This is a genomic window from Psychrobacter sp. 4Bb (genome assembly GCF_002836735.1).
GTDB lineage: Bacteria > Pseudomonadota > Gammaproteobacteria > Pseudomonadales > Moraxellaceae > Psychrobacter.
Genome location: NZ_PJAS01000052.1, coordinates 1 through 115343, shown reverse-complemented (window position 1 = coordinate 115343; position 115343 = coordinate 1). Strand labels below are relative to the sequence as shown.

Below are 115343 nucleotides of genomic sequence, written 5' to 3'. Positions count from 1 at the left end.
TCGTTTGTTAAATTTTAGAACAAAACCTGCTGATAGTGGTTTTAATAAAAAATTATGTCAGCAGTAATAACAAAAATTGTAGCATAAAAAACGCCACTGATATCGATTGATAACAGTGGCGTTAGTGTAGCGCTTGTACTTAGCTAATCAGATTACTGATTAGTACATACGAGTGGTACGAATAGTTTCGCGTTGTAACTTCTTCTTATAACGCTTTACGGCAGCAGCTTTTTTACGCTTACGTACTTGCGTTGGCTTTTCATAAAACTCACGCTTACGTACGTCTGATAATACACCAGCTTTTTCACAAGCACGTTTGAAACGACGGATAGCGATATCAACTGGTTCGTTTTCTTTAACCTTAACTGCAGGCATGAAGACTCCTCGATTAGGATGAGATATAAGGGCATTAGTTTGGCTGTGTATTAGTATTTAGCCGTAATATCTCAAGATTACAGGCATCAGCTCAAACTAGGACAATTCTCACGCATTAGCGTAAGGGCAGGTATTTTAATAAAAAATACCAACAAAGTCAATGATTTTAAGCATTTATTGCTGATAAGGTATTCAATTAGATAGCTATTTGAATTTGGCTCTCAAACTATGAATTCGACATATATACAACGCTTTATCAATAAAAAACCCCTACCGTCTATAACGGTTTGATTGGAGTTTATGCTATGATAATTCCCATATTATAGGGTCTATTGAATATTCAAATATTAGGGCTGCTGATGGCTAAAGTTACACCAAACTAGGCGAAAACCGACGATAATGTCGAGACCTTAGCTAGGTTTTCAACAACGGTTGGGGTAATTTTAGCATCAGCCTTTCAGGGCAGTACTCTTTTTTGTCAATATATGGCGAAATAATTTAACCTAGAATGACTAGGCTTCAACAATTTCACTGCATATTGTCTAAAAAATAGTGACTGCCAGCACCACATTTGAAAGTTCAATAGACCCTAGTAAGCCTATGAACCGTTTTGTGTGTATTTTATTGAGGATGTTGGAATGAAAAAGACAGTATTTAACACGGCATTAAGCACCGCACTTATCGTAACTTTAGGTGTGAGCGTGAGCGCTTGTAGTGGCGGCGAAGAGCATGAAGAAGTAATGGCAATCGATCGCGTTGACGAAGCTGCTGAACTTGCCATCAAAAATGCGCCACCAGCTGAAGAAATGGAATTCCCAGAGACAGCACCAATGCCAGCGGCTGATGCTGCGGGTACAGAAGCTGATGGTACAGCTACTGCCGAAGCAGGAACGGCTGACGCTGATACTGCAGAAGCAACAGCTACCGATAGTGCGGATACAGCCGCTGCTCCTACTGACAGTGCTGATATGGCGGCTACTGAAGATACAGCTGAAGCCACTGCCGAGTAAACTAGAATCTAGTGCTGAATTGACTATTAGCTCAATGGGCTATTAAACAGTCGTTGGTCGTATACGTAAGTAATTTAAGCTGATATAACGCATCTCTAATTGATTGCAGACTGACTAAGTAAGGGTAAAACCATGATTGATATACAACCGTATATGAACAAGCTGAAATTGTCTGTGATCGGCATGAGCGTGGCATTTGCTGTGAGTGCTTGTAGCGGTGATAACACAGCTACGGAAGAGTCTGCAGTAGCCGATGAACCTGCTACCGCTATAGAAGAAACAGCTGTAGCCGAGGGTACGACGCCTGAGTCTGTGGTTGAGCCAGATACAGAACCAAAAGCAGCAACAGAGTCTGCCGACATAGTAGATGACGCAGTGGTAACACCTGAAACTGATTCTGAGCCTGAAGTGTTGGCAGCAGATGCAGGTGCCAAACTGTATGAATCAAACTGTCAGGTTTGTCATGCTGCAGGTTTGCTCGATGCGCCAAAGTATGGTGATACAGCGGCTTGGACGGCTCGTTTGACCAAAGACAAAGAGACGCTATATATGCACTCGGCTAAAGGCTTTAATAAAATGCCAGCGCAGGCGGTAAACGGTGTCAGCGAAGCACAAGTTAAAGCAGCGGTTGATTATATGCTAGCGTCGGTAAGCTGATACGGTATATATAGAGTATGTAAGCTATTGAAATTTGCTAAACTTGCCGTCATTGTGACTGACAATGACGGTTTTTTTTATGCACGTTTTTTGTCATGCCAGTCTGAGAATATACAGCTGTATCAAGCGAATTCGAGATAGCGTGTGGCTGATTGTATTATAGTCGGTGAACTACTAAACCGCTACGGCGTTACCCTCCTTAGATGTACTACTTGTACAATCTGCAGTCGGCTGCCTTGTACTCATTTTAGAGTTCTTTGACTATAGTTATCCAATTTCTCAAAATGATGTAAGATAAAAGTGCGACAAAAATAGCACGAAAACGAAAGTATAAAGGCAAAAGTATGAAAGTATTGGGCTTAGAGACATCTTGTGATGAGACGGGGCTAGCGATTTTTGATAGTGAGCAAATAAATAGCGACAACCAAGGTTTGGTCGGGCAAGTACTGTACTCTCAGATTGAGCTGCACGCACTTTATGGTGGCGTTGTGCCTGAGCTTGCTAGCCGCGATCATATTCGCAAGCTTGTGCCGTTACTTAATGAGCTGCTAGAACAGTACGATATGAAAAAAAGCGACATCGATGCGATTGCCTATACTAAAGGGCCTGGTCTTATTGGTGCATTGATGACAGGCGCACTATTTGGTCGTAGCTTGGCATATGGTTTGGATATTCCAGCGATTGGTATTCATCATATGGAAGGCCATCTTTTGGCACCGCTTATGGGTGCAAACCCTCCGGCATTTCCTTTTGTCTCTCTACTAGTATCTGGTGGGCATACGTTACTCATTGCTGCTCACGGTGTTGGGCAGTATGAGATATTGGGTGAGTCGATAGATGATGCGGCGGGTGAGTGTTTTGATAAAGCCGCTAAAATGTTGGGTCTGCCTTATCCTGGCGGCCCTAATATTGCCAAACTAGCAGAAACTGGTAATCCTGACGCTTACGCACTTCCAAGACCGATGCTACATCGGGGTCTAGACTTTTCGTTTAGTGGTATGAAAACAGCCGTGCATAATCTTATTAAAGATACGCCACATTCAGGAGGGTCGGGTAATGGTGCTGACAGCGATCCAAAAATTCGTGCTGATATTGCCGCTAGCTTTCAGCATGCAGTGGTCGATACACTGGTGAAAAAATGCGTCAAAGCACTCAAGCAAGCAGATATGAGCCGCTTAGTAATTGCGGGCGGGGTCAGTGCCAATACTCATCTGCGTGAGATGTTAGAGGCTGAACTGGCTAAGATCAATGCAACGGTTCATTATGCACCGCCTGCGCTATGTACGGATAATGGCGCGATGATTGCTTATGCAGGTTTTGAGCGCTTGCAAGCAGGACAGTCTGATGATTTGGCCGTTAGCTGTATTCCGCGTTGGCCGATGACAGAATTGCCAGCTGTGTAATTGAGCCTTTTGTTCAATACGTTTATATGAATTAAGGACAGTCTATGCAGTGGCTTGCTATTGGTTTGGGCGCAGCATTCGGTGCTTGTTTGCGAGCTTGGCTATCGCGTTTTAATGCTTTGCACGGTTGGGTGCCACTCGGTACCCTGAGCGCCAATATCTTAGGCGGACTGCTGATAGGGCTTGCGCTAGTATGGTTTGAGCGCATGGGAAGCAATTTATCTGATCATGTACGCGTGTTTGTGATTACCGGATTTTTGGGCGGGCTAACGACCTTTAGTACGTTTAGTGCAGAGGTATTTGGCTTTATCCATGACGGGCGGCTGCTGGCAGGATTAGCGCTCATCGGCCTGCACGTTGGACTGACATTATTAGCAACCGCGCTTGGCTTTTATTTCTTTAAGCTAGTTTGGTAGGCGTTGGTAGATATTAATCGTTTAAGAGTCTGTTATAAGTGGTTCCATATTAACAGTCTGTTTTAAGTAGTCTATTAATACGTTTGGAGAGTGAATTAGCTGGTTCCGTTGGGATATACATTAGGATGACCAATCAGGTGCTTTCGCTGGTTCGACACCCTACATGGGAACTATACTCTCAAATAATAGACTCATGCTAATCAAATAGCTTTTCAACAAACAGTTCATAATTAAAATCACCTTCTCTATCCATAAACTCTGGATTCAAAACGCCTGTATTCGAATATAGGATTGCCCACCAATTCTTATCAGGAGATAGTCTATCAATTTCAGCGCTTACAGCCATGCTAGACTGTATCGGCAAACCTGAAAAATCATTTGTTATTAAATGTGCCAAAAGTTCTTTGATTTTCTGTTTTTTCTGTTCTTCATTTAATTTAGAACCGTTAAATACCTCATCAAAAAACTCGTCGTGCTTTAACTTAAGGTTTCCATCAATCTCATCAACGTAGTCGTTAGTCCAGAAAATTAAATCACTCCAATATCGATATGGAGAAATTCGACTGATTTCATCCAAAACTTTGTCATCTTCTTGCTCACTTAAAGTATTTGATAATAACTTATCAATAAGAATGGTCATTTTTTCTCTAATTTCTTCTTGTTTCATATTATTTTCGTCTCAGAATAATTTAGTCAAAACCATTTAACATAACGTTCGTAACGACTCATACTATCAATTTCATGGTATATAAATTTATACCTAAGGTTAGTATTCCGATGCCTGTATAGCGCACCGATCACGAATAGAATATGTCTGGTAAGTACACCATGAAGTACACTGTGACTATTTCAGCGAGTTAAAACGTCGATACCATTAGCCCACAGCCAAAGGTTCAAGTCCTCACTAGGGAACCATTATTTACCATAACATTCATTACGATATGAAAAGGTGAATAATATTTCATCACTATAAAAAAGTGATTAGTAATGAAACTATAACGGCTTCACTATCCCTTCCAATAAGCTCGCAAATCCCTGCATATACGCCGTATCTCGACTTGAGGTACGCGTCGCTGCGTACAGCTGACAATGAACCCCTTCTCCTAGTGGTCGTGATACGACCCAGCCTTTTTTCTCGTATTCAGCAACCACCCAATCAGGCAATGCTGCTACGCCGCGTTCACTAGCAACCAACTGAATCAGCATCGCGGTCAGCTCTGTCGTACGAACACTCTCAAAGCTTACTTGTGCTGGCGTCATAAAATTGGCAATGATGTCGAGGCGTTTGGCCTCTACGGGATAGGCAATCAATGTCTCATTAATCAAATCATCAGGTTCAATAAGTTTTTGAGCAGCTAAATCATGCGTTGGAGAGAGTACCAAACGACTCTCATATTCAAATAATGGCTGATAGCTGATACCGTCGAGCGGTAAATCACTGGTAGTAATAAGCAGATCAATATCACCTTCCATGAGTAGATGATGCGGCTCAGGCTCAAACCCTGTGGCAAAGTCTAGCTCAACATCCGACCATTCACGGCGATAGTGGTTGAGTATTGGCATGAGCCAATCAAAGCAGCTGTGGCACTCTGATGCTAGGCGTAATCTGCCTGCTTGACCATGTGCTAAGCGTTTAAGGTTGGATTTTGTGCGAGTAACTTGTGGTAGGATATTGTCTGCCAATGCCAATACTGCTTTACCTGCTGGCGTAAAACTAAGCGGGCGCGTCCGACGATTGACTAAGCTAATGTCGTAATAGTTCTCAAGCTCTTTCAGTTGATGCGAAACGGCCGAGGCAGTAACGTGTAGCTCATCTGCCGCTGCTGCAAGTGAACCATGCGCTCGTAGCGCGGTTAACGTATTAAGATGACGTAGCTCAAGCATAATATAACCTAACCGCTAAGGTGAGAAAAATTCATTATAGTCAATATAGCGCTGACTTTCACTCATAGTCCATTATTAATAAGCAGTTCATAAGCAATTAGTCAGCAATCAATATCTAGCGCTTGCGTAATAATAACTGTGAGATAACCACTAATACTAGCGAGGCAACTAGCAATAACGTACCAATGGCGTTGACTTCTGGCTTGAGTCCTACGCGCACCATAGAATAAATGCGCAGCGGTAAAATCTCATAGCTAGGTCCCGTGACAAAGGTAGACACCACCACATCATCTAGCGACAAGGTAAAGGCCAGTAACCAACCCGCCATGACTGCTGGCAAGATAACGGGAATCAATACTGTGCGCACCATGGTTGATTCGTTAGCACCCAAGTCGCGTGCCGCTTCCATCAATCGCTCATCTAAACTGCTCAATCGTGCAAAGACGGTAATGACCACAAACGGCAGGCAAAAAGTAATATGCGCCAATAGCAGTGAGACAAAGCCCAATTGCAAGCCAATTAATAAAAACAGTGCTAGCAATGAAATAGCGAGTACAATCTCAGGCGACATCATCAGGACAAATAGCAGCCCGTTTAGTAAGCCTTTACCGCGAAAGTTATAACGGTGTAATGCCAACGCTGTAAGCGTGCCTATCAAAGTTGAGACGGTGGCTGCCACCAATCCTAATACAATCGAGTGCCAAAACGCATCGAGCATCGCTTGGTTATTAAACAGTGACTCGTACCACTTTAAGCTAAAGCCGCCCCAGTTGTAGCCGATTTTTGACTTGTTAAATGACATCACCACCAAAACAATGATGGGCAGGTACAACAAGGCATAAATCAGTCCGAGATAGCCTTTGGCAGCGATACTGCCAATCTTAAGCGTACGAGCTTTTGTGTTCGGTGAGCTGTAAGACATTAGGCCACCTCGTTAAAGTCGGTTTTGCCAATGCGGCGGCTACTGGCACGGTAGGCTAGTAATAATACTGCCATTGCCAGTGTCAATAAAACGCTGGCTGCAGCACCAAAGGGCCAGTCACGCGCATCCAGAAATTGGTTTTTAATAACATTACCGACCAATAAGTTACGAGAACCACCCAAGATATCTGCCACATAAAACATGCCCATTGCAGGCAATAGTACGAGCAGTACACCAGAGATAATACCAGGTGTTGTTAGTGGCAGTACCACATGCCAAAAGGTCTGTGTTTTAGTTGCACCCAAATCCTGCGAAGCCAGTAGCATGTCATTACGCAAGTCGGTAAATACTGCATATAGCGGTAGCACCATAAACGGGAATAACAAGTAAGTTAGTCCTGCGATCACTGCGCCTTGGGTATATAAAATATCGATAGGCGTATCAATCACACCGATGGCTAATAGCAATTTGTTAATCAAACCGTTATTGGCAAATAGTAATTTGAGCGCATAAGTCCGTACCAAAGAGTTGGTCCAAAATGGCAGTATCAGTAGTAGCATCAGCAATGGCTGCCAACGCACTTTTGCTTTGGAAACCAGCCATGCAAAAGGGTAGCCAAGCAGCAGACAGATTACCGTTGTGATACCTGCCATCCATAATGAGTGGACAAATACCTCAAAATATAACGGGTCAATCATCCGCACATAGCTGTCGATGCTAACAGGTAAGCTAATAAACGCACTGCTATCACGGGTCAAAAAACTGACAGCGATGACTAGGATATTTGGTAATAGTGCAAATATCAGTAGCCAACCCCAAATTAGCCAAAGCGTGGCGGTACGAAATGGACTTTTACTGCCTAAGTGGTTGCGAGCCATCAGCTACCATCCTTTTGTGCAGTCGTGTCTGGCATAGCTTCAGAGCCTTCTGGCAATACCCATTCCCAGCCATCCACCCATGAGACTTTGACGCCCTCGTTTAGTTTGTAATCAAAGCTCGGATCATCTTCATCAAAAAACTCAGACGCCTTAATGATATGACCATTGGCCAGTTCGATAATCGAGTCTAAGGTGCTGCCTTTATAGTTACTTTCGATGACACGACCTAACAGTCCGCTATGTTCGTTGTCTTTTGGATCATATATTCGTAAGTCTTCGGGGCGAAGTAGTAAATTGACGATATCGCCCACTTGCACATCATTGGCAAAATTGGGACGACGTAAGTTACGTAATGTAGTTGGCCCTTCTTGTGCTTGCGCTTCACAGACTTCGACCTCGATACGTCCGTTAGTCACTTTGCCATCACGATCTGGCTGGTCTGGATGGACACCTTTGACCTCAGCTCTGAACAAATTCGTCTCACCGATGAATTTGGCAGTAAACAAATTGGCAGGGGTTTCATAAATCTCGATAGGCGTACCGATTTGCTGGAACGTACCGTCTTTCATTACGGCAATACGGTCTGACATCGACAGCGCTTCTTCTTGATCATGGGTCACGAAGACAAAGGTAATGCCCAGCTCACGTTGCAGACGCTTTAGCTCAGATTGCATTTGCAGGCGCAGTTTATGATCGAGCGCGGATAATGGCTCATCGAGCAATAGCAGTTTAGGACGGTTAATCACCGCACGAGCAATCGCAACTCGCTGCTGCTGACCACCAGATAAATCTTGCGGCTTGCGGTTGGCTAAATGCTCTAGCTGTACCATCGCTAGCATCTCACTGACGCGTCTTTGGATTTCATCTTTTGGGACTTTCTTTAGCTTTAGGCCATAAGCCACGTTTTGGGCCACGCTCATATGAGGGAACAGCGCATACTGCTGAAATACGGTATTGACCGGACGTTTATCAGCGGACAAGCCTGCCATCTGTACGCCATCCAAATATATTGCCCCAGCGTTCGGCTGTTCAAAGCCTGCAATCAAGCGTAGTAATGTCGTCTTACCACAGCCTGATGGGCCAAGCAGCGTCAAAAACTCACCATGTTTGATATCAAGGTTGATGTCTTTTAGGACTTCGGTTTGATCATAAGTTTTTTTTAGACCAGTCAGTTGCAGCAGCACCTGATCATCATGAGGTGACGCAGAGGTGTTATGCGTATTTTGAGATAAATCGGTCATAATATCTATTCCTAAGCGTCCAATAGCTATATGCAGCTGGCTGTCATTATAGGGATTGGCATGAGCGTAAGCATGTTCGGATTGCTGCCTGAATGCTGCCTGAGTGCTGCCTGAGTGCTGCGTATTATAACAAACCCTTGGTATAAGTCAGTGCAAGTTCATTATAAGTTACGCGAGTAATACTGTCGTAGCAGCGATATATACAGCTATATTTTTAAATGTGACTACATTCACCTAGCGATATTTAGACAAATTTTTTTACCGATTTTTGGCCTTTATTCCTATACAATCACGATATGGCTGACAAATATCACGAGCCTGATAGGTTGGTAGCCACTAGCCAATCTATGTTTGCATACCTAATGTAATGCCATTCATAACTCTCATATTATTGATGATAAAGGATCTCTCATGCCTACCGATATACGTCCAACCACAGGTCAAGAAGCGCTTGAGCTTTTAAAAGCAGGTAATGCACGCTACGTTGATAGCCTCACCAGTACCGATGAATATATGCAGCGCCGTCCAGAGTTGGTCAAGGATCAAAATCCATTGGCTATTATTTTGGGTTGCTCAGATGCACGAGTACCAGTTGAGATTGTTTTTGATCAAGGGTTGGGAGATTTGTTTGTTATACGAGTCGCGGGTAACGTGGTTGCACCATCACAGATTGGTTCAATCGAGTTTGCAGCCGAAGCCTTCGGTACGCAATTGGTAGTGGTGCTTGGACATTCAAAATGCGGTGCTGTCACGGCTTGCGTTGAGACACTGATTAATCCTGAACAAAACTATTCACCTAACTTGCAGTCCATCGTAGATCGTATTCGTCCAAGCGTTTATAACTTGCACGAACTGGCAACTGCCAATGGTCAAGACGTCGATGCAGATGAATTGGTTGACCGTTCTATCCGTGCCAACGTGCGCATGTCAGTCAGTCAGCTAAAGCATGGCTCACGGGCATTAGAGGACTTAACCAATAGTGGCCAACTGCTGGTAGTCGGTGCTGAGTATGATCTTGAGACAGGAAAAGTGCGTTTTTTAGACAGTTAGGATATGTCCTCAATTAAGCTATATTTAAGGCAGCTTTGAGCCATTTGTTAAATTATTGATAGGCTTCATAGATATCGATAGTTTAACAATTCCTATTCAGCTTCTTACAAAACCCTATCAATTACCTTGCCATTTTTATTATGATAAGAGAACGACGCAAATTACGACAATCGTGATTTGCCTTTATTTTTTGAATTATATTAGGATAATTATGTCTACTTCATCTAACAACAATAACGACGCACTAGACCAACCTGCTAGCAGCGTTAATACTGATGGTGTTCAGCCAATCTCATCACAGACGACCGGTTTTACTTTTAACCACACCATGCTACGTGTCAAAGACCCTGTTAAATCGCTAGAGTTTTACACTGGTGTCTTGGGTATGACCTTGCTTGCCGTTAAGAAGTTCCCTGACATGGGATTCGATTTATATTTCTTGGCTAAGTTGACCGAAAGCGAGCGCGAAAACTTGCCAACTGGCGATGACTTAGAAATCTTTGCTTTCCGTCAACGTGGTATTTTAGAGTTGACGCACAACTACGGCACCGAGACAAAAGCTGACTTTAGCTATCATGACGGCAATCAGGATCCACAGGGTTTTGGTCATATTTGTTTTAGCGTTCCAAGCTTGGATGAAGCGGTTGCTTGGTTTGATAAAAACGACGTCGAATTTAAAAAACGTCCAGAAGATGGCAGTATGAAAAACATTGCCTTTATCAAAGATGTAGACGGCTACTGGATCGAAATCGTACAGGCCGATTTGATGGGCTAGTTGTCAGAATGACAGCACCTATTAAGATAAGTGCGCTAATAAAAATAAATAGAATAAAGGAGTATCACCCAGATGCCTACCTCTGAGGCAGACACGACACTGAGTGCTGAGACAGCTGCGCAGTCTACGACAACGGATGGATTGACTTATCAAAGCATTCTTGGTTCAGCAAATGAGATATGGGTTGGCTTTGTTGAACGCATCCCATATTTTGTCGCATCAATTATCGTTATCCTAATTTTTTGGTTTTTATCGATTGTCTTCAAAAAAATCGTTCACAAATTATTAGGCAGTCGTAGTCGGCATCAGAACTTGGTCAAAGTGTTTCAGCGGGTAGGCGGGGCGCTTATTTTCTTTATTGGTTTTATGATAGCGATGGTTATTGCGGTGCCAGGGTTCACTCCTGCTAAGTTGATAGGCGCGCTCGGTATTGGTTCCGTTGCTATCGGTTTTGCTTTTAAGGATATCTTCCAAAATTTGCTCTCTGGTATCTTGCTACTAATTTCAGAGCCGTTTCGTATCGGTGATCAGATTGTCTCAGGCGACTATGAAGGAACAGTTGAAGATATCAAAATCCGCGCAACCACTATCAGGACTTATGATGGTCGTCAAGTGGTGATTCCAAATTCAGATCTCTATACTTCAGCATTGACCGTCAATACCGCTTACAAGCAGCGTCGTCTGCAAGTCGCAGTTGGTATCGGCTATGAAGATGATATTGAAGCGGCCAAAGCTGAGATTATAAAAGCGTTAGACAAGATAGAGAGCGTCTCAAAGAAAGCAACGCCAAGCGTGATTGCTACTGGTTTTGGTGGTTCGTCCATTGATCTAATGGTACGCTGGTTTATCGAAGATGGTACGCAAGCCAATAAGGTTGCCTCGATTCATCAAGTAATTGTAGGTATCAAAAACTCATTGGATGCAGCGGGCGTAAATATTCCATTCCCAATACGTACGATTGACTTGAGTGATCCTTCAGTGAGTGCAATCGTTAATAAGATGAACGAGCACCAAGACATTGTGGACGTGAATAAAACAGTGGCAGAGTAGCGCGCTCGATGAAATATTCAATTAGTGTTAAAACTTTGATTTCCACAATATTTAGAAAATCGAAAAACCGCCACATCAATTGATATGGCGGTTTTTTTTACGTGTCGACTTGCTATAAATATAAAGGCTTATTCGTCTTTTGCTCTAAAGTCGGTATGGCATGATTTACAGCTTGCACCAACTTGTCCAAAGGCAGGTTTAACATCGTCCATGCTAGTGGCGTTTTGGGCGGCGGCGTTTAGCTCAGCAGTGACTTTTTGAAAGTTTTCAGCTTCAGCACTGAAACCATCAGCATTAGACCAAACCGCTTCAGTAGCATTACCTACCGCTTCTGGGTCTTCAAAATGACCCCAAGGCTTGGCGGCATCTTCTGCTAGGAATGCCGCTTGCTCTTTAAATACATCGGCATCAAATGTATCAGGTGCTTTTGCCATATCACCCATGACGCCCATTGCGTCGCCCCAGTTTTTCATGGTGTCTTGACGCGCTTGCACGTCAGGGTTAGATCCTGTTGAAGTGCTACAGGCCGTTAGACCCAGTGCAGCCGCCATCAAAGTAACGCTAAACAGAGATTTGAAAGATTTGTTGGTATGAACCTGTGCCATATGACTTACTCCTTTAAACTTGGCTAATAGTAAGCGCGATTAAAAACGCTCGCTTTGACTTAAAATATAGTTATACAAAATACTGCCTAAAATTCTTCTGAGCACAGTTGCTAATAAAGAACGTCTTCTATTGTAACGGTTATCTGGGCGATGGGAATTATATAGTTGTTATATCCTCGTAATATTTTAGATAAGCATACCTTAACTTGGTTATGGTTGGTTGCAGTGATTACATGGTAGTTAAACAACATATTTCTGTATGATAACAACGTAAAAGTGGCTCGTTTGGACAGTACTGACAATAAAAAAGGCCAGCGATAGTAGCTGACCTTTTTAATATTTTCCAAAAATATGAATGCCGTGATATTTACGAAAACTACAGTGCTAACCAATCACGCGGCTTTAAATAATAATCGGTCAACTCAAACTCAGGCGTTCCTTCAGCAGGCTCAAAACGATAATGCCAGCTGGCAAGCGGTGGCATACTGACTAGGATGGATTCGATACGTCCATTACTCTGTAGTCCAAATAGCGTTCCACGATCGTAGACCAGATTGTACTCGACGTAGCGACCACGGCGATAGAGCTGAAACTCGCGCTGCGCTTCAGTATAAGGCGTATTTTTACGTTGTTCAAAAATCGGCATGATACCGTCAAGATAACCGTTGCCAACGGCTTTCATAAAATTAAAGCAAGTCTCAAAGTCCCAGCCGCGACTCTCGGTACTGACGTCATCATAAAACAAACCACCAATACCGCGCTGTTCATCACGATGGCGTAGATGGAAATACTCATCACACCACTGTTTAAAATCAGCGTAGATATTGTCCCCAAAAGGCGCACACAAGTCATGACAGACTTGATGCCAGTGTACACAATCAGCGAGTACTGGATAGAATGGCGTTAAGTCAAAACCACCGCCAAACCACCAGATAGGTGCTTCGCCTTCCGCTTCTGCTACGAATAAACGCACATTGGCATGGCTCGTAGGTACGTTTGGATTTCTGGGATGGACAACCAGTGATACGCCCATTGCTTGAGCTTTACGTCCAGCGATATTAGGGTGACGCGCGGTCGCAGAGGCAGGTAGGTTATGTACATGAATATGGCTAAACATGACGCCCGCTTTTTCTATGACTTCACCATCTGCCAATACGCATGACCGCCCGCCGCCGCCTTCAGGACGTTCCCAGTCATCAGGTACAAAGGTCGCATGCTCGTTGTCATTAGTGCTGCCGTCACGCTCTTGTGCTTCTAGTGATTCACAGATACGTGCCTGTAAATCAACCAAAAATTCACGTACTCGCATGATGTCGTTATTGGTTGGCGTCGTCACGGACACTACCGTTGATAAGTCTGTTTCGTTATTTGTATTTGTAATACTCATAAGATATCTATTTATTCAGGTGTATGGCGGTATTAAGGTCTGTATCGAGAGAAGCGTCTATATCAAGATTGATATTTTTATCAAACAAGTGGCCCATGCGATCACGTTTGGTTGCTAGGTATTCCGCATTCATATCATTGACACCGACCAACAATGGCACCCGTTCGACAACATCAATACCATGCTCAGTCAGATAAGCGACTTTGTTTGGATTGTTGGTAATGAGCCTGACAGCGTCGACCCCGACATGGGCAAGCATCGGACCACACATATCATAGATACGCGCATCAGCAGGCAAGCCTAACATGAGATTGGCATCCAATGTATCATGGCCCTGATCTTGGAGGGCATACGCACGAATCTTATTGGTCAAACCAATACCGCGGCCTTCTTGACGCAAATACAAAATCGCACCGCAACCTGATTCTTGGATGGCTTGCATGGCAGTATTGAGCTGCGGACCGCAGTCACATTTCAATGAGCTAAATGCGTCGCCTGTCAGACATTCAGAATGAATGCGAATGAGCGGCACTTGCTTCGCTATAGATTCATCTTTTTGGTCCAATACCGTGTCGTCTGAGGGTTGCCTAGCCATGACATCTGTCTGTTGATCGACCACAGTTAGACCAACGGTCAGCATGACATGCTCTTGACCTTGGCTATTTTCAAAGATATAAATATCAAACTCGCCGTGACGAGTGGGTAATTTGGCACTAGTGATAAATTGATATGACATTGCTGTCCTACATAAGCCTAAAGTTGTGGCGGTGAAAAGTATGTTATTGCTGTTTGAAACGAGCGCTGTTTGAAACGGTACTGTTCGAGATAACCACTGTTTCCGATATAAATGTTAGTTGAGATGAGCATGTCACCTAAACTTTACTGCTAAAATTAAGATAATACCAGTATAACCTGTTCATAAAGACAGTGTGCTCATTGTATTTTTTATAAAAACACACAAAGTTCACAGACGACGCACGATGATTAAAGCGACAATTAAAAAAAAATGCTATTATGCCATACTATTTTGACGGATACAGTGACAAGTCTTTACCCTTACATTACTATGTCGTCACTAACATCCGCTATTGATGCAAAATAATAGGGCATAATGTCACCCCTCAGTTGTCAATAGTATAAAAGCATCAATAGTTTGATATCAAAACGTTGGTATTGACGCGCAGCCTATTGTGCTAGCGTGTCTACTGTCGTAAGTAGCGCAGCTATACAAATACGAAAGTTGCATGAATAATTATATGGTCGATTACATCAATAATGATGTAGGTATTATTGACGTCTTTTGATTATAGTCACCGCTATATTTTAAAGACACGTCTTGTCAGCAGATTGGTAGGTATCGTACGGTTTATGCAGCAGTCACCTCATTCTCCAAAGTCTCAGTCCCTATCTACATCAGTGCTGGATTCTGCTGCTCAGTTATCGAGCTTACAGCAGACCTATACTGTGATACCACGTGTGCGTCCTCATACGCCATTGCTTGATGCAATTGATACACCCACTGACCTCAGCACACTTTCGGCTGCCAAGCTTATTACGCTGGCTGATGAATTGCGCCTTTTTCTATTGTATTCAGCTGGTCAGAGTGGTGGGCATTTTGGTGCCAATTTGGGCGTGGTTGAGCTGACCATCGTATTGCATTATTTGTTAGAGACGCCGCAAGACCAAATCGTCTGGGACGTGGGTCATCAAGCTTATGCTCATAAAGTACTGACAGGTCGCCGTGAGCAGCTAGGTACTATCAGGTCTAAAGATGGTCTGACAGCATTTCCTGAGCGCGCAGAATCTGTCTACGATACATTTGGCGTTGGGCATTCATCGACCTCTATTTCAGCTGGTCTGGGTATGAGTCTCGCCCTGCGTTATCAAGGCCGCGAGCAAACGGTTGCTTGCATCATTGGTGATGGTGCGATGACAGGTGGTATGGCATTTGAAGCGATGAATGACGCAGTACAGCAAGATGCTGATTTGCTGGTCATCCTAAACGATAATGATATGTCGATATCTTGCTCTATTGGCGGGTTTTCACGACATTTAGCGATGCTTTGGGAGTCAGGTTATCAAGTTGATATCTCTGAGTCAGGTGAGCCAATACTCTGCCACCGTCCTGATATGCAGGCGTTCGATCGCCGCAAGCGTCATAAAGAGATGCGTGATGTTCCGCAGCTAGAAGATAACTTATTCAAAGCGATTGGTTTTACCTATTTTGGTCCATTTGATGGGCATAATATTCCTGAGCTATTGCGTGTATTGTCATTGGCAAAGCAAGTATCGGGTCCCGTATTGGTGCATATTTATACCACTAAGGGTAAAGGCTTTGCACCAGCAGAATTAGATCCAGTGGGCTATCATGCAATCAGTAAATTGCCAGTCAAAAATCATAAAGAGCATGAAGCGTCTAAAGCTAACTCTATAGAGCAGCTAAAAAAACAACCAAGTACAAAGCCAGCGTTAAAATATTCGCAAGTGTTTGGCCAGTTTTTGTGTGATAAAGCGGCCGAAGACGATAAGCTACTAGCTGTCACCCCTGCCATGGAAGAAGGCTCAGGGATGACTGACTTTGCTTGTCAGTTTCCAGAGCGTTTCTTTGATGTGGCCATTGCTGAGCAACACGCGGTCACGCTAGCGGCTGGGATGGCAACTCAAGGCGTCAAACCTATTGTCGCGATTTATTCAACGTTCTTGCAGCGTGGATATGATCAGCTGATTCATGACGTGGCCTTACAGAATCTCGATGTTATGTTTGCCATTGATCGAGCGGGCCTAGTCGGTGAAGACGGTGCCACGCATGCTGGCGTGTTTGATTTTGGATTTTTACGTTGTGTACCTAATATGGTGATTGCAGCGCCAAAAGATGAGAACGAATGCTACCATTTGCTCAATACTTGCTATGAGTATCCAGGCTGCACGGCAGTACGTTACCCGCGTGGTACAGGCACAGGTGCTGATATTGAACAGCCCGCCCAAACTTATAAAGTTGGCGAAGCAGTTGTCGAGTCAGTATTAGGTAAAGCTGACGCACCTTACAAATTGGCATTATTGGCCTTTGGCACGATGGTAGCAACTGCTCAGCAAGCAGCAGAAACCCTAATAAATAACGATGCAGCGTTAGATTGCCAGATACAGGTGGTTAATATGCGCTGGGTAAAACCGCTCGATACGGTAATGCTTGAGACGCTATTAGCACAAGAGGTCACTCATATAGCCACCCTAGAAGAGCATATGATTATGGGCGGCGCGGGTAGTGCAGTGAATGAGTATTTACTCAATGAATCGGCTGCCTTTAAGCAAAGTCGTCCAGCTATTGCTAATATCGGTATTCCTGATCGTTTTATCGCTCATGGCTCCCAAGCAGAACAATTGGCTGACTGTGGTTTAGATGTCGAAGGCGTAATTAAACAGCTTAAAATGCTTTTATCGTAAGCGTTACAATATTATTTTAAAAAATTAATGCACTAAAAATGTGTTAATTAAAGTTGATATAAGCTCCTTAAACAGAGCAAACGCCTGCTAGCCGTAGGTGCTAACTTTTTTACAACTTGCGCAGTTTAGATGATCGCCAAAGTACTGGCTTGGTCAGCGTGACGGTTTTTTCGTTTTTATCGAACAATTTTAGTATAATGCGGGTGTCTTTTATAAGTTTTCGTTTATAAAAGACACGTTTTTAATCGCATAGATGTGGTGTGATGCGGCGGCTGTTTGGCATGTTGTGGGCACAAAGTTAGTCTTATTTTTTATATTCATTCATCAAGCAAATAGGTTATTTATGGAACCCATGGTCGTCATCGCAGCGCGTACTGCTGAAAAAGTTGGTAAAGAGATTTTATATGCGCATCAAAACCGCCACAAAATCGAGTTAGATATCGAGTCTAAAGGACTTGATGGTTTGGTTACCCGTATTGATCGCTTTAGCGAAGAGCTCACTATTGAGACGCTAAAAGCCAGCTATCCTAATCATTCATTTTTGGGTGAAGAGTTCGGTATGCAAGAAGGTCGCGGCGAAGATGCTGACTGGTGCTGGATTATCGATCCACTAGACGGTACTAAGAACTTTGTCCACGGTGTACCGCAGTTCTGCGTATCTATCGCAGTCCAGCATAAAGGTGTTACTCAGCACGGTGTGGTCTATGATCCTGTTCGTGATGAGATGTTCTCAGCGAGCCGCGGTAAAGGCGCGCGCTTGAACAATCGCCGTATGCAAGTGAGCGAGCGCAAAACCATTGATGGCGGTTTCTTTACGACCGGTCATCCGCTTGAGCGTAAGCGCAATGGCGAAGTTATCTCTTATGCTAAACAGCACTTTGAGAGCTTACAGAAGATATCTGAGGCAGGTGGTCAGGTACGTCGTATGGGTTCAGCTGCGCTTGATTTGTGCTATGTTGCTGCTGGTCGTTTTGACGGTTATTTTGAGATGTCTATCAAGCCTTGGGACATCGCAGCGGGCGAGCTTATCGTAACTGAAGCACGCGGTGTGGTGGTTGATCATACTGGCGCGCACAACTCTATGACATCAGGCTCTATCTTCGCTTGTAATGTGAAATTGCTTAAGCCATTGATGCAAACAGTTGTTCCAATCTGGGGTGATGCAATCTAAACGTTAACCTTAATGGTATTAATGTTTAGCGCCTAGATATAGTTAATATCTAGATTGAGTATGAATGAAAAAAGCTGGTTCCGTTATGGAGCCAGCTTTTTTGTTTTATCATTACCCTGATTGCCAGCTTTATCTTCAACAGTGATGCCTTTGAATGCTAGCTCTTTACTGGTAGTTTCTAGCAGCTGCAATTCTTCTTCTATCAGCATCAGCATGTCTTGTACGCGAGGTAACGCCTTGCTACAAGCGGTAATACCAAACTCAATCTTATCCAAATAACTGGCTAGGGTGATGTTCATGGCTTGACCATTGAACACGATAGAAGCAGGGTATAGCGATTGCAAGCGCGCGCCGTTCCAGTACAGTGGCTTTTCAGAGCCAGGAACGTTGGAGATAATTAAGTTAAAGGCCTGCTTTTTGGGGAATAACCCTGTCGCTAGATTGATACCCTCCCACGCATAGGCAATCACACTATAGTTGATAACCTGCGCTTGATTCATGCGGCGAAAGCGACGTTTGCCGTTATTCATACTGCGATGAATCAATTCTATTCTGCGTAAAGGATTGTCTAAGTGGGTACCCAAATTTGCCAATACAAATGACAGCTGATTGCCCGAGATACTGTTATCCGTACGCAATGACATCGGTACAAAAGCAATCAATGGTTTGCTCGGCAGGGCGTCCATCGAGATTAAATAGCGACGAAGGGCACCAGAACAGACGGCGAGTACCACATCATTTTTGCTGATATTCAATCTCTCTGCGATATCATTAAAGCGTTTGATGTCATAAGACTGTGCTGCTATACGACGAGAGGCTGAAATGCGCTTGTTCAAAATGCTCATAGGTGCATCAAAAGTGCCGACATAGCCTTCATCGCTATAGTTTTTAAGGTTGTCTAGCAGCTCTGTGAATACAGGTTTGATGGTAGAGATTTGCTCTTTAATGATGCGTTTGACCGATCTTTCAGCTGGCAAGATAGCGTTGACATGGTTGCGATGGCGCGCCATCAACGACCACACTGGCAAGGTTACGGGTTCTGTCGCTGATTGCGATAGCGACTTTTGTACCAAACGCATCGCAGCGATGCCATCTACCAATGAATGGTGAATCTTAAAGTACAACGCAAAACGCTCAGGGCTGCCCTCGGTTTCGGGTTCAATACCCTCAACCACATGACACTCCCACAGCGGCATGGCACGGTCCAACAGACGTCCATGCTCTCGTGAAACGTACATCAATAGCTCACGAGCACGCGCAGGTTTTGGCAATGCGACATGATGGAAATGATGTTCGACATCGAAGTTTTTGTCTTTTTTCCAAAACATCAAATGTTCAAGCACTTGGTTAAATGGAAAGCTTGGCGGCACATCAGAGTCTTGCATCTGCTTGACCAGTTGATAGACAAAATCGCTCCCTGCATCATCTGGCAATTCAAACAAGAATAAGCCACCAACGTGCATGGGCTGTTTACGCGACTCAAGAAGTAGAAACAACTGGTCGACTGCTGTGAGAAGTCGCATAATAAATCCTTTTATGACGATAAGTGTTATGTGAAAATTATAATGAGTAGATATTCAATCAAATAACATTTTTTATTATTTTATAGAGCGTGTTAAGCAATCAACCATAGCACTGACAGCACTATACGTAAATACTCAACATGCTCTATTATGATATGTCATTTATACTTCAATTTATTGAAAGAAATACCCAGTCTGTGGTGAGCTGGCAGTAGCCATTTTACGCATTGGCATACGACCTGCCAAAAACGCAGCGCGACCTGCCCACATAGCATGTTTCATTGCGTGTGCCATCATTACCGGGTTTTGTGCATTGGCAATGGCTGAGTTCATCAGTACACCATCACAGCCAAGCTCCATCGCAAGTGCAGCATCAGACGCAGTACCGACACCAGCGTCAACCAATACGGGTACTTTAGCGTTTTCGATTATCAAGCTAAGCGTATGACGATTGAGTAGACCAAGCCCAGACCCAATCAAGCTGCCAAGCGGCATAATGGCGACACAGCCCATGCTTTCTAATTCTTGTGCGACGATAGGGTCGTCTGACGTATAAACCATCACTTCAAAGCCATCATCGATCAATACTTTGGCGGCTTTTAAAGTTTCCATAACATTTGGATATAAGGTTTTTTCGTCCCCCAATACCTCAAGCTTAACCAAATTATGCCCACCCAATAACTCGCGAGCAAGCTTACAAGTGCGAATGGCTGTTTCGGCGTCAAAGCAGCCAGCAGTATTCGGTAATATCGTATATTTATCAGGTGAAATCACATCTAATAAGTTAGGCTCATCACTGTTTTGTCCAATATTGACACGGCGAATAGCAACGGTCACGATTTCGGCTGCTGAAGCGGCAATGGCTTCTCCAGTCTCTGTCATGTCTTTATATTTACCGGTACCGACTAACAGACGCGAAGAAAAGGTACGGCTACCGACAGTAAAGGTATCTTGTAAAAGTGGTGTTGGATGAGTAGTGCTAACGTTCTCTGACATAACGGAAAATCCTAATATCGAGCGGGAGAAGGGATAGACAAAATATGATGGGCAATCTAAGTAATCTAAAAGGTGTAATAGACAATGGCAAGCGGTCTGCAAAAAATCGCATGATATGCTAACTCTGATAGTAATGATATGTGCTGGGCGATAGATATAAAGCGTCAGTCACATAAAATAATACCCGTCTAAAACAAAATGCTATTATAACAAACTCATGCAACCTTACTGGCAGTCTTTTTTGATTCGAACTGTTAAGGACAAGGCATCCATCATGTCTTGGCGTGCGTACTTCTTATCCTCTCCTCACTTATTGGGCCGTCTTTATGATGCAGTTGCCATACAGCTTTGCGAAACGCCATCAGATTTTGGCCATACTTGCGATAGATCCGGAATTGCCGCCAACATTGGTACTTACCAAAGCGACCCCGTTGTCAGCGATCAATGAAGCGGTACGGTTTTTACAGCAGCAAGGCATTCGCGGTGTACCCACTTACGAAAGTGTCAGCGCGGACGATTTTGAAAAACGTATGAACGCAGCTTATGCTGGCAATACAGGAGAGTCTCAGCATATTGCTGCTGGACTTGAAGACCATCCTGATCTCGATAGCTTGGCAGATAGCGTCCCTGAAACTGAAGACTTGATGGATCAGCAAGATGATGCGCCCATTATTCGTCTGATCAATGCGCTGTTGTCAGAAGCCATTCGCCTAAATGCCTCAGACATTCATATCGAAACTTTTGAAAAACGCTTGGTGGTTCGTTTCCGAGTTGATGGTGAGCTTAAAGAAATTATCACACCAAAACGCCAGCTCGCGCCATTATTAGTCTCGCGTATCAAAGTCATGGCCAAGCTGGATATCGCCGAAAAGCGAGTGCCGCAAGATGGTCGTATCAGCTTAAGGCTGGCAGGGCGAGAAGTTGATGTGCGCGTATCGACCTTACCATCGAGCTTTGGTGAGCGCGTGGTAATGCGTCTACTAGACAAGCAAGCTGGCCGTTTGAATATGACGTATTTGGGGCTGTCTGATAATGACTATACTGAGCTAAAACGCTTAATCCATCGTCCGCATGGCATTATTTTGGTGACAGGGCCGACTGGTTCGGGTAAAACTACGACGTTATATTCTGCATTGACCGATTTAAATGATCAAACTCGCAATATCTTGACTGCTGAAGATCCGATTGAGTTTCAGCTTGATGGTATCGGGCAGACGCAGGTCAACAATAAAGTAGACATGACATTTGCTAAAAGTTTGCGCGCGATGTTGCGACAAGATCCCGATGTGGTCATGGTTGGTGAAATTCGTGATTTAGAGACAGCAGAGATTGCCGTACAGGCCTCTTTAACAGGGCATTTGGTATTATCGACACTGCATACCAACACGGCTATCGGCGCGGTCACTCGCTTACAGGACATGGGTGTTGAGCCGTTTCTATTATCGTCATCGCTTATTGGCGTAGTAGCGCAGCGTTTGGTACGTACTTTATGTGCACATTGTCAAAGCTGGCAGGCCGCTGATACCGAGCAAGCCAAGCTGTTTACTGAAATTGGCATTGGATCAACGCTAAAAAGTGATACCAAAGATATAGCAAGTGAGTCGATTCGTTTGCCCAAGCCAGTTGGCTGCGATAAATGTAATCAGTCAGGGTTTAAAGGACGTACTGCTATCTATGAAGTCGTGCCAATCGACGATACATTGCGCCGTATGATTCATAGCAATACGGCTGAATATGAACTAGAAGAATACGCGCGCCAGCAAACCCCATCGATTCGTGCAGATGGTTTGCGTAAAGTCATAGAAGGGCGGACGACATTGGAGGAAGTGCTGCGAGTGACGAAAGAAAGCGCCTTAACGGACGAGACGATACTGGTATAAATTTGCAGACTAGATATCGGTATAACAGACAAAAAATAGCTGGTGTGAATAGCCAGTTATTTTAGTTTTAACGTTTTTCTAATTGTGAAGCTTTAGAGTTTTTAGCCGCTATTATTTGGCAGCCATACACTCAATCTCAACGCTTGCTCCAGCAGCCAGTTCTGATACACCAAAAGCTGAGCGTACAGGATAAGGCTTTATCATCTCAGCTTTATAGACTTTGTTAAAGTCATCAAAGTCATCCATATCAGTCAGCATGACCATACATTTAACGATATCGGACTTTCGATAGCCATATTTTAATAGCGTGCTATGGATGTTATCGAGCACTTGCTTGGTTTCAGCTTTGATACCGCCTTTGACCAGTTTGCCATCTTTAAAGCCAATTTGTCCCGACATATACAATGTATTGCCCACGCGTACAGCTTCTGAAAAAGGATAAGTCCCGCCATCGCCCAAGAAAGTAGGCCCAGACCTAGCAATGCTAACAGCTGTCGTCGTATTAGCACTAGCGCTATGAAAAAAACCCAATGAGCACATAGTGGCTAGCGCTAGCGTAGACAAGCAAGTACTAAGTTTGGACATACTGTTTCCTCATTGGGTTTGTTATCAATTTTTACTAGCTACTTATCAGCACTATTATTTTGAGTAGATGAGGCATCGCTTTCTTCGATTATTGCCTCGGTTTTAGAGTCATCTTCTGAGAATTTTTCAGACGCTTTACCTTGGCGGCGTGCCTCTAGCTCCGCTTTTGGTATCCATGCCCACGTCATCTCAACCACAATTGGATCGCGGTCACTATCAGACTCACGATCTTTGATGACACAAGGAATAATCATCTCACCTTTTGGTGTGTTTAGGATATCCAAACGCTGTTCATCAGACAAGCTTGCCACAGCAGCAATTTGACCTTTTTTGATCGGGCGATGGAAATTTACCGAGTAAGATTTAATCAGTAGGATACGATCAGAGGGCAAGTTTAAACCCAAAATAAAACCCGTAGCCGTCTCAGCCAGTAATGTGATGGCGACTGCATGGATAGAGCCGATATGGTTTTGGACGGCTTTATTGTTGTTTAAACTAACGACGACTTGGTTTGGTTCTACCGTCTCATAATAAATGCCAGTTGTGCCGACATAGGGAACGACCTTGCCAAAGGCTTTAGATAAAATACTTGAGCGTGCACCAGCAGGTAGATATTTGGTGACTGATAACAGTTTAGTAAATTGATTGCTAATTGGTTTTAGCGTGCTACTGGGTTTTTCAACTGAATATTTTGTGCTGTCAGATACTTTGGCTGGCAGTTTATTGGTCAACTTGGCGGGTAGTTTTTTTAATAATCCTGACATACAAAATTCCTTAACGTAAATGAGTTGAATGACATTCTTAGCATGGCTTTTTATGATAGCGACACAAATATATATAATGAAAGTCGCTATAAATACTATGGTACATCAACCATTGCCTTCCTACTATTATTAGCATGAACTGCTGCGCTTACAAAACTATAGTAGCGTGGCTATGTTGCTAGGTTATGCCATCAATTTAGATCGCCACTTAAAGCAGCCTAGTCATCTTATATGTCAGTATCATTTGGGCATTGATATTATTAAGTGATTGGTATAATCAGTTCAATATAACTTAGATACAAGGAAGCCGGGTGAAAGTACTACAAATAGTAGACTAAGCGAGACTGACACCGTATCTAATTTATAGAGGGTTGACTATAGTTACCATGCCAATAGGCAGCCGCGTTATAATGACAAAATGTTAGCATGTCTATTTCAAACCTGTTTTCAATGCCGCTGGATAACGTTATGCCTGATATGTCTGCTCATGAACCGACCAATATTATTTATACGGGCGTTGCTGGTACAGGTAAAACCTATAGATTGCTGCAAATCGCGAAGCAATACACCGACTATCTACCCAAGACTGAAAATGAAGATTTATTAGAGCACCTGCTGCAAGGTTTAAGCTGGCGCGAAGTATTGTGTCTGGTGTTTTTAGATTTACGTGCTGAACAACAGGATTTGTTAAAGGTACGAGAAATTATTGATCATCCTTTTTTTATGACCAAAGCTGCTCAGAACTCACGTGATAAAAATCTAGATAGTACAGCTTGGTTAGAGCTACGCAGACATAGTCCTACAAACTCTCAAACAGTCAGTTTTGATAACCGCGCTAGCCAAGCTTATTTTGATAAGGACAATAGTGGGGCATGGTATTTATTGCCAGAGAGTATGGTGCTACTAGAAGATTTATCGCAGCAATTAGCAGAGTTTCAGCAGGCACAGCGTGACAACCAACCCCATCAAAATCAAAACATCGGTCAGCAACGTTTTAGTATGGTGAGCTTCCATCAAGCCTACGGCTATGAAGAGTTTGTAGAAGGTATACGGCCTGTCATGAGTGGCGCTTCACCAGCAAATAACAGCCCTTCTAATCAAACTCAAATGAGTTACGCGGTACAAGATGGAGCATTCCTGAAGCTATGTCAACGCGCAGCCCGTAACCCTCAGCAGCGTTATGCCATGCTGATTGATGAGATTAACCGTGCTAACGTGTCACGAGTGTTTGGTGAGCTTCTCAGTTTGATAGAGCCTGATAAACGAGCGGGCAAGCCAAATGCGATGACAGTAAGTTTGGCGTATTCTAGGCGTGCTTTTAGTGTGCCTGCCAATGTCGATATTTATGCCACTATGAATACCCAAGATCATTCTTTAGCGCCACTTGATATGGCGTTACGTCGACGTTTTCGTTTTATTGACTGTCCACCGCAGCCTAATTTACTATCGACAATTCGAGCCAGCAATGACACCGACACTGGACTGTCTGAAGACTTAGAAGCAGGTGCGATAGATTTGAGTAAATTACTAACAGGCTTGAATAGACGTATCGTGCAGACACTGGGAGTAGAAGCACAGTTGGGGCATGCGTTTTTATTCGCAATCACTCAGTTAGAGCAATTACAAACGGCGCTCGTTGAACAAATTATTCCTCAATTGGCTCAAGCAGCTGGTGGTCAAATTACGGTGCTGCAGTATATCTTTAGAGATGAGCAGCAACCGACGAGTAAGCAGTTCGTACAGGATAGTCAAGCATTGATGAATGACGACTTGTATAATCCGCTGGGCAACCAAAACAATGCTTTCGCTGAACACCAAATGTTTGCAGGGCAGGGTTCTTTTCTTGGTCAGTCTATGAGTATGAATAGCTATACTATCAATGCCGATCTGATCGCTAGGGATGGTGAGTTTAATAATGCTGCTATCTATCAGCGTTTGTACTAGCAGGGTGACTGTTCAGTGATAACGAATAATCAATATTACGCCAAGCAACACGCTATTAGGGTAAGCAGTCGCCAGACTCGTATCCCTAACAGTAGTGTCGCTACCATGAATGTTATCACCGTGTTTGAGCATCAACGTTTGACCGTGCATGATTTTTTGCACACGTCTGATTTCGATTGGCTAATAGCGCAAGAATTTGCAGCATTTACTATCAGGCGTAAGCGAGGGCAATGGCAGCTTAAGGTTGGGCACTACATTGGGATTATTCTACTGCCCAGTGGCATGACGCTTGAGATATTGCCAAAGCTCAATCAGTCTACTCAGTCTAGCGATACCGTCCAGACTCGTCATTGGGTACAGGGTATGCTATCGGATTTGATACATCTAGATGCGCATAACAATCGTAAGCTACCCAATACGAAAAACTTCGGTCAGTTTAGTTCCCAGTCCACTCCTTTACCGTTAAAAGTATTGCCCATATCAGACTGGCTGATTGAGCAGTTTTTGCAGCGTTTAATTGACTATCAACCAACCAAGCATTATCAGGCTCAGATTGAAAATCAGGCATCCCTGCAAGGTCGACTGCTTATCAAAGAGCAACTGCGTCATAATAGTATGCAACCGCATAAGTTCATCTGTGAAAGTAGCGTATTAAGTCACAACATGTTGGCCAATCGATTGATTAAGAGTGCATTGGTTTACTTGATGCCTTTATTGCCCCAGTTTATTTCTTCAAAACTGTTGCAGCCATGGCAGCAAGTGCCTACGCTAAACAACCGCGAAATGCAGCAGATAGCGGTAATATATGCTCAAGCAAAGCGTCAGCTAGACGTTCAGCCACTCCAAAAGCAAAAATTGCATGCCGCGCAGCAGTTAGTAGACTTGGCATACTGGTTATTGAAACAGACGACAGCTGCGACAGGTAACGGTATTGATCCAAATAGACAAAACTGCTCTCAGCTAAGATTGTGTTTGTTAATTGATATGAATCAAGCTTTTGAGCAATGGGCAAGTCAGCGTATCGCATCGATGTTTCAACAGATTAGTAGTAGTTACCGTCCTTTTTATCAGACCCAAAGTGTCTGGCTAAACGATGCTGAGGGACTAGCGTGCTTGTCTATACGGCCTGATTTGCTAATATTTAAAACTGCCTCTGATGATTGTCAAAACCAGAACGATATAGCAGCTAATCAAACTAAAGCCAAAAACAAAACCAAAGGTCGCTACAGTCATGTCATCGACATTAAGTGGAAGTACTTACCGCATGCTGCTGCAATTAGTGCGAGCGACGCTTATCAATTGACTAGCTATGCACAAGCTTACTTGGCGGGGCAGGTCTGGTTGGTTTATCCGGTGCTAGGTCGTGATAGGCAGCCAGTAGCGCTCAAGCAGCAAACTCATTATGGTAGTAATGATAGCGTTAGTAGCGATAATATTAAAAACAATGAATCAGCCGATGCCCATTTATGGTTGATGCCGTTTGATGTTTTGACAGGTACACTCAACGGTGAAGTACTGCCACATTTGGACAAAGCTTAATATCATTATCAATGACAGCGTGAATGACTGACTAATTGATAGGTAAATAATAAAAGGGTCTTGCTATCACTATTTTGGTGAAATTGACGTAATTTTAAAAAAATTAGCGATTATTTGAAATTAATCGAAAATAGGTGTTGACACAATCGCCTTTACCCCTTAATATGTGCACCTCGATAGCGAGGAACATTAACAAGTTAGCGGCATTGCCAACAACGAGTTGATTAACAAACTATCGTGATAATAGAGAATTTCGGAGTGTGGCGCAGTTTGGTAGCGCATCTGGTTTGGGACCAGAGGGTCGTAGGTTCGAATCCTATCACTCCGACCATCTATTTTAAGAGCCTTACAGGCTTTTTTTTATGTATAACGGTTTAGTTTCTGATATAGTAAAATATATCGTAAAGTAAGCTTAGTATATAAAAGTCCTCTAAGAGCGCCTGTAGCTCAGCTGGATAGAGCATCTCCCTTCTAAGGAGGTGGCCGCAGGTTCGAATCCTGCCAGGCGCACCATTTAGCCTGCAAATCTTGCCTATTCTTTGGCAATAGTTATGGCGGTTGTAGCTCAGTTGGTAGAGCCCCGGGTTGTGATCTCGGTTGTCGTGGGTTCGAGTCCCATCAGTCGCCCCATATTTTATTCTGTATGTATCTACATACAAATCATATCTTAATCTAAAAATATATCAGTAATAGCACTCGCCCTTGATGGCGATTTTTTTATGCCTATTCGATTTTATCTCTATATTATCTTTATAAGATTAAACAGATAGAGTTTGATAGCATCTTCAATACTAGATAATCCCCCAAATTTTTTATCAACATTGCTTGTAGGTTTTCCTTGAGGCCTAGCGTGAATGTGTCTACTCTATTATTGTTTAGTAATTCTAATAAGTAAATAGACATGACGTTTTAAATGATGCATTATGCTTAAGTGTTATCACATCCATACTATTCAATAAAAATTATTTATTGGAGCAAGCATTGGCATAGAGCAAACCGACAGAAACTGTTATTAAGAATACTATTATTTTTTTAAGATGAATCGTTATTAATCTGCATTATTGAGGAATTGATTGATGGACGCACTGAGTGTATTGCTGCAAAACGTGCATTTATTTGAGACTAAGTATTATCGTCTAAATGGCACTGGCAATTGGTCTTATTCTATTACTAGAAAAGACACCATTTTATTTTACTTGGTAATGTCTGGCGGTTTTTGCATCGATGTTGGTAATGGTCTACGAGAAGCTCGCGCTGGCGACATGATCATGATTCCGAATGCGCACAAGCATGTGAGTTATGCACTTAATCACCATGGCGATGTTGCTGAGTCGCTTGATGAACTATTGAGCAATTGCCCTGAGCGTACACTTGATATCGATGGCGATGGCGACCCCAATTCATCTTTGATACTGATCGAATGTAAGTATGATAAAGAGATGATTAATCCTCTGTTGTCAGTACTGCCACCGATATTACCTGAGCTCAATGATGCTGCTGACGGTCGGTTTGAAGTGATCGATGTAGAGATAAAGCTGCTAACACTAGAAGCGGAGCGTGAGCGTATGGGCAAAACGGCCGTAATCAATCATTGGGCAAGCATCATGATGATTGAGTGTTTGCGCGTCTATATTGAAAGCTTGCCTGAAGCCACAGAAAACTGGCTCAAAGCCATGAAGGATCCATTTTTGACCAAGGCACTAGCCGCGATGCATGGAGCACCGAGTGAAAGCTGGACCATTCATCAGCTTGCCGAAGTAGCAGGGATGTCGCGTTCTAGCTTTGCACAGCGTTTTAAAGACACTGTTGGCATGCCACCACTGACTTATCTGATCGATTACCGCTTACGATTGGCGGCTCGCTATTTACGCTTACAGCAAAACAGTATTAGCCGTATCAGCGAGATGGTGGGTTATGCTTCAGATTCAACTTTTAGTCAAGCATTTAAACGTGTGTATGGTGTCTCGCCAAAAGCGTACCGTCAGCAGTATCGACAGAACAATCTTGCATAGTTAAAATTCTAATTCTAATTCTAATTCTAGTTCTAGTTTCTGTTTATTTAAATAGAATCTCGACGATAAGCGCTAAGGTCATTTACATGTCCTTGGCGCTTTTTTTAATTTGTGAATATATATTGTTTATAAACGTTGAGTCACTCATATCTATAAGACCTTTGGTAACTTGCTATGGCTATTTTAGTTAAGGGCAGCTGACATTGAGTCTGTGTTCAGGTACTATGGGTTGATGAGTCGTCGAGACAAAAGCGTTAGTGTTATAACGCGTTATATGTCCTTATATGCTAGGTGTATAAAAGGATCGAGACGATGTTTATCTTCGCTGCTGATGGTATGTTATGACTGAACCGACCGCAAAGCTAAATGCAGGAAACAATGGCCAACAAGAGGCTGCTGCACCTGCTAAAACAGAAAGTAATGTTGATAAAAACAATGCTGTAGAGAACCCGCATGTCGGCAAAGAGGCGCCGAAAAATGAGCCGGTAGATACACCTGATAAGGCGGCATTATTGACGATGTTTACCTTGTCAGATATCGAGGCGGTAGCAACTGAAGCAGTAATATCTGAGTCATCCGATAGTCTTACAGTAGCTGCAAAACCTGTGGCGCAAGAAACCAATGTCGCTACGCAGCGTGTTGCGCTTTATCGTGTTCAGCATGAGCGTACTCGACTGTTATATATGGCATCTGCCAATACGCGTCCTACTTACTTAGTACAAACCCTGAAGCCACAATTCGCAGAATATCAGCAATATTTACTTGCGCAGCAGCTCGATAAACGTGGGTTGATGGATACGGATACGCTCGAAAGACTCTGGCAGCAGCTGCATGTGGTCGATGACATTATTGCAGATATCGTGCGTCATATGCCTGCACAGCAGCCCGCCGGTTGGCAGCTGACGACTCAAGATGGTCGCAATCCATTGTGCTTTGCTACGGTCGGTAAGTTAAAGCACGGCAAGCCAATTCGCGACCAAGGTAGCCTCAATAGTTATGTGCTTGGACATTTTGGCGTGAGTAGCTTTACCTACGATCGAGGCTATTATATTGGTCATGTGGTTGGTTATTTATTCAGCTGTTATTATTGTGCTCACTTGTCGATCACTTATGGCGTCACAGCCCTTGGACAGCAAGTCGTGGCTGACTATGATTACGCCAGTCTTGAAACCCCGCATATGGTTAGGCTATTACAAGGTCTTGACGGTTATTGCAAAAAACGCATTTATCAGTTGGCCGTTATTTGTGCGCGCTTGAGTGTTTTCGCGAGTGATAAACGTATTGAAAGAATGCTAATCGCTGAGGTCAATGACTTTGATAAAAAGCTACAGCAGCAGCATTTGGATGTCTTATTATTACAAGGTTTAATGCCTGATAGTAATGACTCAACGCCACTGCTCTAAGCGTTGAATGTCAAATTAATAAATTTCTATTAAGTCATAAATTATAACTGTCTACCTGTAAGCCTCTTAGGATATCTGTTGCCATGCCTGCCTATCATTTCAAAGCGCTTGACGACCATGGCGTTGTCCAAAAAGGCTTGCTAGAAGGGGACTCTGCGCGGCAAATTCGCCAGCAGCTGCGTGATAAGCAATGGACACCCGTTGAAGTCAATCCGGTCAATGACAGACAGAGTCAGAGCAAAAACCGCTACAAAAAACCGTCTGCATACGAGCTGGCATTGCTGACACGTCAGCTATCTGTGCTACTAGCAGCGGGTATCCCACTTGAGGAAACCTTGGCAGCGGTTGCTAAACAATCTCCAAAGACTCATATCAAATCCCTAATGCTTGCGGTACGCTCACATGTCTTGGAAGGGCTCAGCTTAGCACGTGCCCTGCAACAAGCCGCTAGCTTTCCACCGTTATATATCGCTACGATTGCTGCAGGAGAAAAATCTGGTCACCTCGACCTTATCCTCAATCAGCTAGCAGACTACACCGAAAACCGCTTTGCCCTCCAAAAGAAAATCCAAGGGGCCATGGTCTATCCGATTGTCCTGATGGTAATGGCAATTGCAGTAATTATGGGACTAATGAGCTTCGTCGTGCCCAAAATTGTCAAAGTCTTTGAGCAGTCTGAGCAAGCGTTGCCTTTAATTACTCAAATTGTTCTCACGCTATCGAATATCATTACTCAATGGTGGTGGTTAATATTATTGGTATTGGCAAGTACCGCATTTTTATTCTACCGTTTCGCCCAAACGCAAGCAGGTAAATTAACAATTGATAGCGTGGTGCTTAGATTGCCGATACTAGCTAGATTGTCCAAAGGTCTGAATGCCGCACGTTTTGCCAGTACCCTTGCGATACTAGTACGCTCAGGAGTGCCTTTAATTGAGGCATTACATATCGGTGCTGCGGTCACGACCAATTTGCATATCCAAAAAACCATTATCACTGCGGCTGATAGGGTCACAGAAGGCTCTAGTTTGTCTAGCCAGCTAGAGAAATCTAGTTACTTTCCACCGATGATGGTACAGATGATAAAAAGCGGAGAAAACTCAGGCGAGCTTGAAAATATGCTGAGCCGTGCCGCCAATATGCAGGAGGCAGAAGCAACCAATTTTATTAGCACCTTATTATCATTACTTGAGCCTTTAATGCTGGTGTTGATGGGCGTAGTAGTTATGATTATTGTAATGGCGGTTATGCTACCTATCGTTAATATGAACGATTTAGCAGGCTAAATTAATTCGCTAGCCGATGATTTATCATTCTTTATGTATAGCTAGCTGCCAATCTCCAAAACCTCTATTTAGTTCTCTTTTACTCTACTCATATCACCTAACTTGCTTGCTAAACCTTGGACTAGCTTTCTTAAGGTTTGCTTACTGTTGTATATTGTTGAACGAACGCTATTTTTGCTATGGCAAACACAAGCGCCGCGCTATAGTAAGCACGGTTTAATAGTCATACAGTTGGTGTCATTCAATATTTAGCTTTGGCTAAGATAGCAAACCCAAACCCAAACCCAAACCCAAACCCAAACTAGGTACAGCGCTGGATAAAAATAAAACCATGGTTTATAGTGACAATAGTTTCAGAGCTCATTGATATATCATTGATGAGAGCCACGATAGAACGCCACTTTTACTATTTACATAACTGTGATGACCAATGTGATGACTATGACTGACAAATTCCAAGTAAATATAACGCCAAAAAGTGCTATTCAGGATACGCAATCCCATTCAAATATTGTAAGTGACCATAAGACCGCTTCTTCAGCTATGCAGCGCAGTGCGACAAAAAAGTCTGGTCAATCAGGATTCACTCTTATCGAAATTATGGTCGTCATTGTGATCCTAGCCATTCTTGCTGGATTAGTGGTACCAAAAGTAGTTGGTCAAAGTGATAAGGCCCGTGTTAAAACAACTGAAACGGCGCTTGCTACTGTCTCAAATGCGCTAGATATGTACAAGGTTGATAATTCGCGCTATCCAACGACCGCTCAAGGGTTAGAGGCGCTTACGACACCGCCAGCTGATGCAAAAAACTATCCTGAAGGTGGGTATATCAAAGGTGGTTATCCAACTGATGGCTGGGAAAATGAGATGCAATATGTTGCACCAGGTAGTGAAGGGCGACCTTACGATTTATTTTCGTTAGGTGCTGATGGTCAACAAGGTGGTGAAGGTCAAGATGCGGATCTTTATGCTCAGCTATAAGGCTTAATAACAGACGTATAGTGAACAAATTCTGATACTGATATAGCTTTGTAGAATGAAACATTCGTTCATCCATGCACTTTCAACAATTTATAAATATCAACCAATATTCTCTTATTGGTTGATATTTTTTATCAGTAGATAAATCGCCTGCTGTTCATTACAAGTTTGATAGCCAGTGCTATAAATATATCTATGCGCTCAGCAAAATAGTCATCGCAAACTGCAATTAAAGGTAATCATCTATGTCGATTCAACAGTCTAATAAATATTTTTCTAAAAACCTTTATAAATTGGTTCTAACTGTTGCAAGCACTTCATTAGTAACGGTTCTGTCAATGACATCGATCAGTGTACAAGCAGCAGGGTTAAATGACTTATTTAAAAATAGCTCCTCGGCAAAATCAAAGTTCTTACCAGTGGATGAAGCCTTTCAGGTGGTAAGTAATACCAAAGCGACGTCCAAAGGCACACGGCTGTCGATCAGTTTTGAAATTACGCCAGGACATTATGTCTATAAGGATAAGCTTACGTTGAGCTTCCCTAAAGGAATAAGCGCCACGCCGTTCACTTTTAATCAAGCACCAGTATCAATCAATGATCCGACCTTTGGTCAGGTTCCTGTGTTTACGCAAAGAAGTGTCATTGCAACCACGACACTGACGACGAGTAATGGTAAGGGCGCCAAAAACGCGCCTGTTATTATTGGTTGGCAAGGGTGTGCAACGGCTGGCCTATGCTATCCACCAGAAAAAGTTAAAACCAAGATAGACATTGCTGCGACGCGCAAATAAATAGCGAGCAGGTTGATTAAAATATCGGTAATAATAGGTAGCCATTCATGTCCATCAAGACATCACCAAAGTCTTTATCATTTAGCGTATCTACCCATTCGAAAAAATCCCATATCTTAGCGCTTGCCATCGCTAGTGGCTCATTGTTGACAGGTTTATCAGCGACATCGACGGTACAAGCGGCAGGGTTAGGCGACCTTTTTGGTAGTAGTGAAAGCTCATCGAAGTCAAAGTTTTTGCCAGTAGATCAAGCGTTTCAGGTGAGTACAGATAGCACCCCTGTTAAAGCAGGTACGCGGTTATCTGTTAATTTTGATATCACTCCTGAACATTACGTCTATAAAAAGCAAATTAAGCTTACGCTACCCGCTGGCGTGACGGCTGCACCTTTTACCTTTAGCCAGACACCATATTCGATAGATGATCCAACATTTGGCAAAGTACTGGTATTTGACCAAGCGAATATGGTCGCTACCACCACACTGACAAACAATAGTGGCAAGAATATAGAAGACGCCGCTATCGTCGTCGGCTGGCAAGGCTGTGCAAAAGCAGGACTGTGCTATCCACCTGAAAAGATTAATACGACTGTCGATATTGCAGCTTCATCGACGCAGGTATCAGCAGATAGTGAGAGTAGTGCGAGCTCGACCAATTCAGCGATAAATGCTACTGAGACGTCAGAGGAAGCAAGCTCAACAGCTCTTGATAATACTTTGCCTGATGAGGCGCAAGCACTGACAGACGATGGGGCTATTGATTATGATCTCATTGATGACAGCGCTGTAGAGTATGATTCTTTAGATAGTAATGCAGCGACGAATACGATTTCTGCAGCAAATAGCAGCGTAACAGGCGAGACGGCCAATAGCGAAAACGCATCAAACAATAGTTTTGTTGATACCGATCCTTTTGGTTTGGCTTCTCACCCTTGGCTGGCATTAGTACTATTATTTTTAGCAGGCTTAGGCTTGGCCTTGACGCCATGTGTGTTACCGATGTTACCTATCGTGGCCAACATTGTAGCCCGCGAACAAAACCCAACGGTCAAACGCGGTGTCATCTTGACCACCAGTTACGCGATTGGGGTAGCGACTGCTTATGGTATTTTGGGCGCTGTCATTGCAGTATTCGGTGAGTCTTTAGGTATTATTGGTTGGCTGCAGAACCCGATCATTCTCATCAGCTTTGCTATCGTTTTTATATTGCTCGCGCTATATATGTTGGGGCTTTTTAGTATACGTTTGCCGCATACAATCAGTCGAAAGATGCAAGGCTTAAGCCAAGCAGGTGACAGTAAGCTTGGTAGTACAGGCGGCAGTTTGCTCGCTGGGTTTTTATCAGCGCTAGTCGTGTCACCTTGTGTTTCTGCACCATTATTTGGGGCATTATTAGCGGTTTCTACCATTGGTAGTCCGTTGCTCGGCTTTGCCGCTTTATTCATGCTGGGTTTTGGTTTATCAGCGCCGCTTATTCTAATCGGTGCGACTCAAGGCAAGATTATGCCAAAGGCTGGCGAGTGGATGAATTGGGTTAAGCAAGGCTTTGCTTTATTGCTATTTGCCGTGGCACTGCTATTGATTGAGCGCGTGTTTATATCGCCAATCATGCTGATGGTATGGGCGTTATGGTTTATGGTCGTGGCAACATGGGCATGGAGTTGGCTAGGTAAAGGTCGTATGCTGACCCAAGCATTAAGCCTTATCACTGGTATTTGGGCAGCGTGTTTAATAGTCGGCGCTGCATTGGGTAATGACGATAGCTTACATCCATTAGCGTCATTGGGTGCAGCACCGATGATGGTACAGTCAACATCTGGTCAACCAGTGAATAGTGATAGCACCACTGATAAGACGATCACGACGCTTGCAGAGCTAGATGCCATTGTCGCAGCCAATCCGAATGTCATTGTCGATCTGACAGCAGAGTGGTGTATTGAGTGCCGCATTATGGACAAGAACCTGTTTCATAATCGTCCAGCACAGATGCAAGATTGGCAACTAGTAAAGCTCGATATTACTGAAACGACGGCAGACTCAAAAGCCGTGTTGTCTCGTTACCAACTCTTTGGTCCACCAGCGCTACTGTATTATATTGATGGTCAGCTAGTAAATCAGCAAGTTGGTGAGATTGGTCGTTCAGAATTTGAGCAAACATTATCGGCGTTGAACAACTAAAATTTAACAATGAACACTTAAGAAACCAGTGTAATATTTCGAAAATTCTTAAGAATATTAAGAAGGCCAGTATACTAAGAAATTATGCTGGCTTTTTTGATGCCTTTAAATTCATACTATAGAATGTTTATTAAGTATTTGTTATATAAGTAATTATATTGATAAACGCTTATTTTAACTATCGATAAAGCTAGTATCGTGCTTATATTTTCATTACAATAAAGAAACAATGCAGCAGGGGCACTAATTGTCATTTTTTTCGCTCCTAATATCTGCGATTAGCTGATAGTCTCAGTCAATTCTATTTTAGCGATAACGCTAATGGCTATATTAATTACCTCATATACTCTGCTAGCGCTAATGCTAGTTAGATAAAGGACACTTATGTTTGCCCATACCATTACTCAGCGTCACCAACAGCCGTCTTACCAGAATGCGCATATGCCTCTTCGTATTGCAGTTGCGCTTGCGTTGAGTTGTACCGCGATACAAGTACAAGCTGCTGATGATTCTCAAACCTATAACGAACTGCCAGCACCTGAAGCTGCGTTTGAATACGAGGATCTTGACCTATCACAAAGTCTCGATAACGGTGCGATATCTTCTGATATAAGTACACAAAGTGGCAAAATAATTAGCAAAGAATTTATTGCTCAGCAAGCCAAGCTATTTTCTGAATGTACCCAAGTTCAGTCTAGTGCTGCTCGCCTCGCTTGTTTTGATAAAGTAGCTGAACAAGGTAAGACACCAAGCTATACCTCGACCAAACAACCAATTGATTTGGCAAAAACTTTTCAAAGTACGGTCTCAGGTAATCCAAAAGTGATATTGGCTGAGTCTCAAACGGCGATGAGTGGGACGACAGTTGAAGATGCAGACACCATCTTAATGACCAACCAGCAAACAGCAGCCAGCAAATTGAAGGCAAATGGCAACGTAGAAGTAGATGCTGAAACGAATAGCGAGGCACAAATTTTAGAAAATATCGGTGTCACTCAAACAGACATCGAAAAATTCTCGCCACTCAGTCTATCTTATGACCTAGATAAAAACAGTGAGCGTGGTACTTGGACGGTTAGACCATATCGGCCGACGTATCTGTTGCCATTATTTTATACTTTCGATCCCAATTTAAATCCAAGTACACCATCGCAAGAAACAGATCCTTTTGATTCTAATGACATACGCGAAACTGAGCTAAAATTCCAATTATCCCTAAAAACAAAAGTCGCAGAAGATTTGTTTGATACCAGTGCTGACCTATGGTTTGGTTATACCCAAGAATCACATTGGCAAGTTTATAACGAAGACAACTCACGTCCATTCCGTGCTACCGATTATCAACCTGAAATATTCTTAACCCAACCTGTGACAGCAGATTTGCCTTTTGGTGGACGTCTGCGTATGTTGGGCGCAGGTGCTGTGCATCACTCGAATGGACAAGATGATCCATTATCACGTTCATGGAATCGTGCTTACCTCATGGCGGGCGCAGAGTGGGGCAGACTTTCAGTCATACCGCGCCTATGGGCTCGAGTAAATAACGAAAGTAGTAGCGATGATGATAATCCAGATATCGAAGACTACATGGGCTATGGTGATATCAAATTCTTGTACGATTTGCCTGCTGATCAGAGCATTAGCGGTACCTTGCGCTACAATCCAGGCACCAATAAAGGTGCTGCGCAAATCGACTATATCTATCCTATCTCAGAGCACGTTAATGGTATGGTTCAGCTATTCCAAGGCTATGGTGAGTCAATCATTGATTATAATCATGAAAATACCTCTATCGGCTTCGGTATCGTACTGAACGATTGGAAAGGGCTTTAATTCGGAAAGGACATTAATTTGAGAAAGGCTCTAATATAGGTGGAATTTATGATAAGTTATGACAAATAATAGTTTATGCGCCGCTTAGCGCCTTATCAAACTGGACTGTGGTTGGCAGAGTATATGGATATGCGCTGCCAACTATGCCGTATTTATCGTAGTACACCACAATCTCAACTACTGCACCATCAAGCGCAATCTAGTATACATAATATAACGGACACGCCGCCTACACGGACAGCCTTAAAGAAACACTCTTTTCTTACTAATATCGTTCATCAAGCAAACAGCCATTTGAGCAGTGGTTTACTTTGTGATCACTGTCACAACGATATCACTTGGTTACCAAGACCTTTTGAAGTTGATATCGTTCCTAGTATATCTCTATCTATCCAAGCCTCTACTTACTACGAGTATCCAATACGTCAAGCTATCCGAGCATTTAAGCATCAAGAGGATATGACGAAATTGCCGTTACTATTACATGCCATACGTCAATTACCGCGTCCACACGGTTGTCATCGCAATAACAGCGTGATTGTCGCTATGCCAACGACAAGTCAACGATTGGTCAAACGTGGGTTCGATCCTGTCAGTATTCTATCTGCTCAATTGTCTAAACATTGGCAAATTCCTGTATGGCAAGGCGTTAAGCGTATTGACGATACAGTTAGTCAGCAGGGACTGTCTCGTGCCGAACGTCTTAGTAACTTAGATAATGCCTTTGCTCTAATCGAAAACCCTCCTAAAAAACGCTTAATACTATTCGATGACGTATCTACCACAGGTGCAAGCTTACAAGCATTAGCGCGAGCATTCATTCCACCTGCATCAATAAAATCAGCAACGGATAGCAGCAATAATAGTTATCAAATTTCTGCTTACGTATTAGCACATGGCAGCAAATCCTAAGCTCAATACATCTTTGTCAACAATATCTAATTATTGCTAATATATTTCCTTAACGCTATATTATTATAGTTATGTATACTAATTTGTTGTTCTGATCTAAATGTCTAAGTTATCTTTTGGCGGACTAATATATGAGTGAAGGAGGCTAGGAAGCGCCTGTAGTTATTTCTAGATGGTATTTATTAGATATCGTGGAATGAAAATTGCATGTTATTAAATAAATATATGTAGAAAATCATGGTAGTAAGGCAACAATATAAGATACTCATAATCAATATGCCATAAGTAAAAGACAGATAATCGCAGTTTTAAATAGGAACACGATGTGAATGCATCTTTGAACACTCCACTACCTAAGCTGAAGAACGTAAGCTTAGGTTTTACCTTAATTGAATTAATGGTAACCATTGCTGTTCTTGCCATTATTGCAGGTATTGCGGCGCCTAATATTAGCACCCAACTTGCAAACCAGCGCGTGAAGTCGACAACAGCTACTTTAGTTAATGCACTGAAAGAAGCCAAAGCTGAAAGTATTATTCGTCGTCAAAACATTACTTTAAGCTATGATAATGATAGTAATCCTAAAGTCATTACCATTTCAGGATCAGAAGCAGATCCTATTGCTAACTATAGCTATAATGATGAAAGTGAAATTGTATCAGCACCAGAAACTATAACCTTTGAACCTAGTAAACGAGTCACTGCTACAGTCACTTACACTGTCTGTGATAGCAATACTTCAGTGCAACCAAGAGTAATTTCAGTGAGTAGAGTTGCTAATATTACTGACCAAGTAGGAGGTAGCTGTCAATGAATGGGTCAAGCTTTCAACGAGGTGTTGGTTTAGTAGAGGTATTAGTGGCTGTTTTACTACTATCCATTGCGATATTGGGCTTTAGTGCGCTACAAATGCGTGCAATTACAGCCACTGACGAGAGTTTAGTTAGAACCAAATCTTTAACAGTGGTTCGCAATTTAGCTGAAGTGATGCGTGGCTATCCAGAGGCATATATTAAAGATAGTAGCGCACCTCCTTTTGAGAGCATACTCTCGACAGAGTTTTCTGAGTTATCCTTAGCTGAACGAGCAAAAGTCACTCCAACTATACAGGCTGTAATAAATAGTTCGGCTACTGATACAGTGGTTATCTCATATGTTAAAACTAATAGCGATGGTACCAAGACCACCGTCAGTAAAACAGTAAGTATTTTAGCTAGTGGTGAAAATTGCTTATCTACTACTACTAGCAATATAGGTGGCAAAATTGTACCAAAACAATCTTGTACTATTAATGAGCTTGCTGCTCGTGATGGGCTTATGATCAAAAAGATGGCAGCTGATGAAAATATTGCTGTCGGTATTGCTACCTGTCCTGGAAGCTCTGCGAATGCTATACAACAACAAATGTGTATTATTACCGCATGGAATGGTACTAAGCCAATATTAGACGATACAGAGGTAGATGCTTGTGGAAAGATAAATGGTACCTATCATATCGGCAGTCAATGCCTTATCTCGGAGGCATACTAATGAATAATAACCAGGTAAGCCATTTCAATAATAGCTCTTCAGGTTTTACTCTGATTGAGCTGATTATTTCCTTAGTATTAGGCCTACTAGTTTCAGCGGCTGTAATACAAGTTTATATTATTAGTGCTCGTACGAGTGTGGTGCAGCAAAGCGCCTCTGAGGTACAAGATACTACAATATTTGCACTGCAAGCAGTTGATGACCATATTCGCTTAGCGAACTTAGGGAACCCAATAAGTAATATTACGAGTACAACTCCTCATAGTGGTATTGTGCTAACTACAAATAATTTAGGTAATAGCAATGCTACTGATGAAAAATACTTAACTGTAAGTGCTGATAGTGACGGTTGGACAGGCTTATCAAATATAGTTGGTATTGAAAGTGACCAATTAACTATTCAATATAAAAACATAACTTCAGCATCGTTATATGATTGTGAAGGAACAGAGATTGCATCAGGTAGCAGTGATTGGGTGGTTGAACGCTATTTTATACGTAAGGCTACAGGTGGTGCTGCCACTGATTTAGTATTGGCTTGCGCTGCTGGTCGAGTTGATGAAGAAGGGGCAATAGTCACAGCATTTACTGGTACTGGATTTACTGGTACTGGAGAAGTGATTATACCTGCAGTAGATCAGTTTAAAGTTTTATTGGGAACGATGACCGATGTTTCACAATTGAGCTATATGCCAGCGAATACCTATTTAACGCTCACAGAAAAACCTGCAATCACCACTATCAAACTTGGAGTAATTGTTCGTAGTACTACTCCGTTAATAGAAGATCCTGAAAGTGAATTAGCAACTGAGGATAAAGGAAAGTTTGTGGTGCTAGGAACGGAACAGAAGCTAAATACTGTTAGTATGAATGAAAATTATTATCGTCGTAGTTATGAATCTACTATTACGTTGCGAAGTGCTCGTGTCATGTCTGTTACTGGTCTAAAATCTAATGTCACGTCATAAAAAAGAGGCGATATGTCAAATTATCAGCGATATCAGCGCTCCATAGTGCCACCATCTAGTCAACAAGGTGCAGTACTTATCGTAGTTCTATTGTTCTTGGTTTTGATTATATTGGGGGGCGTTATTGCGGTAAAGCAAAGTAGCACGGACCTGAAGCTCGCCACTAGTGACCAAATTAATGCACTACTACTACAGTCAGCAGATAATGCTAACCAAAATATAGAGCAAAGTATTAATGGCAGCAGTGATTCAGATGCTTACGATGCTATGATATCGCGTGGTGGCCCTTTTGGTCATTTTATCTTGTCTGATTATAGTGTCGAGAATGAATATGTCTTTTGCTTCCGTCCACGTGATCAGTTATTCAATGTCAATAAAACTTCAATCATAACGCCAGATGGTTCGTTAACAAGTACGGGCTATTGCGATTCTACTGAATCAAGTGATTATATTAGCAGTCGTAATACTAGTATGACGCAGGTGAACGTATCGCTAACACCACCAAATGCAGAGAACGAAGCATTCGGTAGTTACAGTATAGGGCAAGGAAGTAGTTTGATATCAAGTAAGGCATTTATGTTCGATATCAACAGTACAGCTGTATTACCCGCTTACGGAAACACTAATCTAGGTAATATAGACTGCTTCAAGCAGACCAGTAGATTGCATACAGCGTCTGCTGCTGACTATACAGATACGATTGGCGGTTGTATGGCAGAAGCTGGTGTACCCAATAAGATCATTTATGAAATGGCCGATGTTGAGAACCAGTCGTTACGTACCAAATGTGTCGATTTTGGTGAAGGCGCAGGATTACTGTGTACCTTGCCATCTAGCTAACAAATACTATATTTTGTTATTTGCCATATTGAATAGTGTTATCGCTACTCTGCTATCATTTATATTAAGGAATAGGTCATGAAACAGTTAATGAGTCAAAGGTCTAAACGACAAACATGGCCTATTAAAGCGTTAACGGCAGCGGTGACAATCGCCATAACAAGTCTAGTGCCTGCCAATGGTGCTACAGTGACGAGTGACAGAAAACCTATCGGTGATCTTGAGATATATAAGGCGGCTAAGCCAGGTACGGCATCTATTTTTATGATGCTGGATACTTCAGGGAGTATGGGTGGTAATAGTGGTTGCCGTAATTACAATAGTAATACTGGTGACATTCGTTTGGTAGTGTATCAGCGAAAGCTTGATGCCAGTAAGCCTGACGGACTATTTAGGAACGATGAAGGTAATACAGTAGTAGATAAAAATGCGCCACTCCTTAAAAACGCAAATATTACATTTCCTACTTGTAAAGATGGTAGTGGCAATACAATTGCTCGTACCCTCATGGCGCGTTTGCAAGTAGCGCTTATAGAGTTACTTGCTGATGAAGTTTATGTAGGCAATAGCATAAAAGATACAGGCTCACTGCCAGACGATTACGCTATGGGTATGGGACACTATCCCGTAGACAGCCGTAAAGGAGTAGTCTTAGTCCCCACAAAGGATCTAACAGCTGAGCAGCGGGTAGATTTGATAGATAATGCTATCAGTTTAAGTGCAAACGGTGGTACTCCAACAGCTAGTGCTCTTGCTGAGTCTGGTGCTTATATGATGGGTACTAGAACATCTGATGTTACGGTTGTCGCTGAGCGAGAATATTTTAATGGTTCGGCTTACTGGCGTAGGTGTTACGGTAACCAAACCACACTAACATTTGATCCAGAAATAGACATATTCGTATATGATTGTAATAGTTGGGGTACATGGTCATCGAACTCTAATGTATTGCCAAATTATAGCGTCAGTTCTAATCTTGACCATAGAAATGACAGTGGTCGTACTTATTTTGCAAACGATAACTCATATAGTGGCTTTACGAAATCAATAAGTGATTCTAAGAAAGATGGCAGTTATATTTCACCTCTAAGTGACAAGCAATGTAGTGGTAACGGCATTTATCTATTGACAGATGGTGAGCCTAACGGCACGAATGAAGCGACTTCAAGAACTATCATGAATGAGTCTCTGTCAGGCTCAACATCATCTTTGTCACTAGGTAGTTCTTGTAACGCTTTACAAGGTGGAGGTTGGGAATGTACGGCTGAGTATGCAGCCTTACTTCGAAATCCTGCTAGTAATACAAAGGGCCTACCAATAAAAACCGCGACAGTTGGCTTTGGTAATGCTTTTGCTGGATTGACAGGGACACGACCTATCACAGTAAATGGTGAGGTAAAGACGGTAGTCGACTGTTCTAGTGGCAATGTAAATCAAGATACGCGTAATTTATGCAGGTTGGGTGAGCGTAGAGGTGATAACGAAACTAAAACTTATGGCGATGGAGGCTTCTATTATACTGAGAACTCTGAGGAAATTGCTGCCAGCATAGTTGACTTCTCAGCTAGCCTTGTACAGATTATTAATACAGCACCTTCAGGTACAATTACTATTCCAGAGGACCCTTACCGAGCGGCAAATCAACTTCCTTATGCCTATTTACCTATGCTAGATCCTGATATTGTTTCCACAGCAAGTATATGGAAAGGTAATCTTAAAAAATATAATTTGGATCAAGGGACATTGTTTGGAAGAGGCAGCAATAAACTTTATAAAGATATCGCTGGCAATCTAGATGAAAATACACAAGATGAATGGCAAACTGCTAATTTTGTAGTAGAGGGCAAAGCGGCCAATAATAATATTGCGGCTGGCGGTGTATATGCTCAATTACAAGCACCAAGTGCAGGTTTGGGTAGTGTGCGTACTCTCTATGTCGAGGATTACACGACGGCTACCGATAAAACACCAATGTTGCGTAAAGTTGGTGTTGATAGTAGCGGCAAACCATTTGGGTTCGATAAACTCAAAGATACTGTTGCTTATAGTCAGTTAAATCAACGTCGTTTGCTGAGTTTTTTAGGTTTTGGTGGTGTGCTGACTAATGATGGACAACCAACGACCCCGCTTACGACTGAGACTAATAACTTAAGCTTAACCAAGCCGACCAATGAAGTAAAATTGTTAGGTGGTGTTGTGCATTCCAAGCCTGAAGCTGTTTCTTATGGTTCAAAATTAGATGATAAAGGCAGTATTGTCGATCCTCGAGAGGATTATCTACTCTTTGGTTCTATGGATGGAGCTTTGCATTTAGTCGATGCAAAAGCAGGTAAAGAAGAGTTTGCTATCATTCCTAGAGAAATGTTAATAAATCAACCAGAAGCTCTAGTAGAGAACTCTAAAAAGGAAATATCTAAAATTGGTCAACCTTATTTTGGTGTGGATGCTCCCTGGTTAGTCAAAACTGATTACGCTTATGATTTACCAGGAGGAAAGGTAACAGTTGATCAAGCATCAGGTAAGGGTATGTTTGCTTATGGTGGTCTGCGTATGGGAGGTGATTCATTCTACGGAATGAATATAACCAAAAGATCTGAACCTAAGATGCTATTTACGATTACACCACAAGGCATTAGCTCGACTACTCCAGGTGTTTCTTCAACAGCGGGTTTTACTCGTTTAGGACAGATTTGGAGCAAACCAGTTGCTGCAAAAATACGCCTAACCAAAGGCTCTGATCCTAAGAAGAATGCTGCGCCAACAGACGTGCTTATATTCGGTGGTGGTTACGACATGCAGTATGAAACTGATGGCTATGTAGCCACTACTAGTGCCCCTGCCAAAGGCAATGCTATCTATATGATTAATGCCAAAACAGGTAAGCTGATATGGTCAACTAGTAGCGAAGGCACTTCAGGTGTCAATGTCAAAACAGATACGATGATTAATAGTATCACTGGTGGAATTACTGTGCTTGATAGAGATAATGATGGTCTGATGGATCACCTCTATGCTGCCGACTTGGGTGGACAAGTATTCCGTGCAGACTTTGAGAATGCACGCATTGCTCAGTTCGGCTTTGCAGCTGTAAATAGCTTCACTAATAAAGGCGTGACACGCATATTAGATGCAGCTCCTACAGATAAGAAACTCGCATACCGTTTCTATGAAAGCCCAGTCGTAAGTTTCTATCGTAGAGAGAAAGGGCCAGATACTGGTAAGCTCTTTGCTATGGTCAACGTTATCTCAGGTAATCGCAGCGCGCCTCTATCGACATTGCGTAATAACAATGGTTATGCCAACCGTGTTTATGGCATCATCGACAATGATGTGACTAATAAAGACCTGTATAACAGTGGATTTACTAAGACTATTGCAAACTTGACAGAAGCTAAGCTGGTAAATTTAGGCTCTGCGATACCTACTATAGGATCTGCGACCACTGATATAGCTCGTGAAAGCAAAAAAAATGATGCTATAAAATCGATGATAGGTGTAGCTAAAAGTGGTACTACTCCAGCGGCTCCAGCAACCAAAAATGGCTGGTATTACCCATTAACTCGTTTTGATGGTTACAATAACGTTAGATATAACAAAGGTGTGGGCGAAAGTACAGTCATTAATAATTTGCTTTATACCACTGTATATAACCCTGACAAAGTATACGGAAATACAGCAAGCTGTTCAGCGAAAATAATGGGTGGCTCTGAACGTCAACTATATTGTTTACCTTATGGCGTATGTATGGATGAAACCTCAATAACTGGTACAGGCGGATTTACACCTGCAGGTCAAGGTATTCAGGAGTTGGCTATTGGTGCCTATAACGCAGATAATACAGATATAAAAGTACTGATTGGTACGACAACAATCGCCGATCGAATAGATGCGGCTAAACGTGCAAAATATGGTACAGATGGATTCAAAGATAGCAGTAATATCAAAGATCTTTATCCTGGTGAAAACAACAGTGCCACACAAAATAATGGTGATGGATCAGCTGTTGAGTTTTTATTCAATGAACGATATACCTTGCAACCAAAAGCATGGTATGAACGAAAAAAACAGTAACTGTGACTTTCTAGTTGCCTAGTATCAGTATTTAATAATGAAAAATAACTTTGCCTACATTTATAATGAGACAGCAAACATGACTAAGTTGCATATAAAGAAAGCAGAAAATGCGACAATGCGTAACAATGTGCATGGTTTTACGCTCATAGAAATGCTAGTTGTACTCATTATCCTATCTATATTGGCCACCATTGCCATACCAAGCTATCGTCAGTATGCTGTGCGCAATGCTGAAAATGATGTACAAGCAAAGATGCTACAGTTAGAGATAGAACTGGAGCGCTGGCGAGCTAAGTCATTAACTTATCAAGGGTTCCAACCACGAATCATAGATAGCTCTAATAACACAGTGACTTATGGTTATGCAGATAGCCCTGCAACAAACAAGACTATCTATGTGCCAGATGGTAGCGATGCCAGTAATTATCGATACAAGATTACGCTCGTCGATGGCGATGCTCCCGCTAACTCACTAGTAAATACAGCAGTAAATGCTACAGGGCGCACATGGAAAATGATTGCCGAACCCGAAGATTCAGGTATAACTACTTACGCCAGTAGAATGATGATGAATAGTGCAGGTCTACGTTGTAAAAACACTAGCAAGAGTACTTTCGATGAGACCAATGCTGACTGCGATACAGGTCAAGAGGAATGGTAATGAATAAATATCGTAAAAAATCACTATTAGCTCCTACCAGTCAGTCAGGCTTTACCCTCATCGAGATGATGATAGTAGTAGCTATCATTGCTATTCTCGCAGCCATCGCCTTTCCTAATTATCAGCAATATGTCATAAAGACAAAGCGCACGGACGCTATGAGCGAAATGCAGAATATAGCATCGCAGCTCGAAAGTCGTAAGTTAGCACAAGGCACTTATAGTAATGCATTGATTACAGGATTAGGCGGTAACTTTCCTAGGCAGGGGCCGACACTCTATGTTATTACCTTTAGCCCGAATCCACTGACATCCGAGTGGGTCATTACAGCAACACCTCAAGCCAATACTCAGGTCATCAACGATGGCACACTGACGTTGAGTTATCAGAACGTGAAGTGTCGAGATAGTATTTGCGGTACAGGCGATGAATGGAATCAGTAACATTTTTTGTGACTACTATATTCGTCATCATCATAGATAATGACAAAAAATGTCAGTTAAGGTTACCATATACTTACCGTTGTAATGTTAAATGACAATTTTTAGTAGTTTACTAGAAACATTTGTCATAAGTTTTAGAATGGTTTAAACAATAATTGTTTCATTAATGCTGGTTTCAAGAATAAAAGCTCATTTCTAGTTATAAAAACAATAATATCGTAATTTTGGCACGATACCTGCATTATTTATATCAAGAAAGAAACTATATTCCTGAAGATAATGATGCGCTAACGGCCTTTCTTATCTTTATATATCTCTAAAGGAGTTCATATGAACACTGCTCAAAAAGGTTTTACCTTAATCGAACTAATGATCGTTGTTGCTATTATCGGTATCTTGGCTGCGATTGCTATTCCTCAGTATCAAAACTATGTTGGTCGCTCAAACGTAGCGGCAGCAGTAGCAACTCTATCTTCAAACAAAACTGGTCTAGAAGACTATGTTCTAAGTAATGGCGCATTTCCAGATGGTAAGACAGTAGCAGTACAGGGTAAGCCAGCTGGTCCAGGTGGAACTCCAGCAGCAGTGCTTCCAGTAGCTGGTCAGACTCCAGCTGATTTAGGTATTGTAAACTCTACTATTGGTGAAACTAAAATTGCTAATGTTGCCGCTACTCCAGGTGCTGGTAAAGTACAGCTTAAATTTGCTAACGGTAACCCAGGAATTAAAGATAAAATCGTACAACTAGAACGTGATGCTAATGGTACTTGGACTTGTCTAACTGATGTTGAAGAAAAGTTTGCAGGTAAAGCTTGTCCAGTAACTAAAACTGCTATAACTCCAATTTCATAAAAAACTAATAGATAAACAAGTGTAAGCTAAACAAAATTCTTATCATATTGCTAGAAAAGCCAAACGTTATGTTTGGCTTTTTTACATCCGAGAATCATGATTTTATGTTACTTACATCAACAACTTATTACTTATGAGCTATTACTATGCTACTAATTCCAAATCGTCATTTTGCAAATCAGTCGGGCTTTACTTTGATAGAGATTGTGGTTGCTATTGCGATAGTCGGCATCTTAGCATCTATAGCTATAGCAAATTATCAAGTTCAAGTAAGAAGGACTCATTTTGCGTCTGTTTATCAGACGTTAAACCAATTCCGACTACCTTATCAGGTAATGATCGACGAGGGTGCAGGGGTGACAGGATTCAGCCCAAATGGACTCAATATATCAGCACAAACTGAGTATTGCCAGTTTAGCGTTACATCGCCAAATGTGAATGGCATAACCGATGATGCGGTAGTCTGTCAAATTCAAAACCTTGCCTATATACAAGGTGAGAAACTTAGCCTTGATCGCGCTGCCGATGGTTCATGGCACTGTCGAGCGTCGTCAGGTATTTCTAGAAATTACTTACCTATTGATTGTCAGTAATAATAAACAAAAAACCACCCAATAGCCGCTGCCGTTGGATGGTTTTATTATCTTAAAGATTAAGTCCTTTAATAAAAATAAAGTCTACTTCTCTAAATACTGAATCTTACCTTCCACACCATCCCACTTTTCAGCTTCTGGCATCTGCTCTTTCATTTCAGTAATGTTTGGCCATTTTTGCGCCAGCTCTTCATTTAGTTGGGTAAACATTTCTTGGTCTTTTGGTACTTCGTCTTCTGAGAAGATGGCATTGGCCGGACATTCAGGCTCGCATAGTGCGCAGTCGATGCACTCATCAGGATCGATGACGAGGAAGTTTGGGCCTTCATAAAAGCAGTCCACAGGACAGACTTCCACACAGTCGGTGTATTTGCAAAGAATGCAGTTATCTGTAACGACAAAGGTCATAGTGAGGTCTACCTGTTATTGGATTGGCTGATATAGTCAATCTCTTTTAAAAGAGTTATTGTGTCAGCCTAGCCTGAAGTATTATTTATACCTCTGCGCTCAGCTGCATTGTAATTCTTTTAAATTAAATCAACTATAAGGGCTACATAGAATAGTTGGAAAATAAAGCGTATTTTAGCGCCTTTACTACGCTTTGACAATTCCCTTTAATGACTAATGATTTTCTTCAGATGATAAAGTAAATCATGCGCTTGCTTAGGTGTTAAGCTATCAGGATCAATCATGCTCAGCTCATCTTGTAGGCTAAATAGCTGATTTTGTTTTGGATTATCCGTTATGTCTGTCGCTTGAGCAGTATGACTTACTTCTTGATTGAGAGGAGCATCATTATAACTCTCTTGCCGTTTATCCTTTACTGACTTAACTAATTCATTTTTATCATCAATAGTTTGTGCTTTATCTACGGTTAAATGGTCTGACTGTAAGTTGTCTGCTAAATAGCGCTTAGCATCCTCTAGCACTTGAGTAGGGATACCAGCCATTTTTGCGACATGTAATCCAAAGCTAGAACTCGCTGCGCCATCTTTAATTTGGTGCAATAGCAATAACTGACCATCGACTTCACTGGCTGCTACATGAACGTTACGGATATCGGCATGATGCTTGCCAATATCGTTCGTTAATTGCGTCAGTTCAAAATAGTGAGTGGCAAATAATGTCAGGCAGCCAATCTCGACTAGGCGATTGACACAGGCATGGGCGATGGCCAAACCGTCAGTGGTGGCAGTACCGCGGCCGACTTCGTCCATTAATACCAGTGATTTATTCGTTGCTTGATTTAAGATATTGGCTGTCTCAATCATTTCTACCATAAAGGTCGATTTGCCACCAGCCAAGTCGTCAGCTGAGCCGATGCGTGTAAAGATGCGATCGATATCACCAATATGAGCACTAGCTGCTGGCACAAAGCTGCCGCAATGCGCGAGCAGTACAATCAGCGCGGTCTGGCGCATATAGGTAGACTTACCACCCATATTAGGCCCAGTAATAAGAAGCAATCTTTCAGGGTGTCCTTCATCAGCATTGGTGCTACCTAGTGCACAGTCATTGGCAACAAAGTGGTTTGTACTTGATGAATTACCGTTCCTACTATTCGCATTTGTTTGATTCAATGCCGCTTCGACCACAACGTGACGACCTTGACGAATATCAATGTTGGTTTGACTTTTGGTTACTGATTCGCTTTGGTCTTTTGTATGTAGACCCATGATTGGGCGCTGCCAATTATACGTGATGGCAAGCTGGGCCCAATTGCTTAGCACATCTAATTGTGCGATAGCGGCGCTAAGCTGTTGTAGTTCAGCTAAATGTTGGTTTAATTGAGTGAGCAGCTCTTGATACAGCTGCTTTTCACGAGCCAACGCTAAGGACTGGGCGCTTAGATATTCTGTCTCGACTTCCTTTAGCTCATCAGTGATAAAGCGCTCACTGCTCTTCAGCGTTTGCCGACGGATAAAGTGGGCAGGGGCATTCTTCGCCTGCATTTTGGGCAATTCAAAATAGAAGCCACTGACTTTATTAAAGCCAACTTTTAGACTCGGTAATTGATTGTCTTGACGGGCACGCTCGACCATCTCGTCTAGCGTCGATTGAATATTGTCATGCAAATGAGTAAGGCGATCAAACTCTTCATCGTAGCCCGCTGCTAGCATTCCTCCATCGCGGATATGCGCAGGCGGTTCAATGACAATAGCGCGTTCGATTAATTCGGCGACGGATTGAACAGCAGGTAGTTGATCTGGCAATTGCTGCATCAACATTGGTAATAGGCCAGCGTCTTCAGGACTGATTCCCGATGCTATTAATAAGGTAGTAAGCTGGGCGCTACTAGCGATACCATCTGCAAGCTTGCGTAAGTCACGAGGTTTAGCACTCATTAGCCCGATTCGACTGCTGATTCGTTCAATATCGCCAATGGTATTCAGCATTTCTCGTAAACGTGTAACCAATAAGCTATCTTTTACATCTTGGTTTGACTCAATTGAGTCACTCTTTGGGTTTAGCAAACAAGTTATCGCATCTAGACGCATATTGATACGTGAATGCTGACGCAGTGGACGCTTCATTTGCTGCACGAGTAAACGCTTGCCCATCGGAGTCTGACAATGATTCAGCACAGATATCAAAGAAGTGCCACTGCTACTAACAGGGGTAAATAGCTCGAGATTTTGTTGGCTATTGGCATCGATAATTAGGTAGTCATCGCTGTACTCGACGATGAGTTGGTTCACTTGTGGCACCTGGCGTTGCTGAGTTTGACGCGCATAGTGGATAAGCGCAGCGCAGCTGGTTTGCGCAAGTGGAGCCTCATGAATGCCCAACCCATCGAGACGCTGGACTTCGAACTGCTGACAAAGCGTGTCACTGGCATGCTCACGATGAAAGTCATTGGCAGCGACTTCTATAATAGGGCAGTCCAGATTTTGTCGTAACCACAGTAGCCACTCTGTATCATTGCTTCCAATGCTGTCGCCAACGCCATCAATAAGCGCTTCACTAATGATGCATTCACTAGGCGCAAAACGCGCTAATACAGTAAGCATTTGAGTTTGCAAATTATCGATATCGTTTTTGTCTGCTATCAGCGTCTGGGTAGTCAGTGTACCCGCGGCCAAATCCATCTGGCTAACGGCTGCTTGTAAAGTCTGGCTATGGTCTTGCGTTTTCATAGTCGCAATATCGATGGCGACCACAGTCGGCGTATGATTAGGTGCAATCAATGCGTCATCAGTAATAGTACCTGCCGTAAGCGTCTTAACCACTTCACGGCGCATGATGCTACCAGCAGCAGATTTACTTTTGTCTTTCTTTTGCTTGTCGCCCATTACAGGGTCATCGGGCTTATTATCAGTGTTACCAGTTGTTGATTCGTCAATTTGTTCGCATACGACTACTGTCTGACCAGCAGCGATCAAGCGTGCCATATAGCTATCGGCTGCATGGAATGGCACACCCGCCATGGCTATCGTGTTGCCTGCTTTATCCGTACCACGGCGCGTCAATGTAATATCTAATATCTGCGCTGCTCGCTTAGCATCGTCAAAGAACAGCTCATAGAAGTCACCCATCCGGTACAAGAGCAATGCTTGTGGATAGTTGGCTTTCATGGTTAGATATTGCACCATCATCGGCGTATGGTCTGCTAGATTGTAGACGTCATCGCCTATACTTAAGCAGTCAGAGGTCTCTTGTTTTGATAAGGGTTTTTCTGATGAATTAGGATTTGACGACTGATTTTGTCCAGATGGCTTTACGGTCATGCAGAGTCTCTTATAGTGCTTTAATGGGTTGTAATGAGTATTTTGTGATAGAAATACTAAAGGGTCATTTGTCTTATGTACGAGCTTGATAGATAGCTTTGAGTTTTGGCTTTATCAATATGCCAGTTACTTATAGATAAATGGCTCCACGACAAATCTTGAGCCAAGACGCAGCGATAGCAAGCGTATAAAAATCAAAATGTGAAAAATAATAAAGTCGCTGAAAAAGCTAAGAAATTTAAGAAGGTATTCGCTATTTTAACACGTCCTACTAGGTTTTTACTGTGGCAAATATCTACTCGCTGCCCTTGTATCCATCAGCGTCATAACCATATATAATGACGGCACACTTAATTGGGCGATACTAAATTAGGTAGTACTTAGTCGGGTGATGACAAGGCAAAGAGCTAAGCTTTGGCTAATGCGCACTAATTATCGAATATTCCATAGGTCAAAAAATTATGTTATCAAAGATTATAGGCAGTGTGGTTGGCACCAAAAATGACCGCGAATTAAAACGCATGCGTAAAGTGGTCAGCAAGATCAACGCACGAGAGGCTGAAATTCAAGCCCTGTCTGATGAGCAACTACAACAAAAAACTGAAGAATTTAAAGCCAGACATCAAAAAGGCGAAAGCTTAGATGCATTATTGCCAGAGGCGTTTGCTGTCTGCCGCGAAGCGTCATTACGTGTCAATGGCATGCGTCACTATGACGTGCAGCTGATCGGTGGTATCACCTTGCACGAAGGTAAAATCGCTGAGATGAAAACTGGTGAAGGTAAAACCCTAATGGGAACCTTGGCCATGTACCTAAATGCGATCAGCGGCAAAGGGGTTCATCTGGTCACGGTTAACGATTATTTGGCTGCGCGTGATGCTGAGCTAAACCGTCCGTTGTTCGGATTTTTGGGTATGACTGTTGGCGTGATTTACTCACAGCAGCCGCCACAAGAAAAAATCGAAGCTTATCAAGCTGACATTACCTATGGTACCAATAACGAATACGGTTTTGATTATCTGCGCGATAACATGGTCTTTAGTCTTGCTGAGAAAAAACAGCGCCCGCTAAACTTTTGTATTATCGATGAAATTGACTCAATCTTGATTGATGAAGCTCGTACGCCGCTTATTATTTCGGGTCAAGCTGAAGATTCATCACGCATGTACGCGTTGATTAATACGATTATTCCTGTGTTGATTCGTTCAAAAGACGAAGAAGCAAACAAGAATAACGAAGAAGAAGACTTCTGGATTGATGAAAAGAATCGCCAGATTGAGATCAGCGAAAAAGGCTATGAAAAAATCGAGCGCTTCTTAATCGAAGTAGGCGAGCTTGGTGAGAACGAAAGTTTATATAGCCCAAGTCGTTTGCCACTTTTGGCTCACGTTCAAGCTGCCATTCGTGCGCATCACGTATTTGTCAAAAACGTTCACTATATCGTCGATGAAGGCGAAGTGGTCATCGTTGATGAAAATACAGGCCGTACCATGCCTGGTCGTCGTTGGTCAGAAGGCTTGCATCAAGCAGTAGAAGCAAAGGAAAACGTTGAGATCCAAGCAGAAAACCAAACGCTTGCCACAACGACCTTCCAGAATTACTTCCGTCTATATGACAAGTTATCTGGTATGACGGGTACCGCTGATACCGAAGCGGCAGAATTCAAATCTACTTACGATCTAGATGTCATCGTGATTCCAACGCATGAGCCAATTGCTCGTATCGATATGGATGACCAGATTTTCTTAACCAAGTTAGGCAAATATAAAGGCATCATTCGCGAAATTAAAGAAATTCAAGCCAAAGGCGCGCCAGTACTGGTTGGTACAGCGACGATTGAGGCCAGTGAAGAGTTGTCTTACTTGCTCGACCAAGAAGGCGTTAAGCATAACGTTCTAAACGCCAAGCAGCATGAGCGTGAAGCAGAAATTATTGCACAGGCAGGCAGTCCAAAGTCAGTCACGATCGCCACCAACATGGCAGGCCGTGGTACGGATATTATCCTTGGTGGTAACTGGCAGTCGTTTATCGAAGATATCGATGCGGTGAGTCCAGAGGAGATGCAGCGTTTAAAGTCTCAATGGCAAGTCAAACATGACCAAGTCGTAGCAGCTGGTGGTTTACATATCATTGGCTCTGAGCGCCATGAGTCACGCCGTATCGATAACCAGCTACGTGGTCGTGCTGGTCGTCAAGGTGACCCTGGTATGTCACGCTTTTTCCTATCGCTCGAAGATGATCTGATGCGTATCTTCGCAGGCGATCGTGTGGTCAATATGATGCGTGCGATGGGTCTCAAAGAAGATGAGGCCATCGAACATAAAATGGTCTCTAAATCGATCGAAAACGCGCAAGGTAAAGTTGAGAGTCGCGATTTTGATGCTCGTAAAAACCTACTGAAATACGATGATGTTGCCAATGAGCAGCGTAAAGTTATCTATGGTCAGCGTGATGATTTATTAGCAGAGATGGACTTATTAGAAGCCATCGAAGTGATGCATCATGAAGTGTATAACGCGATGATAAATCAGTTTATTCCGCCTGGCTCTATTGATGATCAGTGGAATATTGACGGCTTAGAAGATGAGTTAGAAGACGAGTTCAAAATTTCAATGCCGATTAACGATTGGTTGGATGAGGATCGTCGTCTGGATGAAGAAGGGCTGCGTGAGAAAATCGTTCAAACGGCGATAGATCGTTATCACAGTCGCCGTGAGCAGATGGGTGAAAAAGACGCCGCTCAGCTTGAGCGTCATTTCATGCTACAGAGTCTAGATAAGCATTGGAAAGAGCACTTAACGCAGATGGATCAGCTACGTAAAGGGATTCATTTACGTGGTTATGCACAGAAAAACCCTGAGCAAGAATACAAGCGTGAGTCGTTTGAATTGTTCCAAATGATGCTTGGTGCGATTAAGTCTGAGACCGTACAAGACTTGTCACGTGTTCATATCCCAACCAAGGAAGAATTGGAAGCATTAGAAATTCAGCAACGTGAGAACGCTGCCCATATGCAAATGCAGTTTGAGCATGACGATGTAGATAACTTGGATAGCAATGCGAGTGGTTCAGCTGCTCAGCCGCAACCACAAAGCCGTACTCTAAACAGTGGAGCTGCCGCAGCTGGCGTTGGTGCTGCTATAGCAGGTAACGGTAGTAATGCTAATGAACCAAACCCATATGCAGGTATGAATATCAGTCGTAATGCAGCTTGTCCTTGTGGATCAGGTCTTAAGTACAAGCAGTGTCATGGTAAAATCTAGTCGTTAGTCATGGCAAGTTAATAGCTATGTACTGAACTGCTATTAAAGACAGCCTTTATCTGAAAAAGCCCTTATCTTAAATAGATAGGGGCTTTTTTATATCTGTTAGATAACTTATGTAAACTTAAAACTTGCTAGACTAAGTACAACAAACACTTTGTATTGATTACTTACAAATTCAGCATAGGCGTGAATTTATGGACACGCTATAGTGTTTAACATATTTATTTGGGAGAGTGTCATGAGTGTAGAATTCTTAAAAAAAGTACGCAGCTCAGTAATTTTAACAAGTTTGTTGGCTGGCGCCTTGACAGTTAGTGCTTGTCAGCAACAGGCAGAGCCAGAGTCGGGCATGGAAGACGGTGTCAATACAGAAGAGTCTGTTCCAATGTCAGCGGAGCCTGCTGAACCTAGTGATGTCGTTGTCGATACCGAAGATGCTTCACTTAACGAAGTAGAAGGTGATACCACTGCTTCAGTAAACAGCGGCGTGATGCAAATGTCATATCTATGTACACCTGAACTAAAAGTTGAGGCGACTTATAAAGAAGATGCCAATCAAGTTGTTGTCGTAACCGACATGGGTACAGTAACGTTGAACCAGACCAATGAAGGTAGTAATCCTGAAGTGTTTGAAGTGGCGACCGCAATTGATGGTGGTCAAGGCTTCACACAGTGGCGTGTAGGGCACGAAGCTCGTAAAACTGGCGTCATGCGTACTGCGGGTGCAGATGAGTCAAATGTTAATACATTCGAGTGTAATGAAGCTTCGTAATTTGTCTTCAATATTTAGTAAGTGATAGGCATTAAAAAAGCAACGCTAAGATAGCGTTGCTTTTTTATGTTGTGAAAGAATCTTTATCAATCATACAATTTCGTAGTGGCTAAACTATCAGCGCTTATTTCAACTTAGTCGTATCAGAACCATGAGCCAATAGACCTTCTTCAGTCACATCTAACTCTTCATGCTTGAGCTCTACTTGAATGCTGTCAGTATGTACATGGGTGCTCTTGTTGATTTCTATATCTTGAATAGCGTAGGTGTCTTTGGTAATAATAGCCACTTGGCGAGATAGCACAATATCAATCGGTTCATCGCCAATCTCTATTTGTTTACCATTAATGGTCACTACAGCTTTGCTATCCAAAGAAGGCTCGACGTGGCGCAATATATCTTTTTCATCGTAGTTACCAGAGAGTAAATCTTGGCTTTCTGCGTCATGATAATCAGTACGAATGGTGATATATTCTTCTACCAACTCAATTGGCACTTCAACAGTCTTAGTACGTGAATGCTTGGTGACGGTTACTTTACCTACATCCAAGCGTTCTTTGTTAATCACAGGACGTTCTTCTAATAGCTCTAAATGTCCAACGTTGACGGTATTATTCGTTTGCTTCGTTGAGATATTTTGTTCTTTATCCAAGTCATCTTGGTAAAGGCTGTTTCCATTTTCAGTAGTCATTGTTGTTCCTTTATAATTATAAAATGATGAGTTTTCAACAATCTAAAACGTTATATGCCAACTACATATATTAACTAGCTACATTTAATACTATAAACCATTCGCTCATGTTATGAATACAAAAAAGACCAGAGACATGCTCTGATCTTAATGGCTAAACATATGAGTTTAGCTGATTATTACTATCATATTTAACTGACGATATAGGAAATTTACGTCGTTAAACTATGACTTATTAGCATATTACATGCCACGAGCACGGCGTACATCTTCTGCTGTGATACCATCACGGTCTACTAAGTTACCTTCACGGTCAACCACGTTGCCGTCACCATCAACATCTAGCTCTTCGCGTTGAATGGTCTCAACCACAGTTTCAGTATGATGATCGGTCGTTTTACCGACATTTACTTCTTCAGAAACATAGGTTTCTTTGCTGACGCGAGCACGTTCAGCTTGTAGTTCAACTTCAACTGTTTCAGTAGCATCGAGGTCACCAATACGACGGTCGGTTGGACGATCTACGCTAGTACGTTGGATATTGGCATGTTCTTCTTCTAAATCGACATCGACATTGCGCTCTTCAGTGACGACATGCTTACCTACTTTTACTAGACCAGCAACGATACGGTCTTTATTTACCGTCAGACGCTCTTCTAATAACTCTAGCGTATTTGGTGCGTCATACGAGTGATCTGCAATATCAACGCGATCTTCTACAGGAAGTGTATCGGCGGTAAACGCTTGACGATCTCTTTCATACTGCTCTTTGTAGCTGTACTGGTAATCGTGATCGTATACTTCCATGGCTTCTACTTGTGTTTTGGTCAAGCTATCAAAGAAGACATCATCACCAACGATACGGGCTAAACCTGCTGGTACCAGTACTTCTTTTGAACTAAACCAGCCGCCTGCATCTACGATTAAGTAACGAATACGACCAGTAGTGTCTTCTACTAAGGCACCTTCGATTTTACCGATTTTTTCTTCATTGATACCGTAAGCAGTTTTGTGCGTTGGGTCATAATAGTCATCACCAATTAAGTCTTGATGAGTAGCTTGAATATCTTTTAAACGGATTAGTTGACTCATTGTTATATTCCTTTTTTGCGAGTTTATTTTTTATAATGTAATGGTTGATGTTGTTATTAATTTTTAGTAGAACCGTATTTATTACAGTTAATGGTAAGCCAAATGAATAGCTTCCCTATCAACTTGTAGCTATCCTAACACCGTGATTTTTGATGAGATATATGAGCAAGGTAGCAAAGTGTGCGCTTGCAGTAATTGCGTGTAATAGGCTGTAAGTGGCATAACATAGGAGGGGGTAGAAGTTAACGAGACTTTACACAGAGTAATATTTGACATTCATCGAAAGAAAGCAGACACAAAAAAACCGCATTACCATTAGCAATGCGGTTTCTCAATAAACAATAATTATCTAAGTATTATTCAGCTAACTTACTTTAAGTCAGTTAGACCTGCTTTATTTAAGCAAGTTCAATAGCAACAGCTACCGCTTCACCACCACCGATACATAGCGTTGCGATACCTTTTTTGCCACCAGTACGTTTTAGAGAGTTGATAAGCGTAATCAGAATACGAGCACCTGAACAGCCTACTGGATGACCAAGGGCACATGCACCGCCTTCGATATTTACTTTAGCATGGTCAAGTTTTAGCTCGTCCATCGCAGCCATAGTAACCATCGCAAAGGCTTCGTTAATTTCCCACAGATCTACATCATCTACTGACCAGCCAGCGCCTGCTAATACTTTTTCAATGGCGCCGATTGGCGCAATAGTAAATTCGCTTGGGTGACGTGAGTTTGAGGCAGTAGCAACAATGCGAGCTTGATAATCAAGGCCTTCAGCTTTCGCTTGTGACTCTTTCATTACTACGACGGCTGCAGCACCGTCTGAGATTGAGCTAGCGTTTGCAGCAGTAATCGTACCATCTTTAGCAAATGCTGGACGTAAAGTAGGAATGCGATCAGCATTAGCAAGGGCAGGTTGCTCATCGGTATCAACAGTTTGCTCACCTTTACGCGTTGCAAACGTAACAGGCTCGATCTCATCTTTAAAGTGGTTGTCTTTAATTGCAGTCAGCGCACGGTTCAATGATTCAATAGCAAACTCATCCATTTGCTCGCGTGTATAGCCTTTTTCATCAGCCATTTCTTGAGCAAACATACCCATAAGCTTACCAGTATCGGCATCTTCTAGACCATCTAAGAACATATGGTCTTTGACTTCTTTATGACCCATACGATAGCCGCCACGTGAACCTGGCATGATATACGGTGCATTGGTCATTGACTCCATGCCACCTGCAACAGCGACGTTGAAGCTGCCTGCTTTGATACCATCATGCGCTTGCATGACTGCTTTTAAGCCTGAACCACAAAGCTTATTAATAGTGACGGCGCCAGTCGCATCCGGTAGACCTGCTTTGCGCATGGCTTGACGAGCAGGGCCTTGACCCAGACCTGCCGTCAAGATACAACCCATGATCACTTCATCAACACTGTCAGCGCTAACACCTGAACGTTCGACAGCAGCTTTGATAGCGGCGGCACCCAGTTCGGTAGCACTCATGTCTTTTAGTGCGCCTTGAAAGCCACCCATTGGTGTACGTGCGCCGTTTAGGATTACAATTGCATCATTTGACATCGTTATTATTCCTTGTTGTGCGTTTTGATTAAGTATCTACCAAGAAATCAGATGCCGATTGGCTAGCTTTTGCTTATATTATAAGCATCTGTCTTCTTCAGTATGTGGTTTATGCTAGCTCATCTAATCGTATGCGTACTACTTTATCAGTAATGGTCTCTAACTTTTCAATTTTTTCGATAGCAAGATTCATCTGACTCTCAACCACGGGTAGCGTCAGAATAATCACCGGCACTTGACCTACTTTATGCGCAGGCTTTTGCAAGATTGCATCGATGTTGATACCGGCATCACTTAGGATGCGCGTGATATCTGCCAGTACGCCTGGGCTATCATAAGCATGCACACGCAAATAATAGCCAGTTACCATCTGATCAGCACGCAATATAGGCGTGTCTGATAGCTGATCAGGGATAAATGCTAAATGCGGGACATGATGACCAGTGTTGCTCTGGTCGTCACGATCTTTGCTACCCAGCACACGAACCAAATCCATGACATCGGCCATCACTGCAGAAGCAGTTGCACCAGCCCCAGCCCCATCGCCGCAATAGAGCGTCTGACCAAGTGGATGTGAGTTAACCAGTACTGCATTTTTTACACCATTGACGTTCGCCAATAGCGCATCTTGTGGAATAAGTGTCGGGTGTACGCGTAATTCAACCCCTGCGTCACCATCGTTTTCGCTATCGCGGCGTACTGCAAACCCTAAATGCTTGATACGGTAGCCAAGCTCTTCGGCATAGTTAACGTCTTGCAGGGTAATACCAGTAATACCTTCACAGTAGACTTTATCAAACTGTAGCGGAATACCAAAAGCGATAGAGGCGAGTAGCGCCAATTTATGAGCTGCATCAATACCTTCAACATCAAAAGTAGGATCTGCTTCTGCGTAACCTAACTCTTGCGCTTCGCTTAATACGTCGGCAAATGGGCGACCCTTATCACGCATTTCGGTCATGATAAAATTGCCAGTACCGTTGATGATACCCGCGAGCCAGTCTATTTTGTTGGCAGCCAGTGCTTCACGCATTACCTTGATAATCGGAATACCGCCTGCTACCGCTGCTTCATAAGCAACGTGCACATTGTTTTCTTCAGCGAAAGCAAAGATCTCATTACCGTGTTCAGCGAGTAGAGCCTTGTTTGCCGTGACTACATGTTTGCCGTTTTTAATGGCCTGCATAATGACGTCTTTGGCTAAGGTGGTACCACCAATCACTTCAATAACAATATCGACGTTATCGCTTGCGGCAATTGCCATCAGATCGCTGTTTTGCATGATATTGGTATCAATATCATCACGCTGACGACGCGTACCGACTTCGGTAATAATAATGTCGCGTCCGCTACGGCGTTTTAGCTCATTTAAATTGTCATTGATCAGATTGATCACGCCCGTTCCGACGGTGCCCAGACCAAGTATCGCTAGTTTGATGGAATTACTCACAGTATCCTCAAGAGGTTAAATACAATGAAGTCATTATAAGCGGTGACAGTGTCAAATGAGTCTGCGACATCAAACATAACGTCTGTGCGCATTGTCTAGTACTGCCTGCCTATCTACTTCATCATAGTTGAATAAAAAAAGCTCAAATAAAAAGGGTGTTGCTCATTTTGCATCGTGCTTTATCGTATCATACCGACAAGGCATTGTGACGTCTATACAATCTCATAAAAGCCAATGTTATAAAGGCTAATACCATAAAAGCCAATGTTATAAAGACAACGTCATCAAGGTTATATCAGCTTACGATTATAAAAAAGCAGTAGCTTCAATCTTGTTTGACATATGTATATATCATTTATGCTTGATTGCCAATATTAGTTGTTAATATGAGTAACTAATACTGGTAACTCAAATGATTAGTTAGCACCTATTGCTTGTGCCAATTCTGCTGCAGGCAAGTAGCCACCTACTTGTTGTCCTGTCTCGGTAAATACCGCAGGCGTACCACGCACACCAAGTCTTGAGCCTAGAGCCATATGTTCTTGGACAGGGTTGGCACAGCTAGGGGCCTGTACGTTGGCACCGATTTTTGCTTGATCCATTGCAGCTTTACGATCCTGACTACACCAGATCGCTTCCATTTTTGGTACAGACTCTTGACTGCGTGGCCATGCCAGATAACGAACCTCGATACCGCGTGCATTGATATCATCCATTTCTGAATGTAGTTTGCGACAGTAGCCACAGTCTGCATCGGTAAAGGCATAGATGACGGCCTTGGTTTCGCCTTTTGCTGGATAAATCACCATGTCTTTTTTATCGACGGCTTTTAGCGCTTCTTGTGCTGTCGTAGCAACTAGGGCGGCACTGATATCGACTGGAGCGGCATCACCCACAGCGATGATCTGACCTTGAATAATATGCTTGCCAGCTTTATCAGTAAAGAAAGAAGGTAGACCTTCAGCGGTCACCCAATAAATACCATCCATATCTGTCGGTACAGCTGAAACGATAGTTTCCTCGATACCAGAGCTTTTTAGGTTCGCCTGTAACGCCTTCACCACGGTTGCATCATTACCAGCTGAGGGCTTAGCAGCAGTGGCATTTGTCTGTGCAGCGTTTACAACACTGGTATTGCTAGTTGCATCAGCGGCATTGTTTGAGCAGCCAGCAGCGATACCAACTAACAGCGCACTCATCATAAAACGAGATAGAATGGTACGAGAAAGAGGGTTACGCAAGGTGGTATTTTTGATAGTGGGGAACGGCATACGGGTTTCCTATAGGTGTCGTGCCTAATCATGAGTTCGTTATAAAAACGCTATAAACTTTTCTATATAGTAATGTGTCTTGGCAGTGTTTTAAAGGTCTAACATTGAAGAAGTTTTTATAACTTATTGATAATAAAAGATAGGTAGTAATAGCCTTCATATTACCATATTTACGCCAAATAATAGCAAAGGGAAGGCAGCCAAGAAGTATCAATAAAGCCAACTTTAAAGAATAGCTATCAACATAAATTCAAAAAACAAGATACATTTGTGCTATTTAACATAGTTGCTTGAACTTGTAGTCTAAGGCTAATCGCATTGTTTTTATAAAAATCTATATAAAATGCGTTGTATAAACTATTTGAGAACGACTTACTTTAACAAATTTGCTTTAAGGAGCACACATGGCAGGTGCCAGTTTATTAACCTTACTCGATGACATCAGCGTCTTAATGGATGATGTGAGCGTCATGACCAAAGTCGCTGCCAAAAAAACCGCGGGCTTAGTTGGTGATGATTTAGCACTCAATGCCGAGCAGGTCACAGGGGTTAAGCCAAATCGTGAGCTCCCCGTCATTTGGGCAGTTGCCAAAGGTTCTGCCGTGAACAAGGTGATTTTAGTACCAGCAGCGCTATTGATCAGTTATTTTATACCGTGGTTGATTACTCCGCTATTGATGATCGGAGGGTTATACCTGAGTTATGAAGGGGCTGAGAAGGTCATTCACAAGTTTTGGCCGAAATTGTTGCCTCATGATGAAGAGCAAAATGCCCGTTTAAAGGCTAACGCAGATGAGTCGGTAGATTTGGTCGCGTTTGAAAAGGACAAAATCAAAGGTGCCATACGGACCGATTTTATCTTGTCAGCTGAGATTATTGTTATCTCTTTAGGCGCAATTACAGCAGCTGGTGGCGATATTGTCCAAAAAGGCATCGTACTTTCGATAGTGGCTGCTGTCGTGACCGTCGGTATCTACGGCTTAGTTGCAGGCATCGTAAAGATTGATGATGCGGGTCTGCATTTGATTGAAAACTCACAAGCAGGTGATAGTAAGCGCAAGTTTGGCGAATTTATGCTTGCAGCTGCGCCAAAGCTTATGAAGTTTTTATCCATAGCGGGTACGATTGCGATGTTCTTGGTGGGTGGTGGTATTATCGTTCACGGTATAGGCTTTTTGCATCATAGTGTAGAAGATATTGCCCATCTTACTGGGGTATTTGAAGGGTTAACCGCGTCATTGTTAAATGGATTAGTCGGACTGATTGTTGGCGCTATTGTGGTAGCTATTGTTACTACTATTGGCAAAATGCGTGGTAAAGATGACACAGCGTCTTCTGCGCACTAAGCTTATCTGCTTTTTATTGTCTCTCGTTTGAATTAGCAAGTAAGTTTGACTGTATTAAAATAAAAAGCCCCAACGCTACGAATAGCTTTGGGGCTTTTACGTTTGAGCTTGTATGACTAGCTGTCGCTGTCTGTATCATCAGATGCAAGCTTTTCAGCCTGCGTCGGCTTCTTATGATCCGTCTTAGGCTTACGACTGCGCGCCTTTGGTACTTTTGGCGTAGTCAGATTGAACATACCAGTCTGTGGAAGCAATTGCTCAGCCACATTTTCGATCATGTTTTTATAGCTAGCTATAGTCGTCTTAGACTTAGCTGCCTGACTGTCTTCTTTGCTAGCCTCTTTAGTAGATTCTTCTACTACCGATTTATTCGTTTGCTCAGTCTCTGCAGCATTTTCTACTTCATTGCCAGTTTGCTCTGCAGGGATTTCGACTTCTGCATCCTTAGCTTCTGACTGAGCGCGCTCGACTTCTAGCAAGTGCTCACTATCAGCACTGACATTTTCTGTCTGTGTCTGATTGGCGAGGGCAGTCGCTTCAACGTCATGCGCATCGACTTCGTTATTGGTTTGCTCGACGGTAGCTTGTTCAGCAGGTACGCTCAATACAGTGGGTTCCTGATAATCAGGGTGCTGTCCGCGCGGATCGTTGCTAGCACGCTTAGTGATAGCACGTGGCTCAACGTCTGTCTTACCTTGTGCTGCTGCGAATTGACTGACGGCTTGAGTCATCACTTCAAAGCGTGCAAGGTAGTCGGCAGCCAATGGTTGATAGCCATAATTGCTAAAGTCAAAGCTCTGGCTAGCAGCATCAGAGCTATTATCAGCACTCTGAGATTGCTCATTATGCAACGCAATAGTCGAGATAAAGCAGTTGATAATGCCTTCTTCTACTAAGCGCGTTTGCGCCTCTGGTAGCGTGGCACGAATAAACTCACCAACCGTGCCACGTATTGCTGGCACATTAGTAGCAGCTGGCTTATCCGCTTGAGCAGCTTGCTGAGCGAGTACTACACGTGGATCGTTACTCGCTTGCCCAAATTTCTCAGCAGTCACGTAACGTGTGCCAAATAGTGCTTCATGGGTTAGCTCAAGTGCTGAGTTACTCACATTACTTGTGCTTGCACTATTACTGTCAGCCTGAGTACTTTGAGCTTCATTACTCTTACTCACATTTTCAGCAGTCTTGGTTTTCTGCTGTTTTGGATTCTGAGTTTCTTTAGCTGCTTCAACGTCAGTAGTTACCGACGTTGGAGCTTCCGCTTTACTTTCGGTGTTACTCGTAGAGGTCGATTGAGCTTCTACAACTACAGGTGCTTTTTTCTCTTCAGCAGCCTGCTCATGCTTAGGAGCATCGTTTTGAACCTTAGCTTGTTCAGTAGTTGTACGCTTATCGTCATTTACCTGATTGGCATTTGCTTCCACCATACTTTTTTCGTTATCGCTTTTCTTATCAGCGTTCGAAGCAGTGGTTTTTTGCTTATCAGTGTTCTGCTCATTGCTACTGTGCTTATCAGTAAGTTTTTGAGCAGCTGTTTCGTTTGAATGCTCATCTTTTGCTATGTTGTTTGTCGCGCTTTGCTGCTCACTAGGCTGAGTTTTGGCCTGTGTGGATTTGCTATCATCTAAAGATAAATGCACCACTTCAGGGGCTTTTAACTCAGTTGGCGCTTCATTGACCTGTAGCACGACCTCGTTAGGGTCTTGATTGCGACGTGCACTATGCTGATTTTTGCTATTGGCAGCATCGTTGTTTCTAGCGTTCTGCTGTTTGCCCTGCTTAACGTTGTCAGCCGTTAGTGTCTCACCGCGCTCTAGCTTACCGCGTGAGCCGCGTTGGCTATGCGATTTACGCTTAGTACGAGTTTGCTCATCTGCTTTAGAGCTGTTTTCGTTATCAGCATCACTGCGCTCGCTTGCGTTACGATTGCTGTTCTGTTGACTGCTATCTTGGCGGTTATTACGATTGCGATCGTTCGTGCGTCTGTTATCGTTTTGACGCTTGTCTTGCTGTCTTTGGTCTTGAGTATCAGACGATTTGTCATCAGCATTGTTTGAGTTAGTACTTTCTGAGCTACTGTTTACGTTGCCAGTAGTCTCGTCAGTTGCCTCTTTTCTTTGACGCGGCTTAGAAGATCTAGACTTACGCGGCTTACGTCTTCTTCTGTCTTCATTGCTGCTGTCATCAGTATCGCTATCATTACGACGCGCCTGTTGACGATTAGCGTTGTTATCTGACTGTTGGCTGTCGTTTTTCTGACTGTTGCTTTGTTGAATTGGCTGCTCACCAGTTGCAGCGGCATTATTCAAGGCATTGCTATCAACTTGACCAAACGAGCCTAAGCTTTGCGCGCCAGTGTTTACTAGCGCTTCGATTGCTTCAGCGGCATCTCGGCTACTGACACTAGGTGTCGTAGTGGCTTGTGGTGCTTGAGCAAATAGGTTTGATAACCATGCAACGGCTTTTGGTTGAGCAGTAGCTTCGACACTCTGTGTCTGCGGTGCTACTGGAGCGGCAACACTAGCAGTTTTATTAGCTTGCGGTGCATGTGCAGGCGACACGTCGTTGGTATTTTTATGATTACGACGATCATTGCTATGATTTACCGTATCGTTCTGCGTTTGCGTGGCTGCATTTTGCTGAATGTTTGAGCGGTTCTGCTTATCATCTGCAGTTTTACGAGGCTGGCGAGTAGGTTGCTGTTCAGGACGCTCTTTTTCAGCAGTCTGCCAGTCAACGTTGTAGCCAAGGTCACTATGCTCTTGTTGCTGAGTATCAGTGATACGTTCATAGCTCGATGGTGCAAAGCCATCACGGTTGAAGTGCAGCTTGAAGTTTGGTGATTCTAAATGCGCGTGTGGCAAAATAGTGATACGCGTGCCACTGTCTTGCTCAAGATAAACCAAGCTGTCGCGCTTTTCATTTAATAAGAATGCCGCGATGTCTGTCGGGACTTCTGCTTGTACTTCACCTTGACGTTCTTTAAGGGCGATTTGCTCAATTTGACGCATGATAGATAGCGACAATGAGCGCAAGTCACGAATCATACCGTTGCCATGACAACGTGGGCAGATATAGCCTGTTGACTCCTCTAATGAAGGACGTAGACGCTGACGGCTCATTTCCATCAAACCAAACTTAGAGATATCACCAAACTGAACGCGCGCACGATCATATTTGGTCGCGTCGATTAGACGTTTTTCTACTTCTTTTTGGTGCTTATTGTCATTCATGTCAATGAAATCAATAACGATCAAACCACCCATATCACGCAAACGAAGCTGACGAGCAATCTCGTCAGCTGCTTCTAAGTTGGTATGGTAAGCGGTCTCAGCAACGTCTGAACCTTTGGTTGACTTAGCTGAGTTAATGTCGATAGAGACTAGTGCTTCTGTTTGGTCAATAACGATTGAACCACCTGATGGCAGACGAACTTCACGCTGATAAGCGGTTTCGATTTGTTTTTCGATATTGAAGCGCGAAAACATCGGCTCATAGTCAGTATATTTGCGTAGCTTTTCGGCTTGTTTTGGCATTACCGCATCGATAAACCCAGCCGCTTCAATGTAAGCGTTTTCGTTATCAATCCAAATCTCAGCGATATCATCACGTAGATAATCACGAACAGCACGTGTGACAACGCCCGCTTCTTGGTGAACCAAGCGCGGTGATGGGTATTTTTGGTTTTGTTCTTGAATGGCTTGCCAAATGTTGAGCAAGTGGTTTAGATCGTGCTGTAAATCTTCCTGAGTTTTACCAATACCAGCAGTACGAATGATGACACTCATGCCTTTTGGTAAATCAAGATTGCTCAGCATGCGCTTCATATCTTCACGCAGTTTGCCCGAGATTTGACGTGAGATACCACCGCCGCGAGGGTTGTTTGGCATCAATACCAGATAACGACCGGCTAATGACACATACGTCGATAGGGCAGCGCCTTTATTACCACGCTCTTCTTTTTCGACTTGGACGATTAATTCGTCGCCTTCTTTGATCAGTTTTTTGATGTTTTCGTCACGTGGGTTGCCGCTTAGGTATTCAGCAGAGATTTCACGAATGGGCAAAAAGCCTTGACGCTGAGAACCATATTCAACGAATACTGCTTCGAGCGATGGCTCAACACGAGTCACATGACCTTTATAGATGTTAGATTTTTTTTGCTCGCGAGTACGGTTTTCTAGGTCGAAATCGTACAGATGGTTGCCTTTACATAAGGCGACACGAATCTCTTCGTTTTGAGTAGCGTTGATCAAAATGCGTTTCATATTTGTATCCTATGAGTACGCATGACAACGATAAGACAGTCTTTAGGACATAGTGGCAAGTGTGGCTAATATTGTGATTAGCGTGTGTAGATGTTCATTAACGGTAGAACGTAAATCGTGGGTTTCATAAAGCACATGGGCTTTTTCAATGGCTTCTTTTTTACCTGAAATAATGAGCGGCGCTCACGTTAATATCAGTAATATAGGGTGTAAGGCTACGGTACTTATATTTTATCATCAGTAAACTTGGTACATATATGATTGGGTCAGCGAGTCAAAGCGTTCTTATTCTCAGTACGTTCTATTGGTAGTGATTTCAGCGCACGTTGTAAGCGTGGGCGAGGGTCAGTTACATCTCTAAAAAATACTGATATTAAAAAGGCGTGGTGCTGTTGCCATTCATCCATCAAAGTCTAACAATAATATCGCGGTCATGATTGCTACTATATAGTGGCGTCATTCAGCGGTTGTTTATTCAGGCGAAGCAATTGGTTACTCTTTGTTTATCGTTCTTTGTATAACGTCAATAATATCTTGGGTGTCTCAAGGTTAGGTGTCGCAGCTTTTGTTATCAGCGGGGCGTACTTGGCAAACAGAGTAATGGACCAGCTTGTCAGCATGGTATCGTATTTACATTGTTATCGTCATCTGTTTGACCACCAATACTTAGGCAGCTATCGAGTTACTTTTCGATCCTAACGCTAAACTACCCATACTTGCTCAACTATGCTGGCATAAAGAGCCATCAGATAAATAGTCATTAAATAATGATTGATTATCGAGTACGGTCGTTGTCATGCAATTAGTGAGTCAGTGTTGTGTTGTAATCGGTTAATAAGCTGATTTATTATCAGAGTGATTAACGCGATGGTATGTAGTGTCACTATTTATTTTATGGTACCGAATAACATTCAGTACAGTATTTTTAATTTTTAGGGCTATATTTGGTAAGTAATACCTCTAAATAAATAACGCGCCCTAAAATCAGATGAAACGTGTCAGGTCAGCAGGATAAATAGTGTCAACCTCTTTACTGGCAAGTAGTAGAAAGCTGACAAGCAATAAAATGGTGGTCAACTATTTGTAACAACAATGATTATTGCTGTCGCCTCTGCTTAATTGTCGCTCAACATGCTAAACTATAGCAAATCTTTGTGTAAATACCTAACTAAAAATGACAAACTCAAAAATGACTGACGACGCTACTACCCATGAATCTCCTGCTATTTTTAATAGCAAAACACGCCCACAAAGCGCTGACGATGAGATTAGCAACTTCGGTAAGGTGAACTACCTCGAAGTAACGCGCCATCAACATGACCAGCGTTTGGATAACTTTTTGTTAAACCGTTTAAAAGGTTTGCCAAAGTCACATATCTATAAAATGATTCGCTCAGATGAGATACGCGTCAATAATAAGCGCTGTAAAGCACACGATAGAGTGCAGCGTGAAGATGTGGTACGTATTGCTCCTGTAGAGCTAGCAACGCGCGAAAAACCAATTATTAGTACCGAATTTGCCAAAAGCTTGCTGGCTCGTGTGGTTTATGAAGATGACGGTTTGTTAGTGCTGAATAAGCCTTCTGGTATCGCTGTGCATGGCGGTAGCGGCTTGGACTTTGGGGTTATCGAAGCCATGCGTGAAGTGACGGGTAAAAAATACCTAGAGCTGATCCATCGCATTGATAAAGACACATCAGGGCTACTGATGATTTCCAAAAAACGCTCAACGCTCAAAGTGTTGCAGCAGCATTTGGTAGACAAGACCATTCAAAAGCACTATCTATGTCTTGCCAAAGGACAACCTGCGCTTAATGAGCAGCGTATCAATGCGCCGTTGCTACGTTATACACTTGCTAGTGGTGAGCGCCGAGTGAAAGTAGATAGCCAAGACCCACAAGCGAAAGAAAGTCAGACTGATATCATTATCCATGATCGCTTTATGATTAATAGTCAGCCAGTAAGCTTAATTGAAGCCAAGCCATTGACGGGTCGCACTCATCAAATCCGTGTGCATTTGGCACATATCGGTCATGCTATCTTGGGTGATGACAAATATAACGTTCATGATAAATCAGGTGTCCATCGTTTGTGTCTACATGCATGGCGCTTAGATATTCCAGGCTACAAGACCATTACTGCGCCATTGCCAGACGATATGGCAGATTGGTTACCAGAAACAACGAAGTTGCCTGAATAGTTTTTCAAAATTAATTCTTAAGCCAAACTATTTTTGTACTTTCCTAAACGTCACGATATCTTATTTTTACGAATAAGCCACCGTGACGTTTTAGTATCTGCTATTTATTACTTTTATTTATCAAGGTAAACCCATGACCAAACCAGCTACAATTTCAGAAAGCATCATAAATACTCAACCATCAGCAGAACATCGGTTGTCTGATAAGACGTTGATTATTTTTGATTGGGACGGGACCCTAATGGATTCAATCGGCCTGATTGTTGATTCTATGCATGTAGCTGGCGAAGCACACGGGTTTAAGACGACTGATAAAGCCGTAAAAGATATCATTGGTCTAAGCTTAATGAATGGGATTAAGATTTTATATCCGCAGGCAAACGATGCGCAACTGCTTGAGATTCAGCAAACCTATGCAGAGTACTATATTGCTAATAGTCATAATACGCCGCTCTTTGAGCCGATAGAGCATATGTTGCAAACTTTGCAGCGGCAAAGCAAAACGCTCGCCGTAGCAACTGGTAAAAAAAGAAAGGGGCTAGATCGTGTATTAGATGCCTCAGATAGCCATGATTATTTTGCGATTACGCGTTGTGCTGATGAGTCAGGCTCAAAACCTGATCCGCAGATGTTAACCGATATCTTGGAGTACACACAGCAGCAGGTTTCTGATGCTGTGTTTATCGGTGACAGTATCTATGACATTCAAATGGCAACAGCATTGGGCATGACCAGTATAGCGGTGAACTATGGTACGGCAACGAGTGCAGAGCTTGCTGCGCAAAATCCAACCTATCAGGTTGATACTCCACAAGCGCTAGTGGATTTGCTATGCGGGTAGAGCTACTTTTATAATTTTCGTTATTCTAATAGCACACCGATGATAATAATGAGTGAATAAACAGACAATAAAAAAGGGTTTATCGTAATAGCGATAAACCCTTTTTATTAAAGACAACGATGTTTATTTGTTTTCTTTATCAATGCTCTCTTTTTCACCGCTTTCTTTTTCAATAGCATCTTCTAACTCAGCGCCTTCTAGCAATGCAAAAGACGACTCGATAATTTTGTCTGCATCAAGCTGATACTCATACCAGTTGCCCATTATCCCAGCCAACTCATCGAGACCTTCTTTTCTGAGAGCCGAAAACAACTGAATGGTACAGTTTAAGCCCAGTTTTTTCAGGCGTTTACGAGTCTCAAGGAGGGCGTTCTTAGAAGCACCGTACTTCAGTTTATCTGCTTTAGTCAGCAGGATATGTACTGGTAGCTCACCATCGTTTGCCCAGTGTAGCATTTGCTCATCAAAAAACTTAAGCGGATGACGAATGTCTGTCATCAGTACCAGGCCTGCAAGGCTTGAGCGTGACACCAAGTATTCTTCTAGCTCAACTTGCCATTCTTTTTTCATCTCTAGCGGAACAGCTGCATAGCCGTAACCAGGCAAATCGACCAAACGTCTGTCAGTATCACCGATACTAAAAAAGTTAATCATCTGCGTACGTCCAGGTGTCTTAGACGAGCGAGCCAATTGACGCTGATTGGTTAAGGCGTTGATGGCTGATGATTTGCCAGCATTTGAGCGGCCTGCAAAAGCGACTTCCAATCCCATATCAGGCGGACAGAGACGAAAGGTAGGTGCTGACATCATAAACTCAGTTTGCTGAATTTTTTGACGAGATTTGGTATTGAACAAGGCATGTTCAGCGGCGACATCGTTAAACGGGGTACTCATAAATGGCTCATTAATCTTAAAAAATTGGATGCGATTATAAAATTTTAGTCAGCTGATGATTCAGGTCATCGGTGCGGTCAAGTAATTGGTCAAGCGATAGGTAAATCAAGGTAAAAGGCTGTTCTTTATCAATACAGTTATGTGCAAATCATAAAAGTAGCTATTTAATATTACTGGCTATTCTATACTATTCCGCGTCTTACTTATTGAAATAACTGCGATTAGCATCATATAAATAGTAGGATAACATTAAAGTTGGCCTGTCATTAAGACAAGTTCTCAGCTTTAACAAAGCCATATCCAAATTATCTATGTTTATATGACATATATTGTTACAATGTTTAACGAGAGACGTTTAATAGAACGATTGATGAGACACGTGAAATATCACGAGGAGGTGCTCTATGTTTTCAATCAGTAAACTTCTTAGCACGAGTTATCGCGCTATAATTGCTAGCAGTGCTGGACTATTATTAAGTGGCATTATGATTAGCAGCGCAAGTTCGGCGGATATCGCTACTACCTATAATAACTCATGTGCAGCCTGTCACGATAGTGGGGCGTTGAATGCCATCAAAAAAGGTGATAGTGCCAAATGGCAACAGCTGATTAAACAAAAAAGTATGCCGACGCTCATTAAGTCTGTCAAAGGTGGGATGCCGCAGATGCCAGCAGGTGGTCTTTGCGACAAATGTAGTGATGACGATTATCGTAAACTTATCGAATATATGAGCAAATAATCGACTTATAAATATAATTTGAACATATAAAATAAAGCGCTGGATTAACAACCTATCTGCGCTTTTTGTTTTTGCGTCATATTGTATATTGTATTGCCAGAAAACTGATGGATACTATGATTAAGTAGGCAAATGATACAAAGTCTTGCTATAATAATCGAAAATAAACCCTGATGTTAGTAAGTACTTTCAGACTGCTTGTGTCCAAGACCTCAAAATATACGCCATTCTCATGATTAAAGAGACGGCTATATCAGGTATCTTACCAGTGCAATCACTCTAAATAATGCTTACGCCGAGCTAGTAGGATTTGTATCAATGAAAAAGTTAATCGCTGCTGCCAGCTTATGCGTTGCAAGTTTCAGCGTACAAGCTGCTATTATTGTTCCTGAATATGACGTCAATGCAGGTCAAAAAGTTGCAGAAACCGTTTGTGCCGCTTGTCATGGTCTTAATGGCGTCAGCATTGTTCCTGCACAGCCAAACCTTGGCGGCCAAAACGTAAAGTACCTATATAAACAGCTAGTCAACTTTAAAGCAGGCTATCGCAAAAACGGTATCATGCAGTCACAAGTTGCTAATCTATCTCAGCAAGACCTAGCCAACGTAGCAGGTTATTACGCCAGTCAAGCGCCTTGGGGCGTTGGCTACGGCAATCCTGCAACCAACCAAGAAGCGACTAAGCTATTCTTGGGCGGCGACAAGTCGCGCGGTGTTATTGGTTGTGCGGGCTGTCATGGTCCAGATGCTGCAGGTAACACTTGGGCTGCATTTCCAAAGCTAGGCGGACAGCACGCTCAGTATATTGCTACTCAGCTAAAACTATTCCGTGCCGCTGGACGTGTTGATGATATCGATAGCGATGATCAAAAACGAGTCAATGATGCAGCCAAAGAAGGCGAGATGGGGATGATGCAAACAGTTGCATCTAAACTATCAGATCGTGACATTCGTATCTTGTCAGATTATGTAAGTGCTATTCACTAATTGAGTCGCACTGATTCAATATCTGATACATGCTTTGCTTTGCATAGAAGGCCATTGAGTACTGAATCGCATATTGATTATATCTGAATGACTAAACCCCGATTTCGGGGTTTTTTTATAACTGTTTGTCCCTTATATTAAGACAGTATTTAGCTGAATTCATTTACAGCAGCTTATCGTTGCTCTGTATAATTATAAGTTATCGTTATTCACTTTATACCAATTTTCAAAATATGATTAGCCTTGTCAAACATATTCGGTCTACTATGCGTAGTACTTGCACGTGTTTTGTTTGCTAACCCAGTTTTTGTGAATGGTATTAATTAGATCGTTTGGATTGAGATTATGATGATCCGTTATGCTTCTTATTTTATCGCGGCGTTACTACCGTTATTGCTATTTCGTTGGTTTGCACCTGCATCAATTGGTGAGATTGATTTTTGGTTACTATGGCTACTAGCCATGGTATTGGTTGCGCTGCCAGTTGTTTACGCTGAGATAGCATTGGCCTATCGCAGTGTCGAAGGCCCTCTAGCGGGTATGCAAAAGCTCACTCGCGAAGCAGATGTCAGTCCGATATGGCGCAGCTTTGGTTGGTTAGCGGCGCTGGTCTCTATTGTGATTGCAGCGTTGGTGATATCGGGTGCAAGTACAGGTATATTGTCTGCATTAACTGAGCTAAATAGCGTACCCGATGTACCTAGCTTCGCAGTTGCTGCAGGCCTGATGGTCATTGCGTTACTTTTAAGCTTGCTGGGTGTTGCGCCTTTACCCATTGGTTTAGGATTGATGGTAATAGGGTTGCTGCTAGGGTTCGCAAACGGTGTACCCAATGCTGGTTTTGCTATGACTGATATCAGTTTGACTGAATGGGCTCGCGCAGTCGCGTTAGCATTAGTCAGTGTTGGTGCGGGTACAGGACTATACTGGTTCGGTCAGAACTTGGTGAGTAAGCAGACAGTCACAGCGGTAGAAGCAACCAATCAGCAAGCAAACAATAGAGCTGCTACTCGTGAGTACCGTGCAACCAAGTTAGTGTTACCGATTTGGGTGTTGCAACTGCTGATAGGAGTAGTGGCTTTATTTACTAATGGTATGTCGCTACCACCAATTGGACAGCTGTTATATTGGGGCGGGGTGTTATTTGTGGCCAGTTACTTACTACATTACAGCACGCAACAGTTAACACATAAGTTTGGATTATTGGTTAGTTTGATAATCACTTTTGCTGTAGCGTTATTATTAGTGGTTGCGATTCCGACAGCATGGTTAGTTGGCATCTTGGTCATTATTAGTAGCATTACTGTACTATTATTATCAGTATTTGCGGGTTGGCAGATGAAGATTAGCCATCTACGCAAGTCACTAAATTTTAGTAATGAAGCAGTTTATAACTTGTGGCGAGTGGCGATACGTTTAGTCGTACCATTAGCATTACTGCTAGCACTGATAGGTTGGGTGATGCAGTGGTTGAGCTAACAGTCGAAGGTCGTGACAACAGTGTGCCACAGTCTACGCAAGCTAATTTAATGACCGTATATCTGGCGTATGCTGAAAATGAGCAGCGCCAGCATTATCTAGCTTTGCAGGTTAGACAAGGTACTAGTTTGCATGAAGCGTTGGCGCAAGCGGGATGGCTTGAAAAGTTTGCAGAACTGGCAAAGTGGTGTGAGCAAGTAATAGATATCACCACGCCAACTGCGAAACGTTGGCATGTGGGAATTTATGCGCAGAAACAGCCATTAAGCTATTTGCTACAGCCTTTTGACCGTATCGAGGTATATCGCAGTTTAAGCGCTGATCCTATGTCTCAGCGCAAAAATAAATCTCGTAGCTAAACTGTTAACCATCTAAGCTAATAGGTTTTGCTGACTATGATGCTGGCAGACTCTCAATACCTTCGATGCGCGTGACCAAACCATTATCATCAAAGTAAACAACTAAATGCTGGCTAGCGTTTTTGACATCTGCAATGCCTTTACGGCTACCTTCGGTGCCTGCTTTGTAGTCATAGATATAATCCCAGCGTTTAGGCTCAAGAGTATCTCGAATCGCAGGGCTACCAAGAGTATAAAGCACTTGGTTTTGATTCATCCCCACTTTTAGCTTTTGAGCTTGGGTTTGAGTAATCGCTGTGCCTTGTGGCAAATCAATCTTATAAACACTCAATAATGAGCAGCCAGACATAGCAACAGTAGCGCTAAGCATACTGGTGATAACGATCTTATGTAATGCGCTGGTGTGGCTTAAAGGACGGAAATTTAATGTCTTTATCATGGTAAGATGACTCATAAGAAATGAATTAGGTGTGGCCAGCGTTAGGTCGTACCAGTCTGACCGACAATCTTGGACAAATGATACGTCATTTACTTGCAATTGCCTACCACTTACGACATTATTTACCAAACACAATCTGAATGGTTAGATTAATTATATTTTAAATTCATAGGCTTGCATCTCGATATTTAGAAAATAATAAGAGAGATGTCTGTGTAATTTTCATCAGTTTATTATTGATCATTTACTTTATATTAAATAAAAATAATCTTTGTTGATTATTTATCTCATATTTTCTATTTTCTATTTGTTAAGGCTGTCACAGTCAAAAGGGATATTATGGCTTCTTTTACCAATCAAGATTTACGTAGAGCAGGACTCAAGATCACGTTACCTCGTATCAAAATTTTAGAGCTATTAGAAAGCGCAGAGCTGCATCATATGAGTGCAGAAGAAGTATATAAGGCACTTATCGAGCAAGGTGAAGATGTAGGTCTTGCCACTGTCTATCGTGTCCTAACACAGTTTGAGCAAGCAGGTATTGTTGAGCGTCATAACTTTGAAAACAATCTATCTGTATTTGAGATTACCCAAGAAGAGCATCACGATCATCTGGTTTGTGATGTGTGTGGCAAGATTATAGAGTTTCATAATGAAGTCATCGAAGAAGAGCAGTTGAAAGTAGCAGAAAAACATGGCTTTAAACTGTCTGGGCACTCTCTTGTGCTATATGGTATTTGTGCAGATCAGGCCTGTAGAGATAGCGCGAAGTAATTGTCTAGCGTATAAGTAGAAACGCTTATTTCTATCAGTACTACGATATCGAACAATAAAAAACCCTCGTTATAAATAACGAGGGTTTTTTATATATTCTATTCTATATTGGAAAATCAATAATTCAACTCACATCTAACGATAAACTATCAGCACCTTCATCTAAATTAGCCTTACCGTTTTTGCTGCTGAGCTTAATTTTGAGGCGCAAATCGTTAGGGGAGTCGGCATGTAGAATCGCTTCTTTATACGTTATCTCTCCTTGTTCGTACAAATCAAAAAGTGCCTGATCAAAGGTTTGCATGCCACTGTCTCGTGAGCGTGTCATTACATCTTTGATTTCATGGACTTCCCCTTTACGGATATAGTCACTAATCAGCTGCGAATTTAGCAAAATCTCAATAGCAGCGCGTCGTCCTTTACCGTCAGGTGTGGGGATAAGTTGCTGCGCGATAATAGCTTGTAGGTTCAATGACAAATCCATAAACAACTGATTATGGCGATTGGTTTCAAAGAAATGAATGATACGATCAATTGCTTGGTTAGCATTGTTTGCGTGCAACGTTGCAAACACTAGATGGCCAGTTTCTGCGTACTGAATAGCATAACTCATGACTTCACGGTTACGAATCTCGCCGATTAAGATGACATCGGGTGCTTGGCGTAGCGTGTTTTTTAGGCCTGCTTCAAATGAATGGGTATCGATACCAACTTCACGCTGGGTAATAATACAGCCGCGATGTTTATGGACAAACTCGATAGGGTCTTCTATCGTAATAATATGACCATGAGAATTTTGATTGCGATGTCCTATCATTGCTGCAAGGGTAGTAGATTTACCTGTACCCGTTGCGCCAACTAATAGAACAATACCGCGTTTTTTCATGGCCAATTCTTTTAGCGCTGGCGGTAAACGTAATTCTTCAACTGTTGGAATGTTGTTTTCAATTTTTCTTAAAATCATTCCTGCCATGTCGCGTTGTACAAATGCACTGACTCGAAAACGTGCTTGCTGCGCTTCATCAGAGATGGCAAATTGACACTCGTTGGTATCTTCAAACTCTTTTTGCTGGCTTGGTGTCATTACACCTTTGACCAATCTCATGGTTTGTTCAGCACTCAAAGGTGTTCTACCGACAGGTAAAATTTTTCCATTCACTTTCATGGAAGGTGCTACGTCAGCAGTAATAAAAAGGTCAGAGCCATTTTTGCTGATCATTAATTGTAATAGTTTATCAATGTCCATATCGCACCTGTACCAGATGTAAGTCAATTAAAATCATATTTTAAATACGTCAGTAAAAAGTAAAAAAGTAATTACAGAGACCATAAGTTGTTTGTTATTTTTGATGGTATCTGTCAATACTGTCTGTCAGTACTATAAAAATGCCTCAGGTTGCTTGGCATAAGGACGTGCAACATCTTTACTAATGGTTCCCTTACTTACCAAGTTCTTTAACGTCTGATCAAGGGTGATCATGCCATCGCCTGCACCTGTTTGGATGGCAGAGTACATTTGAGCGATTTTGTTCTCACGTATCAAGTTACGGATAGCAGGGGTACCTATCATGATTTCATGGGCGGCTATACGTCCACCTGCTTGACGACGCAGCAATGTCTGTGAAATAACAGCTTGCAATGATTCTGACAACATAGCGCGGATCATGTCTTTTTCAGCAGCTGGGAATACGTCAATGACACGGTCAATCGTTTTAGCCGCTGAGCTGGTATGCAAGGTACCGAACACTAAGTGACCAGTTTCTGCTGCGGTCAACGCTAAGCGGATAGTCTCAAGATCACGTAGCTCACCAACTAAGATAACATCGGGATCCTCACGTAGGGCAGAGCGCAATGCTGGCTCAAAACCCAAAGTATCACGGTGTACTTCACGCTGGTTGATCAAGCTTTTTTTAGATTGATGCACAAATTCAATCGGGTCTTCGATAGTTAAAATATGCTCTTTTCGGCTTTCGTTAATATAGTCAATCATCGCCGCAAGTGTTGTCGATTTACCTGAGCCGGTTGGGCCCGTGACCAAAACCACACCACGCTTAAAGTCTGAAACGCGTCTAAAGACATCGCCCATACCTAAGTCTTCCATCGTTAATACTTTAGAAGGAATGGTACGAAATACAGCGCCTGCACCGCGGTTTTGATTAAAAGCATTGACACGAAAACGTGCTAGATTAGGAATTTCAAAAGAAAAATCCGTTTCAAAAAACTCCTCAAAGTCAGCACGTTGCTTATCATTCATGATGTCATAAATAAGCTGATGCACGACCTGATGGGTCATCTCTGGCATATTGATACGGGTCATTTCACCATCAACACGTATCATTGCCGGCATACCCGCTGAAATATGTAAATCTGACGCCTTATGCTTAACGGTAAAGCGCAGTAAGTCTTCGATATTAAGATTGTTTTTTTCGGCCATAATTTAATATTCCTATTACTTAGTCTAGGTAAGACAAAACACTATAAAAGTACGTGGTAAACTATTTATCGATAGCCTTAGTATAATGAGAGATGATACGAAGCTCACCAGTACAGGTTTTTACCATCACTAGCATATTCAGCAGCATATGTTAAAGCATGTAACAATATCATAACAAGACTGTGAGTATTTAACCATCTACTAAATTAAGAAAAACCAGAACTGTATCGTTTTAAAATAATTTTCATAGAAGTTATTTCTAATTTACTTTTAAAAATCGGATAGTTATGTTTTTTATAATAAAAATTGCAGAAAAAAATTTCAAAAAATTAATCAAGCAATAAGGGCAAAATATGAAGGAAATGAATGGCAATATTGATGAAGTGACACTTATCGATAACTGGCAACAAGTTAGTAAGCAGATGAAGCAAGCGTGTGATCATGCTGACAGACAGGCTGATAATGTTATGCTGCTGGCTGTTTCGAAAACGAAACCTGCCGATATGATTGCAACTTTAGCGAAGCAGGGACAGCGTGATTTTGGTGAAAACTATCTACAAGAAGCCATCGAAAAAATTACTGAACTTAAAGCTCAACCTGTAGGCAAGAGTATCGTTTGGCATTATATCGGTAGTATTCAACGTAATAAGACACGTGACATTGCAGAGCACTTTGATTGGGTGCAAACGGTTGAGCGCGATATCATTGCCAGACGATTAAATGACCAACGACCAGCTGACCTACCACCGTTGAATGTATTGATCCAACTAAATATCGATAACGAAGACAGCAAGTCAGGATGTCTGCCAGCCCAGTTGCCAGAGCTGATAACAGCGATCAAAGGGTATGAGCGCTTACAACTGCGAGGTTTGATGATTATTCCTGCTAAAGCAAATACGGATGCCTTTGCACGAACTAAGCAGTTGTTTGAAGAGGTTAAAGTAGACTATCCAGAGCTAGATAACTGGGATACGCTTAGCATGGGTATGAGTGGTGATATGGCAGAAGCGATAGAAAACGGCACAACGATGGTACGTGTCGGCACCGCTATCTTTGGTCAGCGTGCTTAAAACGATATGAATAGGCTAGTTAAGCATTTTTTAACTAGCCATTAGGTTAAATGATATCTTCTAATTTAGTGACTAACATCTGCGTAATTTTAAGATTATCAGTCGCAATAATCTCAAATCGATAATTGGCATACTCAATCGTGTCAGTCTTTTTAGGGATTTTTCGAAGCATATACATCATAAATCCACTGATAGTCTCGTAATTTTGACTTCGTGGTAAGTCGACGATATCTAATGCACGAATTACATCTTCGATAGGGGTCATGCCATCGATTAGCCACGAGTTGTCAGTGCGCTGGACAATAGGTTGTTCTTCTAGCGTTACCAACTCACCCATCACAATACTCATCACGTCCTTTAAGGTGATAACACCAACGACTAGGGCATATTCATTCACGATGACTGCAAAGTCAGCGCCAGTAGATTTAAACATCTCTAATACTTCAAACAAAGACAACGTATCAGGCACGAAAAGTGCTGGTTTCAATAGAGTCTTGTTCGTTAAGCTAACTTCTTGTTGGTTCAAAACCAAAGCTAAAAAGCTACGAGATTCCACATAGCCAACGATATGTTCTAAATCATCATCATGGCAGACCAAAAATTTATTGTGTGGCTGCTCAATCATGATATTAACGACTTCTTCGGTACTTGTCTTGGTATCAAAGTAAACGATATTTTCGCGAGGGTTCATTACTGAGGTGACGGTACGCTCTTGCATATCAAAGATGTTTTCGATCAAGTGATGCTCTTGCTTCTTTAATACACCTGCTTCAGCACCTGCATCCATCACTGCATAAATATCTTCTGGTGTCATATCATCTTGACGGATGGTTGAGATGCCAAAAAGCTTAAACAGGATATTTGCAGCCCCATCGAACACCCATATAATGGGCTTTAGTATAAATATTAACAACATCATCGGGCGCACAAGCCGTACCGCTATCGTCTCTGCATTTGACATGGCCAAACGCCTAGGCATTAGATCAGCAAGTAGTGAAAAAAAACTCGTAATAAGTACAAACGATATGACTGATGCTATCGTTTCACTATTCAATAACTGCTCGAGATAAGGACTAATGGCCGACTCACCCACGGCACCAGCTGAAATAGCGACCGCATTTAGCACTATTTGTACTACGGTGATAAAGCTACCAGGATGCTCTTGCATATTGAGCACATCAAGTGCGCGAACATCGCCTTCTTTTGCCATAATTTGGAGCTTGATTTTGCGGCCTGCAGCGATGGCAATCTCAGCAGCAGAGACAAAGGTACTTAAGGCAAGCAGTAAAAGAAGAAAAACACTAGCGGTTAGCAAACTCATGACGTACTCGAAAAAGAAATAAAGATAATTAAGGCAAAATAGTTGGTGAAACTGTGTGGAAAAGAATCGGGTTAGATGTAAAAATTTTTGGTGGATAAAAACCAAAAAAGCTGGGCAAGCACCCAGCTAATAGTAAAAAATTCGATATCTTGTAAAACTGGTGAACTAGCACCTCTCAACTTATAGATAGTAAAAGTTGAGAGGTGTGTAGTAATTAGCCCTTGATTGACCACTTATTAACCAATGGATAACGGCGCTCACGTCCGAAAGCTTTGTGGCTAATCTTAGTACCGATAGGAGATTGCAAGCGTTTGTATTCGCTGTTGTCTACCATTTTGATGACTTTAGCGACCATCTCAGCATCAAAGCCTTTATCAATAATCTCTTGATAGCCCATATCTTCATCGATATATGACGTCAAGATACCATCTAACACATCGTAGTCAGGTAGGCTGTCTTGATCTTTTTGATCTGGACGTAATTCAGCCGATGGTGGACGAGTAATAACGCGCTCAGGAATAACCGGCGTATCTTCTAAACGGTTACGATAGCTCGCCAATTTATAGACTTGAGACTTGTATACGTCTTTTAGTACGTCAAAGCCGCCAGCCATGTCGCCATATAGCGTTGAGTAACCAACAGCCAATTCTGACTTGTTACCAGTCGTGATAACTAAATGACCGAATTTATTGGACAAGGCCATCAAAATAACACCGCGCGCGCGCGCTTGGATGTTTTCTTCGGTAGTGTCTGCTGGCGACTTATTGAATAACGGCGCTAGCGTATGACGGATGCCTTCGACAGCGTCAAAAATAGGGCAGACGGTGTAAGAAACATTTAAGCGACGTGCCTGTGCTTGAGCATCTTCTAGACTGATTTGAGAAGTATACTCGTATGGCATCATAACTGCATATACCTTGTCAGCGCCTAGAGCGTCAACAGCGATACAGAGTGTCAATGCTGAGTCAATACCACCTGACAACCCGACAATAATGCCAGAGAACCCTGAGTGATTAACATAGTCGCGTAGACCGACGACTAACGCCTGATACATTTCAGACTCACGGCTCAAAGTTAGAGGCGCTTTAGTCTGCTCGTTGAATTTAGCAGTTTTTACATCTAACGTAGCCAGTAGCAACTGGTTCATAAAGCGTGGCGCTTCATGAGCAATGCTACCGTCAGCTTGTACAGCCATAGAGCCACCATCAAACACTAGATCGTCTTGTCCGCCCACTGCGTTGACATAGACGATAGGTAGTTTGTTTTCACGGCTACGCTTGGCCAGCATGGTTTTGCGATTGTCTTGCTTTTCAATCTCAAAAGGCGAGGCATTTAAGCTTACGATTAAATCAGCACCTTGTTTTTTAAGCTCGGAGATAGGCCCTTTTTCCCACAAATCTTCACAGATAAGTAGACCAATAGTAATACCTTTATAGTCAAATAAAACTTGATTGCGACCTTTATCGAAATAGCGACGCTCATCAAACACGCCATAATTTGGCAAAATTTGCTTATGGTAAAAACCTTTTTGATGACCATTATGTAGGATGGCAGCAGAGTTAAAAGTTCCGTGATGATCGACATGCGGATAGCCGACAATCATGACGATATCATCGATATCACTCAAAGTAGACAAAGCGCTCTTGACGCGGCCAGACAAGCTTGGACGTAGCAATAAATCTTGTGGAGGGTAGCCCAAAAGAGCTAACTCTGGGAATACGATAACGTCAGCACCTTGTTCGCGTGCTTGTAATGCTAGGGTACGCATTTTTTCAACGTTGGTTGAGATATCACCGACCAAAAAATGTGATTGAGCTAAAGCAAAAGTGACAGTATCTTGTGGTTTATTGGTCTTACTGGCTTCGTTTGAGGTGTTAGAGTTGGGGTTATCAGTGTCTTTTGACATTGTTATTGTTCCTATCGATATATTATTAAAATTTGGTGTGTCTGCATTGATTTCAAATAAAATCAAAGTAAATCCGAAATTAACTCAAAACTGCGCTCTGGCATATCAGCTCAAATATTGAGCTGATATGCTGAGTCTAAATCTCGTATAAGCCTTTATAAAAGACTTATGATTTTGCTCAAGTAACTCACTCTAAGTGATAGCGACACCCTAAAATGAGAACTTATGATAGTCTAAAAGAAGACGGTATAAGCGGGTATTGAAATCTGGCTCAGAGGATTCGATGTCTGTACGATGATGTAAATAAACATGTGCAAATAAACTTAACTACACTGAAAAGCTTAAAATAATTGCTTTAGTATAACATCAATTGTCGCGACAAATAGAACGCACCAGTGGATTCCCTTATAAGATAACAGTTTAAAAGCTGTACATAAAAGCAGTTTTCAATACATCATTTTTACACACTAAATTCATGCATTATGCGCTAGTCATTATCGTCGTCATCTAGTAAGCTTGCATAGACAAAGTTGTAAGTAAAGATTACAACAACGCGTTATATAATTCACACGCTTTATTGCATAATAAAGTGTACTAACTGCATTTTTATTGTGTTGTCTACAATAATAAATGGCTATGAATTTGTAGTATGGAACTGAACATAGTCATACTATTTCATTGTCATATTACTTAATCCTCATATGACTTCATAAGTCCGACACAATGCTTTTTTGTACGACTCGCAACTCTCGCTAATGGATATGGCTTACAGACAGTGTCTAAGAGCTGATATTCATCACACATTTATAAACTCGCCAGCAAAATTATCGTTTGCTGTCCGCTTTTGGTTTATACGCTATGATTGAAAACTGGACAAAAGAATTTATTATTCAGCGCTTATTAGCAATTACGTTGCTAGTGGTGCTGTTCGTATTGTGTTTTCAAGTGGTACAGTTTTTTATTGTACCGGCGCTGTGGGCAGCGATTTTGGCCTATGTAACTTTTCCTATCTATAATTTCTTCCATGAAAAGGTAAAGCTAAGCCCAGACTTTAGCGCCGCTATTATGACGGTGAGCATCTCACTGATAATAGGCGTGCCAGTGGTCATCGGTGTGTTTATCTTGCAGCAAGAAGCTTTGAGTTTAATCAGTAATTTGATTTACCGTATCAAGGTAGGTTACTTAGATGTGCCTGACTCCCTCAAAGATTTGCCTATCATCGGTCAGCAAGTCAAAGACGTGCTGTGGCGTATTAACAAAAACCCAGAAGGGACGCTAGAAGCTTTTCGCATTTGGGTTCAGTCGCATTTATATTATGGCAAAATAGCATTCGATGTGGTGTTCAGTAGTTTGGCCAAACTCGGTATGGCGTTAATGACACTCTTCTTTTTTTATCGTGATGGCACTAGTCTGGTTCGGCAGATTCGTCAAGCGTTGCGTAACATCATCGGCAATCGCATCGACGGTTATATTGACTCTGTGGGTACAACTACGCGTGCCGTGGTATACGGTATCGGGCTGACGGCATTGGCTCAGGCTTTATTGGCTGGTATCGGCTATTACTTCGCTGGTGCACCAAGTCCTATTTTATTGACCATTGTTACTTTTATTATTGCCTTGATTCCGTTTGGCACGCCATTCGTTTGGGGCGGGGTATCGATTTGGCTGTTGAGCCAAGGACATACTGCAGAGGGTATTGGATTGGCACTATGGGGTGTACTGGTAATTAGCTGGGTGGATAATTTGATTCGTCCTATCGTCATTAGCGGCGCGACCAAAATCCCTTTTATCATTATTTTTATTGGTGTATTAGGTGGTCTAACAGCGTTTGGTTTTGTTGGTTTGTTTATTGGGCCTGTCGTATTGGCTATCGGGCTTGCAGTATGGCGCGAGTGGATATCGCAGCATAAGAATGAGATATTTGCTCAGCAAGAGGTGATGCTTTCTGACTCTCGTGCGATAGATCCTGTGCACGAACCAGAATAATGAGTCGCTAGCAAATACGATGTAAAAAATTATCGATAGAGATGATGAATAATGACAAATGAGAATATGGCAGATTCGACGAATAATAAGACCGATAAATTAAGTACAATTAAAAATATCACTATTTTAGCGGATAGCAACATCGCCAGTCTGAATGATTTTTTTAATGATGCTATGCTTGGTCAGCTGACTGAGCATACGGTTGAGATTATTACTGTCGCTGGTCGAGATATTGATGCAGCGCTACTTACCGAAGTACAGCCAGATGTGCTGCTGATACGCTCTGTGACGAAAGTAAATGAAGCGCTATTGGCTGACAATAACAGCGTGCAGTTTGTTGGGTCTGCGACTATTGGTACCGACCATGTAGACCAAGATTATCTAGCGTCTCGCAATATCACTTTCACCAATGCGGCTGGTTGTAGCAAGCATTCTGTGGCTCAATATGTATTGACGGCTGTTTTCACTTTGCGTCCGCAGTATTGGCAGCAATCGGCGTCATTAACATTAGGTATCATTGGTCTTGGTAATATCGGTAGTACACTTGCTCAATATGCCTATGATTTGGGTTGGCAGGTGCTAGGTTATGATCCCCTGTTACCATCCTCTAAAACTAACAATGCTAGCTTGGAGCAGGTACTTAGCCAAAGTGACGTAGTTAGTCTGCATGTGCCTTTGACTAATGAGAAGAATGCGACGAATCCTAAAGGTAGTGATTACCCAACACGTCATCTGATTAATGCAGCTGCATTGGCAATGATGCCTGCGGATACGATATTGATTAATAGTGCGCGCGGGCCTGTGATTGAGGAAAGCGCGCTTGAAGCAGATATTGAGTGTACTGGACGACAAGTGGTGCTAGATGTGTTTGAGCATGAGCCAGAAGTCGCAGTAAGCTTATTATCCAAACTCGCTATTGCCACACCGCATATCGCTGGCTATACACTAGAAGGTAAGCTACGTGGCACACAAATTATTTATGATGCCTTGTGTGAAAAATTAGCGATACCTCCAGCTCAATCTATGTCCAATCTGCTACCGCTAAATATGTTCTTATGGTCTGAATTAAAATCATATCCAGACAGACTGCCAAAGTTTTATGACATCATGCAAGATGATACCTCGTTACGAAATAAAGCAGTTGATGGGCAAGTAAGTGGTGCTGACTTCGACGGTCTGAGACGTGATTATAACTTGCGCCGTGAGTGGCAGTTTTAATTAAACAAGATACTGAGCAACCAATTATTCATCAGTCGCAGTAGAGCCCAATGACTCAAGCAAATAACATTTCTTCGCAGCTTATTACTTCTAAGCCTAGCTACGCACCAACCATGACACTTGCAATGGCACAACAGCGTGCGCAATTTATCAGCAATATTCGTCAGTTTTTTACCAGTCGACAAGTGCTGGAAGTGCAGACACCGCTATTATCCCAAGCAGGCAATACAGACACTTTTTTGCAGTCTGTAGCAGCTCATGTGACCTATCAAGACCGTCCGCGCACTTATTATCTGCATACCTCGCCTGAGTTTGCAATGAAGCGTTTATTAGCCAGCTGGCAAGTACCTATTTATCAGATTTGTCCTGTCTTTCGTGATAATGAAATAGGTACGCGTCATAATATTGAATTTACGATGCTTGAATGGTATCAACCGAATTATAGTCTGGACGAGATAGCAACTGAACTTAATGAGTTGTTAGAAGCGCTTTATGGTCATTCTGTTGTAATGAGTCATTATCGCTATGTCGATGCCTTTATGGATTATGTTGGTATACATCCGTTGACAGCGAGTTTAACTGCATTGCGAGCCGTGGCAGAAGATATGGGTTTGACAGGATTTAATTTTAATAATACTGATGATAGCGAAGAAAATCGTCGTCAGAGCTGGTTAGATTTGTTATTCAGTCACGCCGTAGAGCCAAACCTAGGTCATGATTTGCCGACATTGATTATAGAGTATCCACCTGCGACCGCTGCGTTAGCGAAAACCGCTATGGATAAAGACGGTAATAAAATTGCGAAACGTTTTGAGCTGTATATCAATGGCATTGAAATCGCTAATGCTTATGATGAGCTAGCAGATGGTCAAGCATTGCGTGACCGTTTTGAACAAGACAATCAATTACGTGCGCGTCATAATCTACCTAAAATGCCAATCGATGAGCATCTATTAGCTGCCTCCAATGATTTGATACCATGTAGCGGTATCGCAGTCGGTATGGATAGATTGCTAATGGTTGTAACAGGTGCAAGCAGCTTGGAAGAAGTCATCCCTTTTCCCAGTGGGCAAGCATGATTGAGCGTGCGTCTTTTAAATTAACTATAATCTAAATATATAATAAAAAGGTCGTTGTCTATTTACCAATTAGATATTGGTGAATAGACAACGACCTTTTGTATTGGCTGCTTCTAAAATCTAGCATCCACAACCAATTCTGCTAATACTAAACTTATTTATACCGTAGCAACTGCTTCATTGATATCGATATCACCATTATGTAGATTGAATACCTTACCTATGGTGTTATCTGCGGTTAGCACCGAGGCTAGCGTTGTCGCTACATCTTCGATTGCATTCTCACCAGAGCTAGTATCGTTGATAGTGATTTTGCCTGTACCAGCACGTTCTTTTAATGCGCCTGGCTGTACAATAGTGTAATCTAGCGAGCTGTTATTCACTAACCAGTGATCGGCGTAGTGTTTAGAGATGTAGTATTCTTTTAGATCTGCAATACCTGGGTTTTCATCCCATTTGTCAGTTTCTAATGAAAAGACCGAACTCAACATAATATAACGTTTAATACCTTTATCTTGTGCAGCCTGCATCGTTTTTACAGCACCATGCAAGTCAACTTCTAAGACGTTTTTGCCACCAGATCCTGCAACAAAGTAAATAGCCTCAATATCCTGATCCAATTGTTTTTCAATAGAGTCTTTACTTGCTGTAATGTCTAAATCTAGCTGGGTATAATTGTCATTATCAAATAACTTTTCTTTCTGACGAGTCGTGCCAATAACTTGATGATCATCAGCCAATAACTGCTTAACCAAATCACCGCCCACTCGACCACTTGCACCAACGACTAAAATTTTCATAATCATTCCTATTCTTATTTAAATGCTATTTTTTGAATTATTCAGTAAGTTTATTTATCTTAAAAACTGAATATAGAGTAACAAAGATAGGTAGCACGCTTCGTTATAAAGCGTGCTGATTGAATAGTGTTTGGTTATAGAGTGTATACAGTTTGCAAGGAAGCAAACGTTGGCTAGATAATGTTATTTAATAGAAGACAGGATGGGTAGGCGTCAGATAGAACGATAAAAGGCATTAACGAACCAAGCGATTAAGACCATCAGCAAAGGCTTTTTTATCTCGATCACCGTAGGGCTTTTGCCCGCTCATTTCCTGCAACTCTAGGACACCAGTACCGCGCATGGTATCCATAAAGTCGCGCATATTGAGCTTTTGCTTGATGTTGTTTTTGTCGTAGACCACGCCGCGCGTTGTCAGTACCATACCACCTTTATCCAAAATATCATTGGCTAAGGGGATATCGCTAGTGATAGCCAAGTCACCAACCTGTATCTGCTCAACGATATAATCATCAGCTTTGTCGAATCCTGACGGTACGACAGTCATAACAAGTAGAGGCGACTTGCGTAGCTTAATCGGCTGATTGGCCACAAATATGGCCATGGTCTTGGTACGTTCAGCCGTTTTAATAATCAAATCTTTAGCAATCAATGGTACCGAGTCTGCGTCCACCCAAATCTGCATTATTTTTTGGCCTTCTCAGATTTTGATGGAGTAGCAGTCAGGCTGTCTGTTTGGCTGTCTTTATTGTCTAGTTCATCAGCTGTGGCATCGTTTTGAACACTGTTCTGAGTACTGTTCTTAGCATTACTCTTAGCATCGACGTCTGCTTTACTAGGCTGAGTATCTACATTTGCATATTCTTTATCTAGACCAACCTTGTTTGGCAAGATAGCAACCAATTTTGCCATAGCAGGTTCTAAATCAGTCACATCATTAGGCATCAAGGTGATATGAGCAATCTTACGATCGTCACGCTCAGCCTTATGATAGCTATGATAATGAGCGCCATCAATATTTAGCACCGCACTGATATCAGGGTATTGACCCAGCACATTTACCATAATCGCAGGATGGACGTTATCTGTATCGCCTAATGGCAAGTTGACCACGGCACGGATATGATTCTCAAACTGGCTGGTAATAGCGCCTTCGATACTCCAGTGTCCAGAGTTGTGGACCCGTGGTGCGATCTCATTCGCCAATATCGCATTATGACCGCGAGCATCTTTGGTGACGAATAATTCAAGCGCCATAACGCCGACATAGTCCAAATGGTTCATGACTTTAGTAATAGCATCTGTTGCTTGCTGGAACAGGTGACTCGTGCCAACAGCAGGCGCTTGGGTTTTGGCCAAAATACCGTTGTGATGATGGTTTTCGACCAAATCGTAACAGCGTACCTGACCGTTTTGCGCTCTTGCTGCAATGATAGACACTTCACGGCTAAAGTTAATAAAGCCTTCAGCAATTAACGGCGCAGGTGTTGGCGTAAGTGAGCCTTTACCACTGACCGCGTCTTTAAGATCTAGCCAAGCAGCTTTAATATCACTGTCCTGCTTGATGACGAACTGTCCTTTGCCATCGTAACCACCTCGGCTGGTTTTTAGAACGATAGGCAGTCCTAACTCTTTACAAGCGTGCTTGAGCTCAGCTTCAGAATTTACTTCCATAAATGGCACGGTTGCGATATCAAGTGTGTTGAACATCTGTTTTTCTTTTAGACGATCTTGGGCGATATCAAGCGCAATCAGCGGTGGGAACATGCCTTGCTTGCTGCCAGACTTTGACAAGCTAACCAGCTGCTCGACTGTAGATGTTGGCGTGTTTTCAAACTCTAACGTAAAGACATCCGCTGCTGCGATAAAGTCTTCTAATTGATCGCTATGAAAGACACGACCGTATAAGCTGGCAGGGCATTCTGGATTGTCTTCTAAGAATACACATTGGTAACCCAGTGGCATGGCGGCTTCGGCAAGCATCATACCAAGCTGACCACCGCCTAAAATACCGATGGTACGAATGGTTTGGGTAACAGGATAAGCGTTTGCTGTAGTCATGGCAGGCTCTTTGAATAAAAGTGAATAAGGTGTTTGGGCTATGAAAATCTAAAACTCAATGGGTGAAAATAGGAAAAGGTGCACTGTATGCACCTTATCTCTACTCGAAATTGCTTAAAAATATACAGTGATAGCTTCAATCGTTAAGCTATAAATATAAAAGACGCTGCTATAAAAGCCGATCGACTTATATCTACCTAAGGATTGATAATACCTGGTGTTGGGCTAGCAAGAATAGTCTCAGTCTGAGACTGGCGCATCTGATCGAGCTTAGTAGCAATCGTATCATCATGCAATGCCAATACTTGAATTGCAAGTAAGGCAGCATTATAAGCACCAGCAGCACCAATCGCCAAAGTACCAACAGCGACACCTTTTGGCATTTGTACGATAGACAGTAGACTATCCCAACCGCTCAGCATAGATGATTTTACGGGGACACCAAAAACAGGTAGCGGCGTTTGACTGGCACACATACCCGGCAGATGAGCGGCACCGCCTGCACCAGCGATGATCACTTGTAGACCATTATCTTTTGCGCTTTTGGCATAATCAAATAATCTGTCAGGCGTACGGTGTGCAGAGACCACTTCACAATCAAACGCAATGTCAAAGTCTGCAAGCAATTGCGCAGCAGCACTCATAGTTGCCCAGTCAGACTGCGAACCCATGATAATGCCGACTTTCGGCTGACCAGCAGGGGAGGTGATTGGACCGTTCTGGTTAGCAGCAGTATTCGTGGTGCTCATGATTGGATATCCTCAAAAAGACCATCATACAAAAATTTTGCTATGGTCGTAAAGCCAAGTTTGACTTTTAGTACTGGTATGGCGCTAATTGCATTGATATCACGATTTTATATATGTTTTTCATCGTGATAATGCTGAACGAAGTGATTGGCTGTCAATGGTAATGGTTGTTCGGTATCCAGTTGATAGCATGTTAGATAGCCGCTATCCACTGCAGCAGAGTAGTCGGTACAGGCAACTTGTGGGCTGAGTGGCTCAGGTGTGCCAGTGAGCCAATAATGCCCGACGAACACAGGTTTATGAGTTTTTAGCGCAAAGTCAATATTTTCAGCCAACGCATCAGGCGGTATCTGTGCCAATGCGGACGATGGAGCACGAGACACTTCACGCAGGGTACGTGTATTTAACTCATCTAGCCACCAGCGTACTCGTACTCGTGTACGCTCGGTACCTTCTTTATCTACCATCACAATACCATCAGGTAAGCCCGTTTCAACCCCTTTTAACACTCGCTCTAAAGCGTCAAAGGCGACGGTAGCTTCTTTAGCTGTTTCGATTAAACCTGCTGGAGTCAGACAGTTATCGTCCGTCAGAATAGGCTTTAGTATTGCCATGCTATCTGTATCCCAACAAGCATGTACAAAGCAGGCGTAGTCGGTCTCAATCCATAATGGAATTTCGTATAGACGCTGCAACCAGTACTCATGTTGCTCTGAGCCAAATGGTATCTCTGCTAAAAACGCCTCGTGTTGGCGTCTATGGATATCATTGTGTGAACGTAAATACTGGCTAGTATTATCAGGATCGCGCGTGGCATATGCCAACGCATTATATTCATGGTTGCCCATCACTGCATCGGCCACATCGGCATCTAGCATTGCAAAGACAATCTCTAACGTGGCTAATTGCTGCGAACCACGATCGATCAAATCACCAATGAACAAAGCCCTGTGACCTGGTGGTGGCACGAAGTGCTGACCGTTATGTTCATAGCCCAACTGATGCAGTAGGCCGACCAGTTTGTCTGCATAACCATGTATATCACCGATAATATCTATAATCATAATGTATTACTAAATCTCAAATGTAGAAATATAACGTGCGCAAAATAGTATTTATAAAGTATAGCTGTGTTTAAAGTGATAGCTTTACTATACGTAAAAATGTCTAAAATCCTGGTGATAGCAAGGCATTGATAAAGTGCGGTAGTACTTTTGGTTCCAAAACAATCGTAGCGATAACACCAAACGTACCGCCCCACATATGAGCCATATGATTGATATTTGAGCCACCGCGTCGATCAGCATAGATACTATAAAATATATAAGCCACGGCAAATAGTATCGCCGGAATAGGGATCACGGCAAAGAGGTAAATTCTCTCCCATGGTGCTAGCAGGATAAAAGCAAACAGAACAGCTGATACACCGCCTGATGCGCCTAGACTCAAATAACTGGCGTTGTTCTTATTTTTCACGTAACTTGGAATCATGGCAACGATAATTGCCAACACATAAAAAACCACAAAACCGTAGCCGAATAAAAACGGCTGATATAGTCCTTCAATAGCACGCCCAAAGAAATACAAAGTAAACATGTTGAAGAGCAAATGCATACTATCAGCATGGATAAAGCCGTGGGTCACAAAGCGATCCCATTGCCCATTGTTGACTGCTGGCGGGTAAAAAATCAATCGATTAAATAGCGTCTTGTTTTGCCAAGCCAATAAGCTGACAATAACGGTAATAATGATAATAAGCGTCGTATGGTTTAACAAAGGAAAATCCTTAGGCCGTGCCTGATATGTGACAATGTTACAAATGACAAGCTACAAATGACAATATTCAAAGCCTAAGCGTTACGGCTGATTAAAAAGTAAGTTTGACGTCTGATCCGTATTAGGTACTAACCATTAGCAATAGACTAATACTAACAGCAGTTGCGATAACGCGAATACCTATTGTGTGACAAAACGATGCTTTTTTATGCGGTTATAGTGAATAATGTAGCAGTGTACCATGCAACATAAGTGAAACTTTTGGAGCAAGGTTAAAGACGAGAGTAGTGTTCATTCATCCGCGCTGCAATGAGTCTTTTAGACAAAGAAGCAAAATACACAAGTGACATGGACAAAAATAAAATAAGTGCTTAATTTTGCACATTTCAATAAGGCTGATAGAGGCAGTGAAATATGAACATTATTGACCAGCTAGAACAAACGGTAACCCCAGCTGTAATGGGTAATGATGACAGCAATAATGTCGCCTATGTCAGTTTACTTGAGCAGTTTTATGCCGTTTTGGCTGCGCGCCTAGCTGTGCCACAGGTTTATTCACAGCTGCTGCGTACTGACCAAGTAATTACTAGCAGCAACAATGAAAGTCCTTTATTTAAACAAATATGGCAAGATAAAAGCCTGCAAGAGACTATCGTCCAAGAATTGTCATCCACCCATCACATTGATGAACAGACAACTGAGCAATTACTAATTAGTGCTACCCCGTTGGCATATCGTGAGCTAAAAGTATTGGCCAATGGGCAGTTTTTGCCAGCATTTTTACAAGACAAACAGGCTGCTTTACGACCATATTTACCTATCTGGGCAACCGCTGTGATTACGGCTATTCAAAGCGTTAGTCAGCAAATACAAACAAGTTTCAATTCAGATGATGACTATGTGCCAGTACATATGCCAGTAAGTGACGACATATCGAATAGAATTGAGGACGCTACTTTAGCTACTGGCATAGCTGGCATAGACACACCAATAACGAACACTGATGCAGAAAGTATAGAGCAAATATCAACTGCTGAGCGCGCAAACACTGAAGCGTTAGATAACGATACGATTGCCAATAGTGATGCTATTCATGCCAATCCAGCAGCCTACCATTTGGCAGAAAACAGTAATTTAAAGCGTGCACAGGTGCGTACTCGTAATCAACGCAACGATCTACTAATACGTGTATTTTTATTAATAGTAGCTTTGGCCGCGCTTGCACTAGCAGCATGGGCATTATTAGTGAAACCCAATAATGAAATACCAGTAGAGCCTGTGGCCACGGCACCTGTTGAACCACCGCCAGCACCCGTGCCTCCTGTACCAACAACGACTCCTGTTGAGCTTATTGTCGGTGTTGATAACGGCGGCAACTTGTACACTTGTAGTGCGACCGTTGGCGATGCTGCGCTGCAAAGCACGTTGCAACAGGCGCTTAATACAAGCTTTGGTGAGCAGGCAAGTATTTGTGAGTTGAACATACAGGATGGGGTAGCAACCACAATCGCTAATATGCCTGCCGAAATACTGCCCAATGTCTTGACGATGCTTAGATCAACACCATTTGCACGTTTGCATGTGCAAAATGACCGTCTCACACTAGAGGCGCCAGACAATATGCTGCTACAAAGACTGGTCACAGAAGTACGCAACTTAGCACCAACGATGGTAGTCGAGAGTACAGCACCACTGCCATTGCCTGATAATAGTAATATTGGTGATGCTACGAACAATATGGCAAACGCAAATAACCAGTTTGTAGATGATGGGGCGGGGATTAATAACCAATTCAATAATAATGGGGTAAATAGTAACTCTGGCGAATACCAAGCATCGGATGATGATACTGGAGATCGTGTGATACCAACTCCTTTGCCTAACAATAATAGCTTTAATAATGCGCCCACCAATCTGCCTACTAATGGCGCGAGCAATATTCCCAACAACTTTCCTTCGAATAATCAAACGACTAGACCGCCAGGCCCTTTTTCACCTTCAGAAGTGGATGAGATGGCAAACACGGTTATCGTTGCTGAACCAGCTCAAGTTAGGTAGTTTTTTCTAAGGCACGCTGTGTCATAGGGTGTGTCTTTTTATACGGCCTATCTTTTCATGTAACTTGGCTACAGTTACGTGTGCCAACCGAAACATTACTTACTGTATCATTTGCACAACAACGTACAGACTGTGAATAGCAGCTTAAGAATTTTATAATAATCAAAACCAAATAAAGTAGTTTGATGGATTTATCGCCACCATGACTACTATGACGATTGAATACAAAAGAATGAAATAGCTGCTTTTTGAGCAAACGAATCATATAAATAAAAATTAAGGGGAGAGCCATATTATGGATATTATTAGCCACTTGACACGCACCGTCAGCCCAGCCGTATTGGAAGATGACCGTAGCCCAGCTAAGAAAAATCTACTAGAACAGTTTTATGCCATTTTTGCTGCTCGTCTTGCAGACAATGATACTTTTAGCCGCTTTGCCAATGAAAACATTGCCCGTGATGACAATGCTTTTTATGACCGTGTATGGACAGAAGGGGCACACCGCGACCAAATCTCTCGCGAATTAGCAGGCAAACATAATGTCGATGCAACGGCCTCACGTGGTTTGATTGCGATGGCAGCGCCACTGGCTTTTCATGAGATCAAAAGCTTGGCTGGTACCACGCCCGTTCCGCAATTTTTGAATGACAACCTGAACAGTTATCAGCATCATATCCCTGCATGGGCGGGTACTGTTTTGCCTGCTAGTGCGGTCGCTGCCACCTCTACGGCTGGTACACCTATTTCTGATACCACCAGTACAGCACCACTAGAAAAAGAAGAAGAGCCAAAAGAGAGCTTTATGAAAGCGCTGCTACCTATTATTGGTTTGATTATCTTGGGTGCACTGGCTTGGGCACTACTCAGAGGCTGTCAAGAAAACCCTGAGCCTGTAGCAACGCCAGCGGCTACAGTACAGCAAGGGGCGCAAGGTAATGAGGCATTAGCGGTTGCCGGCGCGATTGAGCCTGCATCACTAAGTATCTCAACTGGTGAAAATAGCGAGCTGTATGCTTGTCGTATGAGCGTGGGTGATGAGACACTACAAACCAATGTTATGAACGCTTTGACTGGTGCATTTGGTGATGAAGCCAATAAATGCCGTGCTGACGTTGATGATAATTTTGCAGTAGATATGCCAGCATCTGCTCAACTGGCTACGATATTACCAATTATCAAAAATGTACCGAACGCGAGCATGATTATCAAAGGCGATAACATTACTGTGAATGCTCCTGATAAAGCCGCGTTGGACAAGTTGGTTGCTGACCTACAAGCAGCTGCTCCTGCCATGACCGTGCAAGCTGAAGGCCCATTAGACTTGCAAGGCGAGATTGATGACAGTCTGGCTGCTGCAGATGTGGCGATGACCAATCTGGGTGATAACCCAGATCCACGTGACGTTGCTCGCGCTTTGAGTATTCAGGTGATTAACTTCCAAGTAGATGAAGCGGTTATACCTGAAGTCAATAAAGCGCTGTTAGACCGTGCTGCAGAAATCATCAACAACGTACCTGATATGAAGCTGATGATTGTCGGTCATACAGACAGTCAAGCCTCTGATACCTATAATATGGAGCTGTCTCAGGAGCGTGCTGAGTCAGTGAAAGCGTATCTAGTGTCTAAAGGGGTTGATGCCAGTAAACTAACGACCAAAGGTATGGGCGAATCAGAACCAATCGCAGATAATTCAACCGAACAAGGTCGCTTTCGCAATCGCCGTATTGAATTTATGGTCAATGACGAAGTGGTCAGCGCCAATGATGGCATGATGATAAACAGTGATTCGCTAGATCCAGATATGAACCCATTAGATAGTAACAACGATGATTTGTTACCAGATGGCGATGACGCTACCCAAGGTACTGCGGTAGACCCAACCAATTAATCTACATGTTCTTATTTTGTTTATAGCTACGCAGTAGTAGTTAAATGACAAAAACCGCATCTTATAAAGGTGCGGTTTTTTTGTATGCTACTTGTTGATAGTTAAGTAAGCTATTATTTATACAGCGTAGGATCTGTTGATTCCTTAGCCGTCTGACCATCAGCTTGCGCATCAAAAAAAGTCTGAGTAACATTTTGCTTGGCTTGCTGCCAGTATTCAAATTGCTGGCAAGTAGATTCAAGATCGCCTTGCCATGTTGGGATTTTGCCGCGCATGGTTTTGATACGCTGCTGGTTAGGGTAAGGCAGATCTTGCGCAGCTTTAGCCGCCTCATGAGCAGCCACACGGTCGTTGCATACGAGGGCAATATCACAACCTGCATCAATGGCCGCTTTTACGCGAGCGCTGACATCACCAGCCGCCTTTGCACCTGCCATCGATAAATCATCAGAGAATAGTACCCCATCAAATTTAAGCTCATCTCGAATGATATCTTGTAGCCAAATTTTAGAGAATCCTGCTGGCTTGTCGTCTACTTGCGAAAATATCACATGTGCTGGCATAAGAGCGTCCAGACTATGTAGCGTTTGAGCAAAAGGTTGCATGTCGCTATTAATGATTTCATCTAAGCTGCGCGTATCAATGGCTTCTGATACGTGAGAGTCAGGAGCGATGGCACCATGACCGGGGAAGTGTTTACCAGTGGTTGCCATACCAGCCGCTTTCATTCCACGCATAAACTGTGTTGCAAGCGCAGTGATGGCTTGCGGCTCATGATGAAAGCTGCGATCACCGATGACTTGGCTAATGCCATCTCTATCCAACACAGGCGCAAAGCTCAAATCGATTCCTACAGCTAATACTTCAGCTGCCATTAGATAACCGCAATCGTAGGCGCAGCTAAGTGCCTGGCTTGGGTCTTGATTGAATAGCTCACCCAATCGACCCATAGCAGGCAAGGGCGTGAATCCTTCACGTAGCCTCGCGACTCGTCCACCTTCTTGGTCCACACCGATAAGCATGTCTTGATTGTGATAACGTATATCGTCGCATAGTGCTCTGACTTGGGCCGCATCTGTGACGTTACGACCAAACAATATTACTCCACCGACCTGTGCTTGTTTAATCAAGCTGACATCCTCAGCGGTCAAAGCGGTACTATCGATATCTATCATTAAAACGCCGTACATCGCGTGATCCTTATTATTTTATATATGGTTATATTATGAGAGTGACTGATTATCTATCTATGGCTATCTTATCGCTTAGCAGTCATTGTTCAGATATCTTATTATGACAGCTATTATTAATTGAGCATAATGTGGCAGATTATTGGGGTCAAATCAATTTGCTAATAGCCTTAAGTTTAGTCATCAAATCAATGTTGATAGCCCTCAATTGCTATGTGTGATAAAAGTGATAGAAAGTTTGGTATGTACAAACGTAGCGTGTAAGATTGCTTATACAGTTTGAGACAGTTCAGTATTTATGCACGTGATAATATTGATTGATTTTTGACTATATATCAGTATTTAATGATGCATAAAGTATAAGAATAAAAAACACAGCATTTATAGGTCGTAACAGATTCGAGCATTTCTAATTCTGATGAATTACCCAATACTATTAACTTCAAATAACTAGGTACATATGATGAAAAAACAACCAGCACAGTGGTTACTCAGTGCAGCGTCAGTGGGCATCGCCGGTATTATCTTAACCCAAAGCTACGGTACTGCAGTCGCCGAGACCAATACGGGAAGTTTCGTTCAGACCCCTGAGCAAAAGGTCACCACCCGTCAAGTAGCCGCTTTGCTGGATCGCAGTCATTATCTTAATCAGCCTTTAGATAGTAAGACTGGTAGCGAAATCCTATCAATGTATATTGATAGCCTTGACCCAAACCATACGTTGTTTTTGCAATCCGATGTCGATGAGCTTAAGAAAAAACACGCTGAAGACTTTGGCGCTCGCCTAAAGCAAGGTGATCTGTCTGCAGGGGTAGAGGTGTTTGATCGTTATCGCAAACGCTCAAACGAGTACTTTGCGATGGCCACCAAAATGCTCAAAACAGATATTGATTTGACAGGTAACGACACAATCATTCTTGATCGCGAAAAACTCGGCCATTTTAAAACCAAAAAAGAGCAGCGTGATTACTGGGAACGTCAGTTAAAGTTTCAGTTGATGAGCATTACGCTCGGTCAAGAAGATGAAAAAGCCAAAGAGAAAGTATTTTTAAGCAACCCAGATATCACTCGTGGGCAAGACTTGGTACGTAACGATGAACGTACGCCAAATGAAATTTTGCAAAATCGTTTATCGCGTCAACAAGAGCAGTTTAAACGCCTCAAAGATGATGAAATCATGGAAACCATCTTAAATACGGCGATGCTCACTTATGATCCGCACAGTAATTACTATGCACCGATTCAAGCGACTGAACTGCAAATCCAGTCTAGTCTTCAGTTAGAAGGCATTGGTGTCTCTATTCGTCCAGATCGCAAAAATCCAGACTATACCCGTATTGTGACTCTGGTCGATGGTGGTCCAGCCGCCAAGTCGGGTCAAATCAAGCCTAATGATTTGATCGTCGGTATCGCAAAAGATGGCGAAACCATGACGGATGTGGTTGGCTGGTCAACGCGTGAAATTGTCAGCTTGATTCGCGGAAAACGCGGTACATCGGTCACCCTGAAACTACGTCAACCTAACACGCCAGATGCTAGCGCCCGTACGGTCACGGTAGTACGAGACATCATTCAGCAAGAAGAGTCAGGCGTCACTCAGCGAGTGGTAGAAGTGCAGCGTCCTAATATTGATAAGACACCAAAACGTATTGGCGTACTTGAGATACCGAGCTTTTATCTAAACTATCGTGCGCGTCGTAATGGTGAGGACTACCGTAGCGTCAGTATTGATACTGAAAAAGCGTTAAAAGAGTTGAATAAACAAAATATCGATGGCCTAGTGGTTGATTTGCGCAACAACCCTGGCGGCTCGTTGGATGAAGTTGCCAAAATGTTAGGTTTCTTTATCAAGAGCGGACCACTGGTACAGATTCGTGATAATCGCGGCAATATTCAGGTGTATCGCGACAATGATGGTGGCGAGCAGTTGTATGATGGCAAGATGGCAGTCATTACCAACTTAGCATCAGCCTCAGCCAGTGAAATCTTTGCCGCTGCTATTCAAGACTATGGTCGCGGATTAGTAGTTGGTAGTACGACAACTGGTAAAGGCTCTGCGCAGATCCAGCTTGATAGCTTAGCTTTAGGCTCTGCTACCTTAACTCAGCGTAAGTTTTATCGTGTCACTGGCGGTAGTACACAGAATAAAGGTGTCGTACCGGACGTTGAGCTAGTTAATATCTATGATGATGCAACCTTTGGCGAGCGTGCTCAGAAAAAAGCATTGCCTTGGGATACTATTAGAACGGCGCCGTATAAGCCTGAAGGGAAATTTACCAGTGATACATTGGCGACGCTCAATCAGCAGTCTAAGATTCGCCAACAGAAAGACCCGCAGTTTACTTATCTGTCGACGCTAAACGATATTCGTAACATGGATGATGAAAAGAAACCTGTTCGTTTAGATATCAATAGCCGCCGAGCCAAAATGCAACTAATTGAGAAACGCTCATTAGAAGCAGAAAACAAACGCCTTATCGCAACTGGTGAGCGTCCATACTCTAACTGGAATACTTATCAAGCAGCGATGGACGCAAAGTTTGAAGAACGTAGCCGTATGAAAGCAGCTGAACGTCCAGAATTACCAGAGGATGAAGCGTTTATCAATGAGGCAGCTTACCTGATGCTCAGCGCTGAACCTAAGACAATGCTTAGCCCTGAAGAGAAGCTATAATGTGAAGTTATTATAGCGTTACGTAATCTATGTAAGCATATGCTTACATAGATTGACGTTTAGACCTCTTACCAACGAAGGGTCAATCTGCGACTATAACTGTACGGCACGATTGAACGAAACGGTTCATTGATACTAGGGATTGGTATCTTAAAGGTCGCACTAGGGATAAGTAGTTTGCTGATTAAGGATGATAAGGCTGGATGCCTGTCAGTTATGAGATGCCCCGGGATTAGGTATCACGTAACGCTAACATGGATGGTTGGTAATAAAAGCCGCATGACGCTTGTCGTTATGCGGCTTTGTTACGTCTGGATATTAATAATGTTTATAGCGGATTCTTTAAATAGATAGTATTCAAGTTTAGGACATTTATATTAATTCAAAACTTACCATGAGATAAGCATAAAAAAGGCCAGTAACCTGATCAGCTACTGGCCTTTTAGATTAGATGATAAATCTAATAACTTACCATCTAACTATTTTCACTATACTCTAGAAGAGATTAGTGCTCAACGCCACCTGCACCATGTACATGGCCATGGTTTAGTTCGTCTTCAGTTGCTGCACGTACTTCTTGGATTTCAACATCAAATGTCAAACGCTTACCAGCCAATGGATGGTTTGCATCAACAGTCACTTCTTGATCGTTTACAGCAGTCACAGTAACCAACATTACTTGGCCACCAGCTTCTGACTGGAACTGCATACCAGGCTGAATGTCATCAACGCCTTGGAAGTTGTCACGTGGTACATGCTGTACTGCTTGCTCTTGGTATTCGCCGTAGCCATCAGCAGGTTCAACGACTGCATTAACTTTTTCGCCAGCAGACTTACCTTCTAATTGTGCTTCTAGGCCTGGGATAATGTTGCTGTGACCATGTAGATAAGCAAGTGGCTGACCTTCTGGTGACTGGTCAAGGATATTGCCTTCGTCGTCTTTTAGTGTGTAATTGAATTTGACGGCAGTGTCTTTTGCGATAGTAGTCATAAAATATCCTAAATATATCTATGTAAAAAATTAAATACGGTTGCAATAAACCTAAAAAAGCCAATCTGCAAGCCAAAAGGCCACGTCATTAGTCAATTATCATCAGTTTATTAAAGTAACTTTAGCAGTTAGCATCTTTAATTGAGATGGCCCACATAACTTTCAAGGCAAAAAACATAAAAAATGCCAATTAATGCCACAATTTACAATAATAACTGCTATTTTCTATAGTTAATGCATAGCTATTGGCTATTCATGGTTTAGGAGTTGCTTTTTTAGAGCAGGACTTCTAGCATAATTATAAAAATAAGGACGAGAGATACGATGACTGCATTTGCCAATACCACTACCAAACAACCAGCGAGCAATATTTCAACCAATCATGATGATACTAAGACCAAAACGATAGCTGATATAAGCTATCAATTTGACTTTGCCCGTTTCTACGAGCACTTGGTCGATGTATCACTGAGCTTTACAGCAGTATCCGATGCGCCGCAGCTCTGGTTACCAGCGTGGATACCAGGCAGTTATCTAATGCGTGAGTTTGCTCGAAACATCACGGCGGTCCATTATCAAGTACTAGAGGCTCAAACAGCGGATAGTAACGAGCAGTCAGAGACTTGTCGCGCGCAAAAAATTGACAAAAACACATGGCAGCTGCCAGCGGTGCAAGCAGGGCAGACGGTCATCGTCGAGTACGAAGTCTATTGCTATGACTTGTCTGTGCGTACGGCCTACGTCGATCAGCAACGACTTTATGGTAATTTCACCTCGCTTGCGCTTGCCATCGAAGGGCAAGAGCAAGCACCTGTCCAAGTTAGCTTAATCGTTCCTGAGACATTTTTTGCAGACAAAGAAAGTAGCAAAGTACTGTTGGCCTGTGGTTTGGATGCTACGTACCTGCATATTGATCAACAGCAAAAAGGCCGTCAGCAAGCGAGCCATCAGCACATTTACAAGTTACAGGCAACGAATTATCACGAGTTGATTGATTATCCATTTGAAATCGCTGAACAAGAAAATTTTGATTTTATTATTCATGATAATGAGCATCAGACGCTACATCATAGCTTTTACCTGTCAGGTAAGCAGAGTGCCAATCTAGGTCGATTGCAGCAGGATATTACTCAGATTTGTCAGACCTATGTAGATTGGTTAGGCGATGCGCCATTTGATGATTATACCTTTATGACCTTTGCCAGCGGTCAAGATTATGGTGGGCTTGAGCATATCAACTCTACTAGCCTTATTACCCCGCGCAATGACTTGCCAAATGCCAATGAACCAAAGTTACCAAGTACAGATTATCAGCGGTTTTTAGGCTTATGCAGTCATGAGTATTTTCATTCATGGTGGGTAAAGACGGTACGTCCTGATGTCATGATCGATGTCGATTTGCGCCGTGAAGCATTTACGCCATTACTTTGGGTGTTCGAAGGGTTTACGTCTTATATCGATGACTTTATGTTGCAAGCGTCAGGTGTGATTGATAAAGCCAATTATCTGCGTCTGCTAGCCGAGCAAATCAATCGCTATTATCAGACCCCAGGGCGTGGTAATCAAAGTGTAGCAGAATCAAGTTTTGATGCTTGGATTAAGCTGTATCGTACCGATGAAAATACAGGCAACGCAGGTATCAGCTACTATAATAAAGGCGCGTTGGTAGCTCTATGTCTGGATCTAATCTTACTCAAAAATAGTGATGGTCGTTATCGTTTGTTTGATGTGGTCAAAGCTTTTTATACTCAAGCCAAGCAGAACGACAGTAAGCGAATTGGTATCAGTAGTGCTGACATGGGCTCAGTCATTGAGCAGTTTATGCCGCTAGCAGAATGGGAAGATTTTGAACGCCGTTACGTCAATGGGGTGGAAGAGCTGCCAATTGAAGCGTTGCTAATGGCAAACGGTGTCAAAATACAGGCGAATACTAAAGAAACGGCAGACAAGCATGTGCCTTGGGGTATGCGATGTAATGAGACGCCAGCTGGACTCAAAGTCAATCGTGTGATGCGAGGTAGTATTGCCGCTAGAGCTGGTATTTCAGCGCATGATGTTATTATCGCGATTGACGGCATCAAAGCAGATACGAAACAACTTACCGCCTTGGTTAATATAGCGCACCCTGTTGAATGTTATTTATTCCGTCGCGATGAGCTGATGTGTGTTCAGGTTCAACCCGAAACGACAACTAAAGTGAAGCCGCGAGATGAGACAACTGGCATGACTGGAGCAGTACCTCCTCATAAAGTAAGCCTACGCTTAGCAAAAGAAGATAAGACTCTAGAGAATGATAATGAGCAATTAAAAAGTGAGGCAGGTTGGGAGACATGGCTTAATGTTATGAAGCGGTAGCCTCAATGCTATATAAAATACCTTTCCATACGAAAAACCCTCATCCAAGCAATACTGCTTAGAAGAGGGTTTTTTAAATCACTTTTAATATTGTAAATATATCCAAGCAACTTAAATGCTCGATAGATCAGAGGTTGGCAAGAAGATATACGTTTACTGCTCTTTAGCTTTAGTATCTGGGCTATCTAGGTTCTTATCATCGGTAAATTCGGGCTCAATATTTTCATCTACAGAACTATCGTCTTCGTTGCTACTTGCAGCCTCAAGCGCAGCAATCCAGTTTTTCATCACATCAATTTCAGTTTGCTGGTTATCAATGACGTCTTGCGCCAACTGACGCATCTCCTCATCTGTCCCATATTCGAGCTGAACTTTTGCCATATCAACAGCGGCAATATGATGCGGTAGCATGCCGCGTGCAAACGCCATATCAGGCACGGGATCAGCCACACCCAAAGTCATTTCGCCATGCATATTTTCCATGCTTTTAGCATATGCTTGCTGCATCGCCACAGTATTTGGCTTAGGTTTGGCAGCATCAGGATGGCTAGCCAGCCACTTGTTTAAGACATCGATTTCAGCTTGCTGTGCCGTGATGAGGTCTTGAGCAAGTTGGCGCATCGCTTCGTCAGTGCCATACTTGAGCTCTATTTTTGCCATATCTACCGCGCCGCGATGATGTCCCAACATGCCTTTAGCAAAAGCAGTATCAGGATCGTTATACCCCATCCCAATCATCATCTCGTCATGCATTCTAGTCATCGATCTCGTATAGTCTCTGAGCATATCGCTCATTTGAGACTCATCAATGACACTATTATCGCTGTCATTTGTTAGAGTATCATCTGCCATATCGTCATGCTCAGCATGTGGCATATCAGTCACTGGCGGTGAGGTTTCTTCCGCAGGATTTGATTGGCTGTCATCTGTCGTTGGCTGACAAGCACTCAATACAAGCGCCGCAGAAATACTAGTGATCAACGAAAGAAAACGACGAGAAGCAATCATGACATATCCCTATTGTGAAAAAACCAAACGATAAATGGATAATACTTATTATACATAATCAATTACGTGCTGAATGTTAGCAGATAAACCTTACCCATTCGAGACACTATGTTTAACAGGTCGTAATATATTAGTGTCAGAGCTTTATATTCGTGGCTAAACAGTCAAACAGTGTGAACTAACCAACAATACATAAACTTAAAACCATCTAAACTAGCTAGAAATACCTAGCTGACGACAGTGTTCGCTAGTTAGATGAACACGTACAAACTCCCCAACAGCTAACTCACCTAGCTCAAATCCTGCCACTGACCAACGTATTAAACGCAGACAAGGCAGACCGACGTGCGCTGTCATACGTCTGACTTGGCGGTTTTTACCTTCATATATTGTCAGCATTAGCCATGAGTCCGGTACGCTTTTACGCTCACGTATTGGTGGACTACGTTGCCAGAGTACCATCGGTAGCTCATCTTCACTGACGTGTTTGACCTCAGCAGGTAGCGTTTTACCATCTTTTAAAACCACGCCACGTTTGAGCTTATTGAGTTGCTCAGCAGTAGGCGTTCCTTCTACTTGTACTAAATAAGTTTTACCTTGTTTGCGCCCTGCATTGGCTTTTGGCGGATGAGTAATTGCTTTATTAACGCGACCATCATCAGTCAAAATCAGCAAGCCCTCTGAAGTGGCATCTAGCCTACCAGCAACTCGCAAAGCCTTGTCAGTAAAGTATTGCGATAGGGTGGTGTGGTCGTTATTACTATCATCTCTAAACTGACTTTGCACGCCATAAGGCTTGTTGAATAGAATGAGACTAGAAGTAGACATAAAAAGGTGTTTCCTAGTTTTTGAGGGACAATGAATCATTGTAGCGTATGTTTTGTGATGCAGAGCTAGTATTAAGCGACAAGACTACGGGCGATATATTTAACGTGCTGTATGCTACATGACCTGCTACAAAAGTAGGACAGCGCTTGTATAAATTTGCTTTTATCCTAAATCCGCATTCTGATAGTGGTATTTATATTTTTAATAGAGAAATATCTACTAGCTGCAAGCGATAATTATTGTTTGGGTCTTTATTTTAATTTTTTAGCTTCGAGCTATTTTTAACATTGTTTAAATCAATGCCGCAAGTGTCGTACTCATCAAAGCTTTGCTTAACCGATAAGCGCCCAGAGCGTTACAACTATAATAAAACGGTTAGCATAACAAAGTGTCTAGTTCGCTTGCGACGTCCAACATACAACCAAGGAGTATCATCGATGTCATATGATAAGGTTATCGTGCCAAGAGACGGCGAAAAAGTGACCGTAAACGCAGATTTAACATTAAATGTTCCCAACCATCCGATCATTCCGTTTGTGGAAGGTGATGGAATCGGTGTAGATATCACGCCTGTCATGATAAAAGTAGTCAATGCTGCGGTTGATAAAGCGTATCACGGCAAGAAGTCTATCATTTGGATGGAGACGTATCTTGGTGAAAAGGCAGCGAAAGTATATGACGGCGATTATTTGCCAAGCGAGACGCTAGAGATTCTAAAAGACTACGTCATTAGTATCAAGGGTCCATTGACCACGCCAGTGGGTGGTGGCTTTAGTTCGCTAAACGTCGCAGTGCGCCAAAACCTCGATCTGTATGTCTGTCAACGCCCCGTACGCTGGTTTGAGGGCGTACCAAGCCCAGTGCAGCATCCAGAGCTGACGAACATGGTTATTTTCCGTGAAAATACAGAAGATATCTACACGGGTATCGAGTGGAAAGCGGGCAGTGATGATGCCAAAAAAGTTATCAATTTCTTAAGAGATGAGATGGGGGTAACCAGTATTCGCTTCCCTGAAGACTACGGCATCGGTATCAAGCCTGTTTCAAAAGAAGGCTCACAGCGCTTAGTACGAAAAGCGATTCAGCATGCCATCGATAATGATTTGCCAAATGTGACCCTAGTGCACAAAGGCAATATCATGAAGTTTACAGAGGGTGCATTTAAGGATTGGGGTTATGAGCTAGCGGCAGAGCGTTTTGGTGCAGAGCTATTAGATGGTGGTCCATGGATGACCATGAAAAATCCAAAAATGGGTAACGATATTATTATTAAAGACGTCATCGCTGATGCGTTTTTGCAGCAGATTTTGATGCGTCCTGCAGACTATTCTGTAGTGGCGACACTCAATCTAAACGGTGACTATATCTCTGATGCATTGGCCGCTGAAGTAGGTGGTATTGGTATCGCACCAGGTGCAAACAAAGGCGGCGCGATTGCTGTTTATGAAGCGACGCACGGTACTGCGCCCAAGTACGCTGGTCAGAATAAAGTGAACCCAGGCTCATTGATATTGTCTGCTGAGATGATGCTTCGTGATATGGGCTGGATGGAAGCAGCTGACCTTGTTATCAGTGGTATCCAAGGGGCGATTGCCAATAAAACAGTCACGTATGATTTTGAGCGTCTGATGCCAGATGCTACCTTACTGAGTACTTCTGAGTTTGGTAAGGCGATTATTAAGCATATGGAAGCCTAAGACTACTTAAACTCTAATCATTCTATTTTATGACTATGTATCAAAAGCTGCCTATATAAATAGGTGGCTTTTTTTATTTCACTCTTTATAAAACTTTTAGAAAACATAAAAAAACACCTCAATGTTCTAAGACGGTTGAGGTGTTTTTTACCAAGACTTAAACTTGCTTAATCGCTTCTGGGTATAAAAACCAAAAGCGATTAGGCTTAATGGTCTAAGAGCAATCGCTTAAATTATAGCGATGCCAATGTCTCGTTAAACAGAGCGCTTGGACGCATTGCTTTCTTAGCCAATTCTTCATCAGCATAGTAGTAGCCTTTGATGTCTACTGGCTTGCCTTGAGCTTGGTTAAGTTCTTTAACGATGGCTTCTTCGTTCTCTTTTAGCTTTTGCGCGAATGGTGTAAATTGCGCTTTTAGCTCGCTATCTTGATCTTGCGCTGCAAGCTCTTCTGCCCAGTACATTGCTAGATAGAAATGGCTACCACGGTTGTCGAGCTCGCCAGTTTTACGTGATGGCGACTTATCGTTTAGTAGCAGTTTTTCTGTTGCTGTATCTAGCGTGTCTGCCAAGATTTGAGCCTTAGCATTGTTGTCGTTGTTTGCAAGATGCTCCAACGATACCGTCAAGGCCAAGAACTCACCAAGTGAATCCCAACGTAGATGGTTTTCTTCTGTCAGCTGCTCAACGTGCTTCGGTGCAGAACCACCAGCACCAGTTTCAAACAAACCGCCGCCTTTCATTAATGGTACAACTGATAGCATCTTGGCACTGGTACCTAGCTCTAGGATAGGGAACAAGTCAGTTAGGTAATCGCGTAGGATGTTACCGGTCGCAGAGATAGTATCTAGACCACGAGCAACGCGCTCTAGGGTATAACGCATCGCACGAACCTGAGACATAATCTCGATATGTAAGCCAGTAGTATCATGATCTTTTAGATAGGTTCTAACTTTTTTGATTAGCTCGTTTTCATGTGGACGGTATGGGTCTAACCAGAAGATAACAGGCGTATCTGATTCACGAGCACGGCGTACAGCAAGTTTTACCCAGTCTTGAATAGGCTCATCTTTAACCTGACACATGCGCCAGATATCACCTTTCTCAACACGTTTTTCAAGTAATACTTCATCAGTATCAATGTCGACGATACGTGCAATACCAGCATCGCTAGACTCAAAAGTCTTGTCGTGCGAGCCATATTCTTCAGCTTTTTGAGCCATTAGGCCAACGTTAGGAACGGTGCCCATTGTTTTTGGATCAAAGTTACCATGCCATTTGCAGAAGTTAATCATTTCTTGGTAAATACGCGCAAAGGTAGACTCTGGCATGACGGCTTTACAGTCATACATTTTGCCATCAGCACCCCACATTTTACCACCTGAACGAATCATCGCTGGCATAGAAGCATCAACGATTACATCACTTGGTGAATGGAAGTTGGTGATACCTTTTGAAGAGTCAACCATCGCCAGACGTGGGCGATGCTCTTGACACGCATGTAAATCACGCTCAATTTCTTCACGTTTTGAAGCTGGTAGCGTTGAGATCTTATCGTATAGATCTGCCATACCGTTGTTGACGTTAATACCTAACTCATCAAAGAATGCGCCATGTTTTTCAAAGGCTTCTTTGTAGTAGATTCTAACCGCATGACCAAAGACGATAGGATGCGAGACCTTCATCATGGTTGCTTTTACGTGCAATGAGAACAAGATACCAGCTTCGCGGCAATCTTCCATTTCACGCTCATAAAACTCTAATAGTGCTTTTTTGCTCATGACCATCAGATCGATGACTTCTTTATCAAGCAAAGCAATTTTAGGCTTTAATACTTTTTGAGTACCGTCATCAAGTAACAACTCCATACGTACCGTACGAGCTTTATCTAATGTCGTAGATTGCTCGCCATCGTAGAAGTCGCCGCCATGCATGTGTGATACGTGCGTGCTTGACCATTGCTTCCACTCACCCATAGAGTGTGGATGCTTGCGTGCATAGTTTTTGACGGCTTTAGGCGCGCGGCGATCTGAGTTACCTTCACGCAGTACTGGGTTCACTGAACTGCCTAAGCTTTTGCCATAGCGCTTGCGTAGCTCTTTTTCTTCATCAGTTTGTGGGTCTTCTGGGAAGTTAGGGATGGCATAGCCTTTGCTCTGTAGCTCTTTAATAGCAGCTTTTAACTGCTGTACAGAAGCACTGATGTTTGGCAGTTTGATGATATTGGTGTTTGGATCTTGAGTCAGACGACCTAGCTCAGCTAAGTTGTCCGGGACACGTTGCTCTTCGGTCAAGTATTCAGGAAATTCAGCCAATATACGCGCTGCAACAGAGATGTCGCTGGTTTCAACTTCAACGCCTGCTGTTTTAGTGAATGCTTCGACAATAGGTAAGAACGACAGAGTCGCCAGCGCTGGGGCTTCGTCAGTTTTTGTATAAATAATTTTTGACATTTTAGTTAGATCTTCCTTTAGGCTGTAGTTAATAATAAAGCTCAAATATAGTGTTGAATATGCGTCAATGATACTATGCAATAATCTATGATATGGTTAGAACAAGTACTTCATATGTAGCTTCTTAGAAATTTTTAAGACAGGTCAGACATTTTCTTTTAATAATATTCACGAAAAAAGCATTTAAAGGCAACACGTTAACGGTCGGTGCAAAACTGCCTAAAAGTGAATCACTGACGCTACATTATAATCAATCCACTATAAATCCGATAGGATGTCAATCGTATACCATGAACTAAGTATACTGTTTTAGCTCGTATCCTATGGTTTCGAATTATACTAAGCTAATAACAACCTTATTCTACCAGTCATCGGCTTCGATATCATCTTTTCCATACAACTACTGTTTTTTCATGACGTTTTATATTGATCTCACTGCCTATGAGCGCAGTCGTACAAACCACCCGCGTTATCGTTGGTGGTTTTTTATTAGGTGCAGATAAGTTTTTGCAAATTGTGACAGCAATGTCGTAAAAATTTGCTAGTCTAGGTCATCAATAGATTGGTTATCGATAAATATATCGCGATTATAATAGTGACGGTGAATATGAGTTTAGAGTATGCGCTGATTAATGATACCAGCTGGCAGAGCCAAACAGAGTGGCAGACGCCAGATACCCCTTTTATGTCATTTGCTTTTTGGCAAGCGTTGACTGACACCGGAGCAATTGGTGAGCAGGCAGGGTGGCTACCAATATTTATTTTGGTACATCGTGTCGCCGATGCTGCTAATAGTGCGGATAGTGAAGAGAGTACTGATACCTTAGTAGATAGCGCAGCAGAAAATGCATTGCAGCCTGTAGCTGTCATGCCAGTATTTATAAAAGGTCATCATCGCGGTGAGTTTGTATTTGATCATGCATGGGCTGAAGCTTATGCACGCTATGGCGTTGATTATTATCCGCGATTGGTCACTAGCGCACCATATACACCGATTACCGGTCAAAGAATTTGGTTGGCAAAAGGTGAAACCTTAAATGAAGATATTCTCAAAACAGCCATCGCAGGTATCGATGATATCGCTCAACAAGTGGGCGCCTCAAGCTGGCATGGACTGTTTGTGACACCTGAGCTTGCTTCTATCGCCACTACATCTATGCCAACTGAAATTGATGTAGAGCTTGCTATAGCGGCTCAAGAAAGCGGCGTAGAATCAGCTGCTATTGAGCTACCGATATTTGAGCGTCAAGGCTGCCAGTTCTTATGGCAAAACAAAGACTTACTTAATGACAGTAAGCCATTTGCAGATTTTGATGCGTTTTTGATGACCTTAAAAGCCAAAAAGCGTAAAACCATTCGGGCTGAGCGCCGTAAAGTTGCCGAGCAAGGCATTATTTGCCAGCGAAAATGCGGCGATGCTATTAGCGATGCTGATTGGAAGGCTTTTTATCACTGTTATGTGATGACCTATGCAGTACGCGGACAGCAGCCTTATTTGACGATAGATTTTTTTATGGCATTGGCAGTGAGCATGCCTGAGCATATAATGCTTGCACAAGCACTCGACGCCAGTGGTGAGATTATCGCGAGCAGTTTGTTCTTATATGACAGACCTGATAGCGACAATGTTGATGGTGATAAGGCTGATGGCGATAATAATGCCACCTTATATGGTCGTTACTGGGGCGCGTTAGGTGAGTATGACAGCTTGCATTTTGAGCTGTGCTACTACCAAGGTATTGAGTTTGCTATTGAGCAAGGGTTGATGTCTTTTGATCCAGGCACGCAAGGCGAGCATAAGCTAGTACGTGGTTTTATCCCAACCACAACACATTCCATCCACCGTATTTATGATCCGCGTTTTGTACCAGCGATTGGCGATTTTTGTGCTAGAGATCGTGAGCATATGGCGCAGTATCGTCAGCAGGCTTTTGAAGCTCTGCCTTTTAATGCAGACAATATGCCTAAATTTGATGGTAGTGCCTAATAGCAGTAATTTATAATAGCAATCAGCTGTGACTCACTCTGCTTTTATTCGTATGTACCTTTTAATTGTTAAACACCCTATAAAAAATAATAGCTATAAACTATGACCAGCAATTCTTTTAGTTCTACCAATGATTTACCTCCTACTGAACTCTTACCTTGGCTAAATGCTGAAGGCTCTCTCACTGCGATATTAGAAGAGAAGGCAGGGCAGCCGCTGCGCGTAAAACGCAGCTTTGAAGGCTATCGTTCGCTGACTTTAGCTCAAAAAAAGCAGCTGGGTGTACAAGGCATGATGCTAAATCGTCCAATGCTGGCATGGGTACGGGAAGTGCAGCTGTATGGTAATGATGAAATACCATGGGTCCAAGCACAGAGCATCTTTCCTTTAAACAGTTTAAAAGGTCAGTCTCGTCGTCTTCAGCATCTGAAAAACACACCTATCGGCTACGTGTTATTTAAGCGTCGCCGTACCTTGCCAAATGAGCGTTTTATCAGTCATACGAGTGACGGTTGGCAACGACAAACGCGTTATGATTGGTATGGTCGCACGCTTATGATTAGCGAAACGTTCCTACCGGCGTTCTTATAATCACTTCACTATAATAGTCACTCCACTATAAAAGTATTACTGGGTTAACCTCGCTTAAAGTATTTGATATACATCTACACTCGGTTTCCTTGTATCGAAATCATATTAAATTGACTATATCTAGCCACGCTTAAAAATATTTTAGGCCTAAATCAGCATAAAAAGGCATATTGGCGAAAACATTCAACGGGTAAATCCTTTATTTTATTGGCTATTTATCTGTGTTATATAGGCATTTAATTCGCTCATCTTAAGGTGAGGTTTTTTTGCGCTCACAGCACAAATTTTCATGTTACACTTAATCTTTCGCGATGATATCGATGCAAATGTACATCGATTTTATTGACGAATCAGTCAAGTTAATAACAGGTCAGTCGCCTGTATTTATTCTTATTTTAATCTTTGCTAATAGACTCCATTCACAATAATGGTCGTACCATAAAACAGACTGCAGAAAAACAGCGTGCAGAGGTATTAATAGTACTTCAGCGACGTTGACGCAGTAGTTGTTTTATTGTGGGCAGGCTATAAGCTTCTTTTCAATGACGTTTTTTAATGACAGTCACTACTTAGGACATCACTATGTTTAAAGATATTTCTATCAAAGATTTTGATCCAGTACTTGCTGAAGCGATGGCCGCAGAAAGCGTTCGTCAAGAAAACCACATCGAGCTTATCGCCTCTGAAAACTACTGCTCACAAGCAGTGATGGAAGCACAAGGTACTGACCTTACCAACAAATACGCAGAAGGCTATCCTGGCAAGCGTTATTATGGTGGTTGTGAGCATGTGGATGTAGTTGAGCAATTGGCTATTGACCGCGCTAAAGAATTGTTCGGTGCAGAGTATGTGAACGTTCAGCCGCATTCTGGTAGCCAAGCAAACTCAGCCGTATTTTTAGCATTGCTAGAAGCAAATGACACTGTACTAGGCATGAGCTTAGACGCTGGTGGTCACTTGACGCATGGCGCACATATCAACTTCTCAGGTTTGAACTACAATGCCGTACAGTACGGATTGGTAGATGGCACTGGCCTTATTGATTATGATCAAGTAGAGAGCTTGGCGCGTGAGCATAAGCCAAAAATGATCATCGCGGGTTTTTCAGCATACTCACAAGTAGTCGACTGGCAGCGTTTCCGTGACATCGCGGACGAAGTAGGCGCGTATCTATTGGTCGATATGGCTCACGTTGCAGGCCTAGTTGCTGGTGGTGTTTATCCAAACCCAGTACCTTTCGCTGATGTGGTTACAACGACGACGCACAAAACCCTACGTGGCCCACGCTCAGGTATGATTTTGTCGCGTGATGAAGTATTGGCTAAAAAGCTAAACTCAGCTGTATTCCCAGGCAACCAAGGTGGCCCGTTAATGCATGTCATCGCGGCAAAAGCGGTTTGCTTTAAAGAAGCGTTAGAAGATAACTTCAAAACGTATCAGCAGCAAGTAGTGAAAAACGCGCAAGCAATGGCAAAAGTAGTTCAAGAGCGCGGCTATGAAGTCATCTCTGGTGGTACTGAAAACCATCTAATGCTGATCAGTCTCGTTAAGCAAGAAATGACGGGTAAAGAAGCGGACAAATGGCTTGGTGAAGCACACATCACTGTCAACAAAAACGCTGTACCAAACGATCCAAAATCACCATTCGTGACTTCTGGTATCCGTATCGGTACACCAGCTATTACTACTCGCGGTTTCAACGAAGCACAAGCGGGCGAGTTGGCAGGTTGGATCTGTGACGTACTAGACAGCCGCGGTGATGAAGCGATTGCTACTGAAGTACGCGCTAAAGTAGAAGCTATCTGTGCAGAATTACCAGTCTATGCTAAAAATCAGTAAACTTTAGAATGGTAATAAAAAAAACCGCTAAGCTTTTGCTTAGCGGTTTTTTTGTTATTGCTCTCTATGAATATTATGTCATTTAACGCAAACCTATGTTGATATTGCCATTGAGCTCTTTTAATTATATTTAAGTCCGTTATTTAACCTGAAAATTACTACCGACATTTTTCGATAGATGTAGTGAGCTTGACTGAGTTCCGCTATTAGTTTTAAAGAGCTAAGTTGATGTTTAATTAAGAAAAATATGTAAATTTTTTTGTTTATATAAAACTATTAGTATATAGTTGGCATTGAACATTTAGTAATAATACTAATACAAATTATAATAAATAATTACACTTTGTAT

At 42.5% G+C, this 115343-nt stretch carries 89 protein-coding genes and 3 tRNA genes; 54 read left to right on the top strand and 38 right to left on the bottom strand.

Annotation, left to right across the window (positions count from 1 at the left end):
• Positions 1-159: 159 nt before the first annotated feature.
• Positions 160-375, bottom strand: a complete 216-nt coding sequence (gene rpsU, locus CXF60_RS03645; RefSeq protein WP_010195908.1) for a 30S ribosomal protein S21 — start codon at positions 373-375, stop codon at positions 160-162.
• 638 nt (positions 376-1013) lie between these two features.
• Here rpsU and CXF60_RS03640 point away from each other — a divergent pair.
• The 4 genes from CXF60_RS03640 (at position 1014) to crcB (ending at position 3861) form a co-directional block, all read left to right on the top strand.
• A complete protein-coding gene (locus CXF60_RS03640; RefSeq protein WP_102090829.1) occupies positions 1014-1385 on the top strand; it encodes a hypothetical protein in 372 nt (123 codons plus the stop codon).
• Between the two features lie 132 nt (positions 1386-1517).
• Positions 1518-2042 carry a c-type cytochrome gene (locus tag CXF60_RS03635; RefSeq protein WP_102090828.1) on the top strand — a complete coding sequence of 175 codons (525 nt, stop codon included), beginning with the start codon at positions 1518-1520 and terminating at the stop codon, positions 2040-2042.
• Positions 2043-2386: 344 nt separating this feature from the next.
• Positions 2387-3445, top strand: coding sequence for a tRNA (adenosine(37)-N6)-threonylcarbamoyltransferase complex transferase subunit TsaD (gene tsaD, locus CXF60_RS03630; RefSeq protein WP_102090827.1), 1059 nt, complete (start codon positions 2387-2389; stop codon positions 3443-3445).
• A 44-nt stretch (positions 3446-3489) separates the two neighbouring features.
• On the top strand, positions 3490-3861 hold the full coding sequence (crcB, locus tag CXF60_RS03625) for a fluoride efflux transporter CrcB (RefSeq protein WP_102090826.1): 372 nt from the start codon (positions 3490-3492) through the stop codon (positions 3859-3861).
• A 196-nt stretch (positions 3862-4057) separates the two neighbouring features.
• On the opposite strand, the gene CXF60_RS03620 is transcribed toward crcB, so the two are convergent.
• From CXF60_RS03620 to potA, 5 genes are all read right to left on the bottom strand, one after another.
• Positions 4058-4528, bottom strand: coding sequence for a hypothetical protein (locus CXF60_RS03620; protein WP_102090825.1), 471 nt, complete (start codon positions 4526-4528; stop codon positions 4058-4060).
• A gap of 326 nt (positions 4529-4854) precedes the next feature.
• The gene (locus tag CXF60_RS03615; protein WP_102090824.1) at positions 4855-5745 is read right to left on the bottom strand and encodes a LysR family transcriptional regulator; all 891 of its coding nucleotides are present in this window, start codon (positions 5743-5745) and stop codon (positions 4855-4857) included.
• A 115-nt stretch (positions 5746-5860) separates the two neighbouring features.
• Entirely contained in the window at positions 5861-6667 is an 807-nt protein-coding gene (gene potC, locus CXF60_RS03610; RefSeq protein ID WP_102090823.1) for a spermidine/putrescine ABC transporter permease PotC, read from the bottom strand.
• Positions 6667-7545, bottom strand: a complete 879-nt coding sequence (potB, locus tag CXF60_RS03605; RefSeq protein WP_102090822.1) for a spermidine/putrescine ABC transporter permease PotB — start codon at positions 7543-7545, stop codon at positions 6667-6669. Before potB ends, potC begins: the two co-directional genes overlap by 1 nt.
• Positions 7545-8786, bottom strand: a complete 1242-nt coding sequence (potA, locus tag CXF60_RS03600) for a spermidine/putrescine ABC transporter ATP-binding protein PotA (protein WP_102090821.1) — start codon at positions 8784-8786, stop codon at positions 7545-7547. The genes potB and potA overlap by 1 nt, the downstream gene beginning before the upstream one ends.
• A gap of 411 nt (positions 8787-9197) precedes the next feature.
• Here potA and CXF60_RS03595 point away from each other — a divergent pair, with 411 nt between their 5' ends.
• From CXF60_RS03595 to CXF60_RS03585, 3 genes are all read left to right on the top strand, one after another.
• A complete protein-coding gene (locus CXF60_RS03595) occupies positions 9198-9836 on the top strand; it encodes a carbonic anhydrase (protein ID WP_057758161.1) in 639 nt (212 codons plus the stop codon).
• Positions 9837-10047: 211 nt separating this feature from the next.
• Positions 10048-10611, top strand: coding sequence for a lactoylglutathione lyase (gloA, locus tag CXF60_RS03590; protein WP_102078048.1), 564 nt, complete (start codon positions 10048-10050; stop codon positions 10609-10611).
• 72 nt (positions 10612-10683) lie between these two features.
• Positions 10684-11661: a mechanosensitive ion channel family protein gene (locus tag CXF60_RS03585; protein WP_102090820.1), complete on the top strand. Its 978-nt coding sequence runs from the start codon at positions 10684-10686 to the stop codon at positions 11659-11661.
• A 128-nt stretch (positions 11662-11789) separates the two neighbouring features.
• Here CXF60_RS03585 and CXF60_RS03580 read toward each other — a convergent pair whose 3' ends face one another.
• The 3 genes from CXF60_RS03580 to ribA all read right to left on the bottom strand — a co-directional run bounded on the left by CXF60_RS03580 (position 11790) and on the right by ribA (position 14389).
• Entirely contained in the window at positions 11790-12266 is a 477-nt protein-coding gene (locus CXF60_RS03580) for a c-type cytochrome (RefSeq protein WP_102078050.1), read from the bottom strand.
• A 376-nt stretch (positions 12267-12642) separates the two neighbouring features.
• Entirely contained in the window at positions 12643-13653 is a 1011-nt protein-coding gene (hemF, locus tag CXF60_RS03575) for an oxygen-dependent coproporphyrinogen oxidase (RefSeq protein ID WP_102090819.1), read from the bottom strand.
• Between the two features lie 7 nt (positions 13654-13660).
• Positions 13661-14389, bottom strand: coding sequence for a GTP cyclohydrolase II (gene ribA, locus CXF60_RS03570; RefSeq protein WP_102090818.1), 729 nt, complete (start codon positions 14387-14389; stop codon positions 13661-13663).
• A gap of 632 nt (positions 14390-15021) precedes the next feature.
• Between ribA and dxs the strand changes: the two genes are divergently transcribed.
• Together dxs and CXF60_RS03560 are read left to right on the top strand one after the other, a co-directional pair.
• Positions 15022-17094, top strand: a complete 2073-nt coding sequence (dxs, locus tag CXF60_RS03565; RefSeq protein ID WP_102090817.1) for a 1-deoxy-D-xylulose-5-phosphate synthase — start codon at positions 15022-15024, stop codon at positions 17092-17094.
• Between the two features lie 343 nt (positions 17095-17437).
• On the top strand, positions 17438-18265 hold the full coding sequence (locus CXF60_RS03560; protein WP_057758174.1) for an inositol monophosphatase family protein: 828 nt from the start codon (positions 17438-17440) through the stop codon (positions 18263-18265).
• A gap of 83 nt (positions 18266-18348) precedes the next feature.
• Here the strand turns inward: CXF60_RS03560 and CXF60_RS03555 are convergent, their stop codons facing one another.
• Positions 18349-19788 (bottom strand): WS/DGAT/MGAT family O-acyltransferase, encoded by a 1440-nt coding sequence (locus CXF60_RS03555; RefSeq protein ID WP_102090816.1) that lies wholly within the window; start codon positions 19786-19788, stop codon positions 18349-18351.
• Between the two features lie 174 nt (positions 19789-19962).
• On the bottom strand, positions 19963-20784 hold the full coding sequence (locus tag CXF60_RS03550; protein WP_101205496.1) for a thiazole synthase: 822 nt from the start codon (positions 20782-20784) through the stop codon (positions 19963-19965).
• A gap of 326 nt (positions 20785-21110) precedes the next feature.
• Between CXF60_RS03550 and gspE the strand changes: the two genes are divergently transcribed.
• On the top strand, positions 21111-22664 hold the full coding sequence (gspE, locus tag CXF60_RS03545) for a type II secretion system ATPase GspE (RefSeq protein WP_102090815.1): 1554 nt from the start codon (positions 21111-21113) through the stop codon (positions 22662-22664).
• A gap of 111 nt (positions 22665-22775) precedes the next feature.
• Here gspE and CXF60_RS03540 read toward each other — a convergent pair whose 3' ends face one another.
• Both CXF60_RS03540 and CXF60_RS03535 read right to left on the bottom strand, forming a co-directional pair.
• On the bottom strand, positions 22776-23249 hold the full coding sequence (locus CXF60_RS03540; protein ID WP_101205498.1) for a RidA family protein: 474 nt from the start codon (positions 23247-23249) through the stop codon (positions 22776-22778).
• A 38-nt stretch (positions 23250-23287) separates the two neighbouring features.
• Positions 23288-24013, bottom strand: coding sequence for a DUF4442 domain-containing protein (locus CXF60_RS03535; protein WP_101205499.1), 726 nt, complete (start codon positions 24011-24013; stop codon positions 23288-23290).
• Between the two features lie 426 nt (positions 24014-24439).
• Here CXF60_RS03535 and CXF60_RS03530 point away from each other — a divergent pair, with 426 nt between their 5' ends.
• The 22 genes from CXF60_RS03530 to CXF60_RS03425 all read left to right on the top strand — a co-directional run bounded on the left by CXF60_RS03530 (position 24440) and on the right by CXF60_RS03425 (position 48855).
• Positions 24440-25957, top strand: coding sequence for an McrB family protein (locus CXF60_RS03530; protein WP_227522935.1), 1518 nt, complete (start codon positions 24440-24442; stop codon positions 25955-25957).
• Positions 25958-25972: 15 nt separating this feature from the next.
• Positions 25973-27496: an McrC family protein gene (locus CXF60_RS03525; protein ID WP_227522936.1), complete on the top strand. Its 1524-nt coding sequence runs from the start codon at positions 25973-25975 to the stop codon at positions 27494-27496.
• 254 nt (positions 27497-27750) lie between these two features.
• Positions 27751-27827, top strand: a tRNA-Pro gene (locus CXF60_RS03520).
• A 105-nt stretch (positions 27828-27932) separates the two neighbouring features.
• Positions 27933-28009, top strand: a tRNA-Arg gene (locus tag CXF60_RS03515).
• Positions 28010-28050: 41 nt separating this feature from the next.
• Positions 28051-28126 (top strand) — tRNA-His (locus CXF60_RS03510).
• Between the two features lie 446 nt (positions 28127-28572).
• Positions 28573-29508 carry an AraC family transcriptional regulator gene (locus CXF60_RS03505; protein ID WP_101205501.1) on the top strand — a complete coding sequence of 312 codons (936 nt, stop codon included), beginning with the start codon at positions 28573-28575 and terminating at the stop codon, positions 29506-29508.
• Positions 29509-29849: 341 nt separating this feature from the next.
• Complete coding sequence (locus CXF60_RS03500) at positions 29850-30911, top strand: hypothetical protein (protein WP_102090814.1); 1062 nt, start codon at positions 29850-29852, stop codon at positions 30909-30911.
• An 83-nt stretch (positions 30912-30994) separates the two neighbouring features.
• Complete coding sequence (gene gspF, locus CXF60_RS03495; RefSeq protein WP_102090813.1) at positions 30995-32197, top strand: type II secretion system inner membrane protein GspF; 1203 nt, start codon at positions 30995-30997, stop codon at positions 32195-32197.
• A gap of 543 nt (positions 32198-32740) precedes the next feature.
• On the top strand, positions 32741-33178 hold the full coding sequence (gspG, locus tag CXF60_RS03490) for a type II secretion system major pseudopilin GspG (protein WP_102090915.1): 438 nt from the start codon (positions 32741-32743) through the stop codon (positions 33176-33178).
• Between the two features lie 338 nt (positions 33179-33516).
• Positions 33517-33972, top strand: coding sequence for a protein-disulfide reductase DsbD domain-containing protein (locus tag CXF60_RS03485; protein ID WP_227543662.1), 456 nt, complete (start codon positions 33517-33519; stop codon positions 33970-33972).
• Positions 33973-34019: 47 nt separating this feature from the next.
• Positions 34020-36149: a protein-disulfide reductase DsbD gene (gene dsbD / locus CXF60_RS03480; protein WP_102090811.1), complete on the top strand. Its 2130-nt coding sequence runs from the start codon at positions 34020-34022 to the stop codon at positions 36147-36149.
• A 384-nt stretch (positions 36150-36533) separates the two neighbouring features.
• On the top strand, positions 36534-37982 hold the full coding sequence (locus CXF60_RS03475; RefSeq protein WP_102090810.1) for a phospholipase A: 1449 nt from the start codon (positions 36534-36536) through the stop codon (positions 37980-37982).
• Positions 37983-38057: 75 nt separating this feature from the next.
• Positions 38058-38894 (top strand): ComF family protein, encoded by an 837-nt coding sequence (locus tag CXF60_RS14585; protein ID WP_228707033.1) that lies wholly within the window; start codon positions 38058-38060, stop codon positions 38892-38894.
• Between the two features lie 325 nt (positions 38895-39219).
• Complete coding sequence (locus CXF60_RS03465; RefSeq protein WP_227522938.1) at positions 39220-39708, top strand: GspH/FimT family pseudopilin; 489 nt, start codon at positions 39220-39222, stop codon at positions 39706-39708.
• Entirely contained in the window at positions 39705-40424 is a 720-nt protein-coding gene (locus CXF60_RS03460) for a prepilin-type N-terminal cleavage/methylation domain-containing protein (protein ID WP_102090809.1), read from the top strand. Before CXF60_RS03465 ends, CXF60_RS03460 begins: the two co-directional genes overlap by 4 nt.
• Positions 40424-41392: a PilW family protein gene (locus tag CXF60_RS03455; RefSeq protein ID WP_180958085.1), complete on the top strand. Its 969-nt coding sequence runs from the start codon at positions 40424-40426 to the stop codon at positions 41390-41392. The genes CXF60_RS03460 and CXF60_RS03455 overlap by 1 nt, the downstream gene beginning before the upstream one ends.
• A 12-nt stretch (positions 41393-41404) precedes the next feature.
• On the top strand, positions 41405-42232 hold the full coding sequence (locus tag CXF60_RS03450) for a PilX N-terminal domain-containing pilus assembly protein (RefSeq protein ID WP_102090807.1): 828 nt from the start codon (positions 41405-41407) through the stop codon (positions 42230-42232).
• A 78-nt stretch (positions 42233-42310) separates the two neighbouring features.
• Positions 42311-46303, top strand: coding sequence for a pilus assembly protein (locus CXF60_RS03445; RefSeq protein ID WP_102090806.1), 3993 nt, complete (start codon positions 42311-42313; stop codon positions 46301-46303).
• 79 nt (positions 46304-46382) lie between these two features.
• Positions 46383-46967, top strand: coding sequence for a type IV pilin protein (locus CXF60_RS03440; protein ID WP_180958081.1), 585 nt, complete (start codon positions 46383-46385; stop codon positions 46965-46967).
• Positions 46967-47410, top strand: a complete 444-nt coding sequence (locus tag CXF60_RS03435; protein ID WP_101205512.1) for a type IV pilin protein — start codon at positions 46967-46969, stop codon at positions 47408-47410. Before CXF60_RS03440 ends, CXF60_RS03435 begins: the two co-directional genes overlap by 1 nt.
• 330 nt (positions 47411-47740) lie before the next feature.
• A complete protein-coding gene (locus tag CXF60_RS03430) occupies positions 47741-48262 on the top strand; it encodes a pilin (protein ID WP_102090805.1) in 522 nt (173 codons plus the stop codon).
• A gap of 146 nt (positions 48263-48408) precedes the next feature.
• Positions 48409-48855: a pilin gene (locus CXF60_RS03425; RefSeq protein WP_102090804.1), complete on the top strand. Its 447-nt coding sequence runs from the start codon at positions 48409-48411 to the stop codon at positions 48853-48855.
• 84 nt (positions 48856-48939) lie between these two features.
• On the opposite strand, the gene fdxA is transcribed toward CXF60_RS03425, so the two are convergent.
• Both fdxA and mutS read right to left on the bottom strand, forming a co-directional pair.
• On the bottom strand, positions 48940-49263 hold the full coding sequence (gene fdxA / locus CXF60_RS03420; RefSeq protein ID WP_102090803.1) for a ferredoxin FdxA: 324 nt from the start codon (positions 49261-49263) through the stop codon (positions 48940-48942).
• A 206-nt stretch (positions 49264-49469) separates the two neighbouring features.
• Complete coding sequence (gene mutS / locus CXF60_RS03415; protein ID WP_102090802.1) at positions 49470-52583, bottom strand: DNA mismatch repair protein MutS; 3114 nt, start codon at positions 52581-52583, stop codon at positions 49470-49472.
• Positions 52584-53044: 461 nt separating this feature from the next.
• Here mutS and secA point away from each other — a divergent pair, with 461 nt between their 5' ends.
• Together secA and CXF60_RS03405 are read left to right on the top strand one after the other, a co-directional pair.
• Positions 53045-55846 (top strand): preprotein translocase subunit SecA, encoded by a 2802-nt coding sequence (secA, locus tag CXF60_RS03410; protein WP_102090801.1) that lies wholly within the window; start codon positions 53045-53047, stop codon positions 55844-55846.
• A 241-nt stretch (positions 55847-56087) separates the two neighbouring features.
• Positions 56088-56621: a hypothetical protein gene (locus tag CXF60_RS03405; protein ID WP_102090800.1), complete on the top strand. Its 534-nt coding sequence runs from the start codon at positions 56088-56090 to the stop codon at positions 56619-56621.
• Positions 56622-56745: 124 nt separating this feature from the next.
• On the opposite strand, the gene CXF60_RS03400 is transcribed toward CXF60_RS03405, so the two are convergent.
• From CXF60_RS03400 to CXF60_RS03380, 5 genes are all read right to left on the bottom strand, one after another.
• A complete protein-coding gene (locus tag CXF60_RS03400) occupies positions 56746-57312 on the bottom strand; it encodes a YsnF/AvaK domain-containing protein (RefSeq protein WP_102090799.1) in 567 nt (188 codons plus the stop codon).
• Between the two features lie 243 nt (positions 57313-57555).
• Entirely contained in the window at positions 57556-58404 is an 849-nt protein-coding gene (locus tag CXF60_RS03395; protein ID WP_102090798.1) for a DUF2382 domain-containing protein, read from the bottom strand.
• 398 nt (positions 58405-58802) lie between these two features.
• Entirely contained in the window at positions 58803-59984 is a 1182-nt protein-coding gene (locus CXF60_RS03390; RefSeq protein WP_102090797.1) for a thiolase family protein, read from the bottom strand.
• A 109-nt stretch (positions 59985-60093) separates the two neighbouring features.
• Positions 60094-61434, bottom strand: a complete 1341-nt coding sequence (locus tag CXF60_RS03385; protein ID WP_101205523.1) for a homoserine dehydrogenase — start codon at positions 61432-61434, stop codon at positions 60094-60096.
• A gap of 416 nt (positions 61435-61850) precedes the next feature.
• On the bottom strand, positions 61851-62705 hold the full coding sequence (locus tag CXF60_RS03380; protein ID WP_102090796.1) for a DsbC family protein: 855 nt from the start codon (positions 62703-62705) through the stop codon (positions 61851-61853).
• Between the two features lie 404 nt (positions 62706-63109).
• On the opposite strand from CXF60_RS03380, the gene CXF60_RS03375 reads away from it, so the two are divergent.
• Positions 63110-64051, top strand: a complete 942-nt coding sequence (locus CXF60_RS03375) for a DUF808 domain-containing protein (RefSeq protein WP_102090795.1) — start codon at positions 63110-63112, stop codon at positions 64049-64051.
• 116 nt (positions 64052-64167) lie between these two features.
• Here CXF60_RS03375 and CXF60_RS03370 read toward each other — a convergent pair whose 3' ends face one another.
• Positions 64168-68319, bottom strand: coding sequence for an Rne/Rng family ribonuclease (locus tag CXF60_RS03370; RefSeq protein ID WP_102090794.1), 4152 nt, complete (start codon positions 68317-68319; stop codon positions 64168-64170).
• A 1189-nt stretch (positions 68320-69508) separates the two neighbouring features.
• On the opposite strand from CXF60_RS03370, the gene CXF60_RS03365 reads away from it, so the two are divergent.
• Together CXF60_RS03365 and CXF60_RS03360 are read left to right on the top strand one after the other, a co-directional pair.
• Entirely contained in the window at positions 69509-70519 is a 1011-nt protein-coding gene (locus tag CXF60_RS03365; protein ID WP_102090793.1) for an RluA family pseudouridine synthase, read from the top strand.
• Between the two features lie 133 nt (positions 70520-70652).
• Complete coding sequence (locus CXF60_RS03360; protein ID WP_102090792.1) at positions 70653-71360, top strand: HAD family hydrolase; 708 nt, start codon at positions 70653-70655, stop codon at positions 71358-71360.
• Positions 71361-71483: 123 nt separating this feature from the next.
• On the opposite strand, the gene yihA is transcribed toward CXF60_RS03360, so the two are convergent.
• Positions 71484-72254 (bottom strand): ribosome biogenesis GTP-binding protein YihA/YsxC, encoded by a 771-nt coding sequence (yihA, locus tag CXF60_RS03355; protein ID WP_102090791.1) that lies wholly within the window; start codon positions 72252-72254, stop codon positions 71484-71486.
• Between the two features lie 404 nt (positions 72255-72658).
• Between yihA and CXF60_RS03350 the strand changes: the two genes are divergently transcribed.
• From CXF60_RS03350 to CXF60_RS03335, 4 genes are all read left to right on the top strand, one after another.
• On the top strand, positions 72659-72994 hold the full coding sequence (locus CXF60_RS03350; protein WP_102090790.1) for a c-type cytochrome: 336 nt from the start codon (positions 72659-72661) through the stop codon (positions 72992-72994).
• Between the two features lie 318 nt (positions 72995-73312).
• The gene (locus tag CXF60_RS03345; protein WP_101205531.1) at positions 73313-73981 is read left to right on the top strand and encodes a c-type cytochrome; all 669 of its coding nucleotides are present in this window, start codon (positions 73313-73315) and stop codon (positions 73979-73981) included.
• Positions 73982-74326: 345 nt separating this feature from the next.
• The gene (locus CXF60_RS03340) at positions 74327-75460 is read left to right on the top strand and encodes a hypothetical protein (RefSeq protein WP_102090789.1); all 1134 of its coding nucleotides are present in this window, start codon (positions 74327-74329) and stop codon (positions 75458-75460) included.
• A complete protein-coding gene (locus CXF60_RS03335) occupies positions 75448-75819 on the top strand; it encodes an RnfH family protein (protein ID WP_228707032.1) in 372 nt (123 codons plus the stop codon). The genes CXF60_RS03340 and CXF60_RS03335 overlap by 13 nt, the downstream gene beginning before the upstream one ends.
• Positions 75820-75853: 34 nt before the next feature.
• Here the strand turns inward: CXF60_RS03335 and CXF60_RS03330 are convergent, their stop codons facing one another.
• Positions 75854-76273, bottom strand: a complete 420-nt coding sequence (locus tag CXF60_RS03330) for an outer membrane protein assembly factor BamE (RefSeq protein ID WP_102090788.1) — start codon at positions 76271-76273, stop codon at positions 75854-75856.
• Positions 76274-76597: 324 nt separating this feature from the next.
• Between CXF60_RS03330 and fur the strand changes: the two genes are divergently transcribed.
• Entirely contained in the window at positions 76598-77032 is a 435-nt protein-coding gene (fur, locus tag CXF60_RS03325; protein ID WP_102090787.1) for a ferric iron uptake transcriptional regulator, read from the top strand.
• A 124-nt stretch (positions 77033-77156) separates the two neighbouring features.
• On the opposite strand, the gene CXF60_RS03320 is transcribed toward fur, so the two are convergent.
• The gene (locus tag CXF60_RS03320) at positions 77157-78278 is read right to left on the bottom strand and encodes a PilT/PilU family type 4a pilus ATPase (RefSeq protein WP_102090786.1); all 1122 of its coding nucleotides are present in this window, start codon (positions 78276-78278) and stop codon (positions 77157-77159) included.
• Positions 78279-78410: 132 nt separating this feature from the next.
• Positions 78411-79466: a type IV pilus twitching motility protein PilT gene (locus tag CXF60_RS03315; RefSeq protein WP_057758253.1), complete on the bottom strand. Its 1056-nt coding sequence runs from the start codon at positions 79464-79466 to the stop codon at positions 78411-78413.
• Positions 79467-79819: 353 nt separating this feature from the next.
• On the opposite strand from CXF60_RS03315, the gene CXF60_RS03310 reads away from it, so the two are divergent.
• On the top strand, positions 79820-80536 hold the full coding sequence (locus tag CXF60_RS03310) for a YggS family pyridoxal phosphate-dependent enzyme (protein WP_101205534.1): 717 nt from the start codon (positions 79820-79822) through the stop codon (positions 80534-80536).
• Between the two features lie 46 nt (positions 80537-80582).
• On the opposite strand, the gene CXF60_RS03305 is transcribed toward CXF60_RS03310, so the two are convergent.
• Positions 80583-81857 (bottom strand): polyamine export protein PaeA, encoded by a 1275-nt coding sequence (locus tag CXF60_RS03305; RefSeq protein WP_102090785.1) that lies wholly within the window; start codon positions 81855-81857, stop codon positions 80583-80585.
• Between the two features lie 214 nt (positions 81858-82071).
• Positions 82072-83763 (bottom strand): NAD+ synthase, encoded by a 1692-nt coding sequence (locus CXF60_RS03300; protein ID WP_102078089.1) that lies wholly within the window; start codon positions 83761-83763, stop codon positions 82072-82074.
• An 858-nt stretch (positions 83764-84621) separates the two neighbouring features.
• Here CXF60_RS03300 and CXF60_RS03295 point away from each other — a divergent pair.
• The 3 genes from CXF60_RS03295 (at position 84622) to epmA (ending at position 88046) form a co-directional block, all read left to right on the top strand.
• Entirely contained in the window at positions 84622-85749 is a 1128-nt protein-coding gene (locus tag CXF60_RS03295) for an AI-2E family transporter (protein ID WP_102078090.1), read from the top strand.
• A 108-nt stretch (positions 85750-85857) separates the two neighbouring features.
• A complete protein-coding gene (locus CXF60_RS03290) occupies positions 85858-86967 on the top strand; it encodes a 4-phosphoerythronate dehydrogenase (protein WP_102090911.1) in 1110 nt (369 codons plus the stop codon).
• Positions 86968-87017: 50 nt separating this feature from the next.
• Positions 87018-88046 carry an EF-P lysine aminoacylase EpmA gene (gene epmA / locus CXF60_RS03285; RefSeq protein WP_102090784.1) on the top strand — a complete coding sequence of 343 codons (1029 nt, stop codon included), beginning with the start codon at positions 87018-87020 and terminating at the stop codon, positions 88044-88046.
• 158 nt (positions 88047-88204) lie between these two features.
• Here the strand turns inward: epmA and CXF60_RS03280 are convergent, their stop codons facing one another.
• From CXF60_RS03280 to CXF60_RS03255, 6 genes are all read right to left on the bottom strand, one after another.
• Positions 88205-88846, bottom strand: a complete 642-nt coding sequence (locus tag CXF60_RS03280) for an NAD(P)H-binding protein (protein ID WP_102090783.1) — start codon at positions 88844-88846, stop codon at positions 88205-88207.
• A gap of 235 nt (positions 88847-89081) precedes the next feature.
• A complete protein-coding gene (locus CXF60_RS03275) occupies positions 89082-89531 on the bottom strand; it encodes a YaiI/YqxD family protein (RefSeq protein WP_102090782.1) in 450 nt (149 codons plus the stop codon).
• Complete coding sequence (locus CXF60_RS03270) at positions 89531-90907, bottom strand: 5-(carboxyamino)imidazole ribonucleotide synthase (RefSeq protein ID WP_102090781.1); 1377 nt, start codon at positions 90905-90907, stop codon at positions 89531-89533. The genes CXF60_RS03275 and CXF60_RS03270 overlap by 1 nt, the downstream gene beginning before the upstream one ends.
• A 197-nt stretch (positions 90908-91104) precedes the next feature.
• Complete coding sequence (gene purE, locus CXF60_RS03265; protein WP_082624535.1) at positions 91105-91656, bottom strand: 5-(carboxyamino)imidazole ribonucleotide mutase; 552 nt, start codon at positions 91654-91656, stop codon at positions 91105-91107.
• A gap of 107 nt (positions 91657-91763) precedes the next feature.
• Positions 91764-92720 (bottom strand): metallophosphoesterase, encoded by a 957-nt coding sequence (locus CXF60_RS03260; protein ID WP_102090780.1) that lies wholly within the window; start codon positions 92718-92720, stop codon positions 91764-91766.
• Between the two features lie 103 nt (positions 92721-92823).
• Positions 92824-93432: a rhomboid family intramembrane serine protease gene (locus CXF60_RS03255; protein ID WP_102090779.1), complete on the bottom strand. Its 609-nt coding sequence runs from the start codon at positions 93430-93432 to the stop codon at positions 92824-92826.
• Positions 93433-93846: 414 nt separating this feature from the next.
• Here CXF60_RS03255 and CXF60_RS03250 point away from each other — a divergent pair, with 414 nt between their 5' ends.
• Complete coding sequence (locus CXF60_RS03250; RefSeq protein WP_102090778.1) at positions 93847-95490, top strand: hypothetical protein; 1644 nt, start codon at positions 93847-93849, stop codon at positions 95488-95490.
• A gap of 295 nt (positions 95491-95785) precedes the next feature.
• Positions 95786-97381 carry an OmpA family protein gene (locus CXF60_RS03245; RefSeq protein WP_102090777.1) on the top strand — a complete coding sequence of 532 codons (1596 nt, stop codon included), beginning with the start codon at positions 95786-95788 and terminating at the stop codon, positions 97379-97381.
• A gap of 113 nt (positions 97382-97494) precedes the next feature.
• Here CXF60_RS03245 and nagZ read toward each other — a convergent pair whose 3' ends face one another.
• The gene (nagZ, locus tag CXF60_RS03240) at positions 97495-98571 is read right to left on the bottom strand and encodes a beta-N-acetylhexosaminidase (protein ID WP_102090776.1); all 1077 of its coding nucleotides are present in this window, start codon (positions 98569-98571) and stop codon (positions 97495-97497) included.
• Between the two features lie 463 nt (positions 98572-99034).
• Here nagZ and CXF60_RS03235 point away from each other — a divergent pair, with 463 nt between their 5' ends.
• Positions 99035-101245 carry a carboxy terminal-processing peptidase gene (locus CXF60_RS03235; protein ID WP_101205548.1) on the top strand — a complete coding sequence of 737 codons (2211 nt, stop codon included), beginning with the start codon at positions 99035-99037 and terminating at the stop codon, positions 101243-101245.
• A gap of 505 nt (positions 101246-101750) precedes the next feature.
• Here CXF60_RS03235 and CXF60_RS03230 read toward each other — a convergent pair.
• The gene (locus CXF60_RS03230; protein WP_057758283.1) at positions 101751-102236 is read right to left on the bottom strand and encodes an FKBP-type peptidyl-prolyl cis-trans isomerase; all 486 of its coding nucleotides are present in this window, start codon (positions 102234-102236) and stop codon (positions 101751-101753) included.
• A gap of 324 nt (positions 102237-102560) precedes the next feature.
• On the opposite strand from CXF60_RS03230, the gene CXF60_RS03225 reads away from it, so the two are divergent.
• Positions 102561-104591, top strand: a complete 2031-nt coding sequence (locus tag CXF60_RS03225) for a M61 family metallopeptidase (RefSeq protein WP_102090775.1) — start codon at positions 102561-102563, stop codon at positions 104589-104591.
• 153 nt (positions 104592-104744) lie between these two features.
• On the opposite strand, the gene CXF60_RS03220 is transcribed toward CXF60_RS03225, so the two are convergent.
• On the bottom strand, positions 104745-105599 hold the full coding sequence (locus CXF60_RS03220; protein ID WP_102090774.1) for a CopM family metallochaperone: 855 nt from the start codon (positions 105597-105599) through the stop codon (positions 104745-104747).
• A gap of 213 nt (positions 105600-105812) precedes the next feature.
• Complete coding sequence (locus tag CXF60_RS03215) at positions 105813-106427, bottom strand: pseudouridine synthase (protein ID WP_102090773.1); 615 nt, start codon at positions 106425-106427, stop codon at positions 105813-105815.
• Positions 106428-106864: 437 nt separating this feature from the next.
• Between CXF60_RS03215 and icd the strand changes: the two genes are divergently transcribed.
• The gene (icd, locus tag CXF60_RS03210; protein ID WP_102090772.1) at positions 106865-108124 is read left to right on the top strand and encodes an NADP-dependent isocitrate dehydrogenase; all 1260 of its coding nucleotides are present in this window, start codon (positions 106865-106867) and stop codon (positions 108122-108124) included.
• Between the two features lie 233 nt (positions 108125-108357).
• On the opposite strand, the gene CXF60_RS03205 is transcribed toward icd, so the two are convergent.
• A complete protein-coding gene (locus CXF60_RS03205) occupies positions 108358-110577 on the bottom strand; it encodes an NADP-dependent isocitrate dehydrogenase (RefSeq protein WP_102090771.1) in 2220 nt (739 codons plus the stop codon).
• A gap of 607 nt (positions 110578-111184) precedes the next feature.
• Between CXF60_RS03205 and CXF60_RS03200 the strand changes: the two genes are divergently transcribed.
• The 3 genes from CXF60_RS03200 to glyA all read left to right on the top strand — a co-directional run bounded on the left by CXF60_RS03200 (position 111185) and on the right by glyA (position 114994).
• A complete protein-coding gene (locus tag CXF60_RS03200; RefSeq protein ID WP_102090770.1) occupies positions 111185-112564 on the top strand; it encodes a GNAT family N-acetyltransferase in 1380 nt (459 codons plus the stop codon).
• Between the two features lie 102 nt (positions 112565-112666).
• On the top strand, positions 112667-113155 hold the full coding sequence (locus tag CXF60_RS03195) for a chorismate--pyruvate lyase family protein (RefSeq protein ID WP_102090769.1): 489 nt from the start codon (positions 112667-112669) through the stop codon (positions 113153-113155).
• A gap of 582 nt (positions 113156-113737) precedes the next feature.
• Positions 113738-114994 carry a serine hydroxymethyltransferase gene (gene glyA / locus CXF60_RS03190; RefSeq protein ID WP_102090768.1) on the top strand — a complete coding sequence of 419 codons (1257 nt, stop codon included), beginning with the start codon at positions 113738-113740 and terminating at the stop codon, positions 114992-114994.
• Positions 114995-115343 lie beyond the last annotated feature (349 nt).

Bases quoted from the DNA above. Each gene is read 5' to 3' on its own strand.
- rpsU (WP_010195908.1), bottom strand. From the start codon at position 375: ATGCCTGCAGTTAAGGTTAAAGAAAACGAACCAGTTGATATCGCTATC.
- CXF60_RS03640 (WP_102090829.1), top strand. From the start codon at position 1,014: ATGAAAAAGACAGTATTTAACACGGCATTAAGCACCGCACTTATCGTA.
- CXF60_RS03635 (WP_102090828.1), top strand. From the start codon at position 1,518: ATGATTGATATACAACCGTATATGAACAAGCTGAAATTGTCTGTGATC.
- tsaD (WP_102090827.1), top strand. From the start codon at position 2,387: ATGAAAGTATTGGGCTTAGAGACATCTTGTGATGAGACGGGGCTAGCG.
- crcB (WP_102090826.1), top strand. From the start codon at position 3,490: ATGCAGTGGCTTGCTATTGGTTTGGGCGCAGCATTCGGTGCTTGTTTG.
- CXF60_RS03620 (WP_102090825.1), bottom strand. From the start codon at position 4,528: ATGAAACAAGAAGAAATTAGAGAAAAAATGACCATTCTTATTGATAAG.
- CXF60_RS03615 (WP_102090824.1), bottom strand. From the start codon at position 5,745: ATGCTTGAGCTACGTCATCTTAATACGTTAACCGCGCTACGAGCGCAT.
- potC (WP_102090823.1), bottom strand. From the start codon at position 6,667: ATGTCTTACAGCTCACCGAACACAAAAGCTCGTACGCTTAAGATTGGC.
- potB (WP_102090822.1), bottom strand. From the start codon at position 7,545: ATGGCTCGCAACCACTTAGGCAGTAAAAGTCCATTTCGTACCGCCACG.
- potA (WP_102090821.1), bottom strand. From the start codon at position 8,786: ATGACCGATTTATCTCAAAATACGCATAACACCTCTGCGTCACCTCAT.
- CXF60_RS03595 (WP_057758161.1), top strand. From the start codon at position 9,198: ATGCCTACCGATATACGTCCAACCACAGGTCAAGAAGCGCTTGAGCTT.
- gloA (WP_102078048.1), top strand. From the start codon at position 10,048: ATGTCTACTTCATCTAACAACAATAACGACGCACTAGACCAACCTGCT.
- CXF60_RS03585 (WP_102090820.1), top strand. From the start codon at position 10,684: ATGCCTACCTCTGAGGCAGACACGACACTGAGTGCTGAGACAGCTGCG.
- CXF60_RS03580 (WP_102078050.1), bottom strand. From the start codon at position 12,266: ATGGCACAGGTTCATACCAACAAATCTTTCAAATCTCTGTTTAGCGTT.
- hemF (WP_102090819.1), bottom strand. From the start codon at position 13,653: ATGAGTATTACAAATACAAATAACGAAACAGACTTATCAACGGTAGTG.
- ribA (WP_102090818.1), bottom strand. From the start codon at position 14,389: ATGTCATATCAATTTATCACTAGTGCCAAATTACCCACTCGTCACGGC.
- dxs (WP_102090817.1), top strand. From the start codon at position 15,022: ATGCAGCAGTCACCTCATTCTCCAAAGTCTCAGTCCCTATCTACATCA.
- CXF60_RS03560 (WP_057758174.1), top strand. From the start codon at position 17,438: ATGGAACCCATGGTCGTCATCGCAGCGCGTACTGCTGAAAAAGTTGGT.
- CXF60_RS03555 (WP_102090816.1), bottom strand. From the start codon at position 19,788: ATGCGACTTCTCACAGCAGTCGACCAGTTGTTTCTACTTCTTGAGTCG.
- CXF60_RS03550 (WP_101205496.1), bottom strand. From the start codon at position 20,784: ATGTCAGAGAACGTTAGCACTACTCATCCAACACCACTTTTACAAGAT.
- gspE (WP_102090815.1), top strand. From the start codon at position 21,111: ATGATGCAGTTGCCATACAGCTTTGCGAAACGCCATCAGATTTTGGCC.
- CXF60_RS03540 (WP_101205498.1), bottom strand. From the start codon at position 23,249: ATGTCCAAACTTAGTACTTGCTTGTCTACGCTAGCGCTAGCCACTATG.
- CXF60_RS03535 (WP_101205499.1), bottom strand. From the start codon at position 24,013: ATGTCAGGATTATTAAAAAAACTACCCGCCAAGTTGACCAATAAACTG.
- CXF60_RS03530 (WP_227522935.1), top strand. From the start codon at position 24,440: ATGTCTATTTCAAACCTGTTTTCAATGCCGCTGGATAACGTTATGCCT.
- CXF60_RS03505 (WP_101205501.1), top strand. From the start codon at position 28,573: ATGGACGCACTGAGTGTATTGCTGCAAAACGTGCATTTATTTGAGACT.
- CXF60_RS03500 (WP_102090814.1), top strand. From the start codon at position 29,850: ATGACTGAACCGACCGCAAAGCTAAATGCAGGAAACAATGGCCAACAA.
- gspF (WP_102090813.1), top strand. From the start codon at position 30,995: ATGCCTGCCTATCATTTCAAAGCGCTTGACGACCATGGCGTTGTCCAA.
- gspG (WP_102090915.1), top strand. From the start codon at position 32,741: ATGCAGCGCAGTGCGACAAAAAAGTCTGGTCAATCAGGATTCACTCTT.
- CXF60_RS03485 (WP_227543662.1), top strand. From the start codon at position 33,517: ATGACATCGATCAGTGTACAAGCAGCAGGGTTAAATGACTTATTTAAA.
- dsbD (WP_102090811.1), top strand. From the start codon at position 34,020: ATGTCCATCAAGACATCACCAAAGTCTTTATCATTTAGCGTATCTACC.
- CXF60_RS03475 (WP_102090810.1), top strand. From the start codon at position 36,534: ATGTTTGCCCATACCATTACTCAGCGTCACCAACAGCCGTCTTACCAG.
- CXF60_RS14585 (WP_228707033.1), top strand. From the start codon at position 38,058: ATGCGCCGCTTAGCGCCTTATCAAACTGGACTGTGGTTGGCAGAGTAT.
- CXF60_RS03460 (WP_102090809.1), top strand. From the start codon at position 39,705: ATGAATGGGTCAAGCTTTCAACGAGGTGTTGGTTTAGTAGAGGTATTA.
- CXF60_RS03455 (WP_180958085.1), top strand. From the start codon at position 40,424: ATGAATAATAACCAGGTAAGCCATTTCAATAATAGCTCTTCAGGTTTT.
- CXF60_RS03450 (WP_102090807.1), top strand. From the start codon at position 41,405: ATGTCAAATTATCAGCGATATCAGCGCTCCATAGTGCCACCATCTAGT.
- CXF60_RS03445 (WP_102090806.1), top strand. From the start codon at position 42,311: ATGAAACAGTTAATGAGTCAAAGGTCTAAACGACAAACATGGCCTATT.
- CXF60_RS03440 (WP_180958081.1), top strand. From the start codon at position 46,383: ATGACTAAGTTGCATATAAAGAAAGCAGAAAATGCGACAATGCGTAAC.
- CXF60_RS03435 (WP_101205512.1), top strand. From the start codon at position 46,967: ATGAATAAATATCGTAAAAAATCACTATTAGCTCCTACCAGTCAGTCA.
- CXF60_RS03430 (WP_102090805.1), top strand. From the start codon at position 47,741: ATGAACACTGCTCAAAAAGGTTTTACCTTAATCGAACTAATGATCGTT.
- CXF60_RS03425 (WP_102090804.1), top strand. From the start codon at position 48,409: ATGCTACTAATTCCAAATCGTCATTTTGCAAATCAGTCGGGCTTTACT.
- fdxA (WP_102090803.1), bottom strand. From the start codon at position 49,263: ATGACCTTTGTCGTTACAGATAACTGCATTCTTTGCAAATACACCGAC.
- mutS (WP_102090802.1), bottom strand. From the start codon at position 52,583: ATGACCGTAAAGCCATCTGGACAAAATCAGTCGTCAAATCCTAATTCA.
- secA (WP_102090801.1), top strand. From the start codon at position 53,045: ATGTTATCAAAGATTATAGGCAGTGTGGTTGGCACCAAAAATGACCGC.
- CXF60_RS03405 (WP_102090800.1), top strand. From the start codon at position 56,088: ATGAGTGTAGAATTCTTAAAAAAAGTACGCAGCTCAGTAATTTTAACA.
- CXF60_RS03400 (WP_102090799.1), bottom strand. From the start codon at position 57,312: ATGACTACTGAAAATGGAAACAGCCTTTACCAAGATGACTTGGATAAA.
- CXF60_RS03395 (WP_102090798.1), bottom strand. From the start codon at position 58,404: ATGAGTCAACTAATCCGTTTAAAAGATATTCAAGCTACTCATCAAGAC.
- CXF60_RS03390 (WP_102090797.1), bottom strand. From the start codon at position 59,984: ATGTCAAATGATGCAATTGTAATCCTAAACGGCGCACGTACACCAATG.
- CXF60_RS03380 (WP_102090796.1), bottom strand. From the start codon at position 62,705: ATGCCGTTCCCCACTATCAAAAATACCACCTTGCGTAACCCTCTTTCT.
- CXF60_RS03375 (WP_102090795.1), top strand. From the start codon at position 63,110: ATGGCAGGTGCCAGTTTATTAACCTTACTCGATGACATCAGCGTCTTA.
- CXF60_RS03370 (WP_102090794.1), bottom strand. From the start codon at position 68,319: ATGAAACGCATTTTGATCAACGCTACTCAAAACGAAGAGATTCGTGTC.
- CXF60_RS03365 (WP_102090793.1), top strand. From the start codon at position 69,509: ATGACTGACGACGCTACTACCCATGAATCTCCTGCTATTTTTAATAGC.
- CXF60_RS03360 (WP_102090792.1), top strand. From the start codon at position 70,653: ATGACCAAACCAGCTACAATTTCAGAAAGCATCATAAATACTCAACCA.
- yihA (WP_102090791.1), bottom strand. From the start codon at position 72,254: ATGAGTACCCCGTTTAACGATGTCGCCGCTGAACATGCCTTGTTCAAT.
- CXF60_RS03350 (WP_102090790.1), top strand. From the start codon at position 72,659: ATGTTTTCAATCAGTAAACTTCTTAGCACGAGTTATCGCGCTATAATT.
- CXF60_RS03345 (WP_101205531.1), top strand. From the start codon at position 73,313: ATGAAAAAGTTAATCGCTGCTGCCAGCTTATGCGTTGCAAGTTTCAGC.
- CXF60_RS03340 (WP_102090789.1), top strand. From the start codon at position 74,327: ATGATGATCCGTTATGCTTCTTATTTTATCGCGGCGTTACTACCGTTA.
- CXF60_RS03330 (WP_102090788.1), bottom strand. From the start codon at position 76,273: ATGAGTCATCTTACCATGATAAAGACATTAAATTTCCGTCCTTTAAGC.
- fur (WP_102090787.1), top strand. From the start codon at position 76,598: ATGGCTTCTTTTACCAATCAAGATTTACGTAGAGCAGGACTCAAGATC.
- CXF60_RS03320 (WP_102090786.1), bottom strand. From the start codon at position 78,278: ATGGACATTGATAAACTATTACAATTAATGATCAGCAAAAATGGCTCT.
- CXF60_RS03315 (WP_057758253.1), bottom strand. From the start codon at position 79,466: ATGGCCGAAAAAAACAATCTTAATATCGAAGACTTACTGCGCTTTACC.
- CXF60_RS03310 (WP_101205534.1), top strand. From the start codon at position 79,820: ATGAAGGAAATGAATGGCAATATTGATGAAGTGACACTTATCGATAAC.
- CXF60_RS03305 (WP_102090785.1), bottom strand. From the start codon at position 81,857: ATGAGTTTGCTAACCGCTAGTGTTTTTCTTCTTTTACTGCTTGCCTTA.
- CXF60_RS03300 (WP_102078089.1), bottom strand. From the start codon at position 83,763: ATGTCAAAAGACACTGATAACCCCAACTCTAACACCTCAAACGAAGCC.
- CXF60_RS03295 (WP_102078090.1), top strand. From the start codon at position 84,622: ATGATTGAAAACTGGACAAAAGAATTTATTATTCAGCGCTTATTAGCA.
- epmA (WP_102090784.1), top strand. From the start codon at position 87,018: ATGACTCAAGCAAATAACATTTCTTCGCAGCTTATTACTTCTAAGCCT.
- CXF60_RS03280 (WP_102090783.1), bottom strand. From the start codon at position 88,846: ATGAAAATTTTAGTCGTTGGTGCAAGTGGTCGAGTGGGCGGTGATTTG.
- CXF60_RS03275 (WP_102090782.1), bottom strand. From the start codon at position 89,531: ATGCAGATTTGGGTGGACGCAGACTCGGTACCATTGATTGCTAAAGAT.
- CXF60_RS03270 (WP_102090781.1), bottom strand. From the start codon at position 90,907: ATGACTACAGCAAACGCTTATCCTGTTACCCAAACCATTCGTACCATC.
- purE (WP_082624535.1), bottom strand. From the start codon at position 91,656: ATGAGCACCACGAATACTGCTGCTAACCAGAACGGTCCAATCACCTCC.
- CXF60_RS03260 (WP_102090780.1), bottom strand. From the start codon at position 92,720: ATGATTATAGATATTATCGGTGATATACATGGTTATGCAGACAAACTG.
- CXF60_RS03250 (WP_102090778.1), top strand. From the start codon at position 93,847: ATGAACATTATTGACCAGCTAGAACAAACGGTAACCCCAGCTGTAATG.
- CXF60_RS03245 (WP_102090777.1), top strand. From the start codon at position 95,786: ATGGATATTATTAGCCACTTGACACGCACCGTCAGCCCAGCCGTATTG.
- nagZ (WP_102090776.1), bottom strand. From the start codon at position 98,571: ATGTACGGCGTTTTAATGATAGATATCGATAGTACCGCTTTGACCGCT.
- CXF60_RS03235 (WP_101205548.1), top strand. From the start codon at position 99,035: ATGAAAAAACAACCAGCACAGTGGTTACTCAGTGCAGCGTCAGTGGGC.
- CXF60_RS03230 (WP_057758283.1), bottom strand. From the start codon at position 102,236: ATGACTACTATCGCAAAAGACACTGCCGTCAAATTCAATTACACACTA.
- CXF60_RS03225 (WP_102090775.1), top strand. From the start codon at position 102,561: ATGACTGCATTTGCCAATACCACTACCAAACAACCAGCGAGCAATATT.
- CXF60_RS03220 (WP_102090774.1), bottom strand. From the start codon at position 105,599: ATGATTGCTTCTCGTCGTTTTCTTTCGTTGATCACTAGTATTTCTGCG.
- CXF60_RS03215 (WP_102090773.1), bottom strand. From the start codon at position 106,427: ATGTCTACTTCTAGTCTCATTCTATTCAACAAGCCTTATGGCGTGCAA.
- icd (WP_102090772.1), top strand. From the start codon at position 106,865: ATGTCATATGATAAGGTTATCGTGCCAAGAGACGGCGAAAAAGTGACC.
- CXF60_RS03205 (WP_102090771.1), bottom strand. From the start codon at position 110,577: ATGTCAAAAATTATTTATACAAAAACTGACGAAGCCCCAGCGCTGGCG.
- CXF60_RS03200 (WP_102090770.1), top strand. From the start codon at position 111,185: ATGAGTTTAGAGTATGCGCTGATTAATGATACCAGCTGGCAGAGCCAA.
- CXF60_RS03195 (WP_102090769.1), top strand. From the start codon at position 112,667: ATGACCAGCAATTCTTTTAGTTCTACCAATGATTTACCTCCTACTGAA.
- glyA (WP_102090768.1), top strand. From the start codon at position 113,738: ATGTTTAAAGATATTTCTATCAAAGATTTTGATCCAGTACTTGCTGAA.